The 113643-nt window shown below is 69.5% G+C and carries 104 protein-coding genes and 3 tRNA genes (3 of these 107 running past the window's edge); 51 read left to right on the plus strand and 56 right to left on the minus strand.

The window, feature by feature from the left end; genetic code table 11:
• Position 1: a 1-nt sliver of a carbohydrate ABC transporter permease gene (locus RAC81_RS05375; RefSeq protein WP_375081360.1), read on the minus strand. 929 nt of this gene lie to the left of the window's left edge; only 1 of the gene's 930 nt is visible here; the start codon is cut by the window's left edge — 1 of its three bases falls inside, at position 1; its stop codon lies off the left edge, out of view.
• Positions 1-1334 carry the 5' portion of an ABC transporter substrate-binding protein gene (locus tag RAC81_RS05380; RefSeq protein ID WP_375081361.1) on the minus strand. The gene continues 7 nt to the left of window position 1, outside the view, so only the first 1334 of its 1341 coding nucleotides appear in the window; the start codon lies at positions 1332-1334; its stop codon lies off the left edge, out of view. Before RAC81_RS05380 ends, RAC81_RS05375 begins: the two co-directional genes overlap by 8 nt.
• A gap of 180 nt (positions 1335-1514) precedes the next feature.
• Here RAC81_RS05380 and RAC81_RS05385 point away from each other — a divergent pair, with 180 nt between their 5' ends.
• The 4 genes from RAC81_RS05385 to RAC81_RS05400 all read left to right on the plus strand — a co-directional run bounded on the left by RAC81_RS05385 (position 1515) and on the right by RAC81_RS05400 (position 6094).
• Positions 1515-2993: an LLM class flavin-dependent oxidoreductase gene (locus RAC81_RS05385; protein ID WP_375081362.1), complete on the plus strand. Its 1479-nt coding sequence runs from the start codon at positions 1515-1517 to the stop codon at positions 2991-2993.
• Positions 2990-4216: an acyl-CoA dehydrogenase family protein gene (locus RAC81_RS05390; RefSeq protein WP_375081363.1), complete on the plus strand. Its 1227-nt coding sequence runs from the start codon at positions 2990-2992 to the stop codon at positions 4214-4216. Before RAC81_RS05385 ends, RAC81_RS05390 begins: the two co-directional genes overlap by 4 nt.
• A gap of 11 nt (positions 4217-4227) precedes the next feature.
• Positions 4228-5448 carry an acyl-CoA dehydrogenase family protein gene (locus RAC81_RS05395; RefSeq protein ID WP_375081364.1) on the plus strand — a complete coding sequence of 407 codons (1221 nt, stop codon included), beginning with the start codon at positions 4228-4230 and terminating at the stop codon, positions 5446-5448.
• A gap of 64 nt (positions 5449-5512) precedes the next feature.
• Positions 5513-6094, plus strand: a complete 582-nt coding sequence (locus tag RAC81_RS05400) for a hypothetical protein (RefSeq protein WP_375081365.1) — start codon at positions 5513-5515, stop codon at positions 6092-6094.
• A 161-nt stretch (positions 6095-6255) separates the two neighbouring features.
• Here the strand turns inward: RAC81_RS05400 and RAC81_RS05405 are convergent, their stop codons facing one another.
• A complete protein-coding gene (locus RAC81_RS05405) occupies positions 6256-6891 on the minus strand; it encodes a hypothetical protein (RefSeq protein WP_375081366.1) in 636 nt (211 codons plus the stop codon).
• A 158-nt stretch (positions 6892-7049) separates the two neighbouring features.
• Between RAC81_RS05405 and RAC81_RS05410 the strand changes: the two genes are divergently transcribed.
• Complete coding sequence (locus RAC81_RS05410) at positions 7050-8213, plus strand: histidine kinase (RefSeq protein WP_375081367.1); 1164 nt, start codon at positions 7050-7052, stop codon at positions 8211-8213.
• Positions 8210-8881, plus strand: coding sequence for a response regulator (locus tag RAC81_RS05415; protein WP_375081368.1), 672 nt, complete (start codon positions 8210-8212; stop codon positions 8879-8881). Before RAC81_RS05410 ends, RAC81_RS05415 begins: the two co-directional genes overlap by 4 nt.
• A gap of 62 nt (positions 8882-8943) precedes the next feature.
• Here the strand turns inward: RAC81_RS05415 and RAC81_RS05420 are convergent, their stop codons facing one another.
• Entirely contained in the window at positions 8944-10521 is a 1578-nt protein-coding gene (locus RAC81_RS05420) for an alpha/beta hydrolase (protein WP_375081369.1), read from the minus strand.
• Between the two features lie 117 nt (positions 10522-10638).
• Positions 10639-12048 carry an LLM class flavin-dependent oxidoreductase gene (locus RAC81_RS05425; protein WP_375081370.1) on the minus strand — a complete coding sequence of 470 codons (1410 nt, stop codon included), beginning with the start codon at positions 12046-12048 and terminating at the stop codon, positions 10639-10641.
• A gap of 223 nt (positions 12049-12271) precedes the next feature.
• Between RAC81_RS05425 and RAC81_RS05430 the strand changes: the two genes are divergently transcribed.
• The 10 genes from RAC81_RS05430 (at position 12272) to hrpB (ending at position 25103) form a co-directional block, all read left to right on the plus strand.
• Positions 12272-13918: an ABC transporter substrate-binding protein gene (locus RAC81_RS05430; protein WP_375081371.1), complete on the plus strand. Its 1647-nt coding sequence runs from the start codon at positions 12272-12274 to the stop codon at positions 13916-13918.
• Positions 13896-14915, plus strand: coding sequence for an ABC transporter permease (locus tag RAC81_RS05435; RefSeq protein WP_375081372.1), 1020 nt, complete (start codon positions 13896-13898; stop codon positions 14913-14915). Before RAC81_RS05430 ends, RAC81_RS05435 begins: the two co-directional genes overlap by 23 nt.
• The gene (locus RAC81_RS05440; protein ID WP_375081373.1) at positions 14912-15781 is read left to right on the plus strand and encodes an ABC transporter permease; all 870 of its coding nucleotides are present in this window, start codon (positions 14912-14914) and stop codon (positions 15779-15781) included. The genes RAC81_RS05435 and RAC81_RS05440 overlap by 4 nt, the downstream gene beginning before the upstream one ends.
• A gap of 1 nt (position 15782) precedes the next feature.
• A complete protein-coding gene (locus RAC81_RS05445) occupies positions 15783-17498 on the plus strand; it encodes a dipeptide ABC transporter ATP-binding protein (protein WP_375081374.1) in 1716 nt (571 codons plus the stop codon).
• Between the two features lie 21 nt (positions 17499-17519).
• On the plus strand, positions 17520-18497 hold the full coding sequence (locus RAC81_RS05450; RefSeq protein ID WP_375081375.1) for a hypothetical protein: 978 nt from the start codon (positions 17520-17522) through the stop codon (positions 18495-18497).
• Between the two features lie 108 nt (positions 18498-18605).
• Complete coding sequence (locus tag RAC81_RS05455; RefSeq protein ID WP_375081376.1) at positions 18606-19136, plus strand: DUF2243 domain-containing protein; 531 nt, start codon at positions 18606-18608, stop codon at positions 19134-19136.
• The gene (locus RAC81_RS05460) at positions 19133-20017 is read left to right on the plus strand and encodes a cytochrome c oxidase assembly protein (protein ID WP_375081377.1); all 885 of its coding nucleotides are present in this window, start codon (positions 19133-19135) and stop codon (positions 20015-20017) included. The genes RAC81_RS05455 and RAC81_RS05460 overlap by 4 nt, the downstream gene beginning before the upstream one ends.
• Positions 20018-20130: 113 nt before the next feature.
• A complete protein-coding gene (locus tag RAC81_RS05465) occupies positions 20131-20559 on the plus strand; it encodes a MarR family winged helix-turn-helix transcriptional regulator (RefSeq protein ID WP_375081378.1) in 429 nt (142 codons plus the stop codon).
• Between the two features lie 266 nt (positions 20560-20825).
• Positions 20826-22424: an SPFH domain-containing protein gene (locus RAC81_RS05470; protein WP_375081379.1), complete on the plus strand. Its 1599-nt coding sequence runs from the start codon at positions 20826-20828 to the stop codon at positions 22422-22424.
• A gap of 120 nt (positions 22425-22544) precedes the next feature.
• On the plus strand, positions 22545-25103 hold the full coding sequence (gene hrpB, locus RAC81_RS05475) for an ATP-dependent helicase HrpB (RefSeq protein WP_375081380.1): 2559 nt from the start codon (positions 22545-22547) through the stop codon (positions 25101-25103).
• A gap of 76 nt (positions 25104-25179) precedes the next feature.
• On the opposite strand, the gene RAC81_RS05480 is transcribed toward hrpB, so the two are convergent.
• The 4 genes from RAC81_RS05480 to RAC81_RS05495 are packed head-to-tail and all read right to left on the minus strand — an operon-like array spanning position 25180 to position 29041.
• Positions 25180-25914: an ABC transporter permease gene (locus RAC81_RS05480; RefSeq protein ID WP_375081381.1), complete on the minus strand. Its 735-nt coding sequence runs from the start codon at positions 25912-25914 to the stop codon at positions 25180-25182.
• Positions 25911-26687, minus strand: a complete 777-nt coding sequence (locus RAC81_RS05485) for an ABC transporter ATP-binding protein (protein ID WP_375081382.1) — start codon at positions 26685-26687, stop codon at positions 25911-25913. The genes RAC81_RS05480 and RAC81_RS05485 overlap by 4 nt, the downstream gene beginning before the upstream one ends.
• A 55-nt stretch (positions 26688-26742) precedes the next feature.
• Positions 26743-27498, minus strand: a complete 756-nt coding sequence (locus tag RAC81_RS05490; protein WP_375081383.1) for an AAA family ATPase — start codon at positions 27496-27498, stop codon at positions 26743-26745.
• A 46-nt stretch (positions 27499-27544) separates the two neighbouring features.
• Positions 27545-29041 carry an L-serine ammonia-lyase, iron-sulfur-dependent, subunit alpha gene (locus RAC81_RS05495; RefSeq protein WP_375081384.1) on the minus strand — a complete coding sequence of 499 codons (1497 nt, stop codon included), beginning with the start codon at positions 29039-29041 and terminating at the stop codon, positions 27545-27547.
• Between the two features lie 103 nt (positions 29042-29144).
• Here RAC81_RS05495 and RAC81_RS05500 point away from each other — a divergent pair, with 103 nt between their 5' ends.
• A complete protein-coding gene (locus RAC81_RS05500; protein ID WP_375081385.1) occupies positions 29145-29498 on the plus strand; it encodes a hypothetical protein in 354 nt (117 codons plus the stop codon).
• A gap of 101 nt (positions 29499-29599) precedes the next feature.
• Here RAC81_RS05500 and RAC81_RS05505 read toward each other — a convergent pair whose 3' ends face one another.
• Positions 29600-31330, minus strand: coding sequence for an L-aspartate oxidase (locus tag RAC81_RS05505; protein ID WP_375081386.1), 1731 nt, complete (start codon positions 31328-31330; stop codon positions 29600-29602).
• 72 nt (positions 31331-31402) lie between these two features.
• Here RAC81_RS05505 and RAC81_RS05510 point away from each other — a divergent pair, with 72 nt between their 5' ends.
• On the plus strand, positions 31403-32335 hold the full coding sequence (locus RAC81_RS05510; RefSeq protein ID WP_375081387.1) for a LysR family transcriptional regulator: 933 nt from the start codon (positions 31403-31405) through the stop codon (positions 32333-32335).
• A gap of 18 nt (positions 32336-32353) precedes the next feature.
• Here the strand turns inward: RAC81_RS05510 and RAC81_RS05515 are convergent, their stop codons facing one another.
• A complete protein-coding gene (locus RAC81_RS05515) occupies positions 32354-33394 on the minus strand; it encodes a methionine synthase (protein ID WP_375081388.1) in 1041 nt (346 codons plus the stop codon).
• On the minus strand, positions 33391-34404 hold the full coding sequence (locus RAC81_RS05520) for a putative oxygenase MesX (RefSeq protein ID WP_375081515.1): 1014 nt from the start codon (positions 34402-34404) through the stop codon (positions 33391-33393). Before RAC81_RS05520 ends, RAC81_RS05515 begins: the two co-directional genes overlap by 4 nt.
• Positions 34405-34502: 98 nt before the next feature.
• Between RAC81_RS05520 and RAC81_RS05525 the strand changes: the two genes are divergently transcribed.
• Entirely contained in the window at positions 34503-35444 is a 942-nt protein-coding gene (locus tag RAC81_RS05525) for a LysR family transcriptional regulator (RefSeq protein ID WP_375081389.1), read from the plus strand.
• 63 nt (positions 35445-35507) lie between these two features.
• Here the strand turns inward: RAC81_RS05525 and RAC81_RS05530 are convergent, their stop codons facing one another.
• From RAC81_RS05530 to RAC81_RS05540, 3 genes are read right to left on the minus strand one after another with little or no spacing between them, the layout of a single operon-like run.
• Positions 35508-37040, minus strand: coding sequence for a tripartite tricarboxylate transporter permease (locus RAC81_RS05530; protein ID WP_375081390.1), 1533 nt, complete (start codon positions 37038-37040; stop codon positions 35508-35510).
• A gap of 1 nt (position 37041) precedes the next feature.
• A complete protein-coding gene (locus RAC81_RS05535) occupies positions 37042-37653 on the minus strand; it encodes a tripartite tricarboxylate transporter TctB family protein (RefSeq protein WP_375081391.1) in 612 nt (203 codons plus the stop codon).
• Positions 37653-38648, minus strand: a complete 996-nt coding sequence (locus RAC81_RS05540) for a tripartite tricarboxylate transporter substrate binding protein (protein ID WP_375081392.1) — start codon at positions 38646-38648, stop codon at positions 37653-37655. The genes RAC81_RS05535 and RAC81_RS05540 overlap by 1 nt, the downstream gene beginning before the upstream one ends.
• 160 nt (positions 38649-38808) lie before the next feature.
• On the opposite strand from RAC81_RS05540, the gene RAC81_RS05545 reads away from it, so the two are divergent.
• Both RAC81_RS05545 and RAC81_RS05550 read left to right on the plus strand, forming a co-directional pair.
• Positions 38809-40077 (plus strand): ATP-binding protein, encoded by a 1269-nt coding sequence (locus RAC81_RS05545; RefSeq protein WP_375081393.1) that lies wholly within the window; start codon positions 38809-38811, stop codon positions 40075-40077.
• Complete coding sequence (locus RAC81_RS05550; protein ID WP_375081394.1) at positions 40074-40814, plus strand: response regulator; 741 nt, start codon at positions 40074-40076, stop codon at positions 40812-40814. Before RAC81_RS05545 ends, RAC81_RS05550 begins: the two co-directional genes overlap by 4 nt.
• 70 nt (positions 40815-40884) lie before the next feature.
• Here RAC81_RS05550 and RAC81_RS05555 read toward each other — a convergent pair.
• Together RAC81_RS05555 and RAC81_RS05560 are read right to left on the minus strand one after the other, a co-directional pair.
• A tRNA-Arg gene (locus tag RAC81_RS05555) sits at positions 40885-40957 on the minus strand.
• 66 nt (positions 40958-41023) lie between these two features.
• The gene (locus RAC81_RS05560) at positions 41024-41608 is read right to left on the minus strand and encodes an asparagine synthase (protein ID WP_375081395.1); all 585 of its coding nucleotides are present in this window, start codon (positions 41606-41608) and stop codon (positions 41024-41026) included.
• A 91-nt stretch (positions 41609-41699) separates the two neighbouring features.
• Between RAC81_RS05560 and RAC81_RS05565 the strand changes: the two genes are divergently transcribed.
• The gene (locus RAC81_RS05565; protein ID WP_375081396.1) at positions 41700-42401 is read left to right on the plus strand and encodes a phosphotransferase family protein; all 702 of its coding nucleotides are present in this window, start codon (positions 41700-41702) and stop codon (positions 42399-42401) included.
• 1 nt (position 42402) lies between these two features.
• Here the strand turns inward: RAC81_RS05565 and RAC81_RS05570 are convergent, their stop codons facing one another.
• From RAC81_RS05570 to RAC81_RS05610, 9 genes are all read right to left on the minus strand, one after another.
• Complete coding sequence (locus tag RAC81_RS05570) at positions 42403-43266, minus strand: hypothetical protein (RefSeq protein ID WP_375081516.1); 864 nt, start codon at positions 43264-43266, stop codon at positions 42403-42405.
• Positions 43266-43511, minus strand: coding sequence for a hypothetical protein (locus RAC81_RS05575; protein WP_375081397.1), 246 nt, complete (start codon positions 43509-43511; stop codon positions 43266-43268). The genes RAC81_RS05570 and RAC81_RS05575 overlap by 1 nt, the downstream gene beginning before the upstream one ends.
• 72 nt (positions 43512-43583) lie before the next feature.
• Positions 43584-45818 carry a heavy metal translocating P-type ATPase gene (locus RAC81_RS05580; protein WP_375081398.1) on the minus strand — a complete coding sequence of 745 codons (2235 nt, stop codon included), beginning with the start codon at positions 45816-45818 and terminating at the stop codon, positions 43584-43586.
• A 7-nt stretch (positions 45819-45825) separates the two neighbouring features.
• Positions 45826-46035 (minus strand): heavy-metal-associated domain-containing protein, encoded by a 210-nt coding sequence (locus tag RAC81_RS05585; protein WP_375081399.1) that lies wholly within the window; start codon positions 46033-46035, stop codon positions 45826-45828.
• Positions 46036-46096: 61 nt separating this feature from the next.
• Positions 46097-46756 (minus strand): GntR family transcriptional regulator, encoded by a 660-nt coding sequence (locus RAC81_RS05590; RefSeq protein ID WP_375081400.1) that lies wholly within the window; start codon positions 46754-46756, stop codon positions 46097-46099.
• 67 nt (positions 46757-46823) lie between these two features.
• Positions 46824-47465: an NADPH-dependent F420 reductase gene (locus RAC81_RS05595; RefSeq protein ID WP_375081401.1), complete on the minus strand. Its 642-nt coding sequence runs from the start codon at positions 47463-47465 to the stop codon at positions 46824-46826.
• A gap of 27 nt (positions 47466-47492) precedes the next feature.
• Positions 47493-48437 carry a GNAT family N-acetyltransferase gene (locus RAC81_RS05600; RefSeq protein WP_375081402.1) on the minus strand — a complete coding sequence of 315 codons (945 nt, stop codon included), beginning with the start codon at positions 48435-48437 and terminating at the stop codon, positions 47493-47495.
• Positions 48438-48483: 46 nt separating this feature from the next.
• The gene (sufU, locus tag RAC81_RS05605; RefSeq protein WP_375081403.1) at positions 48484-48918 is read right to left on the minus strand and encodes a Fe-S cluster assembly sulfur transfer protein SufU; all 435 of its coding nucleotides are present in this window, start codon (positions 48916-48918) and stop codon (positions 48484-48486) included.
• On the minus strand, positions 48915-50237 hold the full coding sequence (locus RAC81_RS05610) for an aminotransferase class V-fold PLP-dependent enzyme (protein ID WP_375081404.1): 1323 nt from the start codon (positions 50235-50237) through the stop codon (positions 48915-48917). The genes sufU and RAC81_RS05610 overlap by 4 nt, the downstream gene beginning before the upstream one ends.
• 143 nt (positions 50238-50380) lie before the next feature.
• Between RAC81_RS05610 and RAC81_RS05615 the strand changes: the two genes are divergently transcribed.
• The 3 genes from RAC81_RS05615 to RAC81_RS05625 are packed head-to-tail and all read left to right on the plus strand — an operon-like array spanning position 50381 to position 53818.
• Positions 50381-52717 carry a sulfatase-like hydrolase/transferase gene (locus RAC81_RS05615; protein ID WP_375081405.1) on the plus strand — a complete coding sequence of 779 codons (2337 nt, stop codon included), beginning with the start codon at positions 50381-50383 and terminating at the stop codon, positions 52715-52717.
• 12 nt (positions 52718-52729) lie between these two features.
• A complete protein-coding gene (locus tag RAC81_RS05620) occupies positions 52730-53650 on the plus strand; it encodes a formylglycine-generating enzyme family protein (RefSeq protein WP_375081406.1) in 921 nt (306 codons plus the stop codon).
• Positions 53651-53659: 9 nt separating this feature from the next.
• Positions 53660-53818, plus strand: a complete 159-nt coding sequence (locus RAC81_RS05625; protein WP_375081407.1) for a hypothetical protein — start codon at positions 53660-53662, stop codon at positions 53816-53818.
• Between the two features lie 6 nt (positions 53819-53824).
• Here the strand turns inward: RAC81_RS05625 and RAC81_RS05630 are convergent, their stop codons facing one another.
• The 5 genes from RAC81_RS05630 to RAC81_RS05650 all read right to left on the minus strand — a co-directional run bounded on the left by RAC81_RS05630 (position 53825) and on the right by RAC81_RS05650 (position 57774).
• Complete coding sequence (locus RAC81_RS05630; RefSeq protein ID WP_375081408.1) at positions 53825-54622, minus strand: DUF1206 domain-containing protein; 798 nt, start codon at positions 54620-54622, stop codon at positions 53825-53827.
• 67 nt (positions 54623-54689) lie between these two features.
• The gene (locus tag RAC81_RS05635; protein WP_375081409.1) at positions 54690-55319 is read right to left on the minus strand and encodes a GyrI-like domain-containing protein; all 630 of its coding nucleotides are present in this window, start codon (positions 55317-55319) and stop codon (positions 54690-54692) included.
• A gap of 160 nt (positions 55320-55479) precedes the next feature.
• On the minus strand, positions 55480-56466 hold the full coding sequence (locus RAC81_RS05640) for an aldo/keto reductase (protein ID WP_375081410.1): 987 nt from the start codon (positions 56464-56466) through the stop codon (positions 55480-55482).
• A 4-nt stretch (positions 56467-56470) separates the two neighbouring features.
• Complete coding sequence (locus tag RAC81_RS05645) at positions 56471-56881, minus strand: cupin domain-containing protein (RefSeq protein WP_375081411.1); 411 nt, start codon at positions 56879-56881, stop codon at positions 56471-56473.
• Positions 56878-57774, minus strand: coding sequence for a helix-turn-helix domain-containing protein (locus RAC81_RS05650; protein WP_375081412.1), 897 nt, complete (start codon positions 57772-57774; stop codon positions 56878-56880). The genes RAC81_RS05645 and RAC81_RS05650 overlap by 4 nt, the downstream gene beginning before the upstream one ends.
• A 120-nt stretch (positions 57775-57894) precedes the next feature.
• On the opposite strand from RAC81_RS05650, the gene RAC81_RS05655 reads away from it, so the two are divergent.
• The 4 genes from RAC81_RS05655 to ctaD all read left to right on the plus strand — a co-directional run bounded on the left by RAC81_RS05655 (position 57895) and on the right by ctaD (position 62234).
• Positions 57895-58620: a DUF2255 family protein gene (locus RAC81_RS05655; RefSeq protein WP_375081413.1), complete on the plus strand. Its 726-nt coding sequence runs from the start codon at positions 57895-57897 to the stop codon at positions 58618-58620.
• A gap of 45 nt (positions 58621-58665) precedes the next feature.
• Positions 58666-59685: a zinc-dependent alcohol dehydrogenase family protein gene (locus tag RAC81_RS05660; RefSeq protein ID WP_375081414.1), complete on the plus strand. Its 1020-nt coding sequence runs from the start codon at positions 58666-58668 to the stop codon at positions 59683-59685.
• Between the two features lie 348 nt (positions 59686-60033).
• Positions 60034-60540: a DUF6098 family protein gene (locus RAC81_RS05665; RefSeq protein WP_375081415.1), complete on the plus strand. Its 507-nt coding sequence runs from the start codon at positions 60034-60036 to the stop codon at positions 60538-60540.
• Positions 60537-62234 (plus strand): cytochrome c oxidase subunit I, encoded by a 1698-nt coding sequence (ctaD, locus tag RAC81_RS05670; protein ID WP_375081416.1) that lies wholly within the window; start codon positions 60537-60539, stop codon positions 62232-62234. The genes RAC81_RS05665 and ctaD overlap by 4 nt, the downstream gene beginning before the upstream one ends.
• A 134-nt stretch (positions 62235-62368) precedes the next feature.
• Here the strand turns inward: ctaD and RAC81_RS05675 are convergent, their stop codons facing one another.
• The 3 genes from RAC81_RS05675 to RAC81_RS05685 all read right to left on the minus strand — a co-directional run bounded on the left by RAC81_RS05675 (position 62369) and on the right by RAC81_RS05685 (position 65457).
• Complete coding sequence (locus tag RAC81_RS05675) at positions 62369-63250, minus strand: aminoglycoside phosphotransferase family protein (protein WP_375081417.1); 882 nt, start codon at positions 63248-63250, stop codon at positions 62369-62371.
• 76 nt (positions 63251-63326) lie between these two features.
• Positions 63327-64190, minus strand: a complete 864-nt coding sequence (locus tag RAC81_RS05680) for a GyrI-like domain-containing protein (protein WP_375081418.1) — start codon at positions 64188-64190, stop codon at positions 63327-63329.
• Between the two features lie 97 nt (positions 64191-64287).
• On the minus strand, positions 64288-65457 hold the full coding sequence (locus RAC81_RS05685) for an ROK family protein (protein WP_375081419.1): 1170 nt from the start codon (positions 65455-65457) through the stop codon (positions 64288-64290).
• A gap of 86 nt (positions 65458-65543) precedes the next feature.
• On the opposite strand from RAC81_RS05685, the gene xylA reads away from it, so the two are divergent.
• From xylA to RAC81_RS05705, 4 genes are all read left to right on the plus strand, one after another.
• Positions 65544-66731, plus strand: a complete 1188-nt coding sequence (gene xylA / locus RAC81_RS05690) for a xylose isomerase (protein WP_375081420.1) — start codon at positions 65544-65546, stop codon at positions 66729-66731.
• A 5-nt stretch (positions 66732-66736) separates the two neighbouring features.
• The gene (gene xylB, locus RAC81_RS05695; protein ID WP_375081421.1) at positions 66737-68023 is read left to right on the plus strand and encodes a xylulokinase; all 1287 of its coding nucleotides are present in this window, start codon (positions 66737-66739) and stop codon (positions 68021-68023) included.
• 386 nt (positions 68024-68409) lie between these two features.
• Positions 68410-69348: an NAD(P)-dependent oxidoreductase gene (locus tag RAC81_RS05700; protein WP_375081422.1), complete on the plus strand. Its 939-nt coding sequence runs from the start codon at positions 68410-68412 to the stop codon at positions 69346-69348.
• A 53-nt stretch (positions 69349-69401) separates the two neighbouring features.
• A complete protein-coding gene (locus RAC81_RS05705; protein ID WP_375081423.1) occupies positions 69402-70019 on the plus strand; it encodes a TetR/AcrR family transcriptional regulator in 618 nt (205 codons plus the stop codon).
• 169 nt (positions 70020-70188) lie between these two features.
• On the opposite strand, the gene RAC81_RS05710 is transcribed toward RAC81_RS05705, so the two are convergent.
• Complete coding sequence (locus tag RAC81_RS05710; protein ID WP_375081424.1) at positions 70189-71313, minus strand: Gfo/Idh/MocA family protein; 1125 nt, start codon at positions 71311-71313, stop codon at positions 70189-70191.
• Positions 71310-72134, minus strand: coding sequence for a sugar phosphate isomerase/epimerase family protein (locus RAC81_RS05715; RefSeq protein ID WP_375081425.1), 825 nt, complete (start codon positions 72132-72134; stop codon positions 71310-71312). Before RAC81_RS05715 ends, RAC81_RS05710 begins: the two co-directional genes overlap by 4 nt.
• 162 nt (positions 72135-72296) lie before the next feature.
• Between RAC81_RS05715 and RAC81_RS05720 the strand changes: the two genes are divergently transcribed.
• The gene (locus tag RAC81_RS05720) at positions 72297-72692 is read left to right on the plus strand and encodes a VOC family protein (protein WP_375081426.1); all 396 of its coding nucleotides are present in this window, start codon (positions 72297-72299) and stop codon (positions 72690-72692) included.
• On the opposite strand, the gene RAC81_RS05725 is transcribed toward RAC81_RS05720, so the two are convergent.
• On the minus strand, positions 72689-73663 hold the full coding sequence (locus RAC81_RS05725) for an NAD-dependent epimerase/dehydratase family protein (protein ID WP_375081427.1): 975 nt from the start codon (positions 73661-73663) through the stop codon (positions 72689-72691). The genes RAC81_RS05720 and RAC81_RS05725 overlap by 4 nt on opposite strands.
• 37 nt (positions 73664-73700) lie before the next feature.
• Complete coding sequence (locus RAC81_RS05730) at positions 73701-74051, minus strand: hypothetical protein (protein WP_375081428.1); 351 nt, start codon at positions 74049-74051, stop codon at positions 73701-73703.
• A 213-nt stretch (positions 74052-74264) separates the two neighbouring features.
• Between RAC81_RS05730 and RAC81_RS05735 the strand changes: the two genes are divergently transcribed.
• From RAC81_RS05735 to RAC81_RS05760, 6 genes are all read left to right on the plus strand, one after another.
• The gene (locus RAC81_RS05735) at positions 74265-74453 is read left to right on the plus strand and encodes a ferredoxin (RefSeq protein WP_375081429.1); all 189 of its coding nucleotides are present in this window, start codon (positions 74265-74267) and stop codon (positions 74451-74453) included.
• Between the two features lie 2 nt (positions 74454-74455).
• Positions 74456-75634 (plus strand): NAD(P)/FAD-dependent oxidoreductase, encoded by a 1179-nt coding sequence (locus RAC81_RS05740; RefSeq protein WP_375081430.1) that lies wholly within the window; start codon positions 74456-74458, stop codon positions 75632-75634.
• 19 nt (positions 75635-75653) lie between these two features.
• Positions 75654-76940, plus strand: a complete 1287-nt coding sequence (locus RAC81_RS05745; protein WP_375081431.1) for a cytochrome P450 — start codon at positions 75654-75656, stop codon at positions 76938-76940.
• Positions 76937-77803: a helix-turn-helix transcriptional regulator gene (locus RAC81_RS05750; RefSeq protein ID WP_375081432.1), complete on the plus strand. Its 867-nt coding sequence runs from the start codon at positions 76937-76939 to the stop codon at positions 77801-77803. The genes RAC81_RS05745 and RAC81_RS05750 overlap by 4 nt, the downstream gene beginning before the upstream one ends.
• 142 nt (positions 77804-77945) lie before the next feature.
• Positions 77946-78926 carry an aldo/keto reductase gene (locus RAC81_RS05755; protein WP_375081433.1) on the plus strand — a complete coding sequence of 327 codons (981 nt, stop codon included), beginning with the start codon at positions 77946-77948 and terminating at the stop codon, positions 78924-78926.
• Entirely contained in the window at positions 78923-79642 is a 720-nt protein-coding gene (locus RAC81_RS05760) for a creatininase family protein (protein ID WP_375081434.1), read from the plus strand. Before RAC81_RS05755 ends, RAC81_RS05760 begins: the two co-directional genes overlap by 4 nt.
• A gap of 88 nt (positions 79643-79730) precedes the next feature.
• On the opposite strand, the gene rhaS is transcribed toward RAC81_RS05760, so the two are convergent.
• The 4 genes from rhaS to RAC81_RS05780 are packed head-to-tail and all read right to left on the minus strand — an operon-like array spanning position 79731 to position 84442.
• Complete coding sequence (gene rhaS, locus RAC81_RS05765; RefSeq protein WP_375081435.1) at positions 79731-80774, minus strand: rhamnose ABC transporter substrate-binding protein; 1044 nt, start codon at positions 80772-80774, stop codon at positions 79731-79733.
• Positions 80775-80832: 58 nt separating this feature from the next.
• Positions 80833-81885: an ABC transporter permease gene (locus tag RAC81_RS05770; protein WP_375081436.1), complete on the minus strand. Its 1053-nt coding sequence runs from the start codon at positions 81883-81885 to the stop codon at positions 80833-80835.
• Positions 81882-82913, minus strand: coding sequence for an ABC transporter permease (locus tag RAC81_RS05775; RefSeq protein ID WP_375081437.1), 1032 nt, complete (start codon positions 82911-82913; stop codon positions 81882-81884). The genes RAC81_RS05770 and RAC81_RS05775 overlap by 4 nt, the downstream gene beginning before the upstream one ends.
• Positions 82910-84442, minus strand: a complete 1533-nt coding sequence (locus RAC81_RS05780; RefSeq protein WP_375081438.1) for a sugar ABC transporter ATP-binding protein — start codon at positions 84440-84442, stop codon at positions 82910-82912. Before RAC81_RS05780 ends, RAC81_RS05775 begins: the two co-directional genes overlap by 4 nt.
• Before the next feature lie 166 nt (positions 84443-84608).
• Between RAC81_RS05780 and RAC81_RS05785 the strand changes: the two genes are divergently transcribed.
• Together RAC81_RS05785 and RAC81_RS05790 are read left to right on the plus strand one after the other, a co-directional pair.
• A complete protein-coding gene (locus RAC81_RS05785; protein WP_375081517.1) occupies positions 84609-85619 on the plus strand; it encodes a LacI family DNA-binding transcriptional regulator in 1011 nt (336 codons plus the stop codon).
• A 31-nt stretch (positions 85620-85650) separates the two neighbouring features.
• Positions 85651-85995: an L-rhamnose mutarotase gene (locus RAC81_RS05790; protein ID WP_375081439.1), complete on the plus strand. Its 345-nt coding sequence runs from the start codon at positions 85651-85653 to the stop codon at positions 85993-85995.
• Here the strand turns inward: RAC81_RS05790 and RAC81_RS05795 are convergent.
• Positions 85979-86647 carry a GntR family transcriptional regulator gene (locus RAC81_RS05795; RefSeq protein WP_375081440.1) on the minus strand — a complete coding sequence of 223 codons (669 nt, stop codon included), beginning with the start codon at positions 86645-86647 and terminating at the stop codon, positions 85979-85981. The genes RAC81_RS05790 and RAC81_RS05795 overlap by 17 nt on opposite strands.
• Before the next feature lie 71 nt (positions 86648-86718).
• On the opposite strand from RAC81_RS05795, the gene RAC81_RS05800 reads away from it, so the two are divergent.
• Positions 86719-89547 carry an FAD-binding and (Fe-S)-binding domain-containing protein gene (locus tag RAC81_RS05800; protein WP_375081441.1) on the plus strand — a complete coding sequence of 943 codons (2829 nt, stop codon included), beginning with the start codon at positions 86719-86721 and terminating at the stop codon, positions 89545-89547.
• A gap of 128 nt (positions 89548-89675) precedes the next feature.
• On the plus strand, positions 89676-90908 hold the full coding sequence (locus RAC81_RS05805) for an ATP-binding protein (RefSeq protein WP_375081442.1): 1233 nt from the start codon (positions 89676-89678) through the stop codon (positions 90906-90908).
• Positions 90909-91276: 368 nt separating this feature from the next.
• On the opposite strand, the gene RAC81_RS05810 is transcribed toward RAC81_RS05805, so the two are convergent.
• Both RAC81_RS05810 and RAC81_RS05815 read right to left on the minus strand, forming a co-directional pair.
• Positions 91277-91365: transfer RNA gene (locus RAC81_RS05810), tRNA-Ser, on the minus strand.
• A gap of 89 nt (positions 91366-91454) precedes the next feature.
• Complete coding sequence (locus tag RAC81_RS05815) at positions 91455-92465, minus strand: LacI family DNA-binding transcriptional regulator (protein ID WP_375081443.1); 1011 nt, start codon at positions 92463-92465, stop codon at positions 91455-91457.
• Positions 92466-92589: 124 nt separating this feature from the next.
• Between RAC81_RS05815 and rhaI the strand changes: the two genes are divergently transcribed.
• The 3 genes from rhaI to RAC81_RS05830 all read left to right on the plus strand — a co-directional run bounded on the left by rhaI (position 92590) and on the right by RAC81_RS05830 (position 97353).
• Complete coding sequence (gene rhaI, locus RAC81_RS05820) at positions 92590-93756, plus strand: L-rhamnose isomerase (RefSeq protein ID WP_375081518.1); 1167 nt, start codon at positions 92590-92592, stop codon at positions 93754-93756.
• Between the two features lie 38 nt (positions 93757-93794).
• Positions 93795-95831: a bifunctional aldolase/short-chain dehydrogenase gene (locus RAC81_RS05825; RefSeq protein WP_375081444.1), complete on the plus strand. Its 2037-nt coding sequence runs from the start codon at positions 93795-93797 to the stop codon at positions 95829-95831.
• A 121-nt stretch (positions 95832-95952) separates the two neighbouring features.
• The gene (locus tag RAC81_RS05830; RefSeq protein WP_375081445.1) at positions 95953-97353 is read left to right on the plus strand and encodes a rhamnulokinase family protein; all 1401 of its coding nucleotides are present in this window, start codon (positions 95953-95955) and stop codon (positions 97351-97353) included.
• Between the two features lie 105 nt (positions 97354-97458).
• On the opposite strand, the gene RAC81_RS05835 is transcribed toward RAC81_RS05830, so the two are convergent.
• Positions 97459-99747 carry a glycoside hydrolase family 3 C-terminal domain-containing protein gene (locus RAC81_RS05835; RefSeq protein ID WP_375081446.1) on the minus strand — a complete coding sequence of 763 codons (2289 nt, stop codon included), beginning with the start codon at positions 99745-99747 and terminating at the stop codon, positions 97459-97461.
• Between the two features lie 92 nt (positions 99748-99839).
• Here RAC81_RS05835 and RAC81_RS05840 point away from each other — a divergent pair, with 92 nt between their 5' ends.
• Positions 99840-100421: a TetR/AcrR family transcriptional regulator gene (locus tag RAC81_RS05840; RefSeq protein WP_375081447.1), complete on the plus strand. Its 582-nt coding sequence runs from the start codon at positions 99840-99842 to the stop codon at positions 100419-100421.
• Between the two features lie 30 nt (positions 100422-100451).
• Here RAC81_RS05840 and RAC81_RS05845 read toward each other — a convergent pair whose 3' ends face one another.
• From RAC81_RS05845 to serS, 4 genes are all read right to left on the minus strand, one after another.
• Positions 100452-101702, minus strand: a complete 1251-nt coding sequence (locus RAC81_RS05845; RefSeq protein WP_375081448.1) for an LCP family protein — start codon at positions 101700-101702, stop codon at positions 100452-100454.
• A 50-nt stretch (positions 101703-101752) separates the two neighbouring features.
• Positions 101753-101837 (minus strand) — tRNA-Ser (locus tag RAC81_RS05850).
• 42 nt (positions 101838-101879) lie between these two features.
• Positions 101880-102698 (minus strand): HAD family hydrolase, encoded by an 819-nt coding sequence (locus RAC81_RS05855; RefSeq protein WP_375081449.1) that lies wholly within the window; start codon positions 102696-102698, stop codon positions 101880-101882.
• Entirely contained in the window at positions 102695-103978 is a 1284-nt protein-coding gene (serS, locus tag RAC81_RS05860; RefSeq protein WP_375081450.1) for a serine--tRNA ligase, read from the minus strand. Before serS ends, RAC81_RS05855 begins: the two co-directional genes overlap by 4 nt.
• A gap of 74 nt (positions 103979-104052) precedes the next feature.
• On the opposite strand from serS, the gene RAC81_RS05865 reads away from it, so the two are divergent.
• Entirely contained in the window at positions 104053-105051 is a 999-nt protein-coding gene (locus RAC81_RS05865) for a diacylglycerol/lipid kinase family protein (protein ID WP_375081451.1), read from the plus strand.
• Positions 105052-105075: 24 nt separating this feature from the next.
• Here the strand turns inward: RAC81_RS05865 and RAC81_RS05870 are convergent, their stop codons facing one another.
• The 3 genes from RAC81_RS05870 to RAC81_RS05880 form a co-directional block, all read right to left on the minus strand.
• Positions 105076-105801 carry a hypothetical protein gene (locus tag RAC81_RS05870; RefSeq protein ID WP_375081452.1) on the minus strand — a complete coding sequence of 242 codons (726 nt, stop codon included), beginning with the start codon at positions 105799-105801 and terminating at the stop codon, positions 105076-105078.
• A 63-nt stretch (positions 105802-105864) separates the two neighbouring features.
• Positions 105865-107325: a cardiolipin synthase gene (gene cls / locus RAC81_RS05875; RefSeq protein ID WP_375081453.1), complete on the minus strand. Its 1461-nt coding sequence runs from the start codon at positions 107323-107325 to the stop codon at positions 105865-105867.
• Between the two features lie 90 nt (positions 107326-107415).
• Positions 107416-107589, minus strand: a complete 174-nt coding sequence (locus RAC81_RS05880) for a hypothetical protein (RefSeq protein ID WP_179297466.1) — start codon at positions 107587-107589, stop codon at positions 107416-107418.
• A gap of 112 nt (positions 107590-107701) precedes the next feature.
• On the opposite strand from RAC81_RS05880, the gene RAC81_RS05885 reads away from it, so the two are divergent.
• Entirely contained in the window at positions 107702-108814 is a 1113-nt protein-coding gene (locus RAC81_RS05885; RefSeq protein WP_375081454.1) for a DUF4192 family protein, read from the plus strand.
• A 9-nt stretch (positions 108815-108823) separates the two neighbouring features.
• Here RAC81_RS05885 and lysS read toward each other — a convergent pair whose 3' ends face one another.
• Entirely contained in the window at positions 108824-110350 is a 1527-nt protein-coding gene (gene lysS / locus RAC81_RS05890) for a lysine--tRNA ligase (protein ID WP_375081455.1), read from the minus strand.
• A 103-nt stretch (positions 110351-110453) separates the two neighbouring features.
• Here lysS and RAC81_RS05895 point away from each other — a divergent pair, with 103 nt between their 5' ends.
• Positions 110454-112292 carry a DUF2207 domain-containing protein gene (locus RAC81_RS05895; protein WP_375081456.1) on the plus strand — a complete coding sequence of 613 codons (1839 nt, stop codon included), beginning with the start codon at positions 110454-110456 and terminating at the stop codon, positions 112290-112292.
• 15 nt (positions 112293-112307) lie between these two features.
• Here RAC81_RS05895 and RAC81_RS05900 read toward each other — a convergent pair whose 3' ends face one another.
• Positions 112308-113012, minus strand: coding sequence for a DUF2520 domain-containing protein (locus RAC81_RS05900; RefSeq protein WP_375081457.1), 705 nt, complete (start codon positions 113010-113012; stop codon positions 112308-112310).
• Positions 113005-113643 carry the 3' portion of a PH domain-containing protein gene (locus RAC81_RS05905; protein WP_375081458.1) on the minus strand. 1317 nt of this gene lie beyond the right edge of the window, so the window shows 639 of its 1956 coding nt (coding positions 1318-1956); the start codon falls outside the window, past its right edge — the gene reads right to left on this strand; it ends in the stop codon at positions 113005-113007. Before RAC81_RS05905 ends, RAC81_RS05900 begins: the two co-directional genes overlap by 8 nt.

Raw genomic sequence — 113643 nt, forward strand, 5'->3', positions numbered from 1 at the left:
AGGATGTCTTCCCACTCGGCCTGCACCCGGTCGAGCGTCTCCTGCGCCGAGCCGCCGTCACCCGCGATGAGCTTTGCGAGCTCGTCGGTGAGGATCTGCGCGGCCTGGGAGGCGTTCTCCCCCGTCGGCCAGGCGAGCGAGCCGGTGAGCGTCGTGCGGTTGACGCGCTGGAGGTCGGGGTAGGTCTCGCCGTAGGCGGCGCTCTCCAGGGACGACTCGCGGTTCGGGTCGATGCCGGTCTGCGGGTCGGCGACGATGAGCTCGGAGTTCACCTCGCTCGACGCGGCGTACTCGATGAACGCCTTCGCGAGGTCGGTCTTCTGCGTGTTCGCGGCGATCACCCACGTGAAGCCGGCGACGAGCGACGCCTTCGGCTCGGTGTTGTCGCCGCCCACCGGGAGGGTCGTGACGCCCCACTTGCCCGCGACCTTCGAGTCGGGGTTCGTCTCGGAGCCCACACCCAGGTCGGTCCAGTTCTCGATGAAGCCGACCTTGCCGTCGTACCAGGCGCCGTTCCCGACGCCGAAGTCGGTCTCGGCGGGAGTCGGGAACGCGTAGGGCACGGCATCCACCAGCGCCTGCGCGGCCGCGACGGCCTCCGGCGAGTTGATGGTGGGCTTTCCGTCCTCGTCGACGAACTCGCCGCCGAAGCCGGCGAGGCGGTTCGCGAAGGCCGCGCCGAGGATCAGCGGCGACTTCTGGCCGAAGATCGCCGAACCGTAGACGCCCTGGTCGCCCTCGTTCTCGGTGATGGTCTTCACGTCGGCGAGGTACTCGTCCCACGTGGTCGGCGGCTCGGTGATGCCGTTCCGCTCGAGGATCTCCGTGTTGTAGAACAGCACGTGCGTGTCGCCGTCGAACGGCAGGCCGTAGCGGCGGTCGCCGACGAGCGTGTACGGGTCGTTGATCGACGGGATGAAGTCGTCGGTCTCGAGCGACGGCGTCTCGTCGATCCAGTCCGTGAGGTCCTGGATCGAGCCGCCCTCCGCGAGGTCGCCGATCGACACGTACCAGGGCGCCGCGACGTCGAAGGTGTTCGCGCCGGACTGCTGGTCGAGAGCGAGGGTCGAGCCGATCTCGTCGTAGGGCACGATCGTGAGGTTCACCTCGGCGCCCGTCTCCTCCTCGAAGTGCTCCTTGAGCCAGTTGCCCGCCCCTTCGTGCGAGGTGATCAGCAGGGCGTTGAGCGACTGTCCGGAGAAGTCGCCGTCGTCATCCGAGCCGCCCGCGTCGGGCGACGACGATGCGCAGCCGGCGATGGCGATGGTCGCGGCCGTGACACCGGCGACGCCGAGCAGCAGACGGCGAGCGCGGCGGCTCGGAAGAAGGGACATGGGGGCTCCTCAGGAATCGGGTTCGGGAAGCGGATCGGCGCTCACGCTAGGGACGGACCGGCCGCCCGCGCACCGCCGCCGTAACAGTTCGTCGCGGAGCGACCAGCAACGTCATCGTGCGCGCGGGCGACCGCACGGAATGGCTAGTGTCGCGGCATCCCTACCCTCCCGAGGAGCACCGTGCCCGGCCGCATCATCCTGAACGCCTTCGACATGACCTGCGTGACCCACCAGGCGCCGGGGCTGTGGCGGCACCCCGACAATCAGGCCGACCGGTACCACGACCTCGACTACTGGGTCGACCTCGCGAAGACGCTGGAGCGCGGGACCTTCGACGCCCTCTTCATCGCCGACGTGCTCGGCACGTACGACGTCTATCGCGATTCCGCGGCCGCGGCGCTCGGGGATGCCGCGCAGGTGCCGCTCGGCGACCCGGTGGTGCAGATCTCCGCGATGGCGCACGCGACCGAGCACCTCGGCTTCGGCGTCACGGTCGCCACCACCTACGAGCAGCCGTACGCGCTCGCGCGGCGGTTCTCGACCCTCGACCACTTCACCCGCGGCCGGGTGGGGTGGAACGTCGTCACCAGCTACCTCGATTCGGCGGCGCGCAACCTCGGCCTCGACACGCAGATCGCTCACGACGACCGCTACGAGATCGCGGAGGAGTTCCTCGACGTCACCTACAAGCTGTGGGAGGGGTCGTGGGAGGACGGCGCGGTGCAGCGCGACCGCGACTCCGGCGTCTTCACCGATGCGTCGCGGGTGCATCCGATCGGACACGAGGGGCGCAACTACCGGGTGCCCGGCATCCACCTCGCCGAACCGAGTCCGCAGCGCACCCCGGTGATCTTCCAGGCGGGAGCGTCGCCACGGGGCCGCGAGTTCGCGGCCAGGCACGGCGAGGCGATCTTCATCAACGGCCTGCGGCCCGAGGTCACCCGTCCCGTCACCGACGACATCCGCGCCCGCGCCGAGGCGCTCGGTCGTCCCCGCGACTCGGTGTCGATCCTCACGCTCGCCACGGTCATCGTCGCCGCGACCGACGAGGAGGCGCAGGCCAAGCTCGACGACTACCGTCAGTACGTCTCACTCGAGGGCGCGCTCGCGCTGTACGGCGGCTGGTCCGGTCTCGACCTGTCGCAGTTCGATCCCGACGTGCCGCTCACCTACGTCGACACGGATGCCGCGCGCTCGGCGCTCTCGATCTTCACCAAGGCCGACCCCGAGCGACAGTGGACGCCCCGCGACATCGCCCACTACGTCGGCATCGGCGGGATCGGCCCCGTCATCGTCGGCAGTGCGCAGACGGTGGCCGACGAGCTGGAGCGGTGGGTCGAGGTCGGGGGCGTCGACGGCTTCAACCTCGCGTACGTCATCACCCCCGGCACGTTCGAGGACATCGTGGAGCACCTCGTCCCCGAACTGCGCCGCCGCGGACGGGTCTGGGACGAGTACCCGGAGGGCACGCTGCGCGGACGCCTCCGCGGCGACGGCTCGCCCATCGTGCCGGAGTGGCACCCCGCCCACGCGTACCGCGGCGCCTTCGCCGGCGCTGCGAGCGCCCTCGACGGCACGATCGGCGAGCCGCTCGACCCCACCGACCTGACCGATCTGACCGACCTGACTGACCTCACCGAGAAGGAGGACGCCCGATGAGCGTCATCGCAGAGACCTCGAACCGCAGCCTCTGGAAAGGCACGGCGGATGCCGCGGAGCGCGCGCACTGGAGCGCCGTCGCCGAGCGCGTGGCCGCAGAGCTCGCGACCGACGCGCTGCAGCGCGACCGGGCGAATCAGGATCCGACGGCCGAGCTCGATCTGCTGCGGGACGCCGGCCTCGTGAACCTGCTCCAGCCGGCGGAGTTCGGCGGAGGCGGAGCGCACTGGGAGACGGCGTTCCTCGTCATCCGCATCCTGTCGCGGGCCGACGCGTCGGTCGCCCAGGTGCTCGCGTACCACTACATCAACTCGGGGAACATCGGCTTCGCCGCCGACCCTTCGGTGCAGGAGGAGTGGCACCGCAAGACGATCGCCGGCCGCTGGGTGTGGGGCGACTCGGTCAACCCGACCGACCCCGACCTCGCGCTCACGGCGGACGGCGACGGGTACCGTCTCGACGGTCTCAAGCGGTTCTCCACCGGGGCGTCGGCGGGAGACGTCGTGCTGGCGGCTGCGGCCGTGCGCGGCGGCGATCTCGACGGCACGGTGCAGCTCGTCGTTCTCGATCACGATCGCGACGGCATCCGCTACCTGGGCGACTGGGATGCTCTGGGGCAGCGCCTCTCGGCGAGCGGCTCGGTGCGGTTCGAGAACGTGCGGGTCGAGATCTCTGACGTCCTGGGCCAGCTCGGTGACGAGCCGTTCTCGACGCTCATCACCCCCGGCATCCAGCTCGCCTTCGGGAATCTCTATCTCGGCATCGCGGAGGGCGGGCTCGCCCGCGGCCTCGACATCGTTCGCGCGCGACCACGCGCGTGGTTCCTCAGCCAGGCCGACACGTACCGGCAGGATCCGTTCGTGCAGCGCGTCGTCGGGGAGTTCGCCTCGCGCATCGCCGCCGTCGAGGCGCTCGCGGATCGAGCCGGCCGCCTGTTCGACGAGGTCGTCGACGAAGGCGCGGCCGTCACGGCCGAGCGCCGCGGGCAGCTCGCCATCGAGATCGCCAAGGTCAAGGTCGTGTCGACCGAGGTCGGGATCGAGGTCGCCGATCGCATCTTCGAGGTCACCGGGTCTAGTTCGGCCCGTGCGGATGTCGGGCTGGACCTGTTCTGGCGGAACATCCGCACGCACTCGCTGCACGACCCGATCGACTACAAGAAGCTCGAGGTCGGCGCGTGGACGCTGAACGGCGAGCTGCAGCCGATCTCCCTCTACACCTGATGGGCACGCACGTGACGGAACGGAAGACGCGGCTGGATGCTGCGCGTGACCGCCTGCGCCCCCTCTTCGCAGAGATCGCCGAGGGCACCGTCGCGAGGGAGCAGAGCCGTTCGCTGCCGTTCCCCGAGGTCGAGGCGCTGCGCGCGGCCGGCTTCGGACGTCTGCGCCTCCCTGTCGAGCTCGGCGGCGACGGGCTGGACTGGCCGTCGTTCGCCGAGCTGTTGATCGAACTCGCGGCGGCGGACTCCAACCTGCCGCAGATCTTCCGCGGTCACATCGCCTACGTCGAGCACGTGCTCGCTTCTCCCCCTGGTGCACGCCGCGACCTCTGGCTCGACCGTCTCGCGCGGGGAGAGCTGGTCGGGAACGCCTGGTCGGAGAACGGCGCGGCGGCCGTCGGCACCAACGCCACCCGCGTCTCACGCAGACCCGACGGCACCTGGCGGGTCGACGGTCGCAAGTTCTACACGACGGGCAGCATCTTCGCCGACTGGATCGACGCCACTGTCGACCTCGACGGCACCACGGTCACCGCGTTGATTCCGCGGAATCAGGGCGGCGTGTCGGTCTCCGACGACTGGGACGGCTTCGGCCAGCCCCTGACCGGCACCGGCACCGCGGTGTTCGACGACGCCTCGGTCGATGAGGGTGACGTCGAGCCGTTCACCGCACGGTTCCCGTTCCAGACCGCGGTGTACCAGCTCACCCTGCTCTCGGTACTCGCGGGCATCGCCGCCGCCGTCGAGCGCGACACCGCGGCCCAGGTCCGGGCTCGGACCCGGGTATACAGCCACGGCACGGCCGACCGGGTGGCCGACGATCCGCAGGTGCTCCAGATCGTCGGTGAGCTCACCGCGACGAGCGCGACGGCCAGGGCGCTCGTGCTCGATGTCGCCCGCGAGGTGCAGCACGCGGCCGACAGCCTCGGCACGCCGGAGGCGCAGGATGCCGTGGTCGCGGCGGAACTGCGGTCGACCCACGCGCAGATCGTGCTCACCGACCTCGTCCCCCGCGCAGCGACCCGCCTCTTCGACACCCTCGGGGCATCCGCCGTGCGCTCGGGCACGGCGCTGGACCGGCACTGGCGCAACGCGCGCACGGTGTCGTCGCACAATCCGTGGATCTTCAAGGCGCGGCAGCTCGGCGACCACGCGGTCAACGGCCGGGTGCCGGACTTCGTCTGGACGGTCGGGGCTGCGACGGAGCACACGAACGCGCCGGCGCCTGCCTGAGCCCACCGAGGTCGTACGCCCGAATTCGCGCCGAGCGCGACGGATCTCTGCCATGCTGTCGATCATGAGGACCGGGACCACTGTGGCGTGGAGCGTCGGCGTCGTCGCCGTGATTGCAGCGGTCGGTGTCGGGGCTGTGATGCTCGCGACGTCCGTCGCATCGGGTGCAGCACCGTCCGGGGCTGCGGAATCGACGCCTGTTCCGACGCCGAGTCCGACTGCGCCTCTCGACGAAGAGGCCGCGATGATGGCGGAGCTCGGCGACGGCTACCAGTACCTGGGCCACGGCACGAGCATCCCGAAGAACGCGATCGCGGGATGTCCCGAAGCCGGCTACATCTTCCTCGGCAGCGACGACGGCGGTCCCTCGCACGCGGAGCACCTCGGGGCCGATCTCGTCGACCTCGGGCCGAGGGATTTCGCCCGAGGCACAGTCGGCTTCGATGCGGCCGGGGGTATCGCCACCTACACGGTGGCGGCCGGCGATGTGGAGACCGTGATCGGCGAGCGCTTCTGCATCTACAACGGCATAGCGCTCGGAATGCTGAACGGGTATCCGGGCGGCGACGCGATCCAGCCCGGCGACGTCATCACGCTGAACGCGGACCTCGTCACCGACTGGGTCAGCCCCTACCCCGAGGGCTGAGCGTCGCGCGGCCTGTCGTCGGTTCAGCGGTGGCTCTCTCAGACGTCGCACGTCGCGCGCGAAGCCCGAGGATGAAACCGAGGGAGCCGAGGGAGCCGAGGGAGCCGAGAAAGACCGTACCGGCGGCCGGTCCGTACAGCATCAGGTAGGACGTTCGTGGTTCAGGTGGCCGCGCCGCTGTCGAGCAGCCAGTGGTATCGCATCATCAGCGCGCGGTCGGTCGCCCCGAGTGCGGCGGCCACACCGATCGCGAGATTCACCCACCACGGCAGATGGATCGGCGACTCGAACACTCCGATCGACTCGGCGATCAGCGGGAAGCGCGAGAGCGGCTCGGCGAGCTGGAGCAGGTTCACTCCCAGACCGACGACCAGCGCGACGACAGCGGCAGCCCCGAGGAAGCGGCTGGCGGCGGGGTGCTGTCGAGACAGTCGCAGGCGTCGCCCCTCCGCCGACGCGGGATCCGGTTGCAGCTGCCGCTCCGAGCCGTCGGACGAGACGAAGACGCAGCGCCGCAACCCTGCTTCGCTGGTGCGCACCTCGATGACGCCGCCCGCCACGGGAAACCGTGCGGGCACGCGCGAGATCGCGGATCTGCGCCCGTCGAGGTACAGACTGGCCATGATCTCGCCGGTCTCGGGATCTCCCCCGTGCTTGACCTCGATCGTATGCACGACCTGGCGCCCTTCCACAGGAAGGCTGATCGACAGCACGGAACGCCGGAACATCTGCCACCACCGGAACGGGCGGAGGGGTCGCCCGTCCCCCGGCTTGATCCGCGTGCTCCATCTGACCATGTGCGACCATCTCCTTCCGACGAGCGGACTTCACACGCTAGGCGAGCGCCCGCGGTCGTCACATCGGTCGCGCGCAGGCGGCCGCTCATACTTTGGTCGGAGAGCCGACGACCACGGCACGAGGCACGCACCGGAGTGCGACTCGTAGGATCGGGATCATGGACGCGCCTGCCACTCCGCACGCTCGCGCACCTCGGAATCACGTCGTCGACGTCGTGCTGATCGTCTTCTCCGCCGCGCTCGGGTATATCGCTGTCACGACCCTGGACCGCCCGTTCGGCTGGCCCGCCTGGACCGGACCCGTCGAGCTCGCGCTCGGCCTGTGCGCGTGCCTGTCACTGTGGTGGCGTCTGACACATCCCGTCGCCGTCGCGACCGTCCTCCTCGTCGCGGGGACCTTCCTGTCGTCGGTGTCGGTCGCACCCCTGTTCGCTCTCTACGCCGTCGCTCTGCTCTGCTCGATCCGCGTCACCATCCTGTTCTGCGCGCTGAATCTCGTATCCGTCGCCGGTCCGCTGCTTCTCCGACCGGAATTCCACGCGTCCCCGCTGCTGTTGCTGAGCGCGCACATCGTCGGGGTGATCGCCGCGACCGCCTTCGGTCTCGTCATCCGGAGTCGGCGCGCTCTCGTGCAGTCCCTGCGCGAACGCGCGGTCGCCGCAGAGACCGAGGCCGCGCTCCGGGCGTCGCAGGCGGAGCACGAGGCTCGCGAGGAGCTCGCCAGGGAGATGCACGACGTCCTCGGGCACCGCCTGTCGCTGCTCAGCATCCAGGCCGGCGCCCTCGGCTACAACGCCACGATGTCGTCGGCCGAGAGCGCACAGGTCGTCGAGGAGATCCGACGCAACTCGCGCGCTGCGCTGCAGGATCTCCGCGAGGTACTGCATGTGCTCCGCTCTCCGCAGGCCGACGTACCTCTCCCCGGCGCCGCCGACATCCCCACCCTCGTCCGCGAAGCCTCACCCGTCGGCGGCTCCATCGCGCTCTCCGATGAGAGCGGCCTGACCTCGGTCGACAGCGATGTCCCCGCTCTTCTGGGCCGGACGCTGTATCGCTTCGTGCAGGAGGGACTGACGAATGTACGCAGGCACGCGCCCGGAGCGGATGCCGTGGTGTCGATCACCGGGCGCGTGGGGAGCGGCATCCGCGCGGAGATCCGAGACACGGGCACGGGAGAACCGGCTCCGCCGGCGGCGAGTGGAACCGGGTCGGGTCTGCGTGGCCTCGCCGAACGCGCAGCCCTCGTGGGCGGCGAGGTCTCTCACGGTCCGACCGAAGACGGCGGCTGGCGAGTGGCGATGAGACTACCGTGGCTCGCATGATCGATGATGCCGGCATCCGCGTCCTCATCGTCGACGACGACCCCGTGGTGCGATTCGGACTGGCGATGATGCTCCGTGCCGCCTCCGACCTCTACGTCGCCGGTGAGGCGTCCACCGGGCTGGAGGCGCTCGACCGCGTCGATGAGCTCGATCCCGACGTCGTGCTGATGGACGTGCGGATGCCGGGGATGGACGGCCTGACCGCCACCGAGCACCTCCTGTCGCGACCTGACCCGCCCGGGATCATCGTGCTGACGACCTTCGACGCCGATGACACCGTTCTTCGCGCGCTGCGCGCCGGTGCCGCCGGGTTCCTCCTGAAGGACACGCCGCCGGACGAGCTGGTCGGCGCCGTGCGCGCCGTCGCGCTGGGCAGTCACACGCTCTCGGCCGACGTGACCCGCCGACTCATCGACCTCGCCGACACCGCACACGGCAGGCCTCGTCGCGCCGCGGCGCGCGAACGACTCGGAGTGCTCGCCCCGCGCGAACTGGAGGTGGCGAAGGAGGTGGGCGCCGGTCGATCGAACGCGCAGATCGCCAGCCGGCACCACATCAGCCTGCCCACCGTCAAGACGCACGTCTCGTCGATCCTGACGAAGCTCGGCGTCGCCAGCAGGGTGCAGGTCGCGCTTCTCGTGCAGGATGCCGAGCTCGACGACGACTAGCTCGCGCGCACAGGAAGGGGACCCGTGCGAGACGGGCGCCCTTCCTGCTTCCGGTCGCGGAGCTACTGAGCCGGCAGTGCGCAGGTCGCTCCCTCGGCGGGCACCTCGAGATCGATCAGGTACTTCTCCACGATGTCGTTCACGCAATCGCTGCGGCCCAGAAGGTACGCGGCGTGCTGGTTCCCCTCCACGGTCAGCAGGCTGCCGCCCAGCGCCTCCGCCATCGCGACTCCCCCGGAGTGCGGTGTCGCAGGGTCGCCGGTGACCGAGACCGTGAGAGTCATGGGGATCTCGCCCTCCGGCACCTCCAGCCAGGGATCGCCGCGGGTCGGAGGCTCCGGCCAGGATGCGCACTCGTGGTGGTACTCGACGCCCGCTTCGCCCAGGTCGAGCAAGGGCGCGACCTCCGCGATCCGTTCGGCGAGCGCCGTCTGCTCCTCCGGCGTGCGGGCCGGGGCGTCCATGCACCGGATCGCGACGTTCGCGTCGGGATCGGTGCCGTAGACACCGTCGGCGCCGCGCTCGAAGTAGCGGTCGCGCAGCAGAGTCAGCGTCGCCCCGCTTCCCTCCTCGACCTCGGCGAGGCCCGCGATCACCAGGGGCCAATCCGCCTCGGCGTAAAGCCCGGAGGTGACCGCGGCGAGCGCGTCGTAAAGGCCCAGTTCTCGGCCGTCGCCGGTCGACACCGGGGCGTCGGCCAGAGGGCGGATGATGTCGTGCAGCCGATCTGTCGCTTCCTCCGGCTCTGAGCCGAGCGGACAGTCGCTCGCCTCCGCGCACTGCGCGGCCAGCTTGTCGAAGGTCGCCTGGAAACCGGCGAACTGCGAGACGCGGAAGTCGGAGGAGGTGAGCGTCGGGTCGACCGCGCCGTCGAGGACGATCGCGCGGACGTTCCCGGGGAACGTGGTCGCGTACATCGCGGCGATCTCCGACCCGTAGCTGTATCCGAGGAACGACAGCTTCTCGTCGCCCAGCGCGGCGCGCATGATGTCCATGTCCTGCACGACGTTCGTCGAGCCGACGCTGGTGAGGGCGGATTCGCCGCCCGAGCCGTCGATGCATCGCTGAGCGGCCTCGTCGGCCTCCTCCTTCGACGTCAGGGCGTAGACCGCGCCGCCGACGAAGCCCTCCCCCCGGTCGTACTCCGCGTCGGAGAAGCAGTCCACCTTCGGTGTCGACGCTCCCACGCCGCGCGGGTCGAACCCGACGATGTCGAAGTTCTCGAGCAGAGGATTGGTCTGCCAGGCGGGCTCCAGCCGGGCGATGAACGTGTTACCGGAGACTGCGGGCCCTCCGGGGTTCACCAGCAGCGAGCCCTTGCGCTCGCCCTTCGCCGGCACACGCAGCACGGCGATCTCGGCCGTGTCGCCGTCGGCGTCGCTGTAGTCGAGCGGAACCTCCACCGTCGCGCACTCGATGTTCGGATTCGCATACAGGACCGCGTTCTCCTGTGTCGTCGCGAACGGATCGCACGGGCCCCACTCGATGTCCTGGTCGTGGAACTGACTGAGGTCAGCGCCGGGCGGATCGTCGGGCGGAGCGGTCGTCGGGGTGCAGGCGGTCACGACGAGAAGGGCGGCCACGAGAGCGAGGCCGCCGACCATCGTGCCCCGCCATCGGGACTTCTGTAGGAATGACATACCGCCACGCTAGGAAGACCGCGCGGCGGCCGAATCGGGGCGAAGTCGGGTCGGGGGCATCCGAAGTATGATCCGGCAGCGTCGATCGACGGAGGCTCGACGATCCGCCCCCGCGTCTCACACGGAAGCACGCCCCTCGAGGATCGCCTGCTCGTCGAGTCCTCGTCCGCCGCGGAAGCGGGCGGCCGGATGAGTGTCTGCCACACGCGGTCCGGCGCCATGCACGCGCTCGCGCAGCGTCTCCCCCGGCGTGTAGGCGTCGCGCAGCCGACCGCGGCGGCGCAGCTCGGGAACCGCGTGCTCGACGAAATCGCGGGCCGTGTCGTACGAGTGGTACTGCACGAGGTTGATGCCGTCGATGTCGTGGTCGTCGAGCCAGGACTCGATCTCGTCGGCCACGTCGGTCGGCGACCCCACGGCCATGAAGGGCTTCCGGTGGAACCCCTTCATCGTGGCGAGGAACTCGCCGATCGTCTGCTCCTGCGGCAGGAACGCCGCCGTGAGGTCGTCGGCCCGACCCTCACGACGAAGCGCCTCGCCGAGGGTGAGGTCGGCGGGGTGCGCGGTCGGGTCGAACGGCAGACTCGCGTGCGCGAGCACCCCGTCGATGCTCGCGTACCGCTCGTACTCGGCGAGCTTCGCCTCCGCCTCCTCGCGGGTGGGCGCGACGATCACGGTGGCGCCCACGACGAACTTGATGTCGTCGCGTGCTCGACCCTGCCGCTCGAGCTCGTCGCGAATCCGACCGATCGTGCCGCTCACCTGTTCGAAGGAGCGCCCTCCCGTGAAGATCAGTTCGGCGTGGCGGCCGGCGAACTCGATGCCCCGCGACGACTGCGTGGCCTGGATGAGGAAGGGTGTGCGCTGCCGCGAGGGTGAGGACAGATGCGGACCGGCCACCGAGTATCTCGGACCGCGGTGGTTGATGTATCGGATCTTCTCGGGATCGGCGAACACCCCGTTCTCCCGATCCTCGACGATCGCGTCGTCGTCCCACGACCCCTCCCACAGCTTGTAGAGCACCTCGAGGTACTCGTCGGCGATCTCGTAGCGGGTGTCGTGGTCGACCTCGCCCTCGAGACCGAAGTTCCGCGCGGCGTTGGGCAGGTACGAGGTCACGATGTTCCACCCCACCCGGCCCTTGGTGAGGTGGTCGAGGGTCGACATGCGGCGCGCGAACGCGAACGGCGGTTCGTAGGTGGTCGAGAACGTGATGCCGAACCCGAGGTGCTGCGTCACGGCGGCCATCGCCGGCACGACGAGCATCGGATCGTTGCTGGGGATCTGGAGGCCCTCGCGGATCGCCGTCTCCGGCCCGCCGCGGAACACGTCGTAGGCACCGATCACGTCGGCGAGGAACACGGCATCGAAGCCGCCGGCCTCGAGCAGCTGCGCGAGCTCGGTCCAGTACTCGATGTCTGTGAAGTGCGTCCGTCGATTGCCGGGGAGCCGCCAGAGTCCGTGGGTGATGTGGCTGACGCAGTTCATCTCGAACAGGTTGAGGATGAGGCGCTTGGGTTCGGACATGACGGGGCTCCTTCCGTGACGCACACGCGCCACCGCCGATCGTCCCGCGTGAGGGCGACGCGACGGCATCCGATGACGTTGCATGAGGCCGCATGACGCCGCGTGACGTCGCACGGCGCCCCGTGACACGAGGGATGTGAGTCGCCGCCCGGCTCGGAATGATCGCACCAACGCGGCGTCCATCGACCGCTGCGTCGACACCCGACGAAAGGCCCAGAGCCCCATGAACGCTTCCAGGACCCGCCGAGCACTGGCCGCGACCGCGGCCGCGGCCGTGGTCGCCCTCGCCCTGTCCGCCTGCAGCGGCGGCGCCGTCGCGCAGCCCGCCGCCGACGCCGAACGCGTCGACGGCGGCACCATCGTCTACGCGCACCAGCAGGAGCCGCAGTGCCTCTTCGGCGGCTGGATCGAGCAGGCGTACATCTCGTACCAGTTCCTCGACAGCCTGTTCTCCCTCACCGAGGACGGCGAGGTCGTGCCGTGGCTCGCGGAGGACTGGGCTGTGAGCGACGACGGTCTGACCTACACCCTCACCCTCAAGGAGGGGGTCGAGTTCACCGACGGCACCCCGGTGGATGCCGAGGCCGTGGCGTACAACTTCGACTATTGGGTCGACGGCGGCAACAGCACCGCGGCCGTGTGGCTGGGCGGATACTACGAGTCGGCCGAGGCCGTCGACGACCTCACCGTCGCCGTGCACCTCTCCCGCCCCTACACCCGCTTCGTCGAGAACCTCACGCAGGGGTACTTCGGCATCCAGTCGCAGCACGCGCTCGAGACCCGCACCGAGGAGGAGAACTGCGAGCAGCCGATCGGCTCCGGAGCGTTCGTGGTCGAGGAGTGGAATCGCGGCGAGAACGTCATCCTCGTGCGCAACGACGACTACACCTCGTGGCCGGAGAACGCGAAGCACACGGGTCCGGCATACGTCGAGAAGGTGGACTGGCGGTTCGTCGCCGACGGAGTCACCCGTGTCTCGGCGCTGCGCTCCGGCGAGGCCGACGCGATCTACGACATCCCCGCGATCGAGTGGGAGGGCATCGAGAACGAGCAGTACGAGCTGCACAAGTACGTGACACCGGGCCGCCCGCAGCAGATCTCCTTCAACACGACGCGCGCGCCGTTCTCCGACGAGAACCTGCGCAAGGCCTTCATCTACAGCCTCGACCGCGAGAGCATCGTCGACACGATCGGCCACGGTGTGATCCCGTTCGAGGGCAACGGCGGGGTGAGCAGGGCGACGCCGGCATACAGCGAGAAGGCCGCGGACTGGTACGCGTACGACGCCGACGAGGCGAACCGACTGCTCGACGAGGCCGGGTGGACCGAGCGCGACGACGACGGCTACCGCGTCAAGGACGGGAAGACCCTCGAGGTCGTGTTCCCGTACAACGCGGGCACGATCATCAACGCCGACGGCGCCTCCATCTTCCAGGCCGTGCAGGAGCAGGCGAAGGCGACGGGGTTCAAAGTCGACCTCATCCCGGTGCCGCCGTCCGAGACCTGGGCGGGGAAGTACGCCGGTCGCGACGCCTACGACATCTCGGCCGGGTACTGGACCTCGGTGAACGCCGGCATCCTCTACATCAACTGGCGCCCGAGCACGGAGGACAACCCCAACTTCTCGAACAGCGCCTTCTACGACGATCCCGCGCTCGAGGCGATCATCCTCGCGGCGAACTCCGAGCCGGATGCCGCGGCACAGGACGCGCTGTATCAGCAGGCTCAGGAGTACATCGCGGAGCACGCGCTCTCGTTCGGTCTGTACGACCGGCTGAGCACGCTCGGCGTGAACCCGCATCTGCGCGACGTCTGGCAGGAGCACGCACAGGGGGGACCGACGTTCTATGACGCGTACTTCGTCGAGTGAGGCCCGACCGGCCGACCGGATCTCCTCCGGTCGGCCGACGGCCCCGAAGCGCACGCTCCGCCGCCTCCGCCGCCTGGCCTCGAGCCTGATCGGCGCCCTGGTCGTGCTGTGGGGCGCGGCCACCACCGCGTTCCTCGCGCAGACCGCTCTGCCCGGCGACCGGGCGACCGCGATCCTCAACATCCGCACCTGCCAGGCGCAGGAGCGCACTCCGGCGGAGCTGGCACCGATCGTCGACGCCTACGGGCTCGACCATCCTCTGGTCGTGCAGTATCTGAACTACATCGGCGGCCTCCTGCGCGGCGATCTCGGCACGTCCTACCAGCAGTTCCGGCCGGTGTGGGATCTCATCGGCGAGCAGCTCGGATCGACGCTCGTTCTCACGTTCACCGGCATCCTGCTCGCGTGGGTGCTGATGATCGTGTGGGTGACGCTCACCGCGGGTCGCGGCCCGCGGGTCCGCGCGCTCGGCTCGGCGGTCGACACGGTCACCGCCGCGCTGCCGCCGTACTGGCTCGGCATCCTCCTCCTGCTGGTCTTCGCGCTCACGCTGCGCTGGTTCCCCGTTATGGGCGGCAGCGGGGTCAACAGCATCGTCCTCCCCGCGCTCACGCTGGCGATCCCGCTCGCGGGCTTCATGGGCCAGTCCGTCCGCGCCGAGTACGAGCGCGCGCTCGACCAGCCGTTCGTGCTCAGCGCGCGGATGCGGGGCATGGGCGACCTCGGCATCCGCCTGCGTCACGTGCTGCGGCACGGCTCGATCCCCGCCGTCACGCTCACGGGGTGGGCGCTCGGCGCGACCGTCTCCGGCGCCGTCATCGTCGAGCAGATCTACTCGCGTCCTGGCATCGGCAAGACCCTCGTCGCCGCGGTCGGCGCGCAGGACCTGCCGGTCGTCACCGGCATCGTCGTGCTCGTCGCCGTCCTCTACGTCGTCGCCAACCTCCTGGTCGACGTCGTCTACACGCTCATCGACCCGAGGCTGAAGACGTCATGACCACCACGCCCCTCTCGCCGTCCCGCGTCCCCGCCACGACGCAGCCGCGCACTCGTCGCCGCCTGCGGGTGAACTGGTCGCTGCTCGTCTCGATCGTGTTCGCCGTGCTCTTCGCGATCGCGGCGCTCGCCCCGGCCGTGCTGGCCACCCACAGCCCGACGGCGCAGAGCTTCGCCGACGCCCTGCAGGCTCCCTCGCTCGCGCACTGGTTCGGCACCGACGAAGCGGGGCGGGATCTGTACAGCCGCGTCGTGCACGGCACCAGGGAGTCGCTGCTCATCGGCATCGGCGCGGCCGGGATCGCGCTGGTCGCCGCCCTCGTGCTGGGATCGCTCGCCGCGCTCGGCGACCGCGTCACCGCGGCGATCGTGAACCGCGGCATCGAGGTCGTCTTCGCCTTCCCGAACCTCCTGCTCGCCCTGCTGCTCGTGTCGATCCTGGGCCCCTCGCCCTGGACCCAGGTCGTCGCCGTCGGGGTCAGCACCGCTCCGGGGTACGCCCGCATGGTGCGCGGCCAGATCCTGTCAGCCAAGAACGCCGGCTACGTCGAAGCCGCCCGGGCGCTCGGCCACGGGTGGTGGCGGATCCTCGGTCGTCACGTGCTGCCGAACGCGATCCGACCGCTCGTCGCCGTATTCACCATGGCGATCGGCCAGTCGATCGTCTGGGCGTCGGGCCTGTCGTTCCTCGGACTCGGCGTCGCGCCACCCTCCTCGGAGTGGGGCGCCCTGCTCGACGCAGGACGGACCAACATCCTGCAGGCGCCGTGGCTCACCTTCATCCCGGGGCTCGTCATCCTCGCGCTCGCTCTGACGGCGACGACGATCGGCAAGCACATCCAGAACAGCCTCGAGAAGGGACGCTGACATGAGCGTCGTCGAACTCCCCGCACGATCCGCCGCGCCTGCGAGCGCGACCGATCCTCGCCTGACCGTCCGCAACCTGCACGTCGGATTCACGCGCGACGGCGAGACCCGCAGCGTCGTGCGCGACGTGTCCTTCACCCTCGGCGCAGGTCGGTGCGTCGCGATCGTCGGCGAGTCAGGATCAGGCAAGAGCGTCACCGCGCGAACGCTTGCCGGGCTCACCGGGCACGGCGCACACGTCGAGGCCGAGGAGATCGCGCTCGGCGAGGTGGATCTGACCGCGCAGACCGACCGGTCATGGCGCGGCATCCGCGGCCGGCGGATCGGATTCATCCAGCAGGATGCTCTCGTCTCGCTCGATCCGCTGCGCCCCGTCGGGCGCGAGATCGCGGAGGCGCTGCGGCTGCACGGCTGGCGCGACCGCGCGGCGCGGCGACGCAAGGCGGTCGAGCTGCTCGCGAGCGTCGACGTGCCGAACCCCGAGCTCCGTGCGCGGCAGAGGCCGGGCGAGCTGTCAGGCGGACTGCGGCAGCGCGCTCTGATCGCGTCCGCGATCGCCCTCGACCCCGAGGTGATCATCGCCGACGAGCCGACCACCGCGCTCGACGTCACGGTGCAGGCGCAGGTGCTGTCGCTGCTGGAGGACGCGAAGAACCGCGGTGCGTCGATCATCCTCATCAGCCACGATCTGTCGGTGGTGGCACAGCTCGCCGACGACATCCTCGTGATGCGGGGCGGGGAGGTCGTCGAGCAGGGTGCGGCGGCGCAGGTGCTCGGCGCACCGCAGCACGAGTACACGCAGAGCCTGGTCGACGCCGTGCCGAGCGGGCACACCCGCGGCGAGCGCCTCGCCCCGCAGCAGACCACCGTTCCGAATCTGCACCTGGCACGACCGTCGTCGGGTGATCGCGGAGAGCCGGTGATCGAGGCGCGCGACCTGGTGAAGCGCTTCGTCGCCCCGGACGGACGACACAGCACGGCCGTCGACCACGTGTCGTTCACGCTGCACCGCGGCGAGACGCTCGGGATCGTCGGCGAATCGGGGTCGGGCAAGAGCACGACGGCTCGCATCGCGCTCGCACTGGAGACAGCGGACGAGGGAGAGGTCCGGCTGTTCGGGTCGCCCTGGTCGGAAGTCTCCGAGCGGAAGCGGCGTGCGCTGCGCCCCCGCATCGGCGTCGTCTACCAGGACCCGCTCAGCTCGTTCGACCCGCGCTGGAACACCGAGCGGATCCTGCTGGACGCCATCCCCGCGGATGCCGGGCTCACCCGCCGCCAGCGCGAGCAGCGCGTCGTCGACCTGCTCGCGCAGGTCGCGCTTCCGGCATCCGTGCGCGAGCGCTTTCCGCTCCGGCTCTCGGGCGGGCAGCGGCAGCGCATCGCGATCGCACGGGCTCTCGCGACATCGCCGGAGATCCTCGTGCTCGACGAGGCCGTGTCGGCGCTCGACGTGTCGGTGCAGGCGCAGGTGCTCGACCTGCTCGTCGATCTGCAGGACGAGTACGGCCTCAGCTACCTCTTCATCTCGCACGACCTCGGCGTGATCCACCACCTCAGCGACCGCGTGCTCGTCATGAAAGACGGCCGTGTCGTCGAGGAGGGCGACGCCGAGCGGATCTTCCGCGACCCGCAGCATCCGTACACCCAGGAGCTGCTGCGGTCGCTGCCGACGCTCGAAGTCGAGGGCCGAGAGGATGCCGGGCAGACGCATCCGTGACGGGTCTGTCACGATCGACGGGTGAGCACCTCCGCAGACGACCCCCAGATCGGCCCGCTGGACGTCGATGCTGCCGCACTCGCCGTGGCCGGCGAGCCGTTGGCCGCACTTCTCGACCGACTCGGAGTACCGTTCGATCCGGACGACGCTGAGGGCGCTCCAGCCACGGGCTGGCGCGTGCTCAAGACCTCGAAGCCAGGGTCGGTCGTCATAGGAGCGCCCACCCACCCGGACGGGATGCAGTGGCGCATCGCCGAGATCGTCGGCGGGGCACCCGGCGCGTCGCGCCCGCCGGTGAGAATCCACCCCGACACGATGCCGTTGCGCCCGAGCCGGGCCGAACGCGCGGCCGGGCTCGCCTTGCGCTGGCCGCCGTTGAGCGCAGATGAGGCCGCGCGCGGAGTGTTCGTGATCGATGTCGTGAACACCGGGGCCACGGCATGGCGGCCCGACGGGGATCCGTTCCTCGCCATCGGGCTGGTCACCGACCCCGACGTCCAGCCAGGAACAGCAAGGTTCGGCTTCTTCGGCGGGCAGGACGCGGCAGTGCCGCTCGACCCGGGCGAATACGCGCGTATCCATGTGCGCGTCGACGACAATCAGTGGGCCGATCGCGAGGCAGGCCCGTACGATCTGCACGTGATGCTCGCGACTCTTCCCGTTCGCACTTCCCGCCCGTTGACAGCCGTGCTGACCGCGGAGCAGATCGAGTCCCGTCGTACTCGCGTCGACGCGCGTGCCCGGAGGGTTGCCGAGTCGGCCGAGATGCGAAGGCAGCGACGGGAGACTCAGCGGCAACTGACCGCGGGAGCCTCGCGGCTGGAGGAGATCGCGCGCGTCGTCGCCGGGTCCGAAACGGTGGAGGACGCGGTCGCCTCGTTGGCGCCCGCGTTCGACGGCGATGCGAATGCCGCTCGCACGATCGTCTATGCGTCTCTGTCGCAGTTCACGAAGTCCGAGATCGCCGGGCTGGGGGATGGTGCCCGCTATCCGGACTAGGAACGCCTGCGGGAGTGAAATCGGGCGCGAACGACTCCGGCGCCCTCGACCTCGCTCGATCCTGTCAACCCCGTTCGGCGCCGGACGCGCGCGCCTTAGCGTCGCGCCATGTCAGCAGATCAGGGAGACGCTACCGCGGACACCGCTCGGGCGGCGAAGGACGGGACGACCGGGACGAACGACCCTGCTCGCGCGACGTATTCGAAGCGCAATCTCTGGTCGGGGTTCCTCTTCGGCGTCGGTCTGGTGGCTTTCATCGACGAGGCCGTCTTCCACCAGCTGCTGCACTGGCATCACTTCTACGACCTTTCGACCTCGGAGGTCGGCCTCGTCTCCGACGGCTTCTTCCACGCGCTGAGCTGGTTCGCCACGATCGCCGGACTCTTCCTGCTCGCGGATCTGCGACGACGAGGGGCGCTCTGGCAGTTGCGCTGGTGGGGTGGCGTGCTGCTCGGGGCGGGAGCTTTCCAGCTCTACGACGGCGTCATCCACCACAAGGTGCTGGGCATCCACCAGATCCGCTACGTTCCCGACCTCGTCGTGTACGACCTCACGTGGGGGATCATCGCGGTGCTGCTGCTCGTCGTCGGCGGCATCCTCACCGTGCGCACGCGTCGCAGCCGGGTACGGGTCGGGTGACCGTGCACGACCACTCCTCGGGTGCCGGGATCAGCTCGGACGTCATCCTCGCCCTCCCGTTCGCGTTCGCCCTCGTCTTCTACGTGGTGTGCGCGCTGGTGCAGTGGCGCCGCGGACGGCCCTGGCCCTGGTTCCGCAGCGCCGCGTGGACGGCGGGAATCGTCGCCGCGGCGACCGGCTTCATCGGCCCGCTGGCGGCGGCCTCCCACGGCGACTTCGTCGCGCACATGTGGACGCACCTCCTGGTCGGCATGGCGGCGCCGCCGCTGCTCGTGCTCGGCGCGCCGATCACGCTGATCCTGCGGTCGATCGACGTCGGCGCCGCTCGACGCCTCTCGCGGGCCCTGAGAAGTTGGCCCGCTCGCTTCTTCACCGCCCCCGTGACGGCCGCGATCCTCACCATCGGCGGGATGTGGATGCTGTACGCCACCCCGCTGTACGCCGAGATGCAGGGCAGCGTCCTGGTGCACCTCGCGATCATGACGCATCTCTTCGTGGCCGGCTATCTCTTCACCGCGGCGATCATTCCCGTCGATCCGGCGCCGCATCGCGCCGGCTTCGCACTTCGGACGGTGGTGATGATCGTCGTGCTCGCGGCCCACGGCATCCTGGCGAAGACCCTCTACGCCCATCCTCCGGAGGGGGTGAGCGCGATCGACGCGCAGGCGGGAGCCCAACTGATGTACTACGCGGGAGACGTCATCGACGCGGTGATCATCGTGGTCCTCTGTGCGCAGTGGTACCGCGCGTCGGGAAGGAACCTGCGGAAGGCAGTGGGACATCCATCCGGAGGGTCTGCCGCCGCCGACGGCGCGGCGAAGAATTCCGTGACCAAACCGTTGCATTCGTTATCTCGCCGTTATAGAGTGATCGCACGGTGAATGTTTGCTGTGGCATCCACCTCATGTGATTGCAGGACACTCTTGGTGCAAGGGACAAGGGCCGGTCGGGAGCCTCTCCGACCGGCCCTTTACTGTTGCCGTACTCTTTTCCCATGACCGATCGCAAGCTCGCCCTCGAGGCCTGGGAGAGCCTGTTCCGCGCGCAGCACGAGCTGTTCACCGAGATGAACGCCGACTTCGATCACTCCGACCTCGGGCAGGCCGAGTACGACGTCCTGCTCACGGTCACCCGCTCCCCCGACATGTCCGCTCGGCTGCGTGACGTCACCGCCAACATGCTCATCAGCCAGCCGAGCGTCTCCAGACTTGTGGACCGGATGGTTTCACGCGGCCTCGTCGAGAAGTGCCCCGACCCCGAAGACGGTCGCGGCGCGCTGATCCGGGCGACGGATGCCGGCGCCAGGGCGTTCCGCAGCGTGGCCACCGTGCACGGCCGGTCGATCGCCGCACGGATGTCGGTGCTCGACGACGCCGAGCTGCGCACCCTGCGCGACCTGGCTCAGAAGCTCCGCGGGCGCTGACGCGTAGCATCCGCCCTCCGCCGCCGCGCGTCTCGCGGCATCCGCCTTCCGTCGTGCCCGCGCGCAACGCAGGAGATCTCTCGTGACGAAGGACCATCCGAGGTCTGGGCTCCTTCGTCACGTGTGTTCTCCTTCCGAACCGCAACCATCCCCAGGGGAATTCTCCCCGCGCGGTCGCGAGCAGGTTTCTGGCAGGGTGGAACCGAGTCCCGGCATCTCGCGCCGGACCGCGGACCACCCCCTCGGGGGGACCAGGGAGGTCATCCATGGAGATCGCCGGAATCGTCGGCATCCTCGTCATCGTCGGGATCGCGGTCGTCGCCGCCGTCGTCATCCTGCTCATCCTGCTGCTGTTCGCACGCAGCTGGATCAAGGTCGCCCGAGCCGACGAGGCACTCGTCATCTCGGGCCGCAAGCAGAAGGTCGCTCGCGCCGTCATCGGCACCGACGGCACGACGCGCGACGAGATGTCGGAGTCGCCCGTCACCGTCATCGTGAACGGCAAGTCGCTCGTCAACCCGATCACGCAGCGCCACGAGATCATCTCGCTGCGCTCGCGGCAGGTCTCGCTGAACGCCGAGGCGCAGTCGCTCGACAGCGTCACGCTCAACGTCGACGGCGTCGCGATCGTGAAGATCGGCTCCGACCCGATCCTCGTGCGCCGCGCCGCGGAGCGATTCGCCTCGCAGGACAAGGCGATCGAGCAGTTCACCACCGAGCAGCTCGAAGGCGCCCTGCGCGGTATCGTCGCGACACTGTCGGTCGTCGAGCTCATGCGCGAGCGCAAGAAGTTCTCCGATCAGATCGCGGCCGACGTCTCGCAGGAGCTCGCCGAGCAGGGTCTGATCCTCGACTCGTTCCAGATCAAGGGCATCACCGACAAGGTCGGCTACATCCAGTCGCTGGGTGCTCCCGAGATCCAGGCGAAGCGCCAGTCGGCCGAGATCTCGCAGACGAACGCCGACCGTGCGATCAATCAGAAGAACATCGCCAACCAGGAAGCGAACCTCGTCGAGCAGACCGCGCTCGACACCAACACGGCCAACGCCAACGCCGGCATCGGTCGTGCGCGCGCCGAGGCGGAGCAGGCCGAGCAGCTCGCCCGCGCCCAGGCCGAGCAGGCCGTTCTGCAGCAGCAGGCCGAGAACCGGCAGGCTCAGCTCGACGCCGACGTGAAGCGCGTCGCCGACGCCCAGCGGTACGAGGCCGAAACCCGCGCCCAGGCCGAGCTGTACACGCGTGAGCGCGCGGCCGAGGCGGCCGCGATCGAGCAGGTGAAGCAGGCCGAGGCCCGCACCCGCATCGCCGAGCAGCAGGCCCAGGCCGACAAGGCGAAGGCCGACGGTGAGGCAGCAGCCGCCATCGCCCGTGCGACCGGTGAGGCCGACGCGCTGCGCGCCCAGGCCGAGGCCGAGTCCGAGGCACGTCGTCTGCGCGCGAATGCCGAGGCCGACGCCATCCGCGCCGAGGGTGAGGCGCGGGCTGCCGCGGTCGAGGCAGAGGCGAAGGCCATCGCGTCGAACCAGGACGCGTTCCTCTCGCAGCGCGTGCTCGAGACCCTGCCGGCGATCATGGCCGAGTTCGCGAAGGGCTACTCGACGATCGGCAGCGTCTCGATCATCGGCGGCTCCGGCGACGGCGCCTCCGACCTCGTGGGCGCCGACAGCGCCAAGGCGCTCAAATCGGTGTTCGACAGCGTCAGCTCCGCCACGGGCCTCGACCTCGCGTCGATCATCCAGGGCCAGGCCGTCGGGCGCGGCATCGGCGAGGGGGTGGCCGCGGCATCCTCTCCCGCTCCCGCCAAGCGCGAGCCGAAGCCCACCACGCCTCCGCCGCCCGCACCGCCGGCTCCCGCCGCGGAGTAACAGCACAGAACAGCGGATGCCGCGGCCGAACCGGTCGCGGCATCCGCTGTGTCGTGGGGTACGTCACTCCCACCCGCACCTCCCGCACCGCGCATCACCGCAACGCGGCAGACTGGACGGGTGACTGCCGCCTTCGACCTCGCCGCCATCGGCGCGGGACTCTCGTTCGCGGCGGCCACCGTCGACCTCGAACATGCTCTCGACGGCAGTCAGGCCGTGGTCGTCAGCGCCCCTCCCGGCACAGGCAAGACCACCCTCATACCACCACTGCTGGCGAACCGGTCGAGCGGACGCGTCATCGTCACGCAACCGCGCCGCGTCGCCGCCCGCGCCGCTGCCCGTCGCCTCGCACACCTCGACCGCTCCCCCATGGGCGAGCGAGTCGGATTCACGGTGCGCGGCGAGCGCGCTGGCGGCCGGTCGACCCGTGTCGAGTTCGTCACGGCCGGGGTGCTGCTGCGGCGGATGCTCGACGACCCCGGGCTCGACGGAGTGGATGCCGTGATCCTCGACGAAGTGCACGAACGAGCCCTCGAGACCGACCTGCTCATCGGTCTGCTCTCCGAAGTGCGCGAGCTGCGCGACGATCTCACGGTCGTGGCGATGTCGGCCACCCTCGACGCCGAGCGCTTCGCCGCCGTGCTCGGCACCGAGGACGCGCCCGCCCCGGTCGTCGACCACGACGTGCCTGCCTTCCCTCTCACCGAGCGCTGGGCGCCGAGTTCTGTACTGCGCCTCGACGAGCGCGGCGTCACCTGGGCGTTCCTCGATCATGTGGCGCACACCGCGGCATCCGCTGCCCGCGACCTGCGGCACGACGACCCCGCGGCGGACGTACTCGTCTTCGCGCCCGGTGCACGCGAGGTCAGCGAGGTCGCCCGCCGCCTCAGCGCCACCGCCGACGGGTTCGACGTGCGCGAACTGCACGGGCAGATCCCCGCGGCGGAGCAGGATGCCGTGATCCGCGGCCGCGCGCCGGGCGCGCCCCCGCGCATCATCGTCACGACCTCGCTCGCCGAGTCATCGCTCACGGTGCCGGGTGTGCGGCTGGTGGTCGACAGCTGCCTCGCGCGGCATCCGCAGCGCGACGCCGCGCGCGGCATGACCGGACTCGTCACGACCGCCGCTCCCCGCTCGTCGTGCGTGCAACGAGCCGGACGCGCCACGCGCCAGGGTCCGGGAACGGTGATCCGCTGCGTCGACGAGCGCACCTACGCGGCCGCGCCTGCCCGGCCCGCACCCGAGATCGCCGTCGCCGACCTCGCCGATGCCGCGCTGCTGCTCGCGTGCTGGGGAGCCCCCGGTGGAGTCGGTCTGCGAATGGTCGACCGGCCGCCCGCCGACGGCCTCGCCGACGCGATCTCGGTGCTGCAGGGCCTCGGCGCGGTCGACGACGACGGACGCGCCACCGACGAGGGGCGCGCGCTCGCCCGTATCCCGACCGATCCGCGCCTCGCCCGCGCCCTCCGCGACGGCAGCCCGCTCGTCGGCGCGCGCCTCGCCGCCGAGGTCGTCGCGTTGCTCGGCGGCGACCTGCGCATCTCCGACGCCGACGTCGCCCAGGCCCTGATCGCGCTGCGTGGCGGGCGGACGCCGGATTCGCGCCGCTGGCGCAGCGACGCGGACCGCCTCGAACGGCTGGTGTCGCCGACACCCGGCATCCGCTCCGATCTCGACGGCACCGGTCTGGTGATCGCCCTCGCCTTCCCCGAGCGCATCGCGCAGCGCGTCGAACGCACCGCCGACGGCGCCACCTTCCTCCTCGCGTCGGGCACCCGCGCCGGTGTGCGAGGTGCACTCGCGGCAGCGGAGTGGATCGCGGTCGCCGACGTGGCGCGCGCCTCGGGACGCGCAGCGGCAGGTTCCGGCGCGATCGTCCGCGCCGCCGCAGCCCTCAGCGAATCGCAGCGCGAGATCGCCGCGAGCCACCTCATGACCGACCGGGTCGAGGCGGAGTTCGTCGGCGGCCGGGTGCAGGCGCGCCGGGAACAGCGCATCGGTGCGATCCTGCGGTCATCGGCCCCGGTTCGGCCGTCGGTCGACGAAGGGCGGGATGCCGTGCGCCGAGCACTCCGGCGCGACGGCCTCGCGGTGTTCACCTGGTCGGACTCGGCGGACGCGCTACGTCGTCGGTTGGCGCTGCTGCACCGCGAGCTCGGCGATCCCTGGCCGGATGTGACGGATGCCGGACTGCTCGCGTCGCTCGACACCTGGCTCGCGTCCGAACTCGACGCGCTCGCGGGCGGCACCCCCGCCGCCCGGATCGACCTCGCGCACGCGGTGCGCCGCCTGCTCCCGTGGCCGGCGGCGACCCGGTTCGACGACCTCGCGCCGGAGCGTCTGGAGGTTCCGACCGGATCACGCATCCGGATCGACTACCCCGCGATCGACGACGAGTCCGCCCGCCCGGTCGTCGCCGTCAAGCTTCAGGAGTGCTTCGGGTGGGCCGAGACGCCTCGGCTCGTCGACGGACGAGTGCCGGTGCTGTTCCACCTGCTCTCCCCGGCCGGTCGTCCGCTCGCCGTGACCGACGACCTCGCCTCGTTCTGGTCGGGGCCCTACGCGCAGGTGCGCGCCGAGATGCGCGGGCGGTATCCGAAGCATCCGTGGCCGGAGGATCCGTGGGCGGCCGCCCCGACCCGATGGACGAAGAACCGGGCGGCGCGCGAGCAGGGGTAGGTGCGTTTCGTCACTTCCACTCGCTCCGCTCGCTCAGCACGGCGCGCGCTTCGCTCGACGACCCCGAGCCGCCGGTCTACGGCGTGCGGCGGCGCAGGGTCAGGGACGCGAGCACCAGCGCACCGACGCCGAAGGCGACGACGACGAGCAGCGGCCGGTACACGTCCCAGCCCTCGTCTCCCGCGGCGACCGCGTTGATCGTGTCGATCGCGTAGCTGAGGGGCAGCCAGTCCGAGATCGCGTGGAGCACGTCGGGCATCTGATCACGCGGCATGAAGAGGCCGCCGAGGATGATCTGCGGGAACACCAGCAGCGGCATGAACTGCACGGCCTGGAACTCCGTCTGCGCGAAGGCGCTGGCGAGCAGACCGAGGGCCGTGCCGAGCAGGGCGTCGACCACGGCGACGAGGCCCAGCTGCCACAGCTCGCCGTCGATGTCGAGCCCGCACACCCCCACCGCGAACGACACCGTGATGACCGCCTGCAGCAGGGCCATGAGGCCGAAGGCGAGGGCGTAGCCCAGGATGAAGTCGGTCTTGTCGAGCGGTGTCGTCATGAGCCGCTCAAGCGTCCCCGACCGCCGTTCCCGCAGCGTCGTGATGGATGTGATGAGGAACATCACGATGAAGGGGAAGAGCGCGAGGATCGCTCCGCCGAACTGGTCGAAGACGCCGTCCTGGTCGCTGAACAGCCACGCGAACAGGCCGACCAGCAGGCTCGGTGCGACGAGCATGAGCGCGATCGACCGCGGATCGTGCCGCAGCTGTCCCAGCACACGGCCGGCGGTCGCCAGCATCCTGCGCGCGTTCACTCCCCCGCCTCCCGTCGCTCGCGTCGAGTCATCGGATGCCGCGCCGTGGCGTGCGCGCGATCGTCCCGCTCGATCAGGGCGAGGAACGCCGCATCCGGGTCGTTCGTACCGGTGTCGTGGAGCAGCGCGGTCGGCGTCGTGTCGGCGATGATGCGACCCGCTCGCATGAGCAGGAGACGGTCGCAGCGGATCGCCTCGTCCATGACATGGCTCGACACGATCATCGTCACGCCGCGCTCGGCGAGTCGGCGGAACAGCTCCCACAGCTCCACCCGCAGCACCGGATCGAGTCCGACCGTCGGCTCGTCGAGCACGATGAGCTCCGGCGCGCCGATGAGGGCCATCGCGAGCGAGACGCGGGTCGCCTGTCCGCCGCTCAGCGACTCGACGAGCTGCGAGCTCTGCGCCTCGAGCCCGACGTCAGCGAGCACCCGGTCGACGTCGGTCTTCGTCGCGCCGAGCACGCGCCCCAGGTACGACAGATTCTGCCGCACCGTCAGGTCGCCGTACACCGCGCCACCCTGGGTGCCGTAGGCGACGCGACGCCTCAGCCCTCGTGAGCCGCCGGGTTCGCCCAGCACGGTCACGCCGCCCGAGGCGATGCGCTGCACTCCCACGATGGACCGCATGAGCGTGGTCTTGCCGCATCCGGACGGACCGAGCAGCCCCGTGATCTGTCCGCGCGGGATCGTCAGGTCGACTCCGTCGAACACCGTGGTCCTGCCCCGGCGCACGTGGAGCCCCGTGACCTCGACCGCCGACTCACTCGTCATGCGATGACTATGCTCCTGGCACCGTGGCCCGGTCAACGACCCCCGCGAGCGTCGATCACTCCCGCAGGTGGCGGAGGTACCGCTGCGGATCCTGCAGGTAAGACCGCCAGTGGTTCACGAGAGCGAGGTCCTGCCACTCGGCCGGACGGATGCCCCACTCGCCGATCTCGAGGATGCGGGCTCCGGGCAGAGCAGCGAGCACCGGGGAGTGGGTCGCGCACAGCACCTGCCCGCCCTCGGCGACGATGCGCTGCAGCACGGCGATGAGCGCGAGCGTGGACTGGAACGACAGCGCCGCTTCGGGCTCGTCGAGGCAGTAGAAGCCCGGCTCGTCGAAGCGGCTCTCGAGCAGCGCGAGGAAGGATTCGCCGTGGCTCATCTCGTGGAACGGCACGTCGGGCGCCCGCGTCGACGGGTTGTCCTCGAGGTACGTGTAGAACGAGTGCATCGTCTCGGCCCGCAGGAAGAAGCCCCAGCGGCTCGACCCGACTCCCCGCTGGAGCCGGAGCCACTCCGACAGGGGCGACTCGGTCGGCCGGGTCGTGTGTCTGGCCTGCCGCGATCCCCCTTCGGGAGACAGACCGTACGCGACCGCCACGCCCTCGACGATGGTCGACTTGCCGCTGCCGTTCTCTCCCACGAGGAAGGTCACCCCGGGATCGAGATCGATCCCCTCGCGCAGCACCTGGGCGACGGCGGGGATGCTCAGGGGCCAGCGACCGGCGGGATCGGGCGCGAACTCGTTCGGCCGCACCGCCACGATCGGCTGCTCGCGCCTGCGCCTGCTCCCCGGCTCCCAGATCGACTCCATGCTCACCTCCTCCAGAGGAGGCTAACCCGAGGCGCCGACAGCACGATCAGCACTCGATGACGTTGACCGCGAGGCCGCCCTCGCTCGTCTCCTTGTACTTCGTCGACATGTCCATGCCGGTCTGTCGCATGGTCTCGACGACCGCGTCGAGCGACACGTAGTGACTGCCGTCTCCACGCAGAGCGAGGCGCGCGGCGGTCACCGCCGTCGACGCGGCGATCGCGTTGCGCTCGATGCACGGGATCTGCACGAGACCGGCGATCGGGTCGCATGTGAGCCCGAGGTGGTGCTCCATCGCGATCTCGGCGGCGTTCTCGATCTGCCGGTTCGTGCCGCCCATGACGGCGGTGAGTCCGCCGGCGGCCATCGCGCACGCCGAGCCGACCTCGGCCTGGCATCCGCCCTCGGCTCCCGAGATCGACGCGTTGGCCTTGAACAGCGAGCCCAGTGCGGTCGCGGTGAGGAGGAAACGACGGATGCCGCGGCGACGGTTCGCCTCGGCGACCGCGTCGGGGTCTTCGATCGCGCCGACCGCCACGAGCGACGCCTCGGCGCCGAAGCCCAGCAGGGCGCTGCCGACGAGTTCGCCGTACGGCGTGACGGCGTTGCCCGCGCCGAGGCCGGAGTCGGCGAGGAACCGCCACCAGTACATCGCGACAGCGGGGAGGATGCCGGCCGCACCGTTCGTCGGGGCCGTGACGACGCGTCCGCCGGCGGCGTTCTCCTCGTTCACCGCGAGCGCGAACGCACCCAGCCATTCACCGGGAAGTTCGCGGTGCCCCTCGGACTCGACCGCTTCGAGCTGCTCCCTGATCAGGTTCGCCCGCCGCTTGACCTTGAGGATGCCGGGCAGGATGCCGTCGCTGTGCAGCCCCGCGTCGACGCAGCCCGACATCGCGTCCCAGATGGCGTCGAGCCCCGCGGCGACCTCCTCCTCGCTGCGCATCGCGGTCTCGTTGAGTCGTGCGACCTCGGCGATCGAGAGGCCGTACTCGTCGCACAGTGCCAGCAGCGAAGCCGCGTCGGCGTACGAGTACGGCAGCGCGGCCGTGGCGAGCTTCGCCTCCTCCCCGTCGCGGCGGATGAAGCCTCCGCCGACCGAGTAGTAGGTCTCCTCCGCGACGATCGCGCCCTCGGCATCCCACGCGGTGATCGTCATCGCATTCGGGTGACCGGGCAGCCGAGTGCGCGGAGCGAACACGATGTCGTCCTTCGCGAACGCCACCTCGTGCGTGCCGTCGAGCAGCAGCCCTCCGCCGAGGGGAAAGTCCGTCCACGCCGAACGAACGGCAGCCGGATCGCAGGTCTCGGGTTCGAGACCGCGGAGTCCGGCGACGACGGCATCCGGCGTGCCGTGGCCGATGCCGGTGGCGCCGAGCGACCCGAACAGGGTGCAGCCGACGCGCGAGACGCGATCGACCGCGCCGGTCGCCGTGAGCCGCCTGGCGAACTCCAGAGCCGCCCTCATCGGTCCGACCGTGTGGGAGCTGGAAGGCCCCACTCCGATGGAGAAGAGGTCGAAGGCCGAGACGTACGCTGTCACCTGACCAGCGTACGTCGTCGGCGGGATGCGGTCGTCAAGCCCCTTCCCGCGGCGGCGAGCCCGCGGCATCCTGAATCCGTCCACCCACGCGAAAGGGATGATCATGAGCGACACCACACCCGAGCAGGATCCGGCCGCCGACCTCGACGGCGAGGCTCAGGCGCCCACCCCGACCCCGTCGTCCGGCGACGCCGGCGAGATCACGGCCGTCTCCCCCGACGACGAGAGCGACTCGGAGAATCGGACCGAAGGCCGCGCGGAGACCCCGGAGCAGGCGGAGTCTCCCGAGGACGCCGACCCTGAAGAGGTGCCAAGCACCGAGGAGCTCGAAGAGCCCAGTACCGAGAAGTCCCCCGGCGAGGAGCCGAAGGCTCCGAAGCGCGACGACCCCGAGCCCGACCATCAGGCGGTCGGGATCGGGGTCATCGACGGTCCGCAGACGGACCAGGGCGACTGAGGCGGCTCCTACCCCACCCCAGGGCCCGCGTTCCGGTCGCAGATCGTGCCGCCCCGAGGGCGCGGGGACGGCACGGAGTGCGACCGGAACGAGTCAGGTACTCACTCGACGAGCTTGCCGGTCGTGTCGACGTCGCGCATGAGCTCGGCGATCTCGTCGGGGATCGGCGGGATCTGCTCGTGCGTCACACCCGTGCCCGGGCTCCACACCAGGTTCACCTGCAGCGTCGGGTCGGTGTCGGGGTAGTCGCTGCGGTTGTGGCATCCGCGGGTCTCCCGCCGCTCCAGCGCGGCCTCCAGCGTGGCCCTCGCCGCGATCGCCGACGCCTTGAGGTCGAACGCGTGCGCGAGGTCCTGGAACCCGGCGATGTCGGGATGGATGCCGATGTCCTCCATGCGCCCCTCGATCATGTCGAGGTCGGCGAGGCCGGCACGAAGCCCCTCCTCCGAGCGCACCACACCAGCGTGCTCGGTCATGGTGTTACGGATCGCGCGCTGCAGTGCCCGGACGTTCTCGTGTCCGTCGGCGGCCAGCAGGTCGTCGATCTCTGCGCGAGCCTGCGCCACGGCGTCCGCCGAGCGCTTCTGCGCGTCGAGACCCGCCGCGTGCGCCATCGCGGCCTGGCCGACGATGCGGCCGTAGACGAGCAGCTCGATGAGCGAGTTGCCGCCGAGGCGGTTGGCGCCGTGGAGTCCGCTCGACGCCTCGCCGATCGCGTAGAGTCCGTCGACGTCGGTCTGATGGTCTTCCGAGCGCACCCACACGCCGCCCATCGAGTAGTGCGCGGTGGGGGCGATCTCGATCGGTTCGGCGGTGATGTCGAGCATCTGCAGCTCCATCATCGTCTGGTAGACGCGGGGCAGACGGGTCATGATCGTCTCGCGCGGCAGGTGTGAGACATCGAGCCAGACGCCGCCGTTCTCGGTGCCGCGCCCCTCGGCGATCTCGGTGTACGCGGCGAGCGCGACACGATCGCGGGTCGAGAGCTCCATCCGCTCGGGGTCGTACTTCTCCATGAACCGCTCCCCGAGCGCGTTGCGCAGGATGCCGCCTTCGCCGCGCGCGGCCTCGGAGATGAGGGTGCCCGCCGCGTTCTCGGGCTCGATGATGCCGGAGGGGTGGAACTGCACGAGCTCGGGGTCGCGCAGGCGGGCGCCGGCCTCGACCGCGAGGCGGAACGAGTCGCCGGTGTTCTCGTCGCGACGAGAGGAGGTGCGTCGCCAGATGCGGTTGTGGCCGCCCGCGGCGAGGATCACGGCATCCGCGTGGATGAGGTAGCGCGTGCCGTCTGCCTGGTCGAAGCCGTACGCGCCGAAGACGACGTTGTCTCGCACGAGCAGCCGTGTGATGTAGACGTTGTCGAGGATCGGGACCTCGAGCTGCTCGGCTTTGGCGACGAGGGTGCGCTGGATCTCGAGACCGGTGTAGTCGCCCGCGAAGGCGGTGCGGCGGAAGGTGTGCGCGCCGAAGAACCGCTGCGAGATGCGGCCGTCGTCCTCACGGGCGAAGTCCATGCCCCATCGCTCGAGATCGCGGATGCCGCGCTCGGCCCCCTGCGTCACGATCTCGACCGTGTGCGGGTTGGCGAGCAGGTAGCTCTCCTTGATCGTGTCGGCGGCGTGCTGCTGCCAGGTGTCGTCGGCGTCCATGGTGCCGAGCGCGGCGTTGATGCCGCCGGCCGCGAGGGAGGTGTGTGCGTCCTGCCGGGGACGCTTGCCGACGGCGAGGACGTCGATGCCGTGCTCGGCGACCTCGATCGCCGCGCGCAGGCCGGATCCGCCCGTCCCGATGACCAGGACCGTGGTGGAGATCTGCCGTTCGCGTGTGCTCATGCCATCCACGCTAGGGAGGCGACCCTCATACCGTCCAATGCATAGTTTCACTGGTTTCGATACACTGCGGGAATGAACCTGGAGCAGCTCCGAGGTTTCGTCGAGGTCGCTCGTCTCGGTCACTTCACGCGCGCCTCCGAGCACCTCCACCTCGCGCAGCCGTCATTGAGCCGGCAGATCTCGACGCTCGAACGCGAGCTCGGCGCCGAGCTGTTCCACCGGGCGAGGGGTCACATCGCACTCACCTCGGCGGGCGAGGCGCTGCTCCCCCGCGCGCAGCGGATGCTGTCGGAGGCCGAGGCGATCCGCGAGGAGATGGGCGAGCTCGCCGGGCTGCGACGCGGACGGGTGCGGCTCGGCGCGCCGCCCACGCTCTGCATCAGCCTCGTCGCGGAAGCCATCAGCTCGTTCCACGCCGCGCACCCCGGCGTCGACCTGCACCTCGACGAGAGCGGGTCGCGGTTGCTCGTGGAACAGCTCGCGGTCGGCGCCGTCGACATCGCCCTGATCACCGAGTCGGAGGGGCCGCCGCCCTCGGGCTTCAGCCTGAGCCGGATGCCGCTGCTCACCGAGGAGCTGGTCGTCGTGTCCGCGGCATCCCAGCCTCCCATCGCCGTGACGCCCGCCATCGGACTCGAGCACCTCGCGACGCTGCCGCTCATCGCCCTCGACGAGACCTACGAGCTGCGCGCCACCACCGATGCCGCCTTCCGGTCGGCCGGACTCACGCCGACCTACGTGCTGGAAGGAGCGGAGATGGATGCTCTGCTCCGCTTCGTCGAACGCGGAGTGGGCGTCGCGGTCGTTCCGGCGATGGTGCTGCTCGACCAGCCGGCACTCCGCTCGGTGCGCCTCACCCACCCGATGATGCGGCGCACCGTGAGCCTCGCGCATCGCGCCGACGTCACCCCGGCGGTCGCCGTCGCCGCGATGCGCCAGGTCATCGTCGCGACCGCCGCCGAGGTGGCCCGCCGCGACCCCGCGATCACGAGCCTGCTCGACTGACGGAAGCTCGATCGACGATCAGGATGCCGCGAGCTCGTCGCGCAGCAGAGCCGCACCCGCGCTAAGCGCGCTGAGCTTCCCGAGGGCCGTGTCACGCGGCAGCGGTGCCATGCCGCAGTTCGTGCTCGGCACGAGCTTGTCGGCATCCACGTAGGCGAGGGCCTCGCGCAGCACGTCGGCGACCTGCTCGGGCGTCTCGACGGTGTCGCTCGCGACGTCGATCGCGCCGAGCATGACGTTCTTGCCGCGGATGAGCTCGATGAGATCGAGGGGCACGTGCGAGTGCGCGCGCTCCAGCGAGACGGTGTCGATGATCGACTTCTGCAGCAGCGGGAACGACTCCTCGTACTGGCGCCACTCGGGCCCGAGCGTCGCCTTCCAGTCGGTGTTCGCCTTGATGCCGTAGCCGTAGCAGATGTGCACGACGGTCTCGGCGCGCAGCCCCTCCGCCGCGCGCTCGAGCGCCGCGACGCCCCAGTCCTTGAGCTCGTCGAAGAAGACGTTGAAGGCGGGCTCGTCGAACTGGATGACGTCGACGCCGGCCGCCTCCAGCTCCCGCGCCTCCTGGTTGAGGATGGTCGCGAACTCCCACGCGAGCTTCTCGCGGCTGCGGTAGTGCCGGTCGGCCAGCGTGTCGATCATCGTCATCGGCCCGGGCAGCGCCCACTTGATGCGCTGATCGGTCTGCGCGCGGAGGAACCGCGCGTCGTCGACGAACACCGGCTTCTCGCGGCTCACGGCTCCGACGACGGTCGGCACGCTCGCGTCATACCGGTCGCGGATGCGCACCGTCTCCCGCCGGTCGAAGTCCACGCCACTGAGGTGCTCGATGAAGGTCGTCACGAAGTGCTGACGGGTCTGCTCGCCGTCGCTGATGATGTCGATGCCGCGGCGGGACTGCTCCTGCACGGCGCTGCGCAGAGCATCCTGCTTCCCTTCGGCGAGCGCATCGCCCTCGAGCTTCCACGGCGACCAGAGGGTTTCGGGCTGCGCGAGCCACGACGGCTTGGGAAGACTGCCGACGATGGAGGTGGGCAGGACCTCGTGGACAGCGCTCACGCGGCAACCACCGGCTTCGAGGCGTCGACCGCACGACCCGACGCCCACTGCGCCAGCAGCTCGCCGTGCGGAGCGATGAAGTGCTCCTGCGTATGCTTCCCCTGGGCGAGCGCGAGGCGGCTGCGCTCCTCGCGGTCGTACCCGATGCGGGTCGTCGAGAAGTCCTGCTGGTCGAGCGTCGGACGGTACACGCTCGCGGCGGCGGAGTTCGCGTTGTAGATCTCGGGCCGATAGATCTTCTGGAAGGTCTCCATCGTGGCGATCGTGCCGATCAGCTGCAGGGCGGAGTAGTCGCCCAGCAGGTCGCCCTCGAAGTAGAAGGCGAGCGGCGCGACGCTGCCCGGCGGCATGAAGTAGCGCACGGTCAGGCCCATCTTCCCGAAGTACGCGTCGGTGAGGGAGCCGTCGTCATCCTGCACGTACTCGACGCCGAGGATCGGGTGGTGGTTCTCGGTGCGGCGGTACTCCTTGCTCGTCGAGACGCTGATGCAGATCACCGGAGAGGTCGTGAACCGCTCGCGGTACTCGGTCGAGGCGAGGAAGCTCCGGAACAGCTTGCCGTGCAGAACGCCGAAGTCGTCGGGAACCGTGAACCGGCCCGCAGCCTCGGTCGCAGCGGGGAGCAGGATGCTGAAGTCGTAGTCGCGCACGTAGGACGAGAAGTTGTTCCCCACGATCCCGTGATGGCGAGTCCCGGCCGACCGGTCGACGATCGTGATGTCGAGGACTTCGAGCAGCGGGAACCGCTCGTCGTCGCCTCCGTCGGCGAACTCGAGCGCCGCGGAGACGATGTCGAGCTCGAGCGTGTAGCGGTCCCTCGTCGGGTTGTCCCAGTGCGCGAGGTCGTTGAACCGACGATCGATCATCGTCAGGGCGTTGCGGAGGTTCTCCTGACGGTGCTCGCCGCGTGCGAGGTTGGCGAAGTTCGTGGTGATGCGCGAGTCGGCGGACGGTGTGTAGTCCTCGTCGAAGCGCGTGGTGGTGATGTGGAACGTGAAGTCGTTCGCCATGAGCGGCCCATCTGTCAGAAGTCGGTAGATCCATGGTGCGGTCGGGGCAGGCATATCGGGTAACTACCCCGAGCTATGCGTGGGTATAGTCTTCACCTATGGCACGCGCGTCCAGCGGCATCACGCTGCAGCAACTCCACTACTTCGTCGAGGTCGCGGCAGAGGGATCCATCAGCGCCGCCGCCGACCTCCTCTACGTGTCGCAGCCGACCATGTCCGCCGCCATGAAGGATCTCGAGACACGCGCAGGCCGCACCCTGCTCCTCCGCTCGGCACGCGGCGTCACCCTCACGGCAGACGGCGCCGAATTCCTCGGATACGCCCGTCAGGTCACCGAGCAGGTCGCGCTGCTCGAGCAGCGCTACCTCGGCCGGCCGCCGTCTCGGCGCCTGCTCGGCGTCTCGGCGCAGCACTACTCCTTCGTGATCGACGCATTCGTGCGCATGGTGAAGGCGAGCGGGGCGGCCGAGTACGAGTTCTCGCTCCGTGAGACGCGGACGTGGGACATCATCGAAGACGTCCGGACGCTGCGCAGCGAACTCGGCATCCTCTACCGCAACGACTTCAACCGCAGCGTCATCGACAAGCTGCTCCGCGACTCGGGCCTGTCGTTCCGGCCGCTCTTCCTCGCCGATCCGCACATCTTCATCTCGCGCAAGAACCCGCTCGCCGCGCGCGACCGCGTGACCCTCGACGACCTCGCCGGCATCCCCCGCCTCACCTTCGACCAGGGCGCGAACAACTCCTTCTACTTCGCCGAGGAGATCCTGTCGACCCTGTCGAGCGCACGGGAGATCCGTGTCTCCGACCGCGCGACCATCTTCAACCTCATGATCGGCCTCGACGGGTACACGATCTCGACCGGGATCATCAGCGACGACCTCGATCCCGAGATCGTCGCGATCCCGCTCGACGTCGACGAGCGCATCGAGATCGGGTGGATCGGCCACTCCGCGATCCCGCTCACGGAGCAGGCGCAGCGCTACCTGGACGAGTTGCGCGCGGTCGTCGCCGGCTTCGGAGTCGAACTCCTCGGCTGATCTCCGGAGTACGAACGGGAACGCCTCGGACGATACGGCGTCCGAGGCGTTGCCCGTCGTCGGTCAGGCCTCGACGGACACCTTCTTCGCCTCGGCCTTCGCCTGGGCGCGTGCCACGATGCGCCCGCGCACCGCCAGCACGAGGACGATGGCCAGAATCGCGTACAGCGTGATCGAGATCGGCCCCTGCACGAGCACCGAGAAGTCGCCGTTCGCGCTCATCGCGGCATCCCGCAGGCTGGTCTCGGCGAGCGGTCCGAGCACCATGCCGATGATGAGCGGTGCGAGCGGGTAGTCGAGCGCCCGCATCAGGAACCCGAGCAGACCGATGCCCAGCAGCATGAGCAGGTCGAACACCGAGCCGCTCGTCGCGTAGATGCCGAGTGCGCAGAAGAGCGTGATCCCGGCGTAGAGGTACGGACGCGGGATCAGCAGCAGCTTGGCCCACAGCATCGCGAAAGGCAGGTTCAGGATGAGCAGCACGATCATCGCGATGAAGAAGCTCGCCAGCAGGGCCCACACGAGTTCGGGCGCGCGCTCGAACAGCAGCGGTCCGGGCTGCAGGCCGTACTGGCGGAAGGCGGCGAGCATGATGGCGGCGGTCGCCGAGATCGGCAGCCCCAGCGCGAGCAGAGCACCCATCGCCATGCTCGTGGTCGAGTTGCCCGCGGCTTCGGGGGCCGCGAGCCCGCGGATCGCCCCGGTGCCGAACTTCGGGTGCGCCCGACGCGCGTCGAGCCGCTTCTCGAGCCCGAACGCCAGGAAGGTGGGGATCTCGGAGCCGCCCGCCGGCACGACGCCGAACGGCAGGCCGATCGCCGTGCCCCGGAACCAGGCGGGAGCCGCTTCCTTGAACTCGCCACGCGTCAGCCACGGGCGGCCCGACGGCTTGATGAGCGCCTTGTCCTTCATGTGCCGCTCGAGGCAGGCGACGTAGATGACCTCGCCGAGCGCGAGGATCGCCACGGTCACGGTGACCAGCGAGACGCCGTCGAAGAGGTTCGGCGATCCCATGGTGAAGCGCGGGGCCCCCGAGACGCCGTCGACGCCGATCACGGCGATGCCGAGCCCGATGAACAGCGAGGTCAGCCCCTTGATCACGTTGTCGGTGACGACCGACGACGTGGCGACGAAGGCGAAGACGGCGAGCGCGAAGAACTCGGCCGGCCCGAACCGGCTGGAGAAGTCCGCGAGCGCAGGGGCCAGGAAGACCACGACGATCGATCCGATGAAGCCGCCGATGAACGCTCCGATCGCGGCGGTCGCGAGCGCCTGGGCCGCCCGTCCGTTCCTGGCCATCTTGTGGCCCTCGATGGTCGAGGCGATCGCCGACGCCTGCCCCGGCGTGTTCATCAGGATGCCCATGGTGGAATCGCCGAACAGCCCGCCGAAGTAGACGCCGGCGAACATGATGAACGCCGCCGTCGGTTCGAGAGAGAAGGTCACGGGCAGCAGCAGGGCCACCGCCATCGAGGATCCGAGGCCCGGCATGACGCCGACCGCGGTGCCGAGCAGGCATCCGACCAGAACCCAGACGAGGTTCTGCCAGGTGAGGGCTCCGGCGAAGCCCTCCGCGAGAAGCTGCAGCACGTCCATGTCAGAACCCCCATCCGAGAATGCCCGAGGGCAGAGACATGCCGAGCGCCATGTCGAACGCGATGTACGAGAGCGAGCTCACGGTCAGGCCGACCACGAGGCTGAACAGCCAGCGCGTCGAGCCGAACCCGCGCGCGATGCACCAGAACAGGAGCCCTGCGGCGATGATCCAGCCGAGGAGGTTGAGCACGAGCGCGAAGACGAGGAACGAGCCCACCACCCAGACGAGCGACCTCACGTCGACGCGGACCGTGCGCGGCACGGCCGGCTCCTCGGGCGTCGAAGCGGATGCCGGTGCGACCGGCGCCGCCGAGACGGATGCCGCGGCGTCGTCCTCTGCGCGATGCTCGCGCACGGCGCCGACGGCGAGCACGGCGGCGAACAGGTAGAGCCCGGCCGTGATCAGCGTCGGGAAGAACTGCGGCCCGGGGAAGGCCGTCCCCTCCGGGACCTTCATCGTGATGATGCCCACCAGCAGGTAGGTCGCGAAGGCGACCAGCACGGCCGGCATGGTGAGGTTCTTCAGCAGGGCCGCAGCGCGTCCGGGACCCGCCCCGAACGCCAGCCGCTGCCCGACGACCGCGGATACCGCTGTCGGATTGTTGGATGACATCACAGCCCCATCTCCTCGTACAGCTGCTCGATCCGGGAGTGCTCGTCTGCGAGGAACGCGTCGAGGTCCTCCCCCGTGATGACCCGCTCGGTCCAGTGGTAGCGGTCGATCGCGTCCTGCCACTCCGGTGTCTCGATCGACTCGGTGATCAGGTCGCGCAGTCCGTCGACCTGGTCGTCGGCGAGCCCTGCCGGTGCGGCGAGCATGCGCCAGTTGGTGAGCGAGACGTCGTAGCCCTGCTCGGCGGCCGTCGGGATATCGATGCCGTCGACGGGCTCCTCTGCGACGAGGGCGAGTACCCGCAGACGGCCCGACTCGATCTGGTCGATGTTGTCGGGATAGCCGCCGGCCGCCGCCTCGGCCGTGCCGTTGAGGAGGGCCTGGATCGCCTCTCCTCCGCCGTCCGACGAGATGTAGGTCGTGTCGAGGGGATCGATGCCCGCACTGAGCGCGAGGTCGGTCACGACGAGCTGATCGAATGACCCTCCGCCCGTCCAGGGCACGCCCTTCGGGTCGGCCTTCCAGGCCTCGACGAGGTCGTCGAGCGTCTCGTACGGCGAGTCGGCCGGCACCACGATCACGTCGTACTCCTCGACGACCACGGCGAGCGGGGTCACGTCGTCGAGCGTCGCCGCGGAGCCGAACTGGATCGTCGCCGCCATGAGGCCGGTGCCTCCGACGAGGAGGTTGTTCGGCTGCCCTTCGAGCACCGACACGTTGCCGAGGGCGATGGTGCCGCCTGCACCCGGCATGTTCACGACCTGGACGTTGTTGACGAGCCCGTTCGCCTTCTGCGCCTGCTGCAGCTCGCGGGCCACGCCGTCCCATCCGCCGCCTGCCGCGGCCGGCGCGATGATGGTCATCGACGCGTGGATGTCCTGTCCGGCTGCAGCCGACGTGATGGATCCGAACGCGGCGATGCCGATCGCCGCAGCGGCGATCGTGCCGCCTATGACGCGGGGTAGGACCCGCGCCCTCGATGAACTCGTCGTCATCATAGCCTCCTCGTGCGGACATCGTTGTCGCCGCAAGACGGTTATTAGGATGGCAAGGGTCCGAGCGCACGTCGCGTGCGCTCGGCTTTGTGCTCATAGATGCTCATGACGCTCAGCGACGAGCGGCGGACGGCGATCCCGCGACGGAGAGGTGGTCGAGATGAGACGCATCGGCGGCGGCCGCACTGTGCGCCTCGGCGTGCTGCTGCTGCCCAGCGTCATCGTGCTCGCCGCCGTCGGCGTGACGGCCGGGGTCGCGATCGCGGCGCAGGAGCGCAGCATCCGCGCCGCCACGGCCGACCGCGTGCACGAGGTCGCCGCGAGCCTCGCCGTGCTACCCGAGGTTCGGCGGACCCTGGAATCGACGATCGACAGCGGCGACGACGACGATCTGGCCGACGCGAGCGACCTCGCCGCTGCGACGGCGGAGTTGCAGCCGCTCGCCGACATCGTCGGGCAGGCCGCCGGCGTCTACTACGTCGTCATCACCGACGACGAGGGGGTGCGGATCACGCATCCCCTTCCCGAGGAGCGCGGGGTTCAGGTGTCGACCACGAACGAGTCGGTGCTGGCCGGCGAAGAGTTCCTCGGCACCGAGACCGGGCCGTCCGGCCGCTCACTGCGCGCCAAGGTCCCCGTCTACGGCGACGGCGACCGGGTCATCGGCATGGTGGCCGTCGGGGTGCTGGAATCGAGTCTCTCGGCGCAACGCGACGAGGCCCTCGGCGACCTCCTGCCGTGGATCATCGGCTCTCTCGTCGTCGGAACACTCGCGAGCTCGGCCGTCGGCGCGGCGATCGAGCGGCGCTTCCGTCGTCTCGACGAGCAGGCAGCTGAGCACGAGCACCTGCGGCGCACCACCGCCGCCCTGCAGGAGCAGTCGCACGAGTTCAGCACCCGGCTGCACGTGATCCACGGGCTCGTCTCGCACGGCGATACCGACGACGCGCTGGCCTACATCGACAACATCGTCCCGGTGCTCACGACCGAGCGACCGGGAGTCGCCGGAGCCACGGTCGTGGGCGCGGCGATCGAGGCCGTGCAGAACGAGCTCACCGCGCTGGGCACGCGGCTCGAGCTCGAGGTCGACGACGACGTCGCGGTCGACGAGGGCGTGCTGCTCGTCGTCGCGAACCTGTGCCGCAACGCGGGAGAGGCCGGCGCGCGGCGCGTCCGATGCACCATCACCGAGCGCGGACGCACCCTGGTGGGCTCGGTCGAAGACGACGGACCGGGTATCGACCCCGCCGACGTCGAGCGGGTGTTCGCGCGCGGCTACTCGTCGAAGGCGGATCGCTCGGTCGGCGGACGCGGTATCGGTCTCGACCTCGTGCGCCGCACGGTGGGGGCGCGCGGTGGCGTGATCGAGGTCGGGCGCTCGTCTCTGGGCGGCGCGCGCTTCGACTTCGAGATGGATGCGGTGCGGTGAGCGGCATCCGCGTTCTCGTCGTCGACGACGATCCCGGTGCTCGTGCGCTGCACGCTCGGTTCATCGCCGAGACTCCCGGTTTCGAGTTGGTGGGCACGGCCGGCACCGGCGTCGCGGCGCTCGCGCAGGTGACCGACGACGTCGAGCTGCTGCTGCTCGACATGCGCCTGCCCGACATCAGCGGGGTGGAGGTGCTGCACCGGCTCCGCGCCTTCGGAACAGGGGGTCCGGACGTGCTCGTGATCAGCTCGTCGCGCGACCAGGTGACGGTGCGCCAGGCGCTCGCGGCCCACGTCGTCGGGTATCTCATCAAGCCCTTCACTCAGGACGTGCTGCGCCGACGGCTCGAGGAGTACGCGGCCCGACGCAGCGCCCGTGAAGGCGACGAGCACGACCGGCCGCTGGCGCAGGGCGAAGTCGACCGCCTGCTCGCCACCGGAACCGTCCGGCTGGGCGATCGCGCGGGCGATCGCGCCTCCACCCCTCCGCGAGAACAGTCGAGCGGACTGCCGAAGGGACTCGCGGAGGTCACGCTGGCGCGCGTGATCGCGGCTCTCGACCCGGTCACCTCGCGGTCGGCATCCGACATCGCTGCGGCCTGCTCGCTCTCGCGCGCGACCGCTCGCCGTTACCTCGACCACCTCGTCGCGACGGGCGTGATCGACCTGGCGCACCGCTACGGCAAGCGCGGACGCCCGCAGGTGCTCTACCGCCTCGCACCGTCACCCGATGCCTGACGGTGCCGGCAGAACAGCCCCCGGATGCAGAAATCCCCGCCGCTAATGCGACGGGGACTTCCGGGTGATGTGCGCCCGAAGGGACTCGAACCCCTAACCTTCTGATCCGTAGTCAGATGCTCTATCCATTGAGCTACGGGCGCTCCTGGACCGCTCAGCGGGCCGTGGAACAGCTTATAACAGGAGCCAGACGATTGCGAATCGAGGGGTCAGTCGGCGCGTTCGGCGACCTTCTCCTGCTTCTTCTTGCGCTTGGCGCGGGCGCGCTGCTGAGACGACAGAGCCTGCAGGTCGACGAGCCGCAGCGCCTGCATGCGTGCGTCGCGCATGCGCTCGTAGTCGGGATCCTGATCGGGGCGCATGCCCTCGACGCGCAGACGACGGTCGAGGTTGTGGCGCACGTCCGACCAGGCCGCCGCGCGCGCCTCCTCGACGATCGTGCTCAGCGCCGCCTCGTCGTCCATCATCTCCCGCAGCTTCGTCGCGACTCCGTGCGACTGCTTCGCGCGACGGCGAAGGTTGCGTACGTCACGGTCCCGGTAGTCGTGAGTGCCGGACGGGTCGGAGTGGCGTCCGCGGGCGCGTTTGCGCAGGGCGGTGAGGTTCTCCTCCGCCTCTTCCGACTCCTCGGCCATCGCCCGCAGCGCCTCCCGCGCGTCGGCGATGTACTTCTGGGTGTCGAACACGCCGCCCTCCGCGATCGTGCCGATGAGGATGTGGTTCTTCACGGCGAGGCGCGCCGCGGCGGTCGCGATCGCGACGCCCTCGGCGATGGCATCCGCAGTTCGTCCCACCCGTTCCTCCTCCCTTCGAGCGTACCCGTTTCGACCCTCGCGTCGGTCGGCCAGAATGGAGCGGACCCCGGCCCGAGCGACGGAGATCATGATGCGACAGGGAGCAGTGGGCGCGGTGCGGCTCGTCGAGCGCGACGGCGTTCGCCTCGTCGAGAAGCGGATGCCGGATGCCGAGCGGCACCGCACCGAGGTCCGCGCACTCCAGGCGCTGTCATCCGTCGACGGCCTGCCCACCCCCGAGCTCGTCGAGGACGGGCCGGGCGCGATCCTCATGACGGAGATGCCGGGAATCCGACTCGACGACGTCGCCGCGGAGACCCGCCTCGCCGGGCTCAGCGCCTCGGCATCCCTTCTCCGCCGGTTGCACGAAGTGCCGCCACCCGCCGGTCTCGCACCGCGCCCCGACGACGCGGTCGTCGTCGCGCGCTATCGGGCTTCCGACGCCCCTCCTCTACCGCTCGTGGTCCCGCCCTCGTCGGGTCAGGTCTTCTGCCACGGCGACTGGACCGACGGCAACCTCCTCTACGCCGCGGGCCGGATCTCCGGGATCGTCGACTGGGAGGCGGCGCATCTCGGCGATCCGCTCCGCGAGCTGTCTCGCGCCGCCTGGGGCGCGAGTCGCAAGGATCCGCGATCGACGGCGGCCCTGATCGGGGCCTACGGGGCGGATGCCGACGAGGTGCATCAGTGGGATGCGATACATGCCGCCGAGCTGTGGCTCTGGTTCGCCGAGGCCGGCCCGCCCGAGTACCTCGCGCAGCTCACCGCGGAGCTGCGGGAGTGGGAGACCTGAGTCAGCGCACCACGCCGACCCAGATGCCGGAGGCCCACGCCTGCTGGTCGCCATTGCAACCGACGGATCCCGGATACCCGCGCACAACGGCCATGCAGTTGGCGAGGAACTCCGGGTCACCGCCGAACAGAGACTCGTATGACCCCGAGGCGTTGAGCGATCCCCAGACCTGGAACTGGTAGATGTGCGCGAGCTCGTGCGCCATGGCCCAGTTCAGTCGATCAGCGCTCCATCCGGCTATGTCTCCGCGGTACTTGATGTACCCGTTGCTGTTCGCGCAGGCGGGCGCCGTGCCTCCGGCGCACGACGACGATTCGTACAGGCCTACCCCGGCTCCGCCGACCCGGTCGAGCGCGGCGCGCACGCGCGCGTAGCCGTCGGGTCCGCTCGACGACCAGGCGGGTCCCGTCGGGCGCGCGTACTGCGCCGCCTGCCACGTCGAGACCTCCTCGCCCACCTTGTCGGCGAGCGCGTGCACGGTCGCGGTCGCGGCGACGACCACCGCCGGGTCGGACTTCTCCGCGAGCACGGTCTGCTGGGCCGACTGCGCCGCCGCCCTGTGCGCGGCGGTGTCGACCTTGCCCTCGGCCGCACTGATCGCCGCGCTCAGCGACGCGATCTCCTGCACGAAGGCCGGGCGCACCTCGAGCACGGCTGCGCGGCCGGCGGTGTCGCGTTCGGCGGCCTCGACCTGCCCCCGCAGATGGTCGGACCGCATCTGCGCGTCGTTCGTCTGCTGAGCGATCTGCTGCAGCTCGGCGACGGCTTCGGCCCGAGCGTCGTCGAGCGCCTGCGCCCGGCCGACGACACCGGCGGCGAGCAGCACGGCGGTCACGACCGTGACCGAGAACACGCGGCGCAGCATCACGGGAGGAAGCCTGTGGAGTCGGCGAGCTGTGCGTCCTGCTCGGCGATCTGCGCGCGCAGGCTCGTGAGCTGCTCAGCGAGGTCGTAGTTGGCGGCCCGCGCGGCGTCGAGGTTCTCCTCGGCTCGCACGACCGCCGCCTTCACCTCTGCGAGCGCGGCCACACGCTGCTCGTCGGCGACCACGACGATCACCGCTCCACCGACGAGCAGCAGCCCTCCGACGACGACCGCGAGTCTGCGCATATCGCTCCCCAGACACGACGCACTTCCGGAACGATTCCGTACGCACAATATATCCAGGCGGAAGGGCGCCGACTACCCGATCGCGTGCGGAGCGGCACTGCGGAAACGCCGCAGTCTCAGACTGTTCAGCACGACGAAGACGCTGGAGAACGCCATGGCGGCTCCGGCGAGCATCGGGTTCAGCAGTCCGAGCGCCGCAAGCGGGATCGCCGCGACGTTGTACGCGAGCGCCCAGAACAGGTTGCCGCGGATGATCGCGAGGGTGCGCCGGGCGAGACGGATCGCGTCGACCGCGCCCCAGAGGTCGCCGCGCACCAGGGTGAGATCCGACGCCTCGATCGCGGCATCCGTTCCGGTGCCCATGGCTATCCCGAGGTCGGATGCTGCGAGCGCCGCCGCGTCGTTGACGCCGTCACCCACCATCGCCACGACCTTTCCCTGCCCCTGCAGCGCCGCGACCTCGGCGACCTTCTGCTCGGGCAGCACGCCGGCGCGCACGGCCCGGATGCCGACCTCCGCCGCCACGGCCTCTGCGGCGCGCCGGTTATCGCCGGTGAGCAGCACGGGCTCGAGACCGAGGTCGCGCAGGGCGGCGATCGCCTCGCGGGCATCGGGCTTGACGACATCGGACACGACGAGCACTCCGCGAGCGCGTCCGCCCCAGGCGACCACGACGGCGGTGTGCGCACGACGCTCCGCGTCCTCGAACGCGGCGAGCAGACCGCCGTCGAGCGGCACCGATTCCTCGGAGAGAACCGCCGGCCGACCGACCGTGACCGGCACGCCGTCGACGAGGCCGGCGACGCCGCGGCCTTGGATGCTGCGGAACTCGCTCACCGACGGCAGGTCGCCGAACCGCTCCACCGCCCCGCGCACGATCGCTGCTGCGACGGGGTGCTCTGAGGCGTCCTCGAGCGCGGCGGCGCGGCGCAGCACCTCGCCCTCGCCCTCGCCGTCCGCAGGGATGACCTCGGCGAGCGTCATGCGTCCGCTCGTCACGGTGCCGGTCTTGTCAAGCACGACCGTGTCGACACGGCGGGTCGACTCGAGCACCTCCGGTCCCTTGATGAGCACGCCGAGCTGCGCACCGCGGCCGGTGCCGACGAGCAGCGCCATCGGCGTGGCGAGCCCGAGCGCGCACGGGCACGCGATGATCAGCACCGCGACAGCCGCCGTGAACGCCGCAGAGACTCCCCCACCGCCGATCAGCCAAGCGACGAGCGTCACGGCGGCGATCGCGAACACGATGGGCACGAACACGGTCGAGAGCCGGTCGGCGAGGCGCTGCGCCTCGGCCTTGCCCGACTGCGCCTGCTCGACGAGCCGCGCCATGCGCGCGAGCTGCGTGTCGGCCCCGACTCTCGTGGCGGTGACGACCAGGCGGCCGCCCACGTTCACGGTCGCGCCGGTGACGGCGTCGCCCGCACCTACCTCCACCGGCACGGACTCGCCGGTCAGCATCGACGCGTCGACAGCCGACGACCCCTCGCGCACGACGCCGTCGGTCGCGATCTTCTCGCCCGGCCGAACGACGAACACGTCGCCGACGACGAGGTGAGCCAGCGGCATCCGCTGTTCCACGCCGTCGCGCAGCACGGCGACGTCCTTCGCGCCGAGTTCGCCGAGGGCGCGCAGGGCCGCCCCTGCCGTGCGCTTCGAGCGCTGCTCGAGGAAGCGGCCGAGGAGCAGGAACATCGTGACGCCCGCGGCCACCTCGAGGTAGATGGTCCCGAGCCCGTCACCGCGCTCGATCGTGAACCGGAACGGATGCGTCATGCCCCACATGCCTGCCGTGCCGAAGACGAGCGCGTACAGCGACCAGAGGAAGGCGGCCGAGACACCGACCGAGATCAGCGTGTCCATCGTGACGGTGCGGTGGCGGGCGTTGAGCACGGCTGCGCGGTGGAACGGCCACGCCGCCCACGTGACCACCGGGACAGCGAGCGCGAGCGACGCCCACTGCCAGCCGGGGAACTGCAGCCCCTCGACCATCGCCATCGCGATGACCGGCACCGCGAGAGCCACGGCCACGATGAGCCGCCGGCGCAGCAGGACGTAGGCCGGGTCGGTCTCGGCGGGCACGGTCTCGCGCGGCAGCGCGGCGGTGTAGCCGGTGCGGACGACCTCGGAGATCAGGTCGTCGGCGACCACGTCTCCCGCGACCTCGACGTGCGCTTTCTCGGTCGCGTAGTTGACGGATGCCGTCACGCCGTCGATCCGGTTCAGACGCTTCTCGATGCGCGCGGCGCACGACGCACAGGTCATGCCTCCGATCTCGAGATCGTACGAGGCCAGCTGCTCGCTCATGGGCGGATCAGGCGCGCGCGGCGCTGTACCCGGCCTCGTCGACCGCTGCCAGGACGGCGGTGTCGTCGAGCGGGGACTCGGAGGTGACGACGAGTCGGCCGGATGCCGCGCTCACGTCGATGGTGGTGACGCCCTGCAGCTTCGAGACCTCGCTGCGCACGGAGCCCTCGCAGTGCCCGCAGGTCATGCCGGTCACGGTGTAAGTGGTCGTGGTCATGTCGATCCTTTCGTCGATGACACCTCCACCATACCCCCTAGGGGTATACGAGAGCTCAAGATCAGGCAGATTCCGCGCGGACTTCGAGGCGGCGCGCGGCGGACGCCACGGCGCTCGCGGTGTGCTGCGGGATCAGCATGCGCAATGCATCGGCATCCTGCGCCTCGACGGCTTCGAGGATCACCCGATGCTCCTCGGCCGTCTCCACGAGGTCGTCGTGCTGGCCGAAGAGCCACTTCAGACGGGTCGCGAAGACGCCGACGAACTCGCCGATCATATGGTTCCCCGCGAGGTGCGCCGCGACCTCGTGGAAGAGACTCGCCGCGATGCGTGCACCCTCGACATCGCCGGATGCGGCGGCCGCCAGCTCCTGCTCGTAGACCGAGCGGAGCCGAGCATGCCCCTCCGGCGTGCCGCGTTGCGCGGCGAAGACGAAGATCATCGTCTCGATCGCCTCGCGCACCTCGCCGTAGTCCTGAAGATCCTGCCGCGAGAATTCCCGCACGACGGCCCAGGTGCGCGGACGCGCCACCACGACCCCCTCGGAGACGAGGGTGCGGATCGCCTCACGGACGGGAAGACGAGAGACGTTGAGATCCGCCGCGATGTCGCGCTCGACGAGCCGGGATCCCGGAAGCCTCCGACCCAAGACGATGTCATCGCGCAGAATGCGCGTCACTCTCACCGACTCGAGTTCGCCGGCAGCCCCCACCTCCGCCATATCGGGATTGTCTCATCCGCGTGCCGGAGGGACAAGTTTGGTATCCCACCAGGCGCGGAATTGCAGCTCAGGGCAGGCGGTTCGCGATGGCGAGGTTGGCGCGCAGCTCCTCGGCGTTCTGGCGCACCACGTAGGCGGGGCGGTCGCGCTCGACGCGCCACGACTCGCTCAGCGGACCGATGTTCACGGTGTCGAAGCCGAGTTCGTCGTAGAACCGGGTGACGAACTCCACGGCCTCTGCGTCGTCGCCGGCCGTCGCGAGGGCACGACGGTTCGCCGTCCCCGCCGGAGCGCCGTCGGTCGTGATGTCGCGGGCCATGATGTGGTTGAACGCCTTCACGATGCGGGAGGTGGGCAGCTGACGCTGCAGCAGCTCAGACGTGGTGGTCTCGCCCTTGTCGAGCTCGTCGATATGCCCGTCGCGCTCGAAGTAGTAGTTGTTCGTGTCGAGGACGATCTTGCCCGCCAACTCGTCGACGGGGAGCTCGTCGATGCGACCGAGCGGGATCGTGACCACCGCGACGTCGGCCGCCGCGGCAGCCTCCGCAGCGGTCGCCGCGCGCGCCCTGTCCCCCAGCTCCACGATGAGAGGGGCGAGCGTCTCGGGTCCGCGCGAGTTCGCGATCACGACGTCATAGCCGTGAGCCACCGCCGCGCGCGCGACCTGGCTGCCGATGTGTCCTGCACCGATGATTCCGAGAGTGGTCATGTGAGGGTCAACGTGTCGCTGCGGCACCTATTCCGCGATGTGGAGCAGATGCCTCTCCTCGACGCGTCGATAGCCGAGTCCTTCGTACAGGGCGATCGCGCCTGAGTTCGCTCCGAACACGTGCAGTCCGATCGAGTCCGCTCCGCGGTCTCGCGCCACCCGCTCGGCGGCGAGCATCATCTCCCGTCCGTAGCCCCTGCGCCGCTCCGATTCGGCGACCTCGATGTCGAGGATGAAGGCGTGCGGCCTACCGCCCCTGCTTCGGAGGCCGACCCAGAGGATGCCGACCTCCTCCCCGTCGACCGTGGCAGTGAAGAGCTCCTGCCCCTCGGTCGCCACGCCATCCGGCAACTCCTGCGTCATCTGCCGGTGCGACTCGACGCGGGCGTCCTCGAGCGAGTACCGCCCCGAAGCTGCGAGCTCCTCCGCGAAGGCCGACTCGGACGCCGCCGCGAACGACGGAAAGCGTTCGGCGGCCATCGGTTCGACCAGGATCTGCGGTTCGCGATCGCGAACAGGCAGGGGCTCCAACAGCATCTGGATCGACGCGCAGGCGAACCCGCGCCCCTCGATGAATCCGCGCGTGCGGTCGTCGGTGACGGATAGCGGCACGCTCAGCCGATCGGCCTCGTGGTCGCGCGCCATCGCCACGAGTGCGGAGAACAGCGCGTCCCGCTGCGACGCAGACGGGTCGCGGGCGAACGACAGGTCGATGATCATGAGCATCCCGGTCATCGAGGCCAGCCACACCGTGCCCAGTTCGTGACCCCCGTCGCGAATCGACAGGATGACCGATGTCTGCGTCTCGGCTCCATCGGGAAGGAGCTGATCGAGGAAGGCGTCGGCGTGCGCGACGGCGTCGTCGCCGACCAGCATCCCCGACTCCTGGCGGAGAGCGATGAGACGCCGCCGGGTCACCGACCGCCAATCGTCGAAGCGGTCGGGGTCGAGCGGTGTCAGCGTGAGGGCCATGCCTCCATCCTGCACCTCGGCTTCGGCCGTCTCGACGGCGCCGGTGTCAGCTCTTCTGCAGCGCGTCCTCGGCCGCGACCCACGCGAGCATCGCGCACTTCACCCGCGCGACGTAGCGCGAGACCCCGCCGAGCGCTGCGGCATCGCCGAGCAGCTCCTCGTCGGGCTCGATCTTCCCGCGCGAGCGCATCGCCGTGCGGAACGCGTCGATCCGCACTTCGAGCTCCTCGACCGTGAGCCCTTCGGCCAGTTCGGCGAGGAGCGACGCCGAGGCCTGTGAGATCGCGCAGCCGTGTCCCTCCCAGGCGATCGCCTCGACGCTGCCGTCGGCCGCGCGGTGCACCTGCAGGGTGACCTCGTCACCGCACGTGGGGTTGATCTGGTGCGACTGCGCGGCGATCTCGTCGCGCAGTCCGAACCCGTGCGGCGTGCGCGACTGGTCGAGGATGAGCTCCTGATACAGGTTCTGCAGGTCGCTCATGCGCCCCTCCGGAAGAAGTCGATGGCTCCGGCGACGCCGGCGATCACGGCATCCACCTCGTCCTCGGTCGTGTAGAGATAGGTGCTCGCCCTGGTCGACGAGGTGATGCCCAGTCGGCGGTGCAGCGGCTGCGCGCAGTGGTGGCCGACGCGCACGGCTATGCCGAGGTCGTCGAGGTACTGGCCCACGTCGTGCGAATGGATGCCGTCGACGTCGAAGCTCGCGAGGCCCACCCGTGGCAGATCGATGCCCGCGCCGAGCACGCGCACCCCGTCTATCGCCGTGAGCCCCTCGACGAGACGACGGCCGAAGGCGGCCTCGTGGGCGGCGATGCGCGGCATCCCGACCGCCGAGAGATAGTCGACCGCCGCGGCGAGAGCCACAGCCTGAGACACCCGCTGCGTGCCGGCCTCGAAGCGCTGCGGCGGCGGAAGGTACTCGGCCTCGGTCGTCGTGACCGTCGTGATCATCGAGCCGCCGGTGAGGAAGGGCGGGAGCGCCTCGAGCAGTTCGCGGCGCCCGTATAGCGCGCCGATGCCCGAGGGGCCGAGCATCTTGTGACCGGACAGCACGGCGAAGTCGACGTCGAGCGCGCGCACGTCGAGCGGCAGGTGCGGCGCGGACTGGCATGCGTCGAGCAGCACGAGGGCGCCGACCCGGCGGGCCATGGCGACGAGCTGATCTGTGGGGTTGATCACACCGAGCACGTTCGACACGTGCGTGACGGCGACGAGCCTGGTGCGGTCGCCGATGAGCTCGGCGGCTACGTCGAGCCGCAGCGCTCCGTCGTCGTCGAGCGGGATCACCCGCAGCGTCGCCCCCGTGCGCGCGGCGAGCTCCTGCCACGGGATGAGGTTTGCGTGATGCTCCATCTCGGTCGTGACGATCTCGTCGCCCTGACCGATGCGGAAGCGCTCGGCGGCCGCTCCTCCGCGCCCCAGAGATGCGTTCGAGATTCCGTAGGCGACGAGGTTGATGGCCTCGGTCGCGTTGGACGTCCAGACGATCTCGCCCTCATCGGCGCCGATGAAGCGGGCGAGGGTCGCACGGGCGTCTTCGAAGACCTCGGTCGCCTCGGCGGCGAGCGTGTGCGCCCCGCGATGCACGGCGGCGTTCAGCGTCGTCGCGAACTCCCGCTCGGCATCGAGCACCGCAAGCGGGCGCTGCGAGGTGGCACCCGAATCGAGGTATGCGAGCGGATGCCCGTTCACCTCGACGCCCAGGATCGGGAAGTCCTCGCGCAGGCGCCGCACCTCGGCATCCGTCAGCGGGGTGTCCGCAGGCATGGTGATCACGTCGGAGGCAGAGGTCGAACTCATCCTTCTAGCTTCTCATCCGGGGGCGACGACGGCATCGGCAGCCACCGATCCCTGCTCCGCTGCCCTCGCTCCCGGAAGCACTGTCGCTGGGCTCCGCGGGGGACTACTGTCAGGGCATCGACGGTCGCGAGGGGGCAGATGACATGGCCGAATTCACAGGCGAGATCCGCGAGGACGTGCGTGACTCGACATCCGACTGGGGTCCTTTCATCGAACCCCAGGCGCCTTCCGGGGCTCCGAACGTCCTCTTCATCGTCTGGGACGACATGGGATTCGGCAGCTGGGACCTCTACGGCGGACTGATCAGGATGCCGAACATGCGACGGCTCGCCGACCTCGGCGTCCGGTTCACCCAGTTCCACACAACGGCTCTCTGCTCCCCCACGCGCGCGGCCCTGCTCACGGGGCGCAACGCGCAGAGCGTGGGAATGGGAACGATCGGCGAAGCGAGCGACGGGTTCCCGAACCTGTCGTGCCTGATTCCCGCCGAAGACGCGTTCCTCTCGGAGATCCTCTCGGAGCAGGGGTACAACACCTTCGCGATCGGCAAATGGCATCTGTCGCCAGCGGCCGAGATGAGCATGGGCGCGTCGAAGCGCACGTGGCCGCTGTCCCGGGGATTCGACCGCTTCTACGGCTTCCTCGGCGGGCTGACCGATCAGTGGTTCCCCGATCTGACCTACGACAACCACCCTGTGGAGCCGCCGGCGCTGCCGGCAGACGGCTACCACCTGTCGAAGGACCTCGCCGACCGCGCGATCGAGTTCATCCGTGACGCCAAGGTGACCGCGGTCGAGAAGCCGTGGTTCACCTACTTCGCCCCGGGTGCCGGTCATGCCCCTCACCACGTCTTCACCGAGTGGGCCGACGAGTACAAGGGCGAGTTCTCGATGGGGTACGAGAAGTACCGCGAGATCGTCCTCGCGTCGCAGATCGAGGCGGGCATCCTCCCCGCCGGCACTCGAGTGCCACCGCTCAACCCCTACGAGGACGCGACGTCGGGCGACGGCACGGCGTGGCCGGCATCGGACATCGTACGTCCGTGGGACTCGCTGTCCGACGGCGAGAAGAAGCTCTTCGAGCGCCAGGCGGAGGTGTTCGCGGGCTTCGCGTCGTACACGGATGCGCAGGTCGGCCGACTGCTGGACTACCTGGAGGAATCGGGTCAGCTCGACAATACGCTCATCGTGGTCTTGTCCGACAACGGCTCCAGCGCGGAGGGCGGACCCTCAGGCTCCGTCAACGAGAACCGCTGGTACAACGGGATCTCCGAGAACATCGAGCAGAACCTGCAGCAGTTGTCGGAGCTCGGCTCCGAGTCCACGCATCCGCACTATTCGAACGGGTGGGCGATGGCGTTCAACACGCCCCACAAGCTCTACAAGACCAACGCGTCGTTCGAGGGAGGCACGGCGGATCCGATGATCATCGCGTGGCCCAAGGGCATCGCCGCTCGAGGAGAGATGCGCGAGCAATACCTCCACGTCACCGATATCGTCCCTACCGTCCTGGACCTGCTCGGCATCGACGCCCCGTCGGCGGTCAAGGGTTACCGGCAGAAGCCGCTCGAGGGCGTCAGCTTCGAGAGAGTGATCGACGATGCGGATGCGGGCGAGGTCAAGGAGGAGCAGTTCTACAGCATGCTCGGCACCCGCGGCGTCTGGCAGGGAGGATGGCACGCCTCGACCGTGCATGCGCCGGCCCCGACCGGATGGGGGCACTTCGACGACGACCGCTGGGAACTCTTCCACCTGCCGGAAGACCGCAATCAACTGCATGACCTCGCCGCGGAGAACCCCGACAAGCTGGAGGAGATGAAGCGGCTCTGGCACCGACTCGCGTTGCAGTACAACGGTTACCCCCTCGACGACCGAAACCCGACGGAACTCTTCGCCATCGCCCGCCCCAACCCCATGGAGGGGCGCACGTCGATGACGCTCTACCCGAACGGCGCGGTCGTTCCGGAGCGCAGCGCCGTCGAGATCATGGGACGGTCGTTCACGATCGTCGCCGACGTCGATATCGACGACGAACCCGAGGGTGTCATCTACTCGATGGGGGCACGGTTCGGCGGGCACGCCCTGTTCGTTCAGGACGGACGCCTCACATACCTCTACAACTGGCTCGGCGAAGAGGAGCAGACGTTCACCGCCCCCGAGCCGCTCCCGCGCGGACGTGCGAGGGTCGGGGTGCGGTACACGATCGAGGGCCGAGACGGCACCACCCCGCACGGCACGACCGAACTGCACGTCAACGACGCCGTCGTCGCATCCGGTCCGATGAGATCCCAGCCCGCGTACTTCACTCTCGCGGGGGAAGGCGCGTCGATCGGCCGCGAGGTGGGGCAGCCCGTCTCAGCCCGGTACGCACCGCCGTTCACCTTTGTCGGGGGAACCATCGATCGTGTCGTCGTCGACGTCTCCGGCGAGGACTACTCGCATTCGGAGGGACTGCTCCGTGGGATGTTCGCTCGGGACTGAAGTGCATTGCCGATGATCAGGATCGAGGGAGGCGAGTTCCTCATGGGCGCCGTCGGCTTCTCCCCAGACGAGGGGCCGGTCCATGCCCGGACCGTCGAGACGTTCGAGATCGACGAGCACCCCGTGACCAATCGCGAGTTCGCTGCCTTCGTCGCGGCCACCGGTTACGTCACTGTGGCGGAAGAGCCGCTCGACGGCGATGCGTTCGACGCCTTGAGCCCCGACGAACGCGCTCCCGGCGCGATGGTGTTCGAGCCGACGACAGGCCCCGTCGAGCTCGATGACTGGCGCCAGTGGTGGCGCTGGCAGCCGGGTGCGAGTTGGGCGCGTCCCTTCGGCCCGGGATCCGATCTGTCCGCCCTTCTCGACCACCCGGTCGTCCAGGTCGCCTACCGTGACGCCGTCGCCTACGCGATGTGGGCAGGGAAGCGCCTGCCCAGCGAGGTGGAGTGGGAGTACGCCGCCCGCGGCGGCCTCGCCCAGGCGGTGTTCGCGTGGGGCGACGAGGAGTCCCCCAGCGGAGAGCTCCTGGTGAACCGATGGCAGGGCAGCTTCCCCTACCGGAACACCGGGGCACGCGGATGGGTGGGCACCTCACCGGTGGGGGCCTTCCCCGCCAACGGCTACGGACTCTTCGACATGACCGGAAACGTCTGGGAGTGGACTTCGGATCGATACGCCTCCCGGCACATTCCACCGGGGCACGCGGGACCCGAGCTCGGGCATCGCCAGAACCTGTTCCCACATGTTGCGGCGGAAGCCGAGCGGGGCCGCCGAGTCCTGAAAGGCGGATCGCATCTCTGCTCGCCGGAGTACTGCATGCGGTATCGCCCCGCAGCCAGATCCCCGCAGAGCGAAGACACAGCGACCACGCACATCGGGTTCCGCTGCGTGCGCGACGTCGGCGGATCCTCGTCAGCGCCACAAGGCTAGGCTCGCACCATGTTCAGCGTCGACACCCTCGCGACGTTCGTCGTCGCGGCGTTCATCATGGTCGTGATCCCCGGCCCGACCGTGCTGTTCACGATCGGGCGCGCGATGGCGCTCGGGCGGATCGGCGGCTTCCTGCTCCTGTGGAGCGAGAAGCCTGGCGCGACCTGACCCGGGTCACATGCGGGCGTAGCGGGCGCGCACCATCGAGAACACGCCGTACACGACGAGTCCGGCGCCGACGACCCACAGCACGGCCCGCCCGAACGGCAGGTCGGTGAGGCTGCGCAACGCAGCATCGAGACCTCCGGCCTTGTCGGGGTCGTGCGTCCAGGCCGACACGACGAAGAGGATGCCGGTCAGCGCGATGGCGACGCCCTTCGCGATGTAGCCGATCACCCCGAGCACCACGATCGGCGGACGTCCCGCACCCGACGGGAGGTCGAGCGTCTTCCGGAACCCGGTGGTGAAGCCGCTGACGACGAAGCCGACGCCGACTCCGACCACGGTCAGGCCGACGGCGATGAGGAGGAAGATGCCTCCCGGCGCCCCCAGCAGCACCTCGCTCACGAACTTCGACGACTTCTCGGACTCGGCATTGCCTCCGAACGCGTAGATGACCGCGAGTCCGGCGATCACGAGGTATGCCACGGCGATTCCGAAGAGCTTGATCCGCTGCCCCCACTTCTTCACCTCGCCGCCGACGGCGACGACGCCGCTCACGACCTGCCACACGGCGAGGGCGACGAGCGCCGCGGCGACGAGCGCGAGCACGAGGCCGCCGACGGGCGTCGACCGGATCTGCTGCATCGCGCCGTCCTGATCGGCGTCGCCGCCACCGCCCGAGGCTATGGACACGGCGAGCGCTCCGATGATGATGTGCACGAGACCGATCACCACGAAGCCGGCCCGAGCGACACGTCGGAAGGCGTCCGATCCCCTGGCCTCGTGCGCCGCGGACTTCGCTGTCGTCATCGATGCAGGATATCGCCGTGGGAGCGATGGGCCGGAGGGGCTTGATCCCGACGGCGTCGTGCGGCAGTCACGTGCGTTCGACCGGCTGCCGGAGGATCGTGCGCAGACGGTCGGGAGCGACCCGCCGAGCGTCGCCGAGGTAGATCTCGTGGTGACGTCCGGTCATGCGGAGGCCGTTCTCGGGGATGAACGCGTCGTGCAGCTCGGCCAGCACCGGGGCTTCGTCGTCGTACGAGCCGACATGCAATGTCTGCACGCTCAGTCCCTCGTCGAGAGTCTCGAGCCGCACCGACCGCAGCGCAGGCAGGGGCTCCTTCTTCGCCGCCGCCTTGGCTTCGACCTTGTCGACGGCCGCCGCGAACATCTCCGGTGTCACCTGGCCAGGCACCATGATCATCATCGTCCACAGCCAGGCCGACTTGTCGCGCTTGGTCGTGAACGACTCCTTGTCGGGCGCATCCCAGAGGCCTTCGAGCGGCATCACGACGACATCGAGATCGAGTTCGGCACGGGCCGCGAACTTCAGCGTGTACGCGAGCGGGAAGAGTGCGGCGACGGCATCCGTGTATTCCTTCGCAGTGTTCGGGTCTCCCGCGCCGTCGACCATGAGGTACTGCAGCGGCGGCACCTCGACGAGGCGGAACTCGCCCCGCTTCGCCCGGTATGCGTCGAGCGTCTTCTTCGGATCGGTCGGCATCGTGCACCCTCGCTTCTCGCTGTGGACCGTGCGTTCATCGTGCCACGGGGCACGGACATCGCCCCGGCTGGCCAGGCGCGCGGCGAGGGCGCGGCCAGCCAGCCCGGTGCCGAGTACAGCGATCCTCATCCGTGTTCTTCCTGCGCTCGTCGGGTGCCGATCAGTGGTCCAGGTAGCCCATGTGCTGGGCGTTGTACCGGTCGCCCTGTACGCCGATCCGGCGGGTGAGACCGTCCAGATCGTTCCGCTCGTCCGCGGAAAGTGGCACCGTTGTGGAGGCGGCGTTCTCCTCGACGCGTGGGGCGCGGCGGGTGCCCGGGATCGGGACGATCCACGGATGCTGTGCCAGCAGCCATGCCAACGCGACCTGACCGGGCGTGACCCCCTTGGCGGCGGCGAGTTCCTTCACGTGATCGACGAGCGCCTGATTTGCGGCGAGGTTCTCTTCTTCGAAGCGGGGAACGCGGCGGCGGATGTCATCGTCGCTGAAGGTGGTGGAGGTGTCGACGGTGCCAGTGAGGAACCCCTTGCCGAGAGGGCTGAACGGAACGAAACCGATGCCGAGCTCGGCGAGTGTGGGAAGCACTTCGGTCTCCGGGTCGCGGGTCCACAGCGAATACTCGCTCTGCAACGCGGTGACTGGGAAGACGGCGTGGGCGCGGCGGATGGTGGCGGCGGACGCCTCGGACAGCCCGAAGTGTCGCACCTTGCCTTCGGCGACGAGGTCACCCACAGCCCCGGCGACGTCTTCGATGGGAACGTTCGGGTCGACGCGGTGCTGGTAGAACAGGTCGATCACGTCGGTGCGCAGCCGCTTCAGCGATGCGTCAGCGACGCGGCGGATCTGTTCGGGGCGGCTGTTCAGGCCGACGCTGGCGCCGCCCTGGATGTCCCAGCCGAACTTCGTCGCGATCACGACCTCGTCGCGTACCGGTTCGAGGGCGTCGCCGACCAGTTCCTCGTTCGCGTACGGCCCGTACACTTCTGCGGTGTCGAAGAACGTGATCCCGAGGTCGGCGGCGGAGCGGAGCACCGCGATCATGTCTTCGCGGCTGCCGGGGTTGGGGCCGTAGCTCTGGGACATTCCCATGCAGCCCAATCCGATAGCGGAGACCTGCAAGCCTTGTCCGAGTGTGCGTCTGTGCATCGTGTTACTCCTCGTTCGCGGTGGTGTAGTCCTCGTCGGTGACGTGCTCGTACCAGCCGTCCTGCGCGTCGGAGCCCTCTGCGTCCTCCAACATGGCGAGGTGCTCCATGAAGTCCTCCGGGGTGGCGCCGTGCCAGTGCTCCTCGCCCGGAGGGGTGTAGATCGTCTCACCCGGCGTCGCGCGGATCACCGCGCCGTCGCGGGTGCCGATGAGGGCGACGCCTTCGGTCACATGCAGGGTCTGCCCTCGACCGTGCGCGTGCCACGCGGTGCGCGCCCCAGGCGTGAACCGCACCCGGCTGACGATCATGCGCTGGTCACCGTCCTGCGGTGTCGCGATCGCATCAACGTAGACATCGCCGGTGAACCAGTCCGCCGACCCTTTGGTGGTCGCGGGTTTCTGCTGCTTTCTCATGAGCGCTTCTCCGTTCCTTCGCTCACCTGGTAGGGCGCGGGTGAGGTGTTGTCGGTGGCGGCGAGGCTGGCCAACAGGCGCAGCCGCTCCTCCGTGGCCGACCCGGGGTTGGCGGTGTAGACCAGGAACGACAAGCCGGGCTCGGCGGTCAGCGCCAACTCCTCGTAGATCAGAGTGAGTTCTCCGACCGCGTGGTGGTGGAATTTCTTCGTCCCGGTCGTGTGCTGGCGGACGTTGTGCGCGCCCCATCGGACGCGGAACTCGTCGCTGCGGGTCGAGAGCTCACCGACAAGGTCCTGCAGACCCTTGTCGTAAGGGTCGCGGCCGGCTTCGGTGCGCAAGATCTGGACAGTGATGTCCGCAGCGCCCGCCCAGTCGGGGTAGAAGGTGTGAGAGCGTTCGTCGAGGAACGCGTACCGTGCGATGTTGCCCTGTCCGGGCCCGTCGAAGATTTCGTCATAGAAGACCCGTCCAAGCGGGTTGGTGGCGAGGATGTCCATCCGCCCGTTGCGGACGAACGCCGGCCCTCCGGTGATCGCATCGAGCACCAGCTGCAAACCGGGCCGCGTGGCCCACCCCTTTGGTTTCCGCCTGGGTGTCCCGAGGGCGGGGCCGGTGGCGGCGCGCGCGAGGTCGAACAGGTGCGCACGCTCAGCGGCGTCCAGCTGCAGCGCCCTCGCGATCGCGTCCAACACGCTGTCGGAGGCGCCAACGAGGTTGCCACGCTCGATCTTGGAGTAGTACTCCACGCTGACATCGGCGAGCATCGCCACCTCACCGCGCCGCAGCCCCGGCACCCGGCGGTTGCTTCCCGCCGGGAGCCCCGCCTGCTCCGGCGTCAAACGCGCCCGACGAGAGGTCAGGAACTCGCGCACCTCGCTCTGATTGTCCATAACGAGGACGCTACGCGCCCGCCCGTCAGCGAGGAATGCTCTGCCAGTACACGTTTCACCAGAGACTCCCACACGCCACGCAGACAGCGTTGAGTGGTATCCGACGGAAGGAGTTCAATCATGAGCGAAAACACCGACACCGGCTGGACCGGCGGACAAGAGTCCGTCGGCGACATCGCGCCCGCCATGGCCCACTACACCGACAAGGTCCTCTTCGATGAGGTGTGGGAGCGCCCCGAGCTGTCCAAGCGTGACAGGAGCCTGGTGACTGTGTCCGCGCTGGTGGCGATGGGCAGCACTGACCAGCTGTCCTTCCACCTGGCGTTCGCGCAGGACAACGGCGTCACCCAGGAGGAGCTGATCGAAGCCCTCACTCACCTGGCTTTCTACACCGGTTGGCCCAAAGCGATGGCGGCGATCGCTGTCGCGAAGAAGGTGCTCCCGCGGACCGGGAGAACTGACATGACCGCATGGGATTCCGACGTCCTGCGTGACATCGCCAATAGCGACGACCTGCACATCAGCCCGTTTCGCGGCGACGGGAGCACTTACGGAACGCCGACGTGGATCTGGTCGGTGGTCGTGGACGGGCGCCTGTTCGTCCGCGCCTGGAACGGCACCAGCGGACGTTGGTACACCGCGGCGGTGACGCAGGGCGCGGGCCGGATCGCCGCGGGTGGCCACACCCTCGAAGTTGCCTTCAATAAACCGGATCGCGCGTTGGACGGCCAAATCGACGCCGCCTACAACACCAAGTACGCCGGCAGCTCCTACCTGCCACGCATGGTGACGGCGGGTCCTCGAGCAGCCACGGTCGAGATACTGCCTCGGGCATCCACGACGTAGCCCGCGCCCGATAACCCTCAACAAGAACAAAGGAAGGACACCACGATGCGTGGAGTCATCATGTACGCCCCCGGCGACGTCCGCGTCGAAGATCGCGCAAACCCCACGATCCTCGAACCCACCGACGCCATCATCAAACTCGCCGCCACCTGCATCTGCGGATCAGACCTGTGGCCGTATCGCGGAGCAGAACCGGTCGATCACGCCCCCATGGGGCACGAGTACGCCGGAGTGGTCACCGAAATCGGTGCCGACGTGCGCAACGTGAAGGTCGGCGACTTCGTCGTCGGATCTTTCTTCACCTCCGACAACACCTGCGACATCTGCCAGGCCGGCTACCAGTCCCACTGCGTACACCGCACCCTGATGGGCACCATCGGCACCCAAGCCGAGTACGCCCGCGTCCCCCAGGCGGACGGATCGCTCGTCGCCACCCCAGGGCAGCCCGACCTCGATCTCATCCCCTCACTCCTCGCCGCCTCCGACGTGCTCGGTACCGGCTGGTTCGCCGCCGTGGCCGCCGAGGCAGGACCCGGGAAGACGGTCGCCGTCGTCGGTGACGGTGCCGTGGGACTTCTCGGTATCCTCGCTGCGAAGCAGCTCGGCGCCGATCGCATCATCGCCATGTCACGACACGCCGACCGGCAAGAGCTGGCCCGTAGCTTCGGCGCGACCGACATCGTCGAAGAGCGCGGCGACGAGGGCGTAGCACGCATCAAGGAGCTCACCGACGGTCTCGGTGCTCATTCCGTCATCGAAGCGGTCGGCACTCAGGAGTCCATGCAGCAGGCGATTCGCGCAGCCCGCGCCGGTGGGCACGTCGGATTCGTCGGCGTCTCCCATGACGTCACCCTCCCGGGTGAAGAACTGTTCTTCTCCGGCGTGCACCTCCACGGCGGCCCTGCACCCGTGCGCCGGTTCCTGCCCGACCTGATCCAGTTGATCTGGGACCGCAAGATCGAGCCCGGCGTCGTGTTCGACTTGACCCTGCCGCTCGAGGAGGCCGCCGAAGGCTACAAGGCCATGGACGAACGCCGCGCCACCAAAGTGCTCCTCACCGTCTGAGCAGCGGACCTGGGGGCGAAGGCGCTTCGCCTTCGCCCCCCGCCCGCCGTCTCGGCGACAGAGTACTCGGATGGAACGGGTGCCCGCTGGACGCGGCGATGCCGGAGCCGCGGAGGCCCCATCTCGCCATGCGCACTGACCAGGCGGACCCCGGGATCGCAAACCTCTGCGACACTCTCACGCGCATCGCGACCCGAAGACTCTCCATCACTCCGACAGCCTGAACTGCTGATTGATTCCGACCCCAACGGAGAGAACCAGCGAACACGAGCGCGCCATGATCGCCCCACTTCCCCAGATCCGTCAATCCCCATCTCGACCGATCAGCCGGAACTCTACCGTCGGCGTATGCCGCGACCTACCTCGTATCCGAGCCGCCGCGATGTCGCGTCGGCGAACCACGCTCTCCGGCGCGTGGATCATCTCTCTCAGCTTGCCGCGGTCGTTCGGGCGTGCCCGGGCTTGTACGTTCGCTACTCCGCCGGACCCGAAAAGGACGCGCTCCACCGCAGCGTTGACACCGAGAGCGGTCTCGAGCTGCCCGGGCTCTCCGTCAATCCGCTCGATCCGGAGGCTTGGTGGACCCGTCCCCTCGAGGACTGGCTTGCGCGGCAGCTGTCGCAGTACCGCCACCTCGCGGACGAAGAACCCGAGCGGTTCGCCTGGATTCTCCGCGGAGAGGAGTGCGGGAGGGGCCCTGACTGCGAACCGTTGCTGCGCACCGTGGAACCTCTCGCGGTATTGAGCGAAACCCTTCTCGACGAGGCACGCTCCCGCTACGCGAAAGCGTTCGATGCGGGGCGCGGGCCTGCGGACGACACCATCGACCACGAAGACCGAGGAAGTTCCCGATGACCATTGAAACGCGACGCTCCGCTGCGCGTCAGGCCGCTCTCATGAGCTCGTCGCGCGTCGAGCAGAAGGGCAACATCGTCGTCAAGTGGATCACCTCCACCGACCACAAGACGATCGGGTACATGTACCTCATCGCCTCGGTGCTGTTCTTCCTCCTCGGCGGCGTGATGGCGTTGGTGATCCGTGCTGAGCTGTTCGCGCCGGGCATGCAGATCGTGCCGACGAAGGAGCAGTACAACCAGCTGTTCACCATGCACGGCACGATCATGCTGCTGATGTTCGCCACGCCGCTGTTCGCCGGGTTCGCGAACGCCATCATGCCGCTGCAGATCGGAGCGCCGGACGTCGCGTTTCCGCGATTGAACGCGTTCTCCTTCTGGCTGTTCTTCTTCGGCTCGACGATCGCGGTGGCCGGCTTCCTCACCCCGCAGGGGTCCGCGTCGTTCGGCTGGACGGCCTACCAGCCGCTGGCGAGCGCCACTTTCACCCCTGGCGCCGGCGGAAATCTGTGGATGCTGGGTCTGGGCATCTCGGGCTTCGGAACCATCCTCGGTGCGGTGAACTTCATCACCACGATCATCACGATGCGTGCCCCCGGCATGACGATGTGGCGCATGCCCGTGTTCACATGGAACACATTGATCACCAGTCTCCTCGTGCTCATGGCGTTCCCGGTGCTCGCAGCGGCACTGTTCGCCGCGTCCGCTGACCGCATCCTCGGCGCCCACATCTTCGATCCGCAGAACGGCGGGGTGCTCCTCTGGCAGCATCTGTTCTGGTTCTTCGGCCACCCCGAGGTATACGTCATCGCGCTGCCGTTCTTCGGCATCGTGTCGGAGGTCTTCCCGGTGTTCAGCCGCAAACCTCTCTTCGGGTACAAGACGATCATCTACGCGACCATCGCCATCGCGGCGTACTCGGTCGCCGTGTGGGCGCACCACATGTATGTCACGGGCTCGGTCCTGCTGCCGTTCTTCGCGCTCATGACGATGCTCATCGCGGTTCCGACGGGTGTGAAGATCTTCAACTGGATCGGCACGATGTGGCGAGGGTCCGTGACCTTCGAGACCCCGGTGGTCTTTGCACTCGGCTTCCTCGTGACCTTCGTCTTCGGCGGACTGACCGGCGTCATCCTGGCGTCTCCACCGCTCGACTTCCCGTTGCACGACAGCTATTTCGTGGTCGCCCATTTCCACTACGTCGTGTTCGGAACGGTCGTGTTCGCCATGTTCTCGGGCTTCTACTTCTGGTGGCCGAAGTGGACAGGCCGCATGCTGAACGAGCGCCTCGGGTACGTGCACTTCTGGATGCTGTTCATCGGCTTCCATATGACGTTCCTCATCCACCACTGGCTGGGAGTCGACGGCATGCCCCGACGGTATGCCGATTATGCCGACCAGGACCAGTTCACATGGCAGAACCAACTCTCCACGATCGGCGCCATCATCCTCGGCGCGTCCATGCTGCCGTTCTTCCTCAACGTGTGGATCACGGCCCGCAAGGCGCCCAAGGTCACGGTCAACGACCCGTGGGGTTACGGTGCATCGCTCGAGTGGGCGACCTCGTGTCCCCCGCCCCGTCACAACTTCGTCACCATGCCACGCATCCGCAGCGAACGACCCGCGTTCGACATGAACCACCCCGAGGCTGCCGAATTCACACCGGCCGCCCCCAGCGAGAGCGAGCGCCACTGAGGCGTGCCGTGATGCACGCTCCAGCCATCTCCACTTGGGGCCAGGTCTAGGCGACGACGCGCGATGCGGACCGCGCTCGTCATCGCCGCGCTGCTGCCCGCGTCGTTCGCATCACACATAGAAGCGAGCAGCTCTCATCCCATCGTCAGGTCCGCCACATCGCTCAGCACCGCATCACGAGAGCGCCCGTACTTCGCGAGCATCTCCTCGGGGGAACTGATGAGGGCTTTCCACAGGGCCCATGCAGCTCCTCGCAGCCATGCATCCTCCGGCAGGTCCAGCCGCTCGCGCAGGAGATCTCGTTCGCGAGAGCTGCAGCTCAACCATGCGAACGCCAGGTCGCAGGCGGGATCGCCGATGCATGTCTGTCCGAAGTCGATCAGCGCCGTCAGTCGGCCGCTGCGATCGAACAGCATGTTCCCCGGCGCGATATCGCCATGAACCCAGACCGGTCGTTCGGTCCAGACCGTGGCCACGGCCGCATCCCAGAGGGCCCGGCAGCCCTCAGCATGGCGTCCGGCGAGGAGTGCAAGCCGGCTCTGCACATCCTCGCCGACCGCACTGACGTGACAGCCGCGGTAAGCAGATGCGCTTCCCGCCCAGGGTCCCCCGCCCGTGTCGAGAGCCTGCAACTCGCTCAGGGCATCGCCCAGGCTGACGATGGCGTTGTCGCGCTCACGCGGTCCCACCGCGATCAGAGTCCGGCCCTCGATCCACTCGCGAACGGACCACGGTCGGTCGAAGGCGGGCGAGGCCGCACCCGTCGCGACGACGCGCGGGATGGCGACGCGGAAGCGGGAGCCGAGGATCCCGAGGGTGCGCTCCTCACGGACCAGGCCGGCGACGTAGCCGTCGGCGCTCGGGAGACGGACGGTCATCCGGTCGCCGAGACGGAAGGTGCGGTTGTCCCACCCCTGCATGTCCACCGGACGGATCGGCAGCGCCGACCACTGCGGAAACTGCTCCGAGACGAGCAGGCGGACCAACGAAGAGGTGATCTCCTCGGGAGCGGCCATCGCGCCAGCTTAGTCAGGCGTCCGCGGCGTGACCATCGGGCAGGTGGTCGGCACCCCACCCGCCCGACGTCGGCGATCACGCCGGTTCGACCGCCAACCACAGCTCGCACGAGGCATGCGTCCCCGTGAACTCGAGGTAGCGAACGATCGAGGGCCCGGGCCGCAGCCGCCACGGATTGGACGGGAACCACTCGGTCGCGGTCGCCGCCCAGAGGTTCTGTAGGGTCTCGGGGAACGGACCGCTCGCCGTGAAGACCGCCCACGATCCTGCGTCGACACGCATCGCGTCGAGATCGGCCGGCACCTCGGCATCCGGCTGCACGGAGACTCCGTGCAGGTAGGTGAGCATCGTGCCCTCCGGCGCGTCGGGAGGCGTGTCGCCGGTGACGGCGAGGATGCCGGCGGGTTCGGCGGCGCTGAGCGCCTTGAGCCGGGCATGCTCTTCGGCGGGGATCCCCGCGATGTGCTGCTGGATGTGCGGGTTCACGCCCTCGTGGATGAGCGGCACCTCGACGGCGTGGCCGACGAGCACGAGCTCGGGTGCGGTGGTGATGGTGACGTCCATCGGACTTCTCCCTTCGACGCTCAGGCGGAACCGGAGCGTGGGTTGTGTGCGGAGAGGACCCCCGTCCCGGCGCGCATCCGCCGCTGCGATCCCGTGCACGGCACGGAACGCGCGACCGAACGCCTCGACCGATCCGTAGCCGTGCCGGACGGCGACGTCGAGCAGGCTCGGCGCCCCCGCCGCGAGTTCCGCGCCTGCGAGCGTCATGCGCCGCCGACGGATGTACTCCGACAGCGGCATGCCCGCGAGCGCCGAGAACATCCGGCGCAGATGGTACTCGGTCGTGCCGTGCGCTCGGGCGAAGTCCGCGACGTCGAGCTCATCGCCCGTCGCGGCCTCGATCCGATCCACCAGCGCGTTGAGCGTTCCGATCATGAGGTCCTCCTTTCCTCACCATCGTGTGGCTCGAGCGTAGCCCGCGACCCGACCATCCGTGTCCGATGCGATCGGCTCTCCGCGACGCGCGAGAGCCTCAGCCGCGCTCGCCCGGATCGGCCAGCAGCTCGGCGAACGCGAGTTCGGCGGCGCCGATCAACAGGCGGTCCGCCCCGAGGGCAGCGGGCCGGATCTCGAGCCCCTCGGCGCTCTCTGTCATCGCGAGGGCGGCGACGTCGGCGGCGAGCCGTTCGCCCTGCAGCTCGGCGAGCGTTGCGAGGAACCCGCCGAGCACGATCACCGAGGGGTTCAGCACGTTCACCGCGTTGGCGAGCGCACTCGCGAGCACGTGGGCCTGACGCGTCACCTCCGCCTCGACCTCGAACGAGTCGGATGCTGTCAACTCGCGATCGAGCGTGTCGTCGTCGGCCTGGTCGAGCCCGGAGACATCGAGCAGAAGGCGCCGACTCACCTCCGCCTCGAGCACGCCGTCGGCCGTGCGGCGGTCGGCGTCGTCGGTGATGCGCGGACGGTTCTGTCCGAACTCCCCCGCGTATCCGCCCGCTCCGGTCACTGGGATGCCGTGAATGATGAGACCGCCGCCGATGCCCGAGGCTCCTCCGTTGAGGTAGACGAGGTCGTCGATGCCGCGACCGGCCCCATAGCGGTGCTCGGCGATCGCGCCGAGCGTGGCGTCGTTGTCGACCGCGACCGTGACGTCTGCCGCGGCGCGCACGAGTTCGGCGAGCGGCACGTCGACCCAGTCGAGGTGCGGCGCGTTGCGCACCACGCCGTCACTCGCACGGACGAGTCCCGGCACCGCGATCCCCACCGCCTCGACGCGGCAGTCGGAGAGTGCATCGGCGCGCCAGGCCGCGATCCGCTCGGCGACCACCGCGGCGACGACCTCCGGTGTGGGCACGGAGTCGTTCGCAAGGCGCTCGCGCACGAGGATGCTGCGGTCCAGCCCGACCGCGGCGATCTCGATCGCGTCGACCTCGGGGTTGACGGCGATCACGACGACGCGGGCGGATGCCGTGACGACCGGCGAGGGGCGCCCGACGCGACCCGGCACCTCGGGCACGCGCTCGTCGACGAGACCGCGCCGGACCAGCTCCGCGACGAGGTCGGCGATCGTGGAGCGGTTGAGTCCGGTGCGCTCGGTGAGTGCGGCGCGGGACTGCGCACCCTCCTCGTGAACGAGCCGCAGGACACGCGCCAGATTGTGCGGGCGGGTACCGTTGGCGGGACTCGACGAAGACGGCATCCCTTCACTGTAGGGGGTGGACGCTCCGCCTGTCGTGAGATATGTTGTCAAACGCAACTTATTCGATGACCTGCACAGGAGCAGCCATGCCCACCCCCATTCGCGACGACAAGTTCTCCTTCGGCCTCTGGACCATCGGATACAACGGCGCCGACCCGTTCGGCGGTCCGACCCGTCCCGCGCTCGATGTCGTGCACGCGGTCGAGAAGCTCGCCGAGCTCGGCGCATACGGACTCACCTTCCATGACGACGACCTCTTCGCGTTCGGCTCGACCGACGCCGAACGTCAGACCCAGATCGACCGCCTCAAGGGAGCGCTCGCCGATACCGGCATCGTCGTTCCGATGGTGACCACCAATCTCTTCAGCGCGCCGGTCTTCAAGGACGGCGGCTTCACCTCGAACGACCGCGACGTGCGCCGCTACGCGCTGCGCAAGGTGTTCCGTCAGCTCGACCTCGGCGCCGAACTCGGCGCCAAGACGTTCGTGATGTGGGGCGGCCGCGAGGGCGCGGAGTACGACTCCGCGAAAGACATCCGGGCGGCGCTCGAGCGCTACCGCGAGGCCGTGAACCTGCTCGGCGACTACGTGACCGACAAGGGGTACGACATCCGCTTCGCGATCGAGCCGAAGCCGAACGAGCCTCGCGGCGACATCCTCCTGCCCACGCTCGGTCACGCGATCGCGTTCATCGACTCGCTGGAGCGCCCCGAGCTCGTCGGACTCAACCCCGAGGTGGGCCACGAGCAGATGGCCGGCCTCAACTTCGCCGCCGGCATCGCGCAGGCGCTGTACCACGGCAAGCTCTTCCACATCGACCTCAACGGCCAGCGCGGCATCAAGTACGACCAGGACCTCGTGTTCGGACACGGCGACCTGCACAACGCGTTCGCGCTCGTCGACCTGCTCGAGAACGGCGGCCCCGGCGGCGTGCCCGCATACGACGGCCCCCGTCACTTCGACTACAAGCCCAGCCGCACGGAGGACGAGAACGGCGTCTGGGACTCGGCCGCCGCGAACATGCGCACCTACCTGCTGCTGAAGGAGCGCGCCGCCGCCTTCCGCGCCGACCCCGAGGTGCAGGAGGCTCTGGCCGCCGCGCGCGTCGACGAGCTCTCGACGCCGACCCTCGCCGAGGGCGAGTCGTACGACGACTTCCTCGCCGACCGCAGCGCGTACGAGGACTTCGACGCGAACGCGTACTTCGGCGGCAAGGGCTTCGGCTTCGTGCGTCTGCAGCAGCTCGCCACCGAGCACCTGCTCGGCGCCCGCTGATCGCCATGCCCCTGGTGCTCGGGGTCGACTCGTCGACCCAGTCGTGCAAGGTCGTCGTCGTCGACAGTGCGACCGGAGCGGTCGTCCGCACCGGTCGCGCCGCTCACCCCGACGGGACCTCCGTCGACCCCGAGGCCTGGTGGAGCGCACTGCAAGACGCGATCGCAGAGGCCGGCTCGCTCGACGACATCGCCGCCTGGTCGATCGGCGGGCAGCAGCACGGCCTCGTCGCGCTCGACGCACAGGGCCGCGTCATCCGCGATGCACTGCTGTGGAACGACACCCGCTCGGCAGGAGCGGCCGCGGATCTGATCGACGAGTTCGGCGCGGCCGCTCTCGCGGTGCGGACGGGTCTGGTTCCGGTGGCGTCGTTCACGATCACCAAGCTCCGCTGGCTGCGTGACAACGAGCCCGAGAACGCGGCGCGCGTCGCCGCCGTCGCGCTGCCGCACGACTGGCTGACCTGGCGTCTGCGCGGCTTCGGCCCCGAGAACCCCGTGCTCGACGAGCTCGTGACCGACCGGTCGGACGCCTCGGGCACCGGGTACTGGAACCCCGCGACCGGCGAGTACGACCGGGACCTGCTCGTGGCGGCGCTCGGACACGATGCGATCCTGCCCCGCGTGCTGAGCGCGGATGAGTGGGTGGCGGATGCCGACGGTCGCCGTGTCGGACCCGGCGCCGGCGACAACGCGGGAGCGGCGCTCGGGTTGGGTGCCGAACCCGGTGACGTCGTCGTGTCGATCGGCACCTCGGGCACGGTGTTCGCCGTCAGTCGCGAACCCGTGAACGACCCCGGGGGCACCATCGCGGGTTTCGCTGACGCCTCCGGGCTCTTCCTCCCCCTGATCGCGACGCTCAACGCCGCCCGGGTGGTCGACGTCACCGCCGCTCTGCTCGACGTCGGACACGACGAGTTCAGCGACCTCGCTCTCGCCGCGACCCCCGGAGCCGCCGGGCTGACCCTGCTCCCCTACTTCGAGGGCGAGCGCACGCCGAACCTCCCCGACGCGACCGCGACCCTCAGCGGCATGACGCTCGCCTCGACCACGCGCGAGAACCTCGCGCGTGCGGCGGTGGAGGGGATGCTGCGCGGACTCGGTGCCGGCCTCGACGCGCTCCGCGCCCTCGGCATCCCCCTCGAACGCGCGCTGCTCATCGGAGGCGGCGCGCAGTCGGAGGCCGTGCGCCGCATCGCGCCCCAGGTGCTGGGACTCCCGGTCGAGGTGCCCGAGCCCGGCGAGTACGTCGCGCTCGGCGCGGCGAAGCAGGCCGCGGCAACCCTCCTCTAGGTTGTCGAACGAGCCGCAGGCCGAGCACCTCCGGAGGATGTGTGCGCTTCGTGCGGCCGAATTCGCGAGATCCGTCCGCGCGAAGCGCACATCTCCGAGCGAGGCGCCCGCGTCGGCAGCGCAAGCGATTCTCCCGCGGGTCGTTGAGCGATCGAAGCCCGCCCTGTCCTGAAACCCACCACGCGCGTCGACACCCACCGCGAACGACGTCGCGGAAGGTGGGTCTCGGCGGGGGTGGTGGGCCTCGGCGGGCGCGTCGGCAGCGCGAGCGAGTCTCCCGCGGGGCATGGAGCGAGCGGTCCCCCGTGTCGTCGAGCGAGCGAAGCGAGACGAATCGCGGTGACCTCCAGACGGTGCCGCATGACTACGGTGGAACCGGAGGCGAAATGAAGATCCTGATCCCCGACACCATCGACCTGCACCTGAGCGGCGAGGCCGAGGCCGTCGTCTACAACATCGCGCAGGAGATCCCCGAGGAGCACCGCGACGCCGACGTGCTCGTCGTCTGGCACAACTCGGGCGCCTGGCTCGAGAAGGCCGCCGGTCAGCTGCCCCGCCTGCGACTCGTGCAGGCTCTGGCATCCGGAGCCGACGTCGTGCTTCGGTCGGGCTTCGCCCCCGAGGTGCGCATCTGCTCGGGGCGGTCGCTGCACGATGGGCCCGTCGCCGAGCACACGCTCGCCCTGATCCTCGCGGTCGTGCGTCGCCTCGACCGCCTGCGCGACGCGCAGCGCGATCACCGCTGGGACGAGGACTTCAACGAGGAGCAGAGCGCGACGGAGACCCGTGCGCAGTTCACGCTCTCGGGCGCACGCGTCACCATTTGGGGCTTCGGCTCCATCGCCACGACTCTCGCCCCGGTGCTCCGCCAGCTCGGCGCCGAGGTGCGCGGCATCGCACGCAGCGCCGGCGACCGCGCCGGCTTCCCCGTGCACGCGGATGCCGACGCCGACGCCGTGCTGGCAGACACCGACATCCTCGTCTCACTGCTGCCCGCGACCGACTCCACGGCCGACCTGTTCGACAGCGACGTGTTCGCTGCCCTGCCCGCGGGAGCCGCCTTCGTGAACGTGGGTCGCGGCGCGACGGTCGACGAAGTGGCCCTCGTCGACGCGCTGCGATCGGGGCACCTCCGCGCCGCCGCGATCGATGTCGCGAAGGCCGAGCCGCTGCCATCCGACGACCCGCTGTGGAGCGCGCCCAACCTCTTCATCACGCCGCACGTGGCCGGCAACCGCCCGGTCGGGGCGAGCGGTCTCATCGACGACAATGTCGCTCGTCTCGCGGCCGGGGAGCCGCTCGTGAACCAGGTGCGGCCCGCGTAGCATCCGAACCTCCAATCGGAGGTTTTCGCCTCGGCGTGAGTATCATCGGGATCATGGCCGCTCCCTCCGACGACGAGACCCGCAGTCCGGGGCGCTATGCGAAGGGCATCGCCCGTCGCCAGGAGATCCTCGACAAGGCCATCGAGGTGTTCGCGAAACGCGGATCGAAGCGCACGAGCCTGCGAGCTATCGCACAAGAGGTCGGCGTCACCCATGCCGCCCTCACCCACTACTTCGGATCGCTGGAAGAGCTGCTCGTCGCCGTGTACCGCGAGTCGGAGCGGCGCAATGACACCGAGCATCCCGAGCCGTCCGGTCTGAGCCCGGCGATGATGATGCGCGTCTCCGCCGAGGAGAACCGCAACATCCCCGGACTCGTGCAGCTCTACTCGACGCTCGTCGCCAGTGCGCTCGAAGAGGGACACCCGGCCGCGTACGAGTTCGCGACGCAGCGCTTCTCCCGCCTGCGCGAACAGATGGCCGAGCGCGTGCGAGAGCTGCAGGCGTCGGGCGAGATCCGCGACGACCTCGATGCCGTGCTCGTGTCGTCGCTCGTCATCGCGGCGTCCGACGGCCTGCAGACGCAATGGCTGCTCGACCCGTCGGTCGACCACGAGGCCGCGCTGGAGATGCTCGACGCGCTGCTCGCCGGGGGCCGCGACTCGCGGTGAGCGGTGCGCCGACGGCATCCTTTCCTCGCCCCGCTTGGCACCTCCTGCTGCAATCCGCGCAGAATTCCCACCTCAGGTGCCGACCGAAGCTCGACGCTCGGGGCTCGCGGCGCACAGACGAAAGCGGGCCCGCCGGCGTGAGCCGACGGACCCGCACGTTCCGTACGCGTCAGAGCGTGGCGGCGAAGGGGTCGAAGCCCTCCGGCAGCAGTGGCACGGGCGCCACGGTGCTCTCGACCACCACCGTCGTGCCCGACAGCGCGGAATCCTGCGCCGACAGCAGCACGTCGAGCACGTGGTACCCGAGCTCGCCGGAGGCGACGTGCGGGCGCCCCTCGGCGATCGCACGCACCATGTCGAGTGCGCCGAGACCACGGCCCACCTCGATGTCGGCGTGCTCGACCTCGATCCATTCCTGCTGGAACGACATGCCGTCGCGGATGACGCCGAGCGGCTTGACGTACGCGATGCGGCCGGCAAACGTGTTCGGATCCGGCAGCACGATCGTGCCCTCGGTGCCGTGGATCTCGACGATCCCGTGACGCTCGAGCGCCGAGTCGAAGCTCAGCAGGCTCTGCGCCTGAGCGCCGCCCTCGAACGCCGTCACGATCTGGATGGTCGACGGCACCTCGACCGGGAACGTCGTGCCAGCCAGCGGCCCGGTGTGGATCTCACGCTCCTCGCGCGCCTTGGAACCCACGGCCGCGACGCGATCCACGGGGCCGAGCAGGCTGACGAGCGCCGAGAAGTAGTACGGGCCCATGTCGAGCAGCGGGCCGGCTCCCTGCGCGAAGAGGAACCCGGGGTTCGGATGCCACAGGTCGGGGCCCTGTGTCTGGAACGTCGTCTGCGCGAACAACGGGCGCCCGATCACGCCGCTCTCGATGGCACGACGCGCCGCCTGGAATCCGGGGCCGAGCAGGGTGTCGGGAGCGGATCCGACGCGCAGCCCGGCAGCCTCGGCCTCACGGAGCAGCAGCGCCGCCCCGTCACGGTCGAGTCCGAGCGGCTTCTCGGTCCAGACGTGCTTGCCGGCGGCGATCGCGGCGCGCGAGACCTCGATGTGCACGGCGGGGATGGTGAGGTTCACGACGAGGTCGACGCCGGGGTGCGCGAGCACGTCCTCCGCGGAACCGAACGCCGGAACACCGTACTTCTCGGCCTGCGCCTGGGCGCGGTCGAGCAGCAGGTCGCCCACGATGAGCACCTCGGTGTCGGGGAACGACGAGAGGTTCTGCAGGTAGGTGTCGCTGATGACTCCTACGCCGATGATGCCGATGCCGACCGCGCTCATCGGGCGAAGCCTCCCTCGATGAGGAACGAGTAGCTCGCGGCGATGTCGGCGAAGACGTCGCCCGGGGCGTTGTCGTACTCGATGACCGCGTACTTCAGGTCGGATGCTGCGCGCAGCGCCTCGGCGAGGGGCACGTCGCCCGTGCCTGCGTGACGCTGGTCGAGCGATTCGGAGCCGAAGCTCTCTGCGCCCGGCGCGAACGGGTTGCTCGCGGGCGCGACGCCGTCCTTGACGTGCGCGGCCACGAGGCGATCGCCGAGCAGCGACACGAGTGCCGTGACGTCCTGGCCGCCGACGAGCGCCCAGTACAGGTCGAGCTCGATGGCGACGCGCTCGTCGGTCAGGGCGACGAACCGCTCGTAGGCGGTCTGGCCGTCGAAGTCGGCGACGAACTCCTGGGCGTGGTTGTGGTAGCCGACCTCGAGCCCGAACCCTGCGGCGGTCTCGGTGAGCGTGTTGAGCCGCTCCGCGATGTCGGCCACGCTCTCGAGCGTCTGCCAGCGATCGGTCGGCACGAACGGATCGATGACCGTCTTGATGCCGACCTTGGCGGCCGCCTCGAAGACGACCTCGGGCGCGGGCGTCGGGATGGAGCCGTCCGGCGTCCACAGCTCGTCCGACAGCAGCGGCGCGTGGCCGGTCGGCGAGGCGAGGCCCGAAGCGTCGAGCGCGGCGCGGATCTGATCGGGGCGACCGACGAAGTCGAACGCCTCGACATTGCGCAGTCCGATCGCGGCGAGCTTGTCGAGCGAGCCCTCCATGTCGGCGGAGAACTCCGCCGCGAGCGTGTACAGCTGGACCGATGCTTCTGGCAGGGCCACGGTGACCTTCCTTCGTAGTGCGGGAGCGGGCAGCACGTTCTGCCCGCGGTCAGACTAGCAGAAACCTCCATGCGGAAGTAATGGGATTCCGGCGTGTTTCCGCGCGCGCGGATCATCGGATGCAGGGTGGACACCGACTCCGCAGAGGCGCATGCTGAACGCATGACGGCATTCGACAGCACCCACGCTTTCAGCGGCTTCAGCGTCGACGACATCGACGCAGCCCGCGCGTTCTACGGCGACGTCCTCGGGATGGACGTGACCACCAACGAGATGGGATTCCTCGACATCTCGCTCGGCGACGGCGGCTCGATCCTCGTCTACGCGAAGCCGGATCACGAGCCGGCGAGCTTCACGATCCTCAACTTCCCCGTCGACGACGTCGAGGCGGCGGTCGACGAGCTCAACGCCCGGGGCGTGGTCACGAAGATCTACGACGACCCGCAGCTCGGCACCGACGCGAAGGGCATCTCGCACGGACAGCCGGGCCGAGGTCCCGACATCGCCTGGTTCAGGGACCCGGCCGGGAACGTGCTCGCCGTGCTCGCGCCGAACTAGGCGAGCAGTCGGTCGAAGGCGGCGTTCACCGCAGGGTCGACGCGCTGCAGCTCGGGGTGGGCGTCGTGCCGATCGATGATCTCGCGCACGGCGGTGTGCAGCCCGATCCTCGGCGCGAAGTCCGGTACGAGCCGTCGGATCTTCGTGTTGTCGAACACGACGGAGTGCGCCATGTCGCCGGTGAGCTGCCCCGCGCGATCCGGCAGCTCCGCTTCGATCGCGGCGCTCGTGGCGTAGCTCAGGCGCGGTTCGGCGCCTGCAGCGCGTCCCAGCATCCCGTAGATCTCGTTCCACGTGTAGACGAAATCGCTCGTGATCTGGAACGTGTCGCCGTAGGCGAGCGGGTTCCCGAAGAGGCCCACGAACCCGACCGCGAAGTCCCGCGAGTGCGTGAGAGTCCAGAGCGACGTGCCATCTCCGTGCACCACGATCTGCTCACCGCGGCGGATGCGATCGATCGCCGTCCACCCACCGAAGGCCGGGATCGTCCACTCGTCGTAGGTGTGCGACGGGCGCAGCACGGTGACCGGGAATCCGCGGTCGCGATAAGCCGCCGTCAGCAGCTCCTCGCACGCGATCTTGTCGCGGGAGTACTGCCAGAACGGGTTCCGCAGCGGCGTCGACTCCGTGATCGGCAGGTGCGCGACCGGCTTCTGGTACGCCGACGCCGAGCTGATGAAGACGTACTGCCCCGTGCGCCCCTCGAAGCGGTCGATGTCGCGCTGCACCTGGTCGGGGGTGAAGGCGATCATGTCGGCGACGACGTCGAACTCACGCCCGGCGAGCGCGGCGTCGACCGCCGCATCGTCGGCGATGTCGGCTGTCAGCACCTCGACGCCCTCGGCCGGTTCACGTTGCGATCGGCCGCGGTTGAGCAGCGTCACCTCCATGCCGCGCTCCGCCGCCAGCGCACTGGCGGCCGACGAGATGATCCCCGTCCCGCCGATGAACAGCACCTTCGTCGCAGGCATATCGGTTCCCTTTCTGCAGTCCGGCAGGCAGTCGCGGTCAGGGACGCAGGTCGATGTCGAGGTCGTCGATCACGTCGATGCCCCACTCCACGGGCGGGGTCGTCCCGCCGGCGGCATCCCGTCGCGGGAAGCGGTGGTGACTGCGCAGACGAGCAGCATCCTCGGAGAAGTCGGGGTCGGCACCCTCCGAAGCGCTCGGCCCGACGAGGACGTCATTGCCGAGCCCGACCACGAGCTCGGCGGTGTCCTCCTGACCGTTCACGAGGATCGGGATCTGCAGTGCATCGGACTCCCCCTCGTTCGCGATCGCCGCTGCCAGCACCACGAGGGCGTCAGCGACATCGTCGGTAGTGACCAGCTGCTGACCTGCATACGAGACGAGCTTCATGCTCACAGCTTGGCATCGACCTGCCGCCGAGGTCTCGGGCTTGCGCCGACGGCGGGGCGTGTGCCAGACGAACCCGACACGTCCGCCGGGCTGCGGTGATCGTCCAGTCCATGTATTGCCCGAACGTGACGTGGAGAAGACGGAGCTTGCGCACTTGAATTGACCGCATCGACCCCCAGAGGGGTCGATCCCGTCAGCACCCGAGGAGTACGGATGAACGTCGTCGTTCAGACCAGCGCATGTGTCGGAGCCGGTCAATGCGCCCTGGTGGCGCCCGAAGTGTTCGATCAGGACGACGACGGCATCGTCCTCCTTCTCGAGCCGAAGCCCGAGGGAGCGGATGCCGATGCGGCCACGCGCGCGGCGCGTCTGTGCCCGGCTCGCGCGATCACCCTGACCTGATCATGCCCGCACGCGACCGCGTCGTCGTCGTCGGCGCCTCGATCGGCGGACTGACCGCCGCCGAGACACTGCGGCAGGAGGGCTTCGAGGGCGAGGTGGTCCTCCTCGGCGAGGAACGCCACCTTCCGTATACCCGACCGCCGCTGTCCAAGCAGATCCTCGCGGGCGAGTGGGGTCCCGGCGAAGCCGGCATCCGCACGAGCGACGAGCTCGACGCTCTTCGGATCGACGTGCGCACCGGCTGTGCCGCGACCGGTCTCGACGTCGGAGCCCGCGTGCTCACGACCACGGTCGGCCCGATCGAGTTCGACGAGCTCGTCATCGCGACCGGGACGAGTCCGCGCGCGCACCCCGCCCTGCCCGACGCGCTGATGCTGCGGACCATGGACGACGCCCTCGCGCTCCGCGACCGCCTGGACCGAGCTCGCCGCGTCGCGGTCGTGGGATCCGGCATCCTGGGATCGGAGATCGCGAGCGCCGCGCGCAAGCGCGAGGCCGAGACGCTGCTGATCGGGCGATCGGGAACCCTGAGCTTCGGCGGCGTGGGCGATCTGCTCACCGCGGAGCTCGCCGATCTGCACGAGGAGCACGGGGTCGAACTGGCGCTGCGCGCCGGCATCCTCTCGGCGGAGCCGCAGGGCGACGTCACCCGCCTCCAGCTCGCAGACGGCGGCCATCGCGATGTCGACCTCGTCGTGACCATGATCGGCGGCACGCCCCGCACCGACTGGCTACGCGATTCGGCTCTCGACGTCGCCGACGGCGTCGCCTGCGACAGCGACGGGATCGCCGCCCCCGGGGTCTCGGCCGTGGGTGACGTGGCCGCCTGGGCCGACCCGGTCACCGGCCGTCGTACCCGCATCGAGCACCAGAGCTACGCGATCGAACAGGCCATCGCGGTCGGCACCCGACTCGCGCACGGCGGCGCAAGCCCGCATCCGGTACCGCTGTTCTGGTCGGAGCTGCACGGCACCCGCATCCATGCCTACGGGTGGTTCGATCCCGAGCACGCGCTCGACGACATCACGCCCGAGACGGAGACGAGAGGGCGCGTGTTCGCCGGCCGGGACGTCGACGGAGACGTCCGCGGCGTCGTCGGCTGGGATGCCGCTCCCCGCGCCTTCCGCACCGCTCGCGCCGCGGTCGTCGACACCCACCACCCCTCGACCCGCACCACCTGAGACCGAAGGAGCACGATCGATGTCGATCCCCGCTGAATGTCCGTTCCACGCCCGTTCCCTCCCCGGCGACGGCACTCCCCTGAATCCCTCGCCGCGCCTCGCCGAGTGGCGTGAGGAGGGCGCATTCACACCGCTCGAGTTCCAGGACGGGCACCGCGGTCTCGTCGCCACCCGCTACGACGAGGTGGTGGCGGTCCTGCAGGACCCCCGCTTCAGCATGCGGCCGAGCAGGATGCCGGTCGGTCCCGACGCCGACCTGCACGCGACGGCCCACGGCGAGGTGGCGGATGCCGAAGCCGTTCCGCTGGAGCTCCCCGGCGCGCTCGACGAGGCCGGCCAGGCCTCGGACGCGCTCAATCTGCTGAACCTCGACGGCGAGGAGCACGCGAAGCTGCGCCGCGCCGTCATGCCCCGGTTCTCCGTGCGTCAGGCACGCGGACGTGAGCCCTGGATCCAGGCCATGGTCGCCGAACAGATCGAGCACCTGCGCGAGATCGGCCCCGAGGTCGACCTGTGGCGCGATTACGGCATGCACATCTCCGCGCGGACGCACTGCCATGTGATCGGCATCCCCGACCACCACTACCCCGCCTTCGTCGCGCTGTTCGTCGAGTCCTCGACCGCGCAGCAGAAGTACGACTTCATCCGGATGCTGCTCGCCGAGCGCGCCGAGTCACCCGGCGACGACGTCATCACCGACCTCCTCGACAACCGCGACCTCGACCGCATCGAGATCGAGGGACTGCTCCGCCTGCTCATGGGCGCGGGGCGCGACTCGGTGGCCTATCTCATCGCGACGGCATCCGTGGCGCTGCTCACGCATCCGGCGCAGATGGCGATCCTGCGCGACGACCCCGAGCAGATCCGCCCGGCCGTGGAAGAGTTCATGCGCGCAGGCGCCATGTTCATCACGCTCTTCGCGCGCACCGCGACCGAGGACGTCGAGATCGGAGGAACCACGATCCCCGCCGGCACCTCGGTGTCGGTCTCCCCGGTGGGCGCCAACCGCGATCCGCGCCACTGGGGCGATGAGAACCCCGACGACTTCGACGTCACCCGCGACGCCTTCGGGCACATCGGCTTCGGCTACGGCATTCACGGATGCATCGGGCAGCAGGTCGCGCGGGTCGAGATCCGCGAAGCCATCACCGCCCTGCTGCGGGAGTTCCCCGAAATCGCGCTCGTCCACGCCGACCAGACGACACCGCAGCCGTTCGCGCACCCCGTGGCGGTCTACGAGGCCGGGGCCGTGACCGTCCGACTCGACGGCGCGGTGCGCGAGTCGGCGGCTAGCATCGTCGCATGACCGTGGAGCGCCCCGACGACGATCCGGTCGTCGTCGGGGCGAACTGGTACCGGTTCTCCACGGGGGAGCACATTCTCAATCCGCACGTGATGAGTGTGTCGTTCGTGTGGATCGTCAGCGGCACCGGGGAGATCATCGCGAACGGACGCCCCTTCACGGTCGAGCAGCAGCACATCCTGCGGCTGCCGTGGCGGCACCGCGTCGAGTACCGGGCCAGCACCAGGACGCCCTTCCACATCGGCACCCTGCACATCGTTCCCCGGCACGACCGGGGCGTCTCCGTGATCCCGCGGGTGGCGTTCCAGCCCGGCGACCCGCTGCTCGCCGACCCGACGCGCCACGGCGACGCGGCGAAGTTCCGGCCGGGGCTCGCCTCGATGCGCAACGCCGCGGCGCGCCGCATCACCGAGTTCGGCACCATCGCGATCGAGCGCCTCGGCGAGGGCGGATTCGAGGAGGAGTACTTCCGCGCACTCGGGCGGCTCGTGCTCGCCGAGAACGCGGCGTGGTCGGACGACCACGCCCACGACGCCGCACTGCCCGGCTCCCTCGAGCTCATGATGACCTTCATCCGTCATCACATCGCCGAGCCGCTGACCGTGGCCCGCGTCGCCGAAGCGGCCCGTTGCAGTGAGACGACCGCTCAGCGACTCTTCACCAGACACCTCGGCGAGCCGATGCAGGCGTGGATACGGCAGTTGCGCCTCCGCGAGGCGGCGACCCTGTTGCGCACGACCGGACTGCGGGTCAGCGAAGTCGCCCGCCTCGTCGGGTATGAGGATCCGCTGTACTTCTCCCGCGCGTTCCGCCGCGCGTTCGGCGTCGCGCCCAGCCGCTTCGCGAGTTCGACCCTGCGGCCCTGACGTCCGCGCGGATCGCCGCTGATCGTCCGGTCCATGTTTCGGCGCTCCGGGTGCTGGGCGCAGGCAGCGCCGATCCGTAGATTCGTGCGCGAGATCGCGCGGCTGCACGGCCGCGCCCGAGCGTGAGGGAGCGCACCTGCACATGACCGTTCATCGACGCCCGTTCGGACGCACCGGATGGGACATCAGCGAGGTGGCGTTCGGCGCCTGGCAGCTCGGCGGGCAGTGGGGTCCCGTCGACGACGAGGCTTCGATCCACACCCTGCACGACGCGTTCGAGCGGGGCGTCAACTTCGTCGACACCGCCGAGATGTACGGCTCGGGACACAGCGAGCAGGTCGTCGGCGAGGCGCTGCGGCGATGGCGCGGCGAGCGCATCAGGGTCGCGACGAAGGTGCAGCCGCCGCAGTGGCCGCACCCGTCGGTCGACGACCCCGACATCGCGGCCGCTTACCGTCCCGAGTACCTGCGCGCCCAGGTGGAGCAGTCGCTGAGGCGGCTCGGCGTCGAGCGCATCGATCTGTACCAGCTGCACTGCTGGATGCCGAGCGGACTCCGCGACCGCACGTGGCTCGACGCCCTGCAGGCCCTGCGAGACGAGGGCAAGGTCGACCGGATCGGTGTCTCGCTGCGCGACTATCGCGCCGACGAAGGCGTCGCCCTCGCCCAGGCGGGACTCGTCGACTCGATCCAGGTGATCTACAACATCTTCGAGCAGAGCCCCGAGCACGAGCTCCTCCCCGCCGCCGAGGCCTCGGGGACCGCGATCATCGCCCGCGTCGCCCTCGACTCGGGGTCGCTGAGCGGCGCGTGGACTCCTGAGACCTACGACAGCTGGGCCGACGGGTCGGTGCTGAAGACCATGTTCCGCGAGGGCCGCTTCGCCGAGACCCTCGAACGGGTCGCCGCGGTGCGCGAGATCACCGATCCCTACTACGACGGTCTCGATGAGGCCGCCGTGCGCTTCGTGCTCGACAGCCCCGCTGTGAGCACGGCGATCGTGGGGATGACGAATTCCCGTCGCCTGGCGCGCAACCTGTCGTTCGCCGACGGGCGCGGGCTCGTCGATGGGCTGCACGACCAGTTGGCCGGATCCGAGTGGCGAAGGAACTACTACATATGAGCACCCACGACACGGCCGCCGCCGAGCGGCTGAGCCCCGCGCAGATCGAGGAGCGTCTCGCCTCGGCATCCGTCGCCTACCTGCCCCTCGGATCGCTGGAGTTCCACGGCCCGCATCTGCCGATCGGACTCGACGCCCTCACCGCTCACGGCATCTGCCTCGAGGCTGCCCGTCTCCGCGGCGGGATTGTGCTGCCCCCGTACTATCAGGCGGTCGGCGGCGAGCACTCGCGGTACCCGTGGACGATCATGAGCGATGCGCCGCACGCGATCGAGACGCTGCTCGGAGAGACCCTCGCGCGACTCGACGCGCTCGGCGTACGGCGGGCCGTGCTGCTCAGCGGGCACTTCGCCGACGAGCAGCGCGACCTGGTGACCCGCGTCGCCGACCGGTGGAACGACACGGATGCCGCGATGCGCGCCGTCGCCCGCACGCTCGGGCAGGCGCCGGAGCCTCCCGTCGCGCCCGACCATGCCGGACGCTTCGAATCGCTCGTGCTGCACGCGCTGTCGCCGGAACTCGTCGACGTCGCCGCACTCCCCGACCCCGACCGCTTCCCCGCCCCCGCGGGAGAAGACCCGTACGGGCAGGACCGGCACCGCGCAGATCACCCGCTCCACGGAGTGTTCGGCGCCGATCCCCGTCGCCTCGACACCGAGAATGCAGCCGCGCTGCTCGCTCACCTCGCACGGTGGACCGCCACACTCGCTGAGTGAACACAGCGTGACGGCATCCCGCCCCTGAAGCAGTGACGAGCGCCCCGGTCGAATCCGACCGGGGCGCTCCGTGCTGCAGCAGCTCGACTCAGAAGTCGAACTCGCCGATGTTCTCCTTGTCGAACACGAACGGGTCGCCGAGCAGCACGGTGGCGTCCTCGCCGACCGTGAACTCGCCGAGCTTGCCCGCCTCGAACGTGTCGCCCTCCTCGCCGGTGATCTCGCCCGAGATGAGCGCGGCCGAGGCATACGCGGCGAGGTAGCCGAGGTCCTCCGGGTTCCACAGCGCGAACGCCGTGACCGTGCCGTCCTCGACGTACTCGCGCATCTGGTTCGGCGTGCCGAGACCGGTCAGCGCGACCTTGCCCTTGTAGTCCGAGGTGGAGAGGTAGCGCGCAGCGGCCGAGATGCCGATCGTCGTGGGCGAGATGATGCCCTTGAGGTTCGGGTGGCTCTGCAGCAGCGCCGCGGTCTTGTCGAACGAGACCTGCTCGTCGTCGTCGCCGTAGACGACGTCGACCAGCTGGATGTTCGGGTGCTCGGAGGCGAGCAGCTCCTTCATGATGTCGATCCACGCGTTCTGGTTCGTCGCGTTGGCCGTGGCCGACACGATCGCGATCTCGCCGGCGTCGCCGATCTGCTCCGCGATCAGGTCGACCTGCGCCTTCGCGATGCCCTCGGCGGTCGCCTGGTTGACGAACAGATCACGGCACTCGGGATTGGTGTCCGAGTCGAAGGTGACGACCTTGACACCGGCGTCGCGGGCCTCGTCGAGTGCGTCGCAGATGGCCTTCGGGTCGTTGGCCGAGACCACGAGTGCGCCGACGCCCTGCTGCGTCGCGGTGTTGATGTAGCTCACCTGCGCATCCGGAGTGGACTCCGCGGGGCCGACCTCGGCGAACGTACCGCCGAGCTCATCGACGGCAGCCTTGCCGCCCTTGCTCGACGTGTCGAAGTACGGGTTGCCGAGGCTCTTGGGCAGGAAGGTGATCGCGAGGTTGTCGCTGCCCCCTCCCTCGCCGCCGGTCGATCCCCCGCCGGAGCTGCCCGTGTCGGCACAGCCCGCGAGGGCGAGCGTCGCGACGACGACGGCTGCCGCCACGGCGGCCACACGCTTGCGTGCAAACTTCATTGTTCTTCCTTTCGTGCGGACGACCGAGACGGGTGCCGTCGGCCGGAGGCGCAGTTCGTCATGAGGCTGGAGACGCTGCGACGCGAGGGGGACGGCCGGGACGCCGTCGGGCTCTCTGGAGCCAGGTGAGGATGCTGGCGCCGACGACCGACAGCACCAGGAGCACGCCGGTGATGACGTTGATGACGTCGGACGTGACGTTGGCCAGACGCAGCGCGCTGGAGAGCACGCCGATGAGCAGCACGGCGGCGACGACGCCGTAGATCTGACCGCGACCGCCGAACACCGAGACTCCGCCGAGCACCACCGCGGCGATGACCTGGAGTTCGAGACCGGTCGCGTTGTCGCCTCGCGCACTGCCGAAGCGGAGTGTGAAATAGATGCCCGCGAAAGCCGACACGACGCCCGACAGCACGAACAGCAGGAACTTCGTGCGCTCGACATGCACCCCCGAGAACCGCGCGGCATCCTTCGAGAGACCGATCGCGTAGACGCCGCGACCGAACGGAGTGAATTGCAGGAGCACGACGAACACGACGAGCAGCACGAGGAAGGGAACCATGATGTACGGGATCGTCGTGCCGGCGATCTTCGCCTTCGCCAGCGCCGTCCACGTCTCGGGGAAGTCGGTGACGGCCGTGGTGCCGAGCACCCCGACCGCGAGGCCGCGGAAGAGCGCGAGCGTGCCGATCGTCACGGCGAGCGACGGCAATCCGACGGTCGTCACGAGGAAGCCGTTGAACGCTCCGCCGACGACGCCGACGAGCAGCGCGAGCAGTGCCGCCACCTCGAAGGGGATGCCGGCCTGCACGCTCGCGCCGGTCACGACGCTCGCGAGTCCGACCATGCTCCCGACAGAGAGGTCGATCTCCCCCGTGATCATCACGAGCGTCATCGGCAGAGCGATCAGGAGGATAGGCGCGACGTCGAGCAGGAGGTAGTTGAGCGTGATCGGCTGGCCGAACCCCCGCACGGCGGCGATGGCGTATGCCGAGACGATGACGAGGAGCGCGACGATGGCCATCTCGCGGCTGACGAGGACCCGTCGCCAGAGCGGCTTCTCGAAGTCGCGCGAGACGCGGTTCGTCGATGTCGTGGTCGCGGTGGTCATGCCTGGTCCCTCGCTTCGATGAGGCGCCGCTTCTGCCGGACCGCGAGCCAGCGGTCGAGCACGATCGCGCCGATGATCAGGACGCCGACGACGGCGCGCTGCCAGAAGTCGGGGATGCCGAGGATCGGCAGCGCCCGGTTGATGGTCATGAGGAGCATGGCGCCGATGGCCGCGCCCCAGAGGGTGCCGACACCGCCGGTGATCGCCACGCCGCCGATGACGGCGGCGCCGACGGCATCCAGCTCCCACCCCGCTCCTGCTTGAGAGCTGACCGTGCCGTATCGGGCGACGTAGAAGACGCCCGCGAGTCCGGCCAGCGCCCCCGAGAGCACGAACGCCGAGAGCACGCGCCGGGTGACCCGCAGGCCGTAGAGCTCGGCGGCCGACGGATCGGAGCCGATCGCGTAGTACTCGCGTCCGCCGCGGGTGTTGCGCATGTACCAGGCGATCACCACGAGCAGCACGACCGCGACGATCGCGAGAAGCGGGATCGTGAGGAGCTGCCCGGTGCCGATCGCGAGGAACTCGCGGGGGATGTCGGAGGCGTTCACGCGCGTCGATCCCGCCCACATGACGTTGATGCCGCGGTACGCGTACAGCGTGCCGAGCGTGATGACCATCGCGGGAACACGGGCGAAGGCCACAAGGACGCCGTTCACGAGTCCGAGCACGGCGCCGAACCCGACCGCGAGGAGTACCACGACGGGGATCGGCAGCGCAGGGACGTCGATGAACAGTCGGCCGGTGAGGTAGGCCGTGAGTCCCATCACCGATCCGACGGAGAGGTCGACGTTGCGGGTGATGATGACGATCGCCTGGCCGATGGCCACGAGCACGAGGATCGACGGCGTGAGGAGCAGGTCGCGCCAGCCGTCGGCGGAGAACAGGAAGCTCGGGTTCCTCGCGGTCGCGACGACGACCACGATGCCCAGAGCGATGAGGATGCCGAACTCGCGCGCCTTGCCGAGGGTGCCGATCCGCTTGGTGAGCCCGGAGACCGGGATGCGGGTGGTGGATGTGAAGGTCACGAGTGCTGCTCCGTTGCGTGCGTGGCGGCGAACATGACGTTCTCGCTGGTGGCGTCCCGCCGATCGATCTCGGCGGTGATCCGGCCCTCGCGCATGACGAGCACGCGGTCGGCCATGCCGAGCACTTCGGGGAGCTCGGAGGAGATCATGAGGATGCCCATCCCCTCCCCTGCGAGCTCCGACAGGAGACGGTGCACCTCGGACTTCGTGCCGACGTCGATGCCGCGGGTCGGTTCGTCGATGATGAGGATGTCGGGGCGGGTGGCCAGCCACTTGGCGAGCACCACCTTCTGCTGATTGCCGCCGGAGAGCGTGGCCGCGGGGGTGTCGAGCGCGTGCGACTTCACCTCGAGACGGCTCGCCCAGACCTTCGCCGCGCGGTTCTCGACGCCGGTCGTGATGAGGCCGAACCGCGACAGCTGTCGGCGGATCGCCATGGTGATGTTGCGACCGACGCCCGACTCGATGACGAGTCCCTGCTTGCGCCGGTCCTCCGGGACGAGCGCGATACCGGCGCGCATCGCGTCGGTCGGACGGCCGCGCCGGATCGGGGCGCCCTTCATGGTGACGCGTCCCTCCTGGTAGTCGTCGACCCCGAAGACCGCCCGGGCGACCTCGCTGCGACCGGCGCCGACGAGTCCGGCGAGTCCGACGATCTCGCCGGATCGCACGGTGAAGCTGATGTCGTGGAAGACCCCAGGACTGGTCAGCCCTTCGACCTCCAGCACGGGTCCGCCGATCTCGACCTCCTGTTTCGGGAAGAGGTCGGTCACGTCACGGCCGACCATCTGCCGCACGAGTTCGGAGGGGGTCGTGTCCGCGATGGCCGTGGTGGAGATGTAGGAGCCGTCGCGCATGACGGTGACGGTGTCGCACAGTGCGAACACCTCGTCGAAGCGGTGCGAGATGAAGATCAACCCGCGGCCCTCGTCGCGCAGACTGCGCGCGATCGCGAAGAGCCGTTCGACCTCAACTCCCGACAGCGCCGCGGTCGGCTCGTCCATGATGAGCACCTTGGCATCGAGCGACACGGCCTTGGCGATCTCGATGACCTGCTGATCGGCGATCGACAGTCCCTCGGCGGGGCGATCGGGGTCGATCGTCACGCCGAGGCGGGTGAACAGCCGCTCGACCTCGTGGCGCATGGCCTTGCGATCGATCCGTCCGAACCGCCCGGTGACCTGGCGTCCCATGAAGATGTTCTCGGTCACCGAGAGATCGGGGAAGAGCGTGGGCTCCTGGTAGATGACCGCGATCCCCGCCGCCTTCGACTGGGCGGTGGACGTGAAGTCGACCTCTTCGCCGCTGAGACGAAGGTCGCCGCCGTCGCGTCGGTAGAGCCCCGCCACGATCTTCACCAGGGTGGACTTGCCGGCCCCGTTCTCGCCGATCAGAGCGTGGATCGAACCGGAGTGCAGCCGCAGACTGCCCGATCGCAGAGCCACGACGGCACCGAAGGCCTTCACGACCTTCGACAGCTCGAGCACCACCGGAGCATCGGTCGGTGCGGGCGGAGCGCTGTTCGCCACGGGTTCCTCCTCGTCGAGGGTGGGTGTACGATCTGAATCGATTCAGGTTCGATTCATGGCTACTGTAGGCATGGAACACAATCCGGTCAAGTCACGGATTCGACACGAACCGCAACGGGCCGCAACGGATGCTGCGAGGGCGCAGCAGCGAGGAATGACGACGCACATGCCGGTGAGCATCAAAGACGTGGCGGACGCCGCCGGCGTCTCCGTCGGCACCGTGTCGAACGTGCTCAATCGACCGGACATGGTCTCCGCCGAGTCGGCGCAGCGCGTGCAGCGCGCCATCGACGAACTGGGCTATGTGCGTAACGAGGCCGCGCGAAAACTGCGCGTCGGGGTGTCGAACACCGTGGGCTTCGTGGTGCTGAACGGACAGAATCCCTTCTTCAACGACGTCGTCCGCGGCGCGGAGGACGAGGCGTCGCGCCATGGCATCGCGATCCTCTACGGCAACACCGACGAGGACACGGCTCGCGAGCGGATGTACCTCGACCTGTTCGAGGAGCAGCAGGTGCGGGGCGTGCTGATCTCGCCCTACGGTGACATCCATCCCCGGCTCGAGCGCCTGCGAGCCCGCGGCATCCGCGCGGTGCTCGTCGACCGCTTCGGGGGCGCGAGCCGGTTCAGTTCCGTGTCGGTCGACTCCGTCGCGGGCGGGCGCCTCGCGGTCGAGCACCTCATCGAGACCGGGCGTCGCCGCATCGCCTTCGTGGGCGGTCCGATGGACATGCGGCAGGTGACCGACCGCATCGCCGGGGCACGCGTGGCGATCGACAACGCCGCCGAGGCGATCGAGTTCGAGGTGCTGTCGACGTCCGCCATGACCGTCGACGAGGGAGCGGCAGCAGGACTGCGGCTGCTGGAGCGCCCGCGACGGGAGTGGCCGGACGCCCTGTTCGCGGCGAACGACCTCGTCGCCCTGGGCCTGCTCCAGTCGCTCACGGTGGACGGGAGGATGCTGGTGCCGGAGGAGATCGCGCTGATCGGCTTCGACGACATCTCCTTCGCCGGCGCCGCTGCGGTGCCCATCTCGTCGATCCGCCAGCCCAGCGCCATGATCGGACGCACGGCACTGCGCATCCTGCTGGAGGAGAGCGACGACCCCGAGAGCATCCCGCGCCAGACCGTGTTCCCGCCGGAACTGGTCGTCCGGCGGTCGACCGCCATGCCCTGAAGCCCACTCCACCCGACATCCGAGGAGCGACATGATCCGCATCGCGTTCACCCTGCAGGTGAGGCCCGAGATGCTCGATGCCTACATCGAGCGCCACACCCCCGTGTGGCCCGAGATGCTCGCCGAGATCGCCGCCGCCGGGCGCCGCAACTACTCGATCTTCGTCGACCGTGAGCACGCCCGGCTGTTCGGCTACTACGAGACCGACGACGACGACGCAGCCCGCGAGTACCTCGCCGCTTCTCCCGTGGCCGCGCGGTGGGAGGCGTCGATGGCCGAGTTCTTCGTCGGTCTCGACGGCCGCGCGGACCAGGCGGCGACCACCCTCGTCGAGGTCTTCAACCTCGACGAGCAGCTCATCACCTCGCGGGGCTGACCAGAGCCTCGACCAGGCGCCCCTCCGCTGCACCGAGGTGGTCGCCCAGCAAACGCGCGGCGCGGTCAGCGTCGCCGGCGGCGACCGCGTCGAGGATCGCCGCGTGCTGCTGCGCGATCTCGGCAGCCTCCAGTAGTCGCCTGCCCTGCACCTGGGTCATGCACAACCGCACCTCGTCGAGCACGCTCCGGTACATGCGCGACGTGCGCTCGCTGCCGACCGCGTCGATGAGAGCGGTGTGGAAGCGGAGGTCGGGGACGACCGTCGCCGTGTCGGCGGCGGCGGGCATGGCGAGCAGCTCCGCGTTGGCGGCTCGCGCGGCTTCCGGCACCGTGCGCTTCTGCGCGAGCTCGCGCAGTGCGGCGCTCTCGAGTCGCGTCCGGGTGCGGTAGACGTCGCGGACCATCTCCGGGTCGATCGCGACGACGCGCGCGCTGCGGTGCGCGGTGCGCACCAGCAGGCCGGATGCCACGAGCTGCTCGATCGCGGCCTTCGCGCTCGGGCGTGCGACGCCGAACGAGGCCGAGACCTTGGCCTCGGTGAGCGCGGTGTCGGCGCCGATCTCCCCGCCGAGGATCTGGTCGCGCAGACGGCGCGTCACGGCCTCCACGACGCCGACGACGCCCAGGCGCTCGGCGGCGTCAGAGGTCATGCCCCCAGCGTAGAGGACGCTAGGGTCTTCGGTATTCTTGTCTGACAATCTTGATTCGGCGAAGGAGCCTCATGCCCACCACGCTCGCGCACCCGCTGTCCGACGAGACCCTCGGGCCGGACACCGCGGTCTCGGTACGCTCCATCGACCGCTTCGCCCGCGCCCACGACGCGTCGCACTACCTGCTGATCCCGGATGCCGTGCTGTCGCCGACCGATGCCGCCGGCGTCGCGCGCGCCTTCGCCGCCGTCCGGGATGCCGGCCGCACCATGACCTTCCGCTCGGGCGGCACGAGCCTCTCGGGGCAGGGCGTGTCGGGCGACATCCTCGTCGACACCCGCAGCGCCTTCCGCGGCATCGTCGTCGAGGACGGCGGCGAGCTCGTCCGCGTCGAGCCGGGCGCCACCGTGCGACAGGTCAACACCCGGCTGGCGCGGTACCTTCGCAAGCTCGGCCCGGACCCCGCAAGCGAGATCGCCTGCACGATCGGCGGCGTCGTCGCCAACAACTCCAGCGGCATGGCGTGCGGCATCACCGAGAACTCCTACCGCACGATCGACTCGCTGCTGCTCGTCCTGCCGAGCGGCACGGTGCTCGACACGGGTGCTCCCGACGCCCTCGATCTGCTGCGCGAGCGAGAGCCGGCGATCGCCGCGGGACTGCTCGATCTGCGTGACCGCCTTCGCGCCTCGCCCGCGCACGTCGCGATGGTGCAGCAGCAGTTCTCGATGAAGAACACGATGGGGTACGGCATCAACGCGCTCCTCGACTTCGACGACCCCGTGAAGATCCTCGAGCACCTCGTGATCGGTTCCGAGGGGACTCTCGCGTTCGTCGCAGAGGCACGATTCCGCACCGTTCCCGTGCTGCCCTGCATCGCGACGGGGCTGCTCGTCTTCACCACGCTCGCCGACGCGATGGCCGCGCTGCCCGGGCTCGTCGCACAGGGCCTCGCGACCGTGGAGCTTCTGGATGCCGCGTCCCTGCGCGTCGCGCAGGGACTCAGCGACGTGCCTGCGGCGATCGCCGACATCGACGTCCGCGACCACGCGGCGCTGCTCGTCGAGACGCACGCCGCCGATGTCGACGAGCTGCAGGCCGCCTCGGCCGCCGCTCTCGCCGCGTTCGCCGAGCTGCCCCTCGCGACGCCCGCGCGCCTCACCACCGACGCGGCCGAGCGGGCCTCGCTGTGGCACGTGCGCAAGGGCCTCTACACCGCGGTCGCGGGAGCGCGTCCGTCGGGCACGACGGCGCTGCTCGAAGACATCGTCGTGCCGGTCGACCGGCTGCTCGCCACCTGCCAGCGGCTCATCGAGCTGTTCGCCGAGCACGGGTACGAGGAGTCGGTGATCTTCGGGCACGCCAAGGACGGCAACGTGCACTTCCTCCTCAACGAACGGTTCGACGACCCCGAGAGCCTGGCCCGGTATCGCCGCTTCACGGCGGACCTCGTCGATCTCGTGCTCGCGCAGGGCGGGTCGCTCAAGGCCGAGCACGGCACCGGACGGATCATGGCGCCGTTCGTGCGGCGCCAGTACGGAGACGTCCTCACCGACATGATGTGGGAGATCAAGCACCTGCTCGACCCCGCCGGCATCCTGAACCCCGGGGTCGTGCTGTCCGATGATCCGGAGTCGTACCTCCACGACCTCAAGCGCGTGCCGAGGGTGGAGAACGAGGTCGATCGCTGCGTCGAGTGCGGGTACTGCGAACCCACGTGCCCCAGCAAGGACATCACGCTCACCCCGCGTCAGCGCATCGTGCTACGACGCGACATGGCGTGGGCCGAGGAGCAGGGCGACACCGCGCTGCTCGCCGACCTGCGCGCCGACTACGACTACGACGGCGTGCAGACGTGCGCGGTCGACGGCATGTGCGCCGTCGCCTGCCCCGTCGACATCAACACCGGCGACCTCGTGCGCAGGCTCCGCGCCGAGGAGGCGTCGAAGGTCGAGGACACGGCGTGGGATGCCGCGGCGAAGGGCTGGGGCGCCGTGACCCGCCTGGGCGGCATCGCCCTGACCGTCGCCGACGCCCTGCCCGCGCCGCTGGTCCGCGGTGTGACCGCGATCGGCCGCGGCCTCCTCGGCGACGATGTCGTTCCGCTGTACGACGCCGCACTGCCGCGCGGCGGATCGAAGGCGCCCACGGCGCAGGACCCCGCCGACGCGCAGGTCGTGCTGTTCGGCGCCTGCGTCGGCACGATGTTCGGTCCGGAGGATCACGGGATCGGCTCGCGCGACGCCGTCCGCGCCCTGCTCGACCGCGCGGGGGTGCCGGTCGCCATCCCCGCCGACGCGGGCGGACTGTGCTGCGGCACGCCGTGGAAGTCGAAGGGCCACCTGGCGGGGTACGAGCGGATGGTCGACCGCGTGCTCGCCGCCCTGTGGGATGCGAGTCGCGGCGGCGAGATCCCGGTCGTGTGCGACGCGGCATCCTGCACCGAGGGCTTGCGCGTGATGCTGACGAAGCGCGCGGCGGAGCATCCCGAATACGCGGGGATCGTGATCGAGGACGCCACGACCTACGTCGCTCGCGAGCTCCTGCCGACGCTGACGGTCACCGGGAAGCTGCCGCGCATCGCGGTGCACCCGACGTGCTCGACGACGGCACTGGGAGCGAACGGCGACCTGACGGCCATCGCGAACGCCGTCGCCGACGACGTCTTCATCCCGGAGGGATGGGGATGCTGCGCGTTCGCCGGCGACCGCGGCATGCTGCATCCCGAGCTCACAGCGAGCGCCACCGCGGTCGAATCCGCGGAGGTCGCGGAAGCCGCGCGCGCGGGCGAGTTCGACGCGTACGTCTCCGCCAACCGCACGTGCGAGCTCGGCATGACTCGGGCGACCGGTCGTGCCTACCGCCATGTGATCGAGGTGCTCGAGGAGATCACCCGCTGACCCTGCTCCCTCAGTTGGCACCTCCTGCCGCAATCCAGCCCGGATTCCTGCAGCAGGTGCCACATGAGACCGCCTCCGCGCCTGTTGATAACATTATCCGCACGGACAGCTCTGATAATGTTATCAACGTGCGTACCGCCCTAGACAATCCCTTCAGTCCCGGCTCCGACACCATTCCGGAGGTCTGGGCCGGCCGCACCGAGCAGCTGAGCGACTGGCGCGACGTCGTGCGACCTCGCAGGCTTGCAGGACTTCCGGAACGCGGACGCACGATTCTCGGTGAACCCGGGCTCGGAAAGTCGAGCCTCGTGCGACGCATCGCGCAGGATGCCGCTCGCGCCGGCGACTGGGTCACCCCGCAGCTCCGCATCCCGGCGGGTGCCGACCCGCTCAAGCTCGTCGCCGAGGCCGTGCTCGGCCTCGCGGACAGTGCCGGACTCCCCTCGACCCGGGAGAAGCGGATCAGCGACGCGATCGCCCGAGTGCAGGCCGTCGCGGTCTCCGGCATGTCGCTCACCCTTCGAGGTTCGGATGGCCGCGAGCCGTACGCGGCCCTGACAGAGCTGCTCGTGGAGGTCGGAACCGCGGCGGTCCGTAACGGACGGGTGGTGGCACTCATCCATATCGATGAAGTGCAGAACATCACCGACGAGAAGGCACTCTCCCAGTTGCTCATCGCGCTCGGTGACGCCTTGTCCCACGAGATCGAGGTCGAGGTGCCGGGCGGTGCTCGAGTCAGTCGCTCCCTGCCGATCGCGGTCTACCTGACGGGTCTCCCCGACTTCGAAGACATGGCGGGTGCGCGCAAGGGCGCGACCTTCGCGCGTCGCTTCAAGACCACCACCCTCTCCGCCATCGATGACGAGGATCTCGCGGAAGCACTGCAGGAGTTCGTGCTCGATGGGTGGCGGGTCGCCGATGAGGGCGGCGGCACAGACCGAGTGCGGATGGAGCCCGGCGCTGCCGCCGCGATCGTCGACCTCTGCCGCGGAGAGCCGTTCCTCTTCCAACTCGCCGGAGAACAGGCCTGGTACGCCGGCTCGTCTTCTACCATCACGACGGCGCAGGTCCGACAGGGGTGGCGTGGAGCGCAGCGCGAAGCCACGGCACATGTCGAACGGATCCTCGAACGTCTCCCTGCTCGCGAGCGTCAGCTCCTGCAGGCGATGGCCGACCTGCCTGTCGCCGAGCGCACCGCGACGCGCATCGCTGAGGCCATGGGCTTCGCTCGGGTCACGGAGGCGGGGCCGACAGCGCAGCGCCTCGACACCGTGCGGGGCATCATCGATCGGGGCAAGCCGTACTCATTCCGGCATCGAGCCGTCGAGGCGTACCTGACCAGTGACTGGCCGCGGAGCTGAGTGCGGAGGTCACGGGTGCTGGCCGATGGTACAGCCACGCCCTAGACCTTTGGCTAGTAGAGGTTAGACATAGGTGCAGATTGCTTCTGGACATTCGTTTGGTGACTGCGTACAAACTTCGCGCAGCCCTATGCGAATGCATGGGAAGGTGAAACGTCTCCAACGACGGAGCGAATGCTTCCGGCCGTTCTGGGGATCGGCGACGCGGGATGGGGATCCCACGACAGGACAGCGTCCGCTCGCCCCCCATACACAGCGAGATACCGCATCCCCCTCACGACCCGAACGTGAGGGGGATCGCTGTTTCCCCGGGCGGGCCACCACACGCGAACGCAGAAATCCCCCGCCGAAGCGGGGGATTCTCTCTGCGGAGACGAGGGGATTTGAACCCCTGGTCCCCGTGAGGGGACTCCACCTTAGCAGGGTGGTGCACTAGGCCGGACTATGCGACGTCTCCAGGCATCCGCTCCGTGAAGACCGGATGCACCTAGCCATCGTAACGGATCGCGGAGCATGTCACGAACCGGCCGTGCGCAACGCACCGCATTACGCGTCGAGTGGTGGTCGAGTCGAGTCGCGCGCAACGAGCTCGGGCTGGAAGACGACGTGCTCGGCCGCTCGCGTCGGGTCATCGCTGTGCTCCAGCAGAATCCGCATCGCAGTCTCCCCCATGAGCCGGCTCGGCTGGCGGACGGACGACAGCGGCACCGCGGCAGCAGCGGCGAAGTCGATGTCGTCGAAGCCGATCAGAGCGGCGTCGTCGGGAACGCGAATGCCGTGCGTCAGCAGCCCCTGCAGCACGCCGAGCGCGACGAGATCATTGGCGCAGAAGATCCCATCCGGGCGATCGACGGCGGGCATCGTGGCGATCCTGTCGCCTGCAGCGCGCCCCGCCTCGACCGTCGACGCCTCCGACGACAGGGTTGCGAGCACCGCGTCCGTCCCGACGACCGCACGATGCGCGCCCCTGAGTCGATCGTCGATCTGCCTCATGTCGAGTGGACCGCCGACGAAGAGCAGTCGTCGACGCCCCGTGTCCACCAGGTGCCGCACAGCGAGGAATCCGCCGGTCTCGTCATCGACCGACACACTGCTGAAGGAGTCGTCGGCTCCGCGGCGGTCGACGAGCACGGCGGGAATGCCCCGGTCGCGCATGCGCCGCAGCCGTGGACCCGCTTCTTGATAGGGAGACAGGAGGATGCCGCGCACCCGCTGCTGCTCGAAGAGGTCGATGTGGCGTGCCTCCTGCACGACGTCCTCGTCGCTGTTCGCCAGGACGACCGACAGCCCGCGCCGCGCCGCCTCGCGCTCCGCCCCGCGGGCCAGCTCCGTGAAGAACGGGTTGCGCACGTCGAGGACGACGAGTCCGACCATGAGGCTCCGACCGGCGCGGAGCTGGCGAGCAGCGTCATTGCGGACATACCCCAGCTCCTCGATCGCCGCCTGCACACGCCGGACCGACTCCGGCTTCACGCGGTCGACGTTGTTGAGCACGTTCGACACGGTGCCGACCGAGACGCCCGCGCGATCGGCGACATCGCGAACGCTCACCGCCATCGCCACGCCCTCCTCACATCGACCCCCGTGCTGAAACTTTATCCATTCGCTCGCGAGCGGTTGACGGATGCCGCGGTCTGGCATACCTTATGAAACGATTCATCTGCACAGAAAGCGAGTGACAATGTCCGTCCTCACCCCTGACCACCTCGCCGCGCTCGAGAAGCAGGGCATCGAGCTCCCCAGCTGGGCGTTCGGCAACTCCGGCACCCGCTTCAAAGTCTTCGGCACGCCCGGCACGCCGCGCGACCCCTGGGAGAAGATCGCCGACGCCGCGCAGGTGCACAAGTACACGGCTCTGGCACCCAGCGTCGCCCTGCACATCCCCTGGGACCTCGTCGACTCCTTCTCCGACCTGCGCAAGCACGCCGAGGACCACGGGGTCGAGCTCGGCACCATCAACTCGAACACGTTCCAGGACGACGACTATAAGTTCGGCGCGCTCACCCACGAGGACGCCGCGATCCGCCGCAAGGCGATCGACCACCACCTCGCCTGCATCGACGTCATGGACGCCACGGGCAGCCGCGACCTCAAGATCTGGCTCGCAGAGGGGTCGAACTACCCCGGCCAGGCCGACATGCGCGGACGCCAGGATCGCCTGCACGAGTCGCTGCAGGAGATCTACGCCCGTCTCGGCGACCACCAGCGCCTCGTGCTGGAGTACAAGTTCTTCGAGCCGGCGTTCTACCACACCGACGTTCCCGACTGGGGAACCTCCTACGCGCAGGTCAGCGCCCTCGGCGACAAGGCCATGGTGTGTCTCGACACCGGCCACCACGCCCCCGGCACGAACATCGAGTTCATCGTGATGCAGCTGCTGCGCCTCGGCAAGCTCGGGTCGTTCGACTTCAACTCGCGCTTCTACGCCGACGACGACCTGATCGTGGGCGCGGCCGACCCGTTCCAGCTGTTCCGCATCCTCTTCGAGGTCATCCGCGGCGACGGCCTGAACAACCCCGACGTGGCGTTCATGCTCGACCAGTGCCACAACATCGAAGACAAGATCCCCGGCCAGATCCGCTCCGTTCTCAACGTGCAGGAGATGACCGCTCGCGCGCTGCTCGTCGACCGCGACGCCCTGACCGCCGCGCAGAAGTCGGGCGACGTGCTCGCGGCCAACGCCGTGTTCATGGACGCGTTCTCCACCGACGTCCGCCCCGCCCTCGCCGAGTGGCGCGAGAGCCGCGGCCTTCCCGCCGACCCGATGAAGGCCTACGCCGAGTCGGGGTACCAGCGGAAGATCGCCGCCGACCGCGTCGGCGGCGTGCAGGCCGGCTGGGGCGCCTGAGCGCCCTTCCCACGACCCTCGATCAAGGAACACGACTGATGACGAACCCCACCGCCGCCGCTCTGATCGAGCGGTCGAACCGCCTGGGCGCCGACCCGAAGAACACGAACTACGCCGGGGGCAACACCTCGGCGAAGGGCACCGAGACCGACCCGGTCACCGGGCAGCCGGTGGAGCTGCTCTGGGTCAAGGGCTCGGGCGGCGATCTGGGCACGCTGACCGAGCAGGGACTCGCGGTGCTCCGCCTCGACCGCATGCGGGCGCTCGTCGACGTGTACCCGGGCGTGGACCGCGAGGACGAGATGGTCGCCGCGTTCGACTACACCTTGCACGGCAAGGGCGGGGCCGCCCCGTCGATCGACACCGCGATGCACGGCCTGGTCGATGCGGCGCACGTCGACCACCTGCACCCCGACTCGGGTATCGCGATCGCGACGGCGGCCGACGGCGAGGAGCTGACGACGAAGATCTTCGGCGACAGGGTCGTGTGGGTGCCGTGGCGTCGCCCCGGCTTCCAGCTCGGACTCGACATCGCCGAGATCAAGGCGCATAACCCGCAGGCGGTCGGCTGCATCCTCGGCGGTCACGGCATCACCGCGTGGGGCGACACCTCGGAGGAGTCCGAGAGGAACTCGCTCTGGATCATCGACACCGCCGCGGCGTACATCGAGTCCCACGGCAAGGCCGACCCCTTCGGCGCCGTGCGCGCCGGCTTCGAGGCGCTGCCCGAGACCGAGCGCCGCGAGCGTGCTGCGGCTCTCGCCGCCACGATCCGCGGCATCGCGTCGACCGACAAGCCCATGGTCGGCCACTTCACCGATTCCGAGGTCGTGCTCGACTTCCTCGCCTCCGAGAAGGCGCCCGCGCTGGCGGCCCTGGGCACGAGCTGCCCCGATCACTTCCTGCGCACGAAGGTCAAGCCGCTGATCCTGGATCTGCCGGCCACGGCGTCGCTCGAGGAGCAGTTCGCGCGCCTGCACGAGCTGCACGCCGAGTACCGCGCCGACTACCAGGCGTACTACGACGCCCATGCGACCGCCGAGTCGCCCGCGATCCGCGGTGCGGACCCGCTCATCGTGCTGATCCCCGGCGTGGGCATGTTCTCGTACGGGGCGAACAAGCAGACCGCCCGCGTGGCCGGGGAGTTCTACGTCAACGCGATCAACGTCATGCGCGGTGCCGAGGCGCTGTCGACCTACTCCCCCATCTCCGACGCCGAGAAGTTCCGCATCGAGTACTGGGCGCTCGAAGAGGCCAAACTGCAGCGGATGCCGAAGCCGAAGAGCCACCAGGGCCGTATCGCGTTCGTCACCGGCGCGGCCAGCGGCATCGGCAAGGCGATCGCGACCCGTCTCGCTGCCGAGGGCGCCTGCGTCGTCGTCGCAGACCTCGACCTGGAGAAGGCGCAGGCCGCCGCCGCTGAACTCGGCAACACGGATGTCGCGATCGGCGTCGCCGCGAACGTCGCCGACGCGGATGCCGTGCAGGCGGCGCTGAACGAGGCCATGCTCGCGTTCGGCGGCGTCGACCTCGTCGTCAACAACGCCGGCCTCTCGCTCTCGAAGCCGCTGCTGGAGACCACCGAGAAGGACTGGGACCTGCAGCACGACGTCATGGCCAAGGGCTCGTTCCTCGTGTCCAAGGCCGCAGCCCGCGTGCTGATCGACCAGAAGCTCGGCGGCGACATCATCTACATCTCGTCGAAGAACTCCGTCTTCGCCGGCCCGAACAACATCGCCTACTCCGCGACCAAGGCAGACCAGGCCCACCAGGTGCGGCTGCTCGCGGTCGAGCTCGGCGAATTCGGCATCCGCGTCAACGGCATCAACCCCGACGGCGTGGTGCGAGGCTCGGGCATCTTCGCCTCGGGATGGGGTGCGAACCGTGCCGCGACCTACGGCGTCGCCGAAGAGGACCTCGGCCAGTTCTACGCCAACCGCACGATCCTCAAGCGCGAGGTCGTGCCCGAGAACGTCGCCGACGCCGTCTACGTGCTCACCGGACCCGAGCTCAGCCGCACCACGGGCCTGCACATCCCGGTCGACTCCGGCGTCGCCGCAGCCTTCCTCCGATGATCACGTCCCGCTTCCCCCCTCGCCGACCCACCCCTCTGCGCGCGAGCCACCCCTCTCTGAACGGCGAATACGGGGGTCGCTCGCGCACAAGAGGGTGGCTCGGCACCGATGGGGTATGCCCATGACCGTCCGCGCGGTCGCCGCCGTCGACCTCGGGGCGACGAGCGGACGCGTCGTGATCGGTCGCATCGGCGACGGACGGCTCGACCTCGAGCTCGTGTCGCGGTTCCCCAACGGACCGGTCGAGCGTGAGGACGGCCTGCACTGGGACTTCGGCGCCCTGTACGAGAACATCCTCGCCGGACTCGCGGAGGCCGTGCGCCGGGAACCCAGCGTCGAAAGCATCGGCATCGACTCCTGGGCGGTCGACTACGGTTTGATCGCCGACGGCGAGCTGCTCGCGGAGCCGTTCCACTACCGTGACGACCGCACGGCTCGCGGAGTCGTCGAGGTGCACGCGGTCGCGCCGTTCGCGGAGCTCTACCAGCGCAACGGTCTGCAGTTCCTTCCGTTCAACACGCTGTACCAGTACCGCGCGGACGCACGACTGCTCGAGGCGGACGTGGCTCTCCTCATCCCCGACCTCATCGCGTACCTCCTCACGGGTTCCGCGGTGGCCGAGCGCACGAACGCCTCGACCACGGGCCTGCTCGGCGTGACGACGGGCGAGTGGGATGCCGAGATCGTCAGCCGTCTCGGCATCCGTGCCCGCATCCTGCCCCCGCTGGTCGACCCCGGCACCGTGATCGGCACGCTGCGCCCGGAACTCGCGCAGCGCATCGGCGCGGAACTGCCGGTCATCGCGGTGGGGTCGCACGACACCGCTTCCGCCGTCGCCGCCGTGCCGCTGTCGTCCCCGCACTCGGCGTACATCTCGTGCGGCACGTGGGGCCTCGTCGGCGTCGAACTGGCCGAGCCTACTTTGACGGATGCCGCGCGCGAGGCGAACTTCACGCACGAGCGCGGAGTCGACGGCCGCTACCGCTTCCTGCACAACGTCACGGGACTGTGGCTGCTGAGCGAGACGGTACGGGCCTGGGAGGCAGAGGACGGCGCAGCGATCGATCTGCCCGCCCTGCTCGACGAGGCCTCGGCCGTCCGGGATGACGTGGCTCTGTTCGACGCGAACGACCCGTCCCTCAGCGCCCCCGGTGACATGCCCGCACGGATCACCACCCTCCTCGGCGACGACGCGCCGACGTCCCGCCCGACCTTCGCACGCTCGATCGTGGAGTCGATCGCGGCCGCGTTCGCCGCCGCGATCCGCACCGCGGTGGGGCTCACGGGTCGTGAGGTCGACAGCATCCACCTCGTCGGCGGGGGCTCGCTCAACCGCCTGCTGTGCCAGACGACGGCCGATCGCACGGGCCTACCCGTCCTCGCCGGTCCGGTGGAGGCGACGGCGCTCGGCAACGTCCTCGTGCAGGCGCGCTCTCTCGGCGCCGCCCCCGCCACGCTCGAGGAGCTGCGCGAGCTCGTCGCCGCAACTCACCCCCCGACGCGGTACACCCCGCGCGCCTGACGCTCCCTCTGCCGAGACCCACCACGCGCGTCGAGACCCACCACGCACGACGTCGCGGACGGTGGGTCTTGACGGGGGTGGTGGGCCTCGAGGCGAAAGAGCGCGTCAGCCCTGCGGCAGCGACCCCGCGTTCGCGCCGGCGAGCAGCTGCTCGATCTGCTCATGCGTCACGTCGACACCGGGGAAGCCGATGAGGCGCCCGATGGGGAACGACGCCATCATCTTCTGCATCGCCTCGTCGTTCGGCATCATGGATGCGGCCGAGGAGTCGGCGCCGGTCAGGCCGCCCATCAGTCCGCCCAGCGCCTCCATGACGATCGGACCGGCCACCGGATGCGACACCACATCTCCGATCGACGAGTTCAGGGTCAGCGGCAGCGACACCTCGTCACCCTCGACCGCGACCGTCGCCGTGGTGCGGATGTCGCGGCTCGACGCGGCCACCTCGACGGTGTAGTCACCGCCCTCGACGACCCAGCGGTCGACCCGGACGTCCCAGTAGGCGAGGTCTTGGCGGCGCACGACGAGCTCCACCGTGCGCGTCTCCCCCGCGGCGAGCGCCACCGACGAGAACGCCTTCAGCTCGCGCGGAGCCCGCTGCACGGCTGACCGCACCGGAGCGACATAGACCTGGACGACCTCGCGCCCGTCGCGGTCGCCGCTGTTCGTCACGTCGACGCGCACGGTCACATCGCCGTCGTCTGCGACGGATGCCGTCGCAGCGCCGTACGAGAACGTCGTGTACGAGAGCCCGTGCCCGAAGGGGAACGCGACGTCGAGTCCCTTGGCGTCGTACCAGCGGTAGCCGACGAGGATGCCCTCGCCGTAGCGCACGTGGCCGAACTCCCCGGGGAAGTTGCCAAAGGACGGGTTGTCCTCGAGTCGCAGCGGGATGGTCTCGGTGAGCTTGCCCGACGGGTTCACCGCGCCGTAGAGCACATCGGCGACCGCTCCACCGCCGGCCTGCCCCAGCAGCCAGCTCTCGACGATCGCGGGCACCCGGTCGGCGAACGGGAGCGCGACGACTCCGCCGTTCGACAGCACGACGACCGTGCGCGGATTCGCCTCGATCACGGCATCCAGCAGCGAGAGCTGCGCGGTGGGAAGGTCGATGTGGTCGCGGTCGAATCCCTCTGACTCCTCCGCGGCAGGCAGCCCCAGGAACACGACGGCCACCTCGGCCGTCCGCGCGGCGGCGACGGCTTCGGACCGCAGGTCCGCAGCGGAACGACCGGATGCCGCGACGGCACCGCCCTCCACTGCGAACCCCGCCGCGTACGAGACACGATCCCCGCCGACCGCGCGCATCTCGTCGAGGGCGGTGTCGACGCGCGTGGGGTTGATGAGCGAAGAACCGGCACCCTGGAAACGAGGCTCGGTCGCGAACGCTCCGATCACGGCCACACGCTGCTCGGGGGCGAGCGGCAGCACGGCATCCTGGTTCTTGAGAAGCACGATCGACCGCCCAGCCGCCTCGCGGGCGAGGGCGTGGTGGGCGTCCACGTCGAGCGGCCCCTGCACGGCATCACGCGTCTGCGCCTCGCGGACGAGGGCGATCGCGCGATCGGCGGCGACGTCGAGCACGCTCTCGTCGAGCTCGCCGGCCCACACGGCGGCGACGAGCTGAGCATCCGTCCGCCCTCCCGACGACGGCATCTCGAGATCGAGGCCCGCCGCGACGCCGGCGACGCGGTCGTTGACGGCGCCCCAGTCCGAGACGACGAGGCCGTCGAAGCCCCAGTCGTCGCGGAGCACCTGGGTCAGCAGCCACGGGTCCTCCGAGGCGTAGACGCCGTTGATGCGGTTGTACGAGCACATGACGGTCCACGGCTGCGCATCCCGCACGACCCGCTCGAAGCCGCGCAGGTAGATCTCGCGCAAGGGCCGAGGGTCGACGTCGGAGCTCGCCCGCATCCGGTCGAACTCCTGATTGTTCGCGGCGAAGTGCTTGAGCGACGACCCGATCCCCTGCGACTGGATGCCGCGTACCGAGGCCGCCCCGAGGATGCCCGAGACCAACGGATCCTCCGAGAAGTACTCGAAGTTGCGGCCGCAGAGCGGGGAGCGCTTGATGTTGATGCCGGGGCCGAGCACGACCGCCACGTTCTCGATCGCGGCCTCCACGCCGATCGCGGCGCCGACGCGCTCGACGAGTTCGGGGTCGAACGACGATCCGATCCCCACGGCCGGAGGGAAGCACGTTGCCGGCACGCTGCTGGCGAGACCGAGGTGATCGGTGGCGTCGGCCTGCTTACGCAGTCCGTGCGGACCGTCGGTCATCATGATCGACGGCAGGCCGATGCGGTCGATGGCCTTGGTGGTCCAGAAGTCCGCTCCGCTCGTGAGCGAGGCCTTCTCCTCGAGGGTGAGGTCTGATGCCGAGGTGTCGGTCATGGTCGTCCTTTCGCGGCGACGGCGGTGTCTTCCGAAAACCATACGACAGTCAGTATTGGAATCCAAACAGCATTCAGGATTAGGGTCGAGGGATGGCACGACGAGGTTCATACGCGAAGGGTGTCGCCCGGCGTCAGGAGATCCTGGAGAGCGCCCTGGACGTCATCGGTCGAACCGGCTACCGCAACGCGTCACTCAAGCAGATCGCCGAAGCCGTGGGCGTCACCCCCGCGGCGCTGCTGCACTACTTCGGATCGAAGGAAGAGCTCTTCACCGAGGTGCTCCGCACGCGCGACGAGCACGACGAGCGCGATCCCCGCATGCACGATCCCGTCGACGCCAAAGCGGCCTTCCTCGACGTCATCCGCCACAACGCCGAGGTGCCGGGCGTCGTCGAGCTGTTCTCGCGCCTGGCGGTGGACGCCGCCGACCCCGAGCATCCCGCCCACCGGTACTTCCTGGAGCGCAGCGAACGCCTCCGCGGAAGCATCGCCGAGGCGTTCCACGGCGATGCGGCCAAGCGAGCGGCGCTCGACGCGGACACGACAGCGCGGGTCGTGCAGGCCGTCGCCGACGGGCTGCAGCTGCAGTGGCTGATCGATCCGTCGGTCGACATGCCCGGCATCCTCGAAGCACTCATGGACGTGCTGTACCCGCCGACGGTCGAGCGCTGACCTCGGACCCGCGAGAGGCGCCGCCGCGGTTCAGCGGACGTTGCCGTTGGAGCAGGTCTGCTGCGCCGCCGAGTTGCCCTTGATCGAGCTCGGGAGCGCCACGACGTTGGTCGGCTCCTCGGTCGCCGGTGCGGTCGCGGCGGGGTCCGGCACTGCCGGATCCTGCGGTGCCGGATCCGCCACGACGACACCGTCGTTCGCGGTGTTCTCGTGCGTCACCTGCAGCTGGGCGTTCTCGTTGATCGCATCCCACATCGCCTGCGCGGCCGACTTGTTCGCGACGACCTTGTTCGGGTTGTCGGAATCCGTGCCGGTCGGGTACTGGAGGAAGACGATGTCCTCGAAGGGCACCGACTTCACAGCCAGGGCGATCTGCGCGATCATCGTGGGGTTGGCGAGCGAGGTACTGGTCTCCATGTTGCTCAGTCCCGTGTTCGCGAGCTTGAGCATCATGGGGAAGTTGCCGAGGGTGTCGCTGCTGATGAGCTTGCGCACGAGGCTCGACATGTACTGCTGCTGGTTCCCGATGCGTCCGAGGTCGCTTCCATCGCCGACTCCGTGGCGGGTGCGCAGGAACTGCAGCGCCTGCAGACCCTGAACCGTGTGGGTCCCCGCGGCCATGTCGAGGCCCGTGTACCTGTCCTTGATGGGGGTGGCGAGGCAGACGTCGACGCCGCCGATCGCGTTGGTGATCTCGATCACACCTCCGAACGTGACGGAGGCCGCGAACTGGATTTCCTGCCCGGTGAGCTGCGTGATCGTCTTCGCGACGCAGTTCAGGCCGCCGTCGGTGTATGCGGTGTTGAGCGGCTGCTTGCTCATCGCGGAGTGCATGTTGCCCTCGTCGTCCTCGCACGCGGGGATGCCGAGCATGAGGTCGCGCGGGAAGCTCACCACGGTGATGCGGCGCGGCTCCTCCGAGACGTGGACGAGCAGGTTCACATCGTTGAGCGTGCCCTCGGAATCCGGACCGTCGCACCGCGCGCCGAAGTATTGCGCGTACGCCTCTTCGCAGGTGTCGACGCCGGTGAGGAGCAGGTTGAACCCGCCCTTGTACTCGCCGATGTCCGGGGGAAGCTCATCCGTGCCGTCCAGTTCGACGGCGTTGGCGCTCACGGTGCTGGTCAGGTCGTAGGCGACGTACGCCGCGACGCCGAGACCGCTCACGAGGACGACCGCGAGGCCGATCGCGATGAACTTGAGGAGCTGGCTGACCGCACCCGGGGTGCGCTGCTGTCCGTGCCGTGCGAGGGTACGGCGGCGGCGGGTGTGGGGACTCACTCGGGGCCTTTCGGTTCAGCGTCTCGGTGCGGCGACACCGTGCTTCGAAGCGGAGGGTGTGGGATTCGAACCCACGAGACATCTCTGCCCACTGGTTTTCAAGACCAGCTCCATCGGCCGCTCGGACAACCCTCCCGACAGACGAATCCGCCGACAAGCCGTGAGTCTAGCCGAGTTCTATTCTCCCGCGCTGACCTGGGCAGCCGCTGGAAGCGTGTTCAGCGCGTCGGCGAGTCCGCCGTCCTCGACATCGGCCGTCGTCTCTCCCGCCGCGGCCTTCACCTCGTCGGGCGCCTGCCCCATGGCGACGGCGCGTCCGCCGAGCTCCCGCGCCCACGCGAACATGCCGATGTCGTTGCGGCCGTCTCCAGCGACGAGCACCCGCTCGCCGCCGAAGCCCAGTTGCGTGCGCACGCGCTCGAGCGCGGTCCCCTTGTCGACGCCCTGCGGAGCGATGTCGAGCCATGCCGTCCAGCCGATCGCGTACGACACCTCGTTCAGGCCCGCGTCGGCGACGAGGCGGTGGAAGTCCTCCTCGTCGTGGCCGGGCGAGACGACGACGACGCGCGAGACCGGTTCGGCGACGAGCTCCTCGAATCCGACCTGACGACCGCCGTCGAGGGTCCAGTCGTCGAGGTGCTCGGTGTAGAGACGCTGGCCGGACGCGAGCTCGACCATATACCGCGCCTCGGGCAGACGGGCGCGCAGCAGCGCGAGCACGGGTGACGCGTCGAACGTCTCGATGTGCCAGCGCTCCCACTCGTCTCTGACGCGCCGCATCGTGACGGCGCCGTTCGAGCACACCACGTACTCCGGAGTGAGACCCAGCAGGTCGACGTACCGCTCGGTGGCGTTCCAGCTGCGGCCGGTCGCGATGGTGACCTCATGCCCGGCGTCGCGCAGTCGAGCGACGGCCTCGGGCACGCCGGGACTCATCGACTCGTCCTGCAGCAGGATCGTGCCGTCGACGTCGAGACCGACGAGCCAGGAGGTCATGCGTTCGGCTCCAGCACCTCGAGCCCGCCCAGGTACGGGCGCAGCACCTCGGGCACGCGGACGGATCCGTCGGCCTGCTGGTGCGTCTCGAGCAGCCCGACGATCCATCGGGTGGTCGCCAGCGTGCCGTTGAGGGTCGCGACGGGCTGGGTCTTCGCCTGCTGGCCGTCCTCCGCCGCCGGGCGGTACCGCACGTCGAGGCGACGAGCCTGGTACGTCGTGCAGTTGGAGGTCGAGGTGAGCTCGCGGAACGCGCCCTGCGTGGGGACCCACGCCTCGATGTCGTACTTGCGCGCCGCGCTGGATCCGAGATCGCCCGCCGCCACGTCGATCACCCGGTAGGCGAGACCGAGCGAGGTGAGCATCTCCTCCTGCAGCGCGACGAGGCGCAGGTGCTCCGCCTCGGCATCCTCAGGAGTGGTGTAGACGAACATCTCGAGCTTGTTGAACTGGTGCACGCGGATGATGCCGCGGGTGTCCTTGCCGTGCGAACCCGCCTCGCGCCGGTAGCAGGTCGACCAGCCCGCGTAGCGGAGCGGTCCGCGACCGACGTCGACGATCTCGTCCTTGTGATATCCGGCGAGTGCGACCTCGCTGGTGCCGACGAGGTACAGGTCGTCGTCCTTGTCCAGGTGGTAGACCTCGTCGGCGTGCTCGCCGAGGAAGCCGGTGCCCTGCATGATCTCCGGGCGCACGAGCGTGGGCGTGATCAGCGGCACGAAGTCGTTCTGCAGCGCTTTGTCGAGGGCGAGGTTCATGAGGGCGATCTCGAGACGCGCCCCGATCCCGCGCAGGAAGTAGAACCGGGCGCCGGAGACCTTGGCGCCGCGCTCCATGTCGATCGCTCCGAGGATCTCACCGAGCTCGAGGTGGTCCCGCGGCTCGAAGTCGAACGCGGGCACCTCGCCCACGCGGCGGAGCTCGACGAAGTCGGCCTCCCCACCGGCCGGCACGCCGTCGATCACGACGTTCTCGATGCGCGCGAGCGCCTCGGACGCCTTCTCGGACGCCTCGTTCGAGGTCTGCTGGGCCTGCTTGACCCGGTCGGCGAGGTCCCTGACCTGTGCGACGAGTGCGGCCTTCTCCTCCTTCGGCGCCTTCGCGACCTGCTTGCCGAACGCATTCTGCTCGGCCCGGAGCTCCTCGAAGGCGGCGAGTGCCGCGCGGCGCGATCGATCGGCCTCGAGTGCGGCGTCGACGGTGCCCTGGTCGTTGCCACGGGCGGCCTGAGAACGGCGGACGATCTCCGGGTTTTCGCGGAGGAGTGCGAGGTCGATCATCCACCAAGTCTATGGCGAGTCCCGGGCGCGTCAGCGCGGCGGGAGGCCGTTCCGCGCGGCGTTAGAGTAGCGCCATGACGAAGAGCTCACCGGCCCGCCGACAGGCCGCTCTCGTCTACAACCCCATCAAGGTCGCCGAGAAGGACCTGCGCGCGCGGGTGCGCGACCTCTCCAAGGAGGCGGGGTGGGAGCACCCCGCGTTCTATCCGACGACGGTCCAGGATGCCGGGCAGCGCGCGACCGCCCAGGCGCTGGAGCGCGGGGTCGACGTCGTCCTCGTCGCCGGCGGCGATGGGACCGTGCGGGCCGTCGCGGAGACCATCGCAGGCACCGGCGTGCCCCTGGCGATCCTTCCGAGCGGCACCGGCAACCTCCTCGCCCGGAACCTCGGACTGCCCCTCGCCGGCCCCGACGACATGATCAGGGCTGCGCTGGGCGACTTCCGGTATCCGATCGACATCGGATGGGCTCGCCTCACGCGCGAGGACGGCGACGAGGAGGAGCATGCGTACGTCGTGCTCGCCGGCATGGGCCTCGACGCCGACATGATCGCGAACACCCGCCCCGACCTCAAGCGCTCGGTCGGCTGGATCGCCTACGTCGACGGCGCGGCGCGCTCGCTCGTGACGGCGGAGCCCTTCCGCGCGGTGTTCCAGATCGACGACGGGCGTCTGCACACGACGAAGGTGCACAGCATCCTCTTCGCGAACTGCGGCACGCTGCCGGCCGGGATCGCGCTGATCCCCGACGCGTCGATCACGGATGCCACGCTGGACCTTGCGGTGATCCAGCCGACCGGCGTGCTGGGCTGGCTGGGCGTGTGGCGCAAGATCTGGTGGGACAACTCGGTGCTGCGGCGGTTCCGCGCCGGACGGCGTGTGCTCGACCGCCGGGGCAGGGACGCGTCGGTGCACTACTTCCGCGGCACCGTCGCCGAAGCGGCGGCGAACAGGCCGACGCCCATCGAGCTCGACGGCGACGAGTTCGGTTCCGCCGTGCGCATCACCTGCCGAGTCGATCCGGGCGCCCTGCTGCTCGCCCTCCCCGCGGGGCATGCGATCTCGTCGCTCTGACGCTCGCCGTGGCCGCGCCGGGCGTCAGCCGCGGACCTGCACGGTGCCGTCTAGCGAGTCGCCCACGAGCGTGAGCGTGAAGTCGTCGTCGTCGATCGCGTCGTCGTCGAAGGAGAGGATCGTCCCGCGGGGTGCCATGTCCATCGTGCACATCCGCTCGGGGTCGGTCGCGAAGGTCACCGTTCCCGTGTTGCCCGACCCTTCGATGCTGTCGACCACGGGCGGGCAGCCCGACGAGCCCCAGGTGAGCAGCACGAGCGAGGAGTCGTCGAACCACCCCGCCGAGGGCGTATACTCGGTCGGCGACCCCGGCGACCCGGTGAAGGCCGCGTCGCCCGCCAGGTCGACGTCGTCCTCCAGCTCGCCGTACGTCACGTTCAGCGTGACGTCCTGCGTGGGGTCGACGCCCTCGGGAAGGGTGCCGAGGCTGGCGCGCTGCGTCATGTCGGCGGTGCAGACCTCATCGGCATCCGAATCGACGAGAGTCACCGTGACGGTCTGTACGTCGGCGCTCACCTCGTCGACCCGGGGGATGCAGGTGGATGAGCCCCAGGTCACGACCGCGAAGGACCGACCGTCATCGAGGATCGTGCCCTCCATCTCGTCGACCTCGTCGGAAGTGCCGGGTCCCGACGACGGATCGGACGTGGTCTGCCCCGCCTCTGCGCCCGGCCCGACGGTGCACCCGGCGAGCAGCAGTGCGGCGGCGAAGGCGGACAGCGTGGCGGTGACGAGCCTGGGGGAAGTCATGCTCTCAGGCTAGCCACGGGGAAAGTGGCCGGAAAGGACCGTTGACGAAGTGCGGCCGAGCCGTTACTGCAGCGCCGAGGTGAGGCGCGCGAGGTTGTCGAGCACCGTGGAGCGCAGCGGCTGCTGCATCCACTCGTCGAGCGTGAGCTCGCGGCTGAGCGACCGGTACTCGTCTTCGACCTCGCGCATCTCGGCGACGAACTCTTCGCCGCGCACCAGCATCGACACCTCGAGATTGAGGCCGAACGACCGCATGTCCATGTTGCTGGAGCCGATGACGGCCACCTGGTCGTCGATCGTGAGGCTCTTGGTGTGGAGGATGAAGGGCTTGCGGTACATCCAGATGCGCACGCCCGCCCGCAGCAGCGCCTCGTAGTAGCTGCGCTGGGCGTGGTAGACCATGGCCTGATCGCCCTCCTCGGAGACGAACAGCTCCACCTCGACGCCGCGGTCGACCGCGGCTGTGACCGCCAGGAGCAGCGCTTCGTCGGGCACGAAGTAGGGGCTGACGATCATGATCTTCTGCTTGGCCGCGTACAGCAGGCCGAGGAAGAGACGCAGGTTGTTCTCGACCTCGAACCCGGGTCCCGACGGCACCACCTGGCAGTCGAGGTCGCCCGATCCCGGCTCAGCATGCGAGATATCGATCTCCTGCAGCACCTCGTCGGTCTCGCTGTACCAGTCGCTGAGGAAGATCGCGTTGACGCTCAGCACGACCGGCCCGTCGATGCGCACCATGAGGTCGACCCAGTGCAGCCCGCGCTTGATGTTCTTGGACAGGTTGTAGGTCGAGTCCGTGACGTTCTGGGAGCCGAGGAACGCGACTTTGCCGTCGACCACGAGGAGCTTGCGGTGATTGCGCAGATCCGGCCGCTGCATCCTCCCCTTGAACGGCTGCACCGGCAGCATGAGGTGCCAGTCGGCTCCCATGCGGTTGAGGCGCTTGATCGTGGCCTTGTAGCGGGGCTTCCACCTGTTCGCCCAGTGATCGAGCAGAACGCGAACGTGCACGCCCCTCTCGGCGACCTCTTCCAGCGCGCGGAAGAAATTGTCGGTCGATGCGTCGGACTGGAGGATGTAGAACTCGACGTGCACGTAGTCCTGTGCCGTGCGGATCGCGTCGGCCATCGCGTCGAGCGACTCCTGATACCCGCCGATGAGGTGCGCGCCGTTGTCACCGGAGATCGGGAGGGCGCCGAGTCGGTGGTTCATCTCGACGAGCGGGGGGAACCAGCTCGGTGCGTCGGGACGCAGGGTGCCGAAGTGCAGGTGCTCGCTGGTCTCGGCGATGTACTCGTTGATCTGATCCTGCTTGCGGCGGCGCGCACGCGGCAGCCGGGGGTTCCCGATCAGGATGAAGAGGAAGACGCCGACGAACGGGATGAAGAACACCGCCAGCAGCCACGCCATGGCGGCGGTCGGGCGGCGATTGCGCGGGATGACGATGATCGCGGTGATGCGGATCGCCAGATCGAGCAGCAGGAGGAAGCCGGTGATCCACCAGCCCCAGCTCTCGGTCGTCATCGCTCCCTCTCGGCCCGCAGCGGGGATCGCGGGGAGCGGATGCTCGACCCGGTGTCTTCGCTACACAGTAGCCGATGGGTCGGACGTCGCTCAGGGGCGCGGGGGCAGTCCACGTGCGGCGCGCTCCTCGGCCTCGATGCGCGCATGCACCTTGCGCTCGGTGCGGTCGAACCGGAGGATCCCGCGGAGCACGAAGAAGAACACGACGCTCACGCCGATGGTCGGGAGGATCGACCAGGCGACCGCGAGCCAGAAGTTCTCCATCCCTCCATGGTACGCGAGCCACTGCTCCTGCACATTCGACGGCTCCCAGAGATCAGGTCCGCGCCCTGTGGAATCGCCCCACAGCCGACGGGCGCTCGACCACACTCGGCGCATGACCACCGTGCTCCGCGCCTCCAGCTCCTCCGACTTCCTTCGCATCATCCCCTCGCTCGCCGGCTTCACGCCGCGCGAGAGCCTCGTGCTGCTGCCCTTCCACGCGACCCGCACCACGGGAGCCATGCGGCTCGATCTCCCCCGCGGCGATGTCGACCTCTCCGAGTACGCCGACACCGCCGTCGCTCTCGTCGCCAGGGTGGAGAGGACGGATGCCGTGGCCGTCGTCGTCTACACGGACGACGAGGCCCAGGTCACGCGGGACGGCCTCGTGCTGCCCTTCGCGGTAGAGGTCGACGTGGTGCTCGGGTGCGCGTCGGACGCCGGGCTCGACATCGTCGATGCGCTGTGCGTGACCCCGTCGGGGTGGTCGAGCTATCTCGTCGACGAGCCCGAGCTCGAGGAGTTCGATCAGGAGTCCGCTCCGCGAGTGCACGGGATCGGCGACGTGTCGGGCGACCAGTGCGCGGGTGCCGACCTTCCTGCGGCAGACTTCGCCGAGCGCGAGCGAGTCGGGCGCGCACTGCTCCGGATCAGCGAGCTGCTCGACCGCGACACGGCGCCCACCGCTCGCGACGACCCGCAGGCGCTCGCGGCGGTCCTGCTGCTCGACGACGTCCCGATGTTCTTCGAGGCGGTGCTGGCGATGCGCGAGGAACTGCCGACCTTCGCCATGGCGGCGCTGCTCTGGTGCCTCGACCGACCGCTGCTGCGTGACGTCGCCCTCACGCAGTGGGCCACCGACATCCTCGGTGGCGTGCGCACGCTGGACGCGCAGCTCGAGTTCGCCGACGACCGCACGGCCGTGCCCGACGATCTGGGCGAGGTGTTTCTCGGACGCGGTCCTCGCCCCGATCTCGATCGCCTGGAGCAGGCGCTGGCGGTCGTCCGTGCGGCGGCGACCCGCGCGCCGCGCGCGTCCCGCCCAGGACCCCTCACCGCAGCGGCTTGGCTGTCGTGGGCGCTCGGCCGGTCCAGCCATGCCGGTCGGTACCTCGACATGGTCGGCGAGATCGATCCCGAGTACGGCCTCGCGCAGCTCCTCGCGACCATGATCGGCGCGGCGGTGCTGCCCGAGTGGGCGTTCCGCCGCGGCGAGACGGCGGCCTGAGTGCGCGTTCTACTTGACGAGCGGGAACAGGATCGTCTCGCGGATGCCGAGGCCCGTGATCGCCATGAGCAGACGGTCGATGCCCATGCCCATGCCGCCGGACGGCGGCATGCCGTGCTCGAGGGCGCGAAGGAACTCCTCGTCGACCGGCATGGCCTCGACGTCACCGCGGGCCGCGAGCTTCGCCTGCTCGACGAAGCGCTCCCGCTGGATGACGGGATCGACGAGTTCGGAGTATCCCGTCGCGAGCTCGAAGCCGCGGATGTAGAGATCCCACTTCTCGACGACGCCCTCGATCGAGCGGTGCTCACGCACGAGCGGCGAGGTGTCGACGGGGAAGTCCATCACGAAGGTCGGGCGCACGAGGTCTGGCTTCACGAAGTGCTCCCACAGCTCCTCGACGAGCTTGCCGTGCGTGGCCTGCGCTGGCAGGTCGACGCCGTTCTCCTCGGCGAAGGCGATGAGGTCGGCGACCGAGTCCTGCGGAGTCACGGTGCGACCGGAGGCCGCCGAGAGCGAGTCGTACATCGAGATGCGGTCCCACTCGCCGCCCAGGTCGTACTCGGTGCCGTCGGCCCACGTCACGGTGGTCGAGCCGGCCACGGCGATCGCCGCCTGCTGCACCAGCTCCTGGGTCAGCTCGGCCATCTGCTGGTAGTCGCCGTACGCCTGGTACGCCTCGAGCATCGCGAACTCCGGGCTGTGCGTGGAGTCGGCGCCCTCATTGCGGAAGTTGCGGTTGATCTCGAAGACCCGCTCGATGCCGCCGACCACGGCGCGCTTGAGGTAGAGCTCCGGGGCGATCCGGAGGTAGAGCTCGGTGTCGAACGCGTTCGAGTGCGTGACGAACGGGCGGGCGGAGGCACCGCCGTGCTGCACCTGCAGCATGGGCGTCTCGACCTCGAGGTAGTCGTGCCCGGCGAACGTCGCACGCAGGCTGGCGTTGACCGCGGCACGTGCGCGCACGGTGGTCCTGGCCTGCTCGCGCACGATCAGGTCGAGGTAGCGGCTGCGAACGCGGCCCTCCTCGCTCAGCTCGGCGTAGGCGTTCGGGAGCGGGAGGATCGCCTTCGACGCGATAGCCCAGCCGTCGGCCATGATCGACAGCTCGCCGCGGCGACTGGAGATCACCTCGCCGTGCACGAAGACGTGGTCGCCGAGGTCGACGTACTCCTTCCAGTCGGCGAGCGATTCCTCGCCGACGTTGGCGAGCGAGATCATCGCCTGGATGCGCGATCCGTCGCCGGCCTGCAGCGTCGCGAAGCACAGCTTGCCGGTGTTGCGGCTGAACACCACGCGGCCGGCGACTCCGGCGATCACTCCGGTCTCGGCTCCCGCCTCGAGGTCGCCGTACTCGGCGCGAAGCGCCGGGATCGTGTGCGTCACGGGCACGCCGACCGGGAACGCCCCGCCGCCGGCATCCGCGCGCTTCGCGATGAGTCGTTCGCGCTTGGCGAGGCGCACGGCCTTCTGCTCGTGCACGTCCTCGTCGGCGGCGTCGGTGGTCTGCTCGGGCGCGGCGGACGCGTCAGTCATTCTGGGCTCCTCGGAAAGTCAGCTCCAGTCTACCGAGGCGGGCGGAGCGCTCCGGAGCCGCCCGATCTCGGGATCGGGAACCGAGCGTGGGTAGCCTCGAGGCATGGCAGCCATCCGCTACGCCCCCGCTCTCGCCGCGATCGCGTTGGGCGGCGCGGTCGCTCTCGCGCCGGCATCCGCTGCATCGGCGGACACTGCACCGCACTCGTCCCAAGCGGCCCTCGCGGCGATCGGGGCCGACGTCGACGACTTCTCGTACGCGTCGTGGGACGCCCGCTACGAGGTCGGCCTGGACGCCGAGGGGCGATCGCACATGCACGTCACCGAGACGTTGACCGCGCGCTTCCCCGACGCCGACCAGAACCGCGGCATCGTGCGGGGCCTGCCGACGACCTACGAGAACGCCTGGGTCGATCCGCGGGTCCTCTCCGTCACCGACGAACAGGGCGCGGCCGTCCCGTACGAGACGGACGAGGACGACGGCGTGCTGTACATCCTCACGGGCGACGACGATTACGTGCGCGGCCTCACGACCTACGTCATCGAGTACGAGATGCGGGACGTCATGCTCGCCGCAGACAACGGCGCCGACGAGTTCTACTGGGACCTCCTGCCGCTCGACGGCACGCAGCCGATCGAGTCGTTCCAGGCCGAGATCGTCTTCGACCGCACACTGACCGACGACCTCACCGGCAACGCCCGCTGTTACATCGGGTACTCGGGTTCCACCGACGAGTGCCCGATCTTCCCCGGCACCGACGGGTCGTCGTTCCGGGTGGAGCAGGATGCGCTCGCGCCGGGCGAAGGGGTGACCGTCGCGATCGGGTTCGAGTCGGGCACCGTGACCCAGCCGACGGCACGGCAGCCCGATCCCGTGACGGACGTCGGACCCGCGATCGCCGGAGTCGGCGCGTTGGCGGTCTCGGTCGCCAGCTGGTTCGCCGTGGGGTCGTTCCGTCGCGCACGACGGCGCGCGACGGGGATCGTCGTCGCCCAGTACGACGTTCCCGACTCCCTTCCGCCCGTACTTGCCGCGGCGATCATCCCCGGCGCGAAGGATCCGATTCCCGCCGAGATCGTGCATCTGGCCGTCCGCGGCACGCTGCGCATCGAGGAAGGATCGGATGCCGAGGAGCCCCGTCTGCGCCGGCTGCCCGGCTCGCGCATCCCCGACCAGCTCGACGTCGAGGCACTCGACGCCCTGTTCGCCGAGGCCGACTCCGACGGTGTGGCCGACCTCCCCTCGTCGAGCGAGACCTTCGCCGCACGCATGACCGCCCTCACGCAGCGCGGCACGGCGGAGGCCGCCGAGCGCGGACTGACGACGAAGGCGCGGAGTCGTGGGGCGATGATCCTGCAGTGGATCGCCATCGCCGTGGTGCTCGTCGGATTCGGAATCGGACTGTTCGGGATCATTGCCGGCAGGGTCACCGCGATCCCGGCGTTCGTCGCCGTCGCGTTCGGTGTCGTGCTCGTGCTGATCTCGAGCTTCTACGCCTTCTCGAAGCACACCGTGCTCACACCGGAAGGCGCGCGCGAGTACGAATACCTCCAGGGAGTTCGGGAGTTCATCCGCGTCGCCGAAGCCGACCGCCTGCAGATGCTGCAGTCATACTCGGGCGCGGAGCGGCGCCAGGAGAGCGGTGCCGACGTGATCGCCGTCTACGAGCGGCTGCTCCCGTACGCGATGTTGTTCGGCATGGAGGACGAGTGGGGCGCTGTGCTCGAGAAGGCGTACGCCTCGGCGCAGCGCGGGGCAGGCTGGATCGGCGACCCGACGTCGCCGTTCTTCCGCACGCAGTTCGCCGCGTTCGCGGTCACCTCGCACGCTGCGGCGACCTATTCGGCACCGAGCGCGAGCACCTCGTCGAGCGCCGGCGGATCCTTCGGCGGCGGGTTCTCGGGCGGCGGCGGAGGGGGCGGGTTCTCGGGCGGTCGCTGACCGGCGCCGCGACTCTCAGAGCAGCGGCGACGGACCGGAGGCGTCGCGCAACGCACGCTCGACCGTCGACTGCACGAGCGCCGACAAGAACCCTCCGGCGTTCTCGACCCCGATCGCACTGAGGCGCGAGGTCGACTGCGCGATGATCGAGCGCGAGAACTCGGTCGCCGTCTGGATCGCATCCGCGTACGCGGCCCGGTCGGCCTCGGCGATCACCACGGGCTCACATCCCATCTCGACCGCGAGGGCCTGTGCGATCGGCAGCACCGCAGCCGGCGCGGTCACCGCCGCATAGCCGGCCTGCAGCTGACGCAGGTCGATGGACGTGCCCGTGAACGTGATGGCCGGATGCACGGCCAGCGGGATCGCTCCTCGCTCCGCGGCGGGGCGCAGCACCTCGATCCCGTACCCGGGGTCGGTGTGGAGGACGAGCTGACCGATCTGCCACCCGCCGACCTCAGCGATCCCGGCGACGAGCGACGGCAACTGGTCGTGCGGGACAGCCACCACGACCAGCTCGCTGCGACGCACCACCTCGAGGGCGTCGAGCACGGGCACGTCGGGGAGCACCGCCGACGCACGGTCGTCGTCCGACCCACTCGTGATCCCGGTGACGGCGTGGCCGGCGCCCGCGAGAGCCGCCCCGATCACCGGACCGACGCGCCCCGCGCCGATGACGCCGACGCCGAGCCGTCCGTCGCGGTTCGTGGGATCACTCACCGTTCGACGCGTGGGACGCGGGCGGGACCGGCGGCGGCGCGACCGGCGGTGCGGGCGGGGGCACAGGAGGCTGTCCCACGGGAGGCGGCGCGACCGGCGGCACCGGAGGCTGTCCCACGGGAGGCGGCGCGATCGGCGGCACCGGCGGCTGCCCCACCGGAGGCGGCGCGACCGGCGGCACCGGCGGCTGCCCCACCGGAGGCGGCGCGATCGGCGTGCGACCGGCTCCGTCGAGATCCGCCACGGCCGCGGCATCCGCGGCGTCGTAGGCACCCCAGCGGTGGCTGTGGTCCACGGCGGCAGCAGCGGCCGCGGCCGTGCTCACGCCGTCGATGAGGAACAGCGCGTCCGACATCTCGAGCGCCGAGACGTACCCGGTGATGATGCCCTGCACCGAATGGATCTGCGCGCCGGAGACCCGCTGCGCGCGATCGATCGGACCCTGCGACAGCGAGACGCCCTGCAGACGGGCGAGGGGGAAGATCGCGAGCTTCCGCCAGATGACACCGCGGCGCAGCAGCAGACCGAAGTCGGTGAGGAAGTAGCCCTGGCGCTTCCACGAGATCGGACGGCGCCACCACGCGCGGCGTGGCATGGTGCGGTACGGATCGCCCTCCGTCGGACCGAGGAT

Source organism: Microbacterium sp. CR_7, assembly GCF_041954755.1.
Lineage (GTDB): Bacteria > Actinomycetota > Actinomycetes > Actinomycetales > Microbacteriaceae > Microbacterium.

Bases quoted from the DNA above. Each gene is read 5' to 3' on its own strand.
- RAC81_RS05390 (WP_375081363.1), top strand. From the start codon at position 2,990: ATGAGCGTCATCGCAGAGACCTCGAACCGCAGCCTCTGGAAAGGCACG.
- RAC81_RS05400 (WP_375081365.1), top strand. From the start codon at position 5,513: ATGAGGACCGGGACCACTGTGGCGTGGAGCGTCGGCGTCGTCGCCGTG.
- RAC81_RS05405 (WP_375081366.1), bottom strand. From the start codon at position 6,891: ATGGTCAGATGGAGCACGCGGATCAAGCCGGGGGACGGGCGACCCCTC.
- RAC81_RS05410 (WP_375081367.1), top strand. From the start codon at position 7,050: ATGGACGCGCCTGCCACTCCGCACGCTCGCGCACCTCGGAATCACGTC.
- RAC81_RS05415 (WP_375081368.1), top strand. From the start codon at position 8,210: ATGATCGATGATGCCGGCATCCGCGTCCTCATCGTCGACGACGACCCC.
- RAC81_RS05420 (WP_375081369.1), bottom strand. From the start codon at position 10,521: ATGTCATTCCTACAGAAGTCCCGATGGCGGGGCACGATGGTCGGCGGC.
- RAC81_RS05425 (WP_375081370.1), bottom strand. From the start codon at position 12,048: ATGTCCGAACCCAAGCGCCTCATCCTCAACCTGTTCGAGATGAACTGC.
- RAC81_RS05430 (WP_375081371.1), top strand. From the start codon at position 12,272: ATGAACGCTTCCAGGACCCGCCGAGCACTGGCCGCGACCGCGGCCGCG.
- RAC81_RS05435 (WP_375081372.1), top strand. From the start codon at position 13,896: ATGACGCGTACTTCGTCGAGTGAGGCCCGACCGGCCGACCGGATCTCC.
- RAC81_RS05440 (WP_375081373.1), top strand. From the start codon at position 14,912: ATGACCACCACGCCCCTCTCGCCGTCCCGCGTCCCCGCCACGACGCAG.
- RAC81_RS05445 (WP_375081374.1), top strand. From the start codon at position 15,783: ATGAGCGTCGTCGAACTCCCCGCACGATCCGCCGCGCCTGCGAGCGCG.
- RAC81_RS05455 (WP_375081376.1), top strand. From the start codon at position 18,606: ATGTCAGCAGATCAGGGAGACGCTACCGCGGACACCGCTCGGGCGGCG.
- RAC81_RS05465 (WP_375081378.1), top strand. From the start codon at position 20,131: ATGACCGATCGCAAGCTCGCCCTCGAGGCCTGGGAGAGCCTGTTCCGC.
- RAC81_RS05470 (WP_375081379.1), top strand. From the start codon at position 20,826: ATGGAGATCGCCGGAATCGTCGGCATCCTCGTCATCGTCGGGATCGCG.
- RAC81_RS05485 (WP_375081382.1), bottom strand. From the start codon at position 26,687: ATGACGAGTGAGTCGGCGGTCGAGGTCACGGGGCTCCACGTGCGCCGG.
- RAC81_RS05490 (WP_375081383.1), bottom strand. From the start codon at position 27,498: ATGGAGTCGATCTGGGAGCCGGGGAGCAGGCGCAGGCGCGAGCAGCCG.
- RAC81_RS05500 (WP_375081385.1), top strand. From the start codon at position 29,145: ATGAGCGACACCACACCCGAGCAGGATCCGGCCGCCGACCTCGACGGC.
- RAC81_RS05505 (WP_375081386.1), bottom strand. From the start codon at position 31,330: ATGAGCACACGCGAACGGCAGATCTCCACCACGGTCCTGGTCATCGGG.
- RAC81_RS05510 (WP_375081387.1), top strand. From the start codon at position 31,403: ATGAACCTGGAGCAGCTCCGAGGTTTCGTCGAGGTCGCTCGTCTCGGT.
- RAC81_RS05520 (WP_375081515.1), bottom strand. From the start codon at position 34,404: ATGGCGAACGACTTCACGTTCCACATCACCACCACGCGCTTCGACGAG.
- RAC81_RS05525 (WP_375081389.1), top strand. From the start codon at position 34,503: ATGGCACGCGCGTCCAGCGGCATCACGCTGCAGCAACTCCACTACTTC.
- RAC81_RS05530 (WP_375081390.1), bottom strand. From the start codon at position 37,040: ATGGACGTGCTGCAGCTTCTCGCGGAGGGCTTCGCCGGAGCCCTCACC.
- RAC81_RS05535 (WP_375081391.1), bottom strand. From the start codon at position 37,653: ATGTCATCCAACAATCCGACAGCGGTATCCGCGGTCGTCGGGCAGCGG.
- RAC81_RS05540 (WP_375081392.1), bottom strand. From the start codon at position 38,648: ATGACGACGAGTTCATCGAGGGCGCGGGTCCTACCCCGCGTCATAGGC.
- RAC81_RS05545 (WP_375081393.1), top strand. From the start codon at position 38,809: ATGAGACGCATCGGCGGCGGCCGCACTGTGCGCCTCGGCGTGCTGCTG.
- RAC81_RS05565 (WP_375081396.1), top strand. From the start codon at position 41,700: ATGCGACAGGGAGCAGTGGGCGCGGTGCGGCTCGTCGAGCGCGACGGC.
- RAC81_RS05570 (WP_375081516.1), bottom strand. From the start codon at position 43,266: ATGCTGCGCCGCGTGTTCTCGGTCACGGTCGTGACCGCCGTGCTGCTC.
- RAC81_RS05575 (WP_375081397.1), bottom strand. From the start codon at position 43,511: ATGCGCAGACTCGCGGTCGTCGTCGGAGGGCTGCTGCTCGTCGGTGGA.
- RAC81_RS05580 (WP_375081398.1), bottom strand. From the start codon at position 45,818: ATGAGCGAGCAGCTGGCCTCGTACGATCTCGAGATCGGAGGCATGACC.
- RAC81_RS05585 (WP_375081399.1), bottom strand. From the start codon at position 46,035: ATGACCACGACCACTTACACCGTGACCGGCATGACCTGCGGGCACTGC.
- RAC81_RS05590 (WP_375081400.1), bottom strand. From the start codon at position 46,756: ATGGCGGAGGTGGGGGCTGCCGGCGAACTCGAGTCGGTGAGAGTGACG.
- RAC81_RS05595 (WP_375081401.1), bottom strand. From the start codon at position 47,465: ATGACCACTCTCGGAATCATCGGTGCAGGACACATCGGCAGCCAGGTC.
- RAC81_RS05600 (WP_375081402.1), bottom strand. From the start codon at position 48,437: ATGGCCCTCACGCTGACACCGCTCGACCCCGACCGCTTCGACGATTGG.
- sufU (WP_375081403.1), bottom strand. From the start codon at position 48,918: ATGAGCGACCTGCAGAACCTGTATCAGGAGCTCATCCTCGACCAGTCG.
- RAC81_RS05610 (WP_375081404.1), bottom strand. From the start codon at position 50,237: ATGAGTTCGACCTCTGCCTCCGACGTGATCACCATGCCTGCGGACACC.
- RAC81_RS05615 (WP_375081405.1), top strand. From the start codon at position 50,381: ATGGCCGAATTCACAGGCGAGATCCGCGAGGACGTGCGTGACTCGACA.
- RAC81_RS05620 (WP_375081406.1), top strand. From the start codon at position 52,730: ATGATCAGGATCGAGGGAGGCGAGTTCCTCATGGGCGCCGTCGGCTTC.
- RAC81_RS05625 (WP_375081407.1), top strand. From the start codon at position 53,660: ATGTTCAGCGTCGACACCCTCGCGACGTTCGTCGTCGCGGCGTTCATC.
- RAC81_RS05630 (WP_375081408.1), bottom strand. From the start codon at position 54,622: ATGACGACAGCGAAGTCCGCGGCGCACGAGGCCAGGGGATCGGACGCC.
- RAC81_RS05635 (WP_375081409.1), bottom strand. From the start codon at position 55,319: ATGCCGACCGATCCGAAGAAGACGCTCGACGCATACCGGGCGAAGCGG.
- RAC81_RS05640 (WP_375081410.1), bottom strand. From the start codon at position 56,466: ATGCACAGACGCACACTCGGACAAGGCTTGCAGGTCTCCGCTATCGGA.
- RAC81_RS05645 (WP_375081411.1), bottom strand. From the start codon at position 56,881: ATGAGAAAGCAGCAGAAACCCGCGACCACCAAAGGGTCGGCGGACTGG.
- RAC81_RS05650 (WP_375081412.1), bottom strand. From the start codon at position 57,774: ATGGACAATCAGAGCGAGGTGCGCGAGTTCCTGACCTCTCGTCGGGCG.
- RAC81_RS05655 (WP_375081413.1), top strand. From the start codon at position 57,895: ATGAGCGAAAACACCGACACCGGCTGGACCGGCGGACAAGAGTCCGTC.
- RAC81_RS05660 (WP_375081414.1), top strand. From the start codon at position 58,666: ATGCGTGGAGTCATCATGTACGCCCCCGGCGACGTCCGCGTCGAAGAT.
- RAC81_RS05665 (WP_375081415.1), top strand. From the start codon at position 60,034: ATGCCGCGACCTACCTCGTATCCGAGCCGCCGCGATGTCGCGTCGGCG.
- ctaD (WP_375081416.1), top strand. From the start codon at position 60,537: ATGACCATTGAAACGCGACGCTCCGCTGCGCGTCAGGCCGCTCTCATG.
- RAC81_RS05675 (WP_375081417.1), bottom strand. From the start codon at position 63,250: ATGGCCGCTCCCGAGGAGATCACCTCTTCGTTGGTCCGCCTGCTCGTC.
- RAC81_RS05680 (WP_375081418.1), bottom strand. From the start codon at position 64,190: ATGATCGGAACGCTCAACGCGCTGGTGGATCGGATCGAGGCCGCGACG.
- RAC81_RS05685 (WP_375081419.1), bottom strand. From the start codon at position 65,457: ATGCCGTCTTCGTCGAGTCCCGCCAACGGTACCCGCCCGCACAATCTG.
- xylA (WP_375081420.1), top strand. From the start codon at position 65,544: ATGCCCACCCCCATTCGCGACGACAAGTTCTCCTTCGGCCTCTGGACC.
- xylB (WP_375081421.1), top strand. From the start codon at position 66,737: ATGCCCCTGGTGCTCGGGGTCGACTCGTCGACCCAGTCGTGCAAGGTC.
- RAC81_RS05700 (WP_375081422.1), top strand. From the start codon at position 68,410: ATGAAGATCCTGATCCCCGACACCATCGACCTGCACCTGAGCGGCGAG.
- RAC81_RS05705 (WP_375081423.1), top strand. From the start codon at position 69,402: ATGGCCGCTCCCTCCGACGACGAGACCCGCAGTCCGGGGCGCTATGCG.
- RAC81_RS05710 (WP_375081424.1), bottom strand. From the start codon at position 71,313: ATGAGCGCGGTCGGCATCGGCATCATCGGCGTAGGAGTCATCAGCGAC.
- RAC81_RS05720 (WP_375081426.1), top strand. From the start codon at position 72,297: ATGACGGCATTCGACAGCACCCACGCTTTCAGCGGCTTCAGCGTCGAC.
- RAC81_RS05725 (WP_375081427.1), bottom strand. From the start codon at position 73,663: ATGCCTGCGACGAAGGTGCTGTTCATCGGCGGGACGGGGATCATCTCG.
- RAC81_RS05730 (WP_375081428.1), bottom strand. From the start codon at position 74,051: ATGAAGCTCGTCTCGTATGCAGGTCAGCAGCTGGTCACTACCGACGAT.
- RAC81_RS05735 (WP_375081429.1), top strand. From the start codon at position 74,265: ATGAACGTCGTCGTTCAGACCAGCGCATGTGTCGGAGCCGGTCAATGC.
- RAC81_RS05740 (WP_375081430.1), top strand. From the start codon at position 74,456: ATGCCCGCACGCGACCGCGTCGTCGTCGTCGGCGCCTCGATCGGCGGA.
- RAC81_RS05745 (WP_375081431.1), top strand. From the start codon at position 75,654: ATGTCGATCCCCGCTGAATGTCCGTTCCACGCCCGTTCCCTCCCCGGC.
- RAC81_RS05750 (WP_375081432.1), top strand. From the start codon at position 76,937: ATGACCGTGGAGCGCCCCGACGACGATCCGGTCGTCGTCGGGGCGAAC.
- RAC81_RS05755 (WP_375081433.1), top strand. From the start codon at position 77,946: ATGACCGTTCATCGACGCCCGTTCGGACGCACCGGATGGGACATCAGC.
- RAC81_RS05760 (WP_375081434.1), top strand. From the start codon at position 78,923: ATGAGCACCCACGACACGGCCGCCGCCGAGCGGCTGAGCCCCGCGCAG.
- rhaS (WP_375081435.1), bottom strand. From the start codon at position 80,774: ATGAAGTTTGCACGCAAGCGTGTGGCCGCCGTGGCGGCAGCCGTCGTC.
- RAC81_RS05770 (WP_375081436.1), bottom strand. From the start codon at position 81,885: ATGACCACCGCGACCACGACATCGACGAACCGCGTCTCGCGCGACTTC.
- RAC81_RS05785 (WP_375081517.1), top strand. From the start codon at position 84,609: ATGCCGGTGAGCATCAAAGACGTGGCGGACGCCGCCGGCGTCTCCGTC.
- RAC81_RS05790 (WP_375081439.1), top strand. From the start codon at position 85,651: ATGATCCGCATCGCGTTCACCCTGCAGGTGAGGCCCGAGATGCTCGAT.
- RAC81_RS05795 (WP_375081440.1), bottom strand. From the start codon at position 86,647: ATGACCTCTGACGCCGCCGAGCGCCTGGGCGTCGTCGGCGTCGTGGAG.
- RAC81_RS05800 (WP_375081441.1), top strand. From the start codon at position 86,719: ATGCCCACCACGCTCGCGCACCCGCTGTCCGACGAGACCCTCGGGCCG.
- RAC81_RS05815 (WP_375081443.1), bottom strand. From the start codon at position 92,465: ATGGCGGTGAGCGTTCGCGATGTCGCCGATCGCGCGGGCGTCTCGGTC.
- rhaI (WP_375081518.1), top strand. From the start codon at position 92,590: ATGTCCGTCCTCACCCCTGACCACCTCGCCGCGCTCGAGAAGCAGGGC.
- RAC81_RS05825 (WP_375081444.1), top strand. From the start codon at position 93,795: ATGACGAACCCCACCGCCGCCGCTCTGATCGAGCGGTCGAACCGCCTG.
- RAC81_RS05830 (WP_375081445.1), top strand. From the start codon at position 95,953: ATGACCGTCCGCGCGGTCGCCGCCGTCGACCTCGGGGCGACGAGCGGA.
- RAC81_RS05835 (WP_375081446.1), bottom strand. From the start codon at position 99,747: ATGACCGACACCTCGGCATCAGACCTCACCCTCGAGGAGAAGGCCTCG.
- RAC81_RS05840 (WP_375081447.1), top strand. From the start codon at position 99,840: ATGGCACGACGAGGTTCATACGCGAAGGGTGTCGCCCGGCGTCAGGAG.
- RAC81_RS05855 (WP_375081449.1), bottom strand. From the start codon at position 102,698: ATGACCTCCTGGCTCGTCGGTCTCGACGTCGACGGCACGATCCTGCTG.
- serS (WP_375081450.1), bottom strand. From the start codon at position 103,978: ATGATCGACCTCGCACTCCTCCGCGAAAACCCGGAGATCGTCCGCCGT.
- RAC81_RS05865 (WP_375081451.1), top strand. From the start codon at position 104,053: ATGACGAAGAGCTCACCGGCCCGCCGACAGGCCGCTCTCGTCTACAAC.
- RAC81_RS05870 (WP_375081452.1), bottom strand. From the start codon at position 105,801: ATGACTTCCCCCAGGCTCGTCACCGCCACGCTGTCCGCCTTCGCCGCC.
- cls (WP_375081453.1), bottom strand. From the start codon at position 107,325: ATGACGACCGAGAGCTGGGGCTGGTGGATCACCGGCTTCCTCCTGCTG.
- RAC81_RS05880 (WP_179297466.1), bottom strand. From the start codon at position 107,589: ATGGAGAACTTCTGGCTCGCGGTCGCCTGGTCGATCCTCCCGACCATC.
- RAC81_RS05885 (WP_375081454.1), top strand. From the start codon at position 107,702: ATGACCACCGTGCTCCGCGCCTCCAGCTCCTCCGACTTCCTTCGCATC.
- lysS (WP_375081455.1), bottom strand. From the start codon at position 110,350: ATGACTGACGCGTCCGCCGCGCCCGAGCAGACCACCGACGCCGCCGAC.
- RAC81_RS05895 (WP_375081456.1), top strand. From the start codon at position 110,454: ATGGCAGCCATCCGCTACGCCCCCGCTCTCGCCGCGATCGCGTTGGGC.